The organism is Streptomyces dangxiongensis, assembly GCF_003675325.1.
In the GTDB taxonomy this organism is placed as follows: domain Bacteria; phylum Actinomycetota; class Actinomycetes; order Streptomycetales; family Streptomycetaceae; genus Streptomyces; species Streptomyces dangxiongensis.
The window spans coordinates 1,319,050-1,433,418 of the sequence record NZ_CP033073.1 but is presented as its reverse complement, the minus strand read 5'-3'; the positions used below and the strand labels follow the sequence as shown (position 1 = coordinate 1,433,418).

At 72.2% G+C, this 114,369-nt stretch carries 97 protein-coding genes and 15 pseudogenes (2 of these 112 cut by a window edge); 63 read left to right on the top strand and 49 right to left on the bottom strand.

The annotated features are described in order from the left end of the window. Positions 1-399, bottom strand: the 5' portion of a protein-coding gene (locus D9753_RS06305) for a TetR/AcrR family transcriptional regulator (protein ID WP_240468056.1). The gene continues 213 nt to the left of window position 1, outside the view; 399 of the gene's 612 nt are visible here — the first part of the coding sequence; its start codon is at positions 397-399; its stop codon lies off the left edge, out of view. Positions 400-484: 85 nt separating this feature from the next. Between D9753_RS06305 and D9753_RS06300 the strand changes: the two genes are divergently transcribed. After that, complete coding sequence (locus D9753_RS06300) at positions 485-1,060, top strand: TIGR03086 family metal-binding protein (protein ID WP_121786101.1); 576 nt, start codon at positions 485-487, stop codon at positions 1,058-1,060. A 199-nt stretch (positions 1,061-1,259) separates the two neighbouring features. Here the strand turns inward: D9753_RS06300 and D9753_RS06295 are convergent, their stop codons facing one another. Continuing rightward, positions 1,260-3,485: an MMPL family transporter gene (locus D9753_RS06295; protein WP_121786100.1), complete on the bottom strand. Its 2,226-nt coding sequence runs from the start codon at positions 3,483-3,485 to the stop codon at positions 1,260-1,262. Positions 3,486-3,625: 140 nt separating this feature from the next. Here D9753_RS06295 and D9753_RS06290 point away from each other — a divergent pair, with 140 nt between their 5' ends. After that, the gene (locus tag D9753_RS06290; protein ID WP_121786099.1) at positions 3,626-4,486 is read left to right on the top strand and encodes a TetR/AcrR family transcriptional regulator; all 861 of its coding nucleotides are present in this window, start codon (positions 3,626-3,628) and stop codon (positions 4,484-4,486) included. A gap of 812 nt (positions 4,487-5,298) precedes the next feature. On the opposite strand, the gene D9753_RS06285 is transcribed toward D9753_RS06290, so the two are convergent. After that, positions 5,299-5,985 (bottom strand): SDR family NAD(P)-dependent oxidoreductase, encoded by a 687-nt coding sequence (locus D9753_RS06285; protein WP_121786098.1) that lies wholly within the window; start codon positions 5,983-5,985, stop codon positions 5,299-5,301. A gap of 83 nt (positions 5,986-6,068) precedes the next feature. Continuing rightward, positions 6,069-6,461, bottom strand: a complete 393-nt coding sequence (locus tag D9753_RS06280; RefSeq protein ID WP_121786097.1) for an ester cyclase — start codon at positions 6,459-6,461, stop codon at positions 6,069-6,071. 362 nt (positions 6,462-6,823) lie between these two features. Here D9753_RS06280 and D9753_RS06270 point away from each other — a divergent pair, with 362 nt between their 5' ends. Continuing rightward, positions 6,824-7,432, top strand: a complete 609-nt coding sequence (locus D9753_RS06270; RefSeq protein ID WP_121790930.1) for a TetR/AcrR family transcriptional regulator — start codon at positions 6,824-6,826, stop codon at positions 7,430-7,432. 213 nt (positions 7,433-7,645) lie between these two features. Further along, positions 7,646-7,798: pseudogene (locus tag D9753_RS39290) on the top strand (IS66 family transposase); the annotation flags it as partial. Here D9753_RS39290 and D9753_RS39285 read toward each other — a convergent pair. From D9753_RS39285 to D9753_RS06250, 3 genes and pseudogenes are all read right to left on the bottom strand, one after another. Next, a pseudogene (locus tag D9753_RS39285) lies at positions 7,761-8,042 on the bottom strand (nuclear transport factor 2 family protein); the annotation flags it as partial. The pseudogenes D9753_RS39290 and D9753_RS39285 sit on opposite strands and share 38 nt — an antisense overlap. Before the next feature lie 871 nt (positions 8,043-8,913). Beyond that, entirely contained in the window at positions 8,914-9,318 is a 405-nt protein-coding gene (locus tag D9753_RS06255) for a Dabb family protein (RefSeq protein WP_121786095.1), read from the bottom strand. Positions 9,319-9,493: 175 nt separating this feature from the next. Then, complete coding sequence (locus D9753_RS06250; protein ID WP_240468055.1) at positions 9,494-10,423, bottom strand: NAD-dependent epimerase/dehydratase family protein; 930 nt, start codon at positions 10,421-10,423, stop codon at positions 9,494-9,496. Positions 10,424-10,680: 257 nt separating this feature from the next. Between D9753_RS06250 and D9753_RS39280 the strand changes: the two are divergent. The 7 genes and pseudogenes from D9753_RS39280 to D9753_RS37665 all read left to right on the top strand — a co-directional run. Further along, positions 10,681-10,899 (top strand): annotated as a pseudogene (locus tag D9753_RS39280) (transposase); the annotation flags it as partial. A 214-nt stretch (positions 10,900-11,113) separates the two neighbouring features. Further along, a complete protein-coding gene (locus tag D9753_RS39275) occupies positions 11,114-11,491 on the top strand; it encodes a hypothetical protein (protein ID WP_394346826.1) in 378 nt (125 codons plus the stop codon). Positions 11,492-12,238: 747 nt separating this feature from the next. Beyond that, positions 12,239-13,528, top strand: coding sequence for a bifunctional 3-oxoadipate enol-lactonase/4-carboxymuconolactone decarboxylase PcaDC (gene pcaDC / locus D9753_RS06240; protein ID WP_121786093.1), 1,290 nt, complete (start codon positions 12,239-12,241; stop codon positions 13,526-13,528). Positions 13,529-13,567: 39 nt separating this feature from the next. Beyond that, entirely contained in the window at positions 13,568-14,203 is a 636-nt protein-coding gene (locus tag D9753_RS06235) for an MBL fold metallo-hydrolase (protein ID WP_121786092.1), read from the top strand. Positions 14,204-14,243: 40 nt separating this feature from the next. Continuing rightward, positions 14,244-15,023, top strand: a complete 780-nt coding sequence (locus D9753_RS06230; protein ID WP_121786091.1) for an exodeoxyribonuclease III — start codon at positions 14,244-14,246, stop codon at positions 15,021-15,023. 15 nt (positions 15,024-15,038) lie between these two features. Beyond that, positions 15,039-15,458, top strand: a complete 420-nt coding sequence (locus D9753_RS06225; RefSeq protein ID WP_121786090.1) for a DUF6278 family protein — start codon at positions 15,039-15,041, stop codon at positions 15,456-15,458. Between the two features lie 199 nt (positions 15,459-15,657). After that, a pseudogene (locus D9753_RS37665) lies at positions 15,658-15,866 on the top strand (amino acid ABC transporter permease); the annotation flags it as partial. Positions 15,867-15,945: 79 nt separating this feature from the next. Here the strand turns inward: D9753_RS37665 and D9753_RS06215 are convergent. Beyond that, positions 15,946-17,511, bottom strand: a complete 1,566-nt coding sequence (locus tag D9753_RS06215) for an alpha/beta fold hydrolase (protein WP_121786089.1) — start codon at positions 17,509-17,511, stop codon at positions 15,946-15,948. A gap of 108 nt (positions 17,512-17,619) precedes the next feature. Continuing rightward, a pseudogene (locus tag D9753_RS06210) lies at positions 17,620-18,003 on the bottom strand (hypothetical protein); the annotation flags it as partial. A 132-nt stretch (positions 18,004-18,135) separates the two neighbouring features. On the opposite strand from D9753_RS06210, the gene ggt reads away from it, so the two are divergent. Then, a complete protein-coding gene (ggt, locus tag D9753_RS06205; protein WP_121790928.1) occupies positions 18,136-19,938 on the top strand; it encodes a gamma-glutamyltransferase in 1,803 nt (600 codons plus the stop codon). Positions 19,939-19,992: 54 nt separating this feature from the next. Here ggt and D9753_RS06200 read toward each other — a convergent pair. After that, positions 19,993-22,531: pseudogene (locus D9753_RS06200) on the bottom strand (ATP-dependent Clp protease ATP-binding subunit). A 455-nt stretch (positions 22,532-22,986) separates the two neighbouring features. Here D9753_RS06200 and D9753_RS06195 point away from each other — a divergent pair. From D9753_RS06195 to D9753_RS06175, 5 genes are all read left to right on the top strand, one after another. After that, complete coding sequence (locus tag D9753_RS06195) at positions 22,987-24,429, top strand: hypothetical protein (protein WP_205614064.1); 1,443 nt, start codon at positions 22,987-22,989, stop codon at positions 24,427-24,429. A gap of 204 nt (positions 24,430-24,633) precedes the next feature. Beyond that, complete coding sequence (locus tag D9753_RS06190; protein WP_121786088.1) at positions 24,634-25,476, top strand: nitrilase-related carbon-nitrogen hydrolase; 843 nt, start codon at positions 24,634-24,636, stop codon at positions 25,474-25,476. Beyond that, complete coding sequence (locus tag D9753_RS06185; protein WP_121786087.1) at positions 25,473-26,765, top strand: aspartate aminotransferase family protein; 1,293 nt, start codon at positions 25,473-25,475, stop codon at positions 26,763-26,765. Before D9753_RS06190 ends, D9753_RS06185 begins: the two co-directional genes overlap by 4 nt. 105 nt (positions 26,766-26,870) lie before the next feature. Further along, positions 26,871-28,313 (top strand): dihydropyrimidinase, encoded by a 1,443-nt coding sequence (gene hydA / locus D9753_RS06180; protein WP_121786086.1) that lies wholly within the window; start codon positions 26,871-26,873, stop codon positions 28,311-28,313. Positions 28,314-28,323: 10 nt separating this feature from the next. Beyond that, on the top strand, positions 28,324-29,343 hold the full coding sequence (locus D9753_RS06175; protein ID WP_121786085.1) for a TIGR03842 family LLM class F420-dependent oxidoreductase: 1,020 nt from the start codon (positions 28,324-28,326) through the stop codon (positions 29,341-29,343). Between the two features lie 356 nt (positions 29,344-29,699). Here D9753_RS06175 and D9753_RS06165 read toward each other — a convergent pair whose 3' ends face one another. The 7 genes from D9753_RS06165 to D9753_RS06135 form a co-directional block, all read right to left on the bottom strand. After that, entirely contained in the window at positions 29,700-30,365 is a 666-nt protein-coding gene (locus tag D9753_RS06165; RefSeq protein ID WP_121786083.1) for a hypothetical protein, read from the bottom strand. 276 nt (positions 30,366-30,641) lie between these two features. Next, positions 30,642-31,658 carry a hypothetical protein gene (locus D9753_RS06160; protein ID WP_121786082.1) on the bottom strand — a complete coding sequence of 339 codons (1,017 nt, stop codon included), beginning with the start codon at positions 31,656-31,658 and terminating at the stop codon, positions 30,642-30,644. 85 nt (positions 31,659-31,743) lie between these two features. Continuing rightward, complete coding sequence (locus D9753_RS06155) at positions 31,744-32,016, bottom strand: DNA-binding protein (protein WP_121786081.1); 273 nt, start codon at positions 32,014-32,016, stop codon at positions 31,744-31,746. Next, positions 32,013-32,732, bottom strand: coding sequence for a hypothetical protein (locus D9753_RS06150; RefSeq protein WP_121786080.1), 720 nt, complete (start codon positions 32,730-32,732; stop codon positions 32,013-32,015). Before D9753_RS06150 ends, D9753_RS06155 begins: the two co-directional genes overlap by 4 nt. A 44-nt stretch (positions 32,733-32,776) precedes the next feature. Then, on the bottom strand, positions 32,777-34,873 hold the full coding sequence (locus D9753_RS36405; RefSeq protein ID WP_163010634.1) for a hypothetical protein: 2,097 nt from the start codon (positions 34,871-34,873) through the stop codon (positions 32,777-32,779). Beyond that, entirely contained in the window at positions 34,863-35,711 is an 849-nt protein-coding gene (locus tag D9753_RS06140; protein ID WP_121786079.1) for a nucleotidyl cyclase domain-containing protein, read from the bottom strand. The genes D9753_RS36405 and D9753_RS06140 overlap by 11 nt, the downstream gene beginning before the upstream one ends. Positions 35,712-35,877: 166 nt before the next feature. Continuing rightward, positions 35,878-36,579 carry a Crp/Fnr family transcriptional regulator gene (locus tag D9753_RS06135; protein WP_121786078.1) on the bottom strand — a complete coding sequence of 234 codons (702 nt, stop codon included), beginning with the start codon at positions 36,577-36,579 and terminating at the stop codon, positions 35,878-35,880. A gap of 234 nt (positions 36,580-36,813) precedes the next feature. Here D9753_RS06135 and D9753_RS39270 point away from each other — a divergent pair. From D9753_RS39270 to D9753_RS06090, 10 genes and pseudogenes are all read left to right on the top strand, one after another. Beyond that, positions 36,814-36,998 (top strand): annotated as a pseudogene (locus tag D9753_RS39270) (gamma-glutamyltransferase family protein); the annotation flags it as partial. Between the two features lie 106 nt (positions 36,999-37,104). Further along, complete coding sequence (locus D9753_RS06130; protein ID WP_121786077.1) at positions 37,105-37,950, top strand: inositol monophosphatase family protein; 846 nt, start codon at positions 37,105-37,107, stop codon at positions 37,948-37,950. Positions 37,951-38,045: 95 nt separating this feature from the next. Next, a pseudogene (locus D9753_RS06125) lies at positions 38,046-39,454 on the top strand (phytoene desaturase family protein). Then, on the top strand, positions 39,451-39,963 hold the full coding sequence (locus tag D9753_RS06120; RefSeq protein WP_121786076.1) for an O-acetyl-ADP-ribose deacetylase: 513 nt from the start codon (positions 39,451-39,453) through the stop codon (positions 39,961-39,963). The pseudogene D9753_RS06125 and the gene D9753_RS06120 overlap by 4 nt, the downstream one beginning before the upstream one ends. A gap of 336 nt (positions 39,964-40,299) precedes the next feature. Next, the gene (locus tag D9753_RS06115; protein ID WP_037661814.1) at positions 40,300-40,470 is read left to right on the top strand and encodes a hypothetical protein; all 171 of its coding nucleotides are present in this window, start codon (positions 40,300-40,302) and stop codon (positions 40,468-40,470) included. A 203-nt stretch (positions 40,471-40,673) separates the two neighbouring features. Next, positions 40,674-41,006, top strand: a pseudogene (locus tag D9753_RS06110) (lytic polysaccharide monooxygenase); the annotation flags it as partial. Positions 41,007-41,229: 223 nt separating this feature from the next. Continuing rightward, positions 41,230-41,685 carry a DUF7144 family membrane protein gene (locus D9753_RS06105; protein WP_121786074.1) on the top strand — a complete coding sequence of 152 codons (456 nt, stop codon included), beginning with the start codon at positions 41,230-41,232 and terminating at the stop codon, positions 41,683-41,685. A 192-nt stretch (positions 41,686-41,877) separates the two neighbouring features. Further along, positions 41,878-42,684 (top strand): methylenetetrahydrofolate reductase, encoded by an 807-nt coding sequence (locus D9753_RS06100; RefSeq protein ID WP_121790926.1) that lies wholly within the window; start codon positions 41,878-41,880, stop codon positions 42,682-42,684. Positions 42,685-42,882: 198 nt separating this feature from the next. Next, a complete protein-coding gene (locus tag D9753_RS06095; protein WP_121786073.1) occupies positions 42,883-44,361 on the top strand; it encodes an AlkA N-terminal domain-containing protein in 1,479 nt (492 codons plus the stop codon). A gap of 9 nt (positions 44,362-44,370) precedes the next feature. Next, positions 44,371-44,861 (top strand): annotated as a pseudogene (locus tag D9753_RS06090) (methylated-DNA--[protein]-cysteine S-methyltransferase). Positions 44,862-44,927: 66 nt separating this feature from the next. Here the strand turns inward: D9753_RS06090 and D9753_RS06085 are convergent. The 3 genes from D9753_RS06085 to D9753_RS06075 form a co-directional block, all read right to left on the bottom strand. Next, positions 44,928-45,689, bottom strand: a complete 762-nt coding sequence (locus tag D9753_RS06085) for an SIR2 family NAD-dependent protein deacylase (protein ID WP_121786072.1) — start codon at positions 45,687-45,689, stop codon at positions 44,928-44,930. Between the two features lie 64 nt (positions 45,690-45,753). Continuing rightward, on the bottom strand, positions 45,754-46,248 hold the full coding sequence (locus tag D9753_RS06080) for an NUDIX domain-containing protein (RefSeq protein ID WP_121786071.1): 495 nt from the start codon (positions 46,246-46,248) through the stop codon (positions 45,754-45,756). A 28-nt stretch (positions 46,249-46,276) separates the two neighbouring features. Beyond that, on the bottom strand, positions 46,277-47,350 hold the full coding sequence (locus D9753_RS06075; RefSeq protein ID WP_121786070.1) for an ADP-ribosylglycohydrolase family protein: 1,074 nt from the start codon (positions 47,348-47,350) through the stop codon (positions 46,277-46,279). Positions 47,351-47,534: 184 nt separating this feature from the next. Here D9753_RS06075 and D9753_RS06070 point away from each other — a divergent pair, with 184 nt between their 5' ends. Continuing rightward, entirely contained in the window at positions 47,535-48,653 is a 1,119-nt protein-coding gene (locus D9753_RS06070; RefSeq protein WP_121786069.1) for a glycerate kinase family protein, read from the top strand. Between the two features lie 138 nt (positions 48,654-48,791). Here the strand turns inward: D9753_RS06070 and pssA are convergent, their stop codons facing one another. The 9 genes and pseudogenes from pssA to D9753_RS39265 all read right to left on the bottom strand — a co-directional run bounded on the left by pssA (position 48,792) and on the right by D9753_RS39265 (position 59,781). Further along, on the bottom strand, positions 48,792-49,610 hold the full coding sequence (gene pssA, locus D9753_RS06065) for a CDP-diacylglycerol--serine O-phosphatidyltransferase (RefSeq protein WP_121786068.1): 819 nt from the start codon (positions 49,608-49,610) through the stop codon (positions 48,792-48,794). 22 nt (positions 49,611-49,632) lie between these two features. Further along, positions 49,633-50,289: a phosphatidylserine decarboxylase gene (locus tag D9753_RS06060; RefSeq protein ID WP_121786067.1), complete on the bottom strand. Its 657-nt coding sequence runs from the start codon at positions 50,287-50,289 to the stop codon at positions 49,633-49,635. Positions 50,290-50,458: 169 nt separating this feature from the next. Continuing rightward, the gene (locus D9753_RS06055; protein ID WP_121786066.1) at positions 50,459-51,664 is read right to left on the bottom strand and encodes an acyl-CoA dehydrogenase family protein; all 1,206 of its coding nucleotides are present in this window, start codon (positions 51,662-51,664) and stop codon (positions 50,459-50,461) included. Between the two features lie 3 nt (positions 51,665-51,667). Next, the gene (locus D9753_RS06050) at positions 51,668-52,195 is read right to left on the bottom strand and encodes a MaoC family dehydratase (RefSeq protein WP_121786065.1); all 528 of its coding nucleotides are present in this window, start codon (positions 52,193-52,195) and stop codon (positions 51,668-51,670) included. Positions 52,196-52,200: 5 nt separating this feature from the next. Next, positions 52,201-53,165 (bottom strand): annotated as a pseudogene (locus D9753_RS06045) (HpcH/HpaI aldolase/citrate lyase family protein). Next, positions 53,162-55,189, bottom strand: coding sequence for a protein meaA (locus D9753_RS06040; RefSeq protein WP_121786064.1), 2,028 nt, complete (start codon positions 55,187-55,189; stop codon positions 53,162-53,164). The pseudogene D9753_RS06045 and the gene D9753_RS06040 overlap by 4 nt, the downstream one beginning before the upstream one ends. 9 nt (positions 55,190-55,198) lie before the next feature. After that, positions 55,199-56,536, bottom strand: a complete 1,338-nt coding sequence (gene ccrA / locus D9753_RS06035; protein ID WP_205614369.1) for a crotonyl-CoA carboxylase/reductase — start codon at positions 56,534-56,536, stop codon at positions 55,199-55,201. Between the two features lie 421 nt (positions 56,537-56,957). Continuing rightward, the gene (locus tag D9753_RS06030) at positions 56,958-57,797 is read right to left on the bottom strand and encodes a TetR family transcriptional regulator (protein ID WP_205614063.1); all 840 of its coding nucleotides are present in this window, start codon (positions 57,795-57,797) and stop codon (positions 56,958-56,960) included. Positions 57,798-57,963: 166 nt separating this feature from the next. Continuing rightward, positions 57,964-59,781 (bottom strand): annotated as a pseudogene (locus D9753_RS39265) (3-hydroxyacyl-CoA dehydrogenase family protein). 389 nt (positions 59,782-60,170) lie between these two features. Between D9753_RS39265 and D9753_RS06020 the strand changes: the two are divergent. Beyond that, positions 60,171-60,761, top strand: coding sequence for an adenylosuccinate lyase (locus D9753_RS06020; protein WP_121786061.1), 591 nt, complete (start codon positions 60,171-60,173; stop codon positions 60,759-60,761). 7 nt (positions 60,762-60,768) lie between these two features. Here the strand turns inward: D9753_RS06020 and D9753_RS06015 are convergent, their stop codons facing one another. The 4 genes and pseudogenes from D9753_RS06015 to D9753_RS06000 all read right to left on the bottom strand — a co-directional run bounded on the left by D9753_RS06015 (position 60,769) and on the right by D9753_RS06000 (position 64,270). Then, positions 60,769-61,287, bottom strand: a complete 519-nt coding sequence (locus D9753_RS06015) for a GNAT family N-acetyltransferase (RefSeq protein WP_121786060.1) — start codon at positions 61,285-61,287, stop codon at positions 60,769-60,771. Beyond that, positions 61,284-61,427: pseudogene (locus tag D9753_RS06010) on the bottom strand (RidA family protein); the annotation flags it as partial. The gene D9753_RS06015 and the pseudogene D9753_RS06010, both read right to left, overlap by 4 nt. Before the next feature lie 71 nt (positions 61,428-61,498). Next, positions 61,499-63,061 (bottom strand): alpha/beta hydrolase, encoded by a 1,563-nt coding sequence (locus tag D9753_RS06005; protein WP_121786059.1) that lies wholly within the window; start codon positions 63,059-63,061, stop codon positions 61,499-61,501. A gap of 147 nt (positions 63,062-63,208) precedes the next feature. Beyond that, positions 63,209-64,270 carry an Rv2578c family radical SAM protein gene (locus D9753_RS06000; RefSeq protein WP_121786058.1) on the bottom strand — a complete coding sequence of 354 codons (1,062 nt, stop codon included), beginning with the start codon at positions 64,268-64,270 and terminating at the stop codon, positions 63,209-63,211. Between the two features lie 133 nt (positions 64,271-64,403). Here D9753_RS06000 and D9753_RS05995 point away from each other — a divergent pair, with 133 nt between their 5' ends. The 9 genes and pseudogenes from D9753_RS05995 to D9753_RS05955 all read left to right on the top strand — a co-directional run bounded on the left by D9753_RS05995 (position 64,404) and on the right by D9753_RS05955 (position 76,651). Beyond that, on the top strand, positions 64,404-64,847 hold the full coding sequence (locus D9753_RS05995) for an SRPBCC family protein (RefSeq protein WP_121786057.1): 444 nt from the start codon (positions 64,404-64,406) through the stop codon (positions 64,845-64,847). Positions 64,848-64,998: 151 nt separating this feature from the next. Then, positions 64,999-67,436 (top strand): annotated as a pseudogene (locus D9753_RS05990) (MFS transporter). Between the two features lie 155 nt (positions 67,437-67,591). Beyond that, on the top strand, positions 67,592-70,045 hold the full coding sequence (locus D9753_RS05985; protein ID WP_121786056.1) for an ATP-binding SpoIIE family protein phosphatase: 2,454 nt from the start codon (positions 67,592-67,594) through the stop codon (positions 70,043-70,045). A gap of 138 nt (positions 70,046-70,183) precedes the next feature. After that, positions 70,184-70,903: a class I SAM-dependent methyltransferase gene (locus D9753_RS05980; RefSeq protein ID WP_121786055.1), complete on the top strand. Its 720-nt coding sequence runs from the start codon at positions 70,184-70,186 to the stop codon at positions 70,901-70,903. 83 nt (positions 70,904-70,986) lie between these two features. Continuing rightward, positions 70,987-71,820: a M55 family metallopeptidase gene (locus tag D9753_RS05975; RefSeq protein ID WP_121786054.1), complete on the top strand. Its 834-nt coding sequence runs from the start codon at positions 70,987-70,989 to the stop codon at positions 71,818-71,820. After that, positions 71,813-73,117, top strand: coding sequence for a M20/M25/M40 family metallo-hydrolase (locus D9753_RS05970; RefSeq protein ID WP_121786053.1), 1,305 nt, complete (start codon positions 71,813-71,815; stop codon positions 73,115-73,117). The genes D9753_RS05975 and D9753_RS05970 overlap by 8 nt, the downstream gene beginning before the upstream one ends. A 15-nt stretch (positions 73,118-73,132) precedes the next feature. After that, positions 73,133-75,088, top strand: a complete 1,956-nt coding sequence (locus D9753_RS05965; RefSeq protein WP_240468053.1) for a S9 family peptidase — start codon at positions 73,133-73,135, stop codon at positions 75,086-75,088. Continuing rightward, a complete protein-coding gene (locus tag D9753_RS05960) occupies positions 75,085-76,008 on the top strand; it encodes a S66 peptidase family protein (protein ID WP_121786051.1) in 924 nt (307 codons plus the stop codon). Before D9753_RS05965 ends, D9753_RS05960 begins: the two co-directional genes overlap by 4 nt. A gap of 97 nt (positions 76,009-76,105) precedes the next feature. Further along, positions 76,106-76,651 carry a GNAT family N-acetyltransferase gene (locus D9753_RS05955; protein ID WP_121786050.1) on the top strand — a complete coding sequence of 182 codons (546 nt, stop codon included), beginning with the start codon at positions 76,106-76,108 and terminating at the stop codon, positions 76,649-76,651. A 44-nt stretch (positions 76,652-76,695) separates the two neighbouring features. On the opposite strand, the pseudogene D9753_RS37660 reads toward D9753_RS05955, so the two are convergent. Further along, positions 76,696-76,820: pseudogene (locus D9753_RS37660) on the bottom strand (VOC family protein); the annotation flags it as partial. An 80-nt stretch (positions 76,821-76,900) separates the two neighbouring features. Here D9753_RS37660 and D9753_RS05945 point away from each other — a divergent pair. Next, positions 76,901-77,338: a phage holin family protein gene (locus D9753_RS05945; protein ID WP_121786049.1), complete on the top strand. Its 438-nt coding sequence runs from the start codon at positions 76,901-76,903 to the stop codon at positions 77,336-77,338. Between the two features lie 81 nt (positions 77,339-77,419). On the opposite strand, the gene D9753_RS05940 is transcribed toward D9753_RS05945, so the two are convergent. Next, positions 77,420-78,379 (bottom strand): TIGR03557 family F420-dependent LLM class oxidoreductase, encoded by a 960-nt coding sequence (locus D9753_RS05940; protein WP_121786048.1) that lies wholly within the window; start codon positions 78,377-78,379, stop codon positions 77,420-77,422. A gap of 370 nt (positions 78,380-78,749) precedes the next feature. Here D9753_RS05940 and D9753_RS05935 point away from each other — a divergent pair, with 370 nt between their 5' ends. The 12 genes from D9753_RS05935 (at position 78,750) to D9753_RS05880 (ending at position 86,845) form a co-directional block, all read left to right on the top strand. Beyond that, complete coding sequence (locus D9753_RS05935; RefSeq protein WP_121786047.1) at positions 78,750-79,079, top strand: hypothetical protein; 330 nt, start codon at positions 78,750-78,752, stop codon at positions 79,077-79,079. Next, complete coding sequence (locus D9753_RS05930; protein ID WP_121786046.1) at positions 79,076-80,923, top strand: transketolase; 1,848 nt, start codon at positions 79,076-79,078, stop codon at positions 80,921-80,923. The genes D9753_RS05935 and D9753_RS05930 overlap by 4 nt, the downstream gene beginning before the upstream one ends. 278 nt (positions 80,924-81,201) lie before the next feature. Further along, the gene (locus D9753_RS05925; protein WP_121790925.1) at positions 81,202-81,582 is read left to right on the top strand and encodes a gas vesicle protein GvpO; all 381 of its coding nucleotides are present in this window, start codon (positions 81,202-81,204) and stop codon (positions 81,580-81,582) included. A gap of 77 nt (positions 81,583-81,659) precedes the next feature. Next, a complete protein-coding gene (locus D9753_RS05920) occupies positions 81,660-82,082 on the top strand; it encodes a gas vesicle structural protein GvpA (protein ID WP_121786045.1) in 423 nt (140 codons plus the stop codon). Beyond that, complete coding sequence (locus D9753_RS05915) at positions 82,079-82,849, top strand: GvpL/GvpF family gas vesicle protein (protein WP_121786044.1); 771 nt, start codon at positions 82,079-82,081, stop codon at positions 82,847-82,849. The genes D9753_RS05920 and D9753_RS05915 overlap by 4 nt, the downstream gene beginning before the upstream one ends. A 31-nt stretch (positions 82,850-82,880) precedes the next feature. After that, entirely contained in the window at positions 82,881-83,138 is a 258-nt protein-coding gene (locus D9753_RS05910) for a gas vesicle protein GvpG (protein WP_121786043.1), read from the top strand. Position 83,139: 1 nt separating this feature from the next. Continuing rightward, positions 83,140-84,084, top strand: coding sequence for a DNA primase (locus tag D9753_RS05905; protein WP_121786042.1), 945 nt, complete (start codon positions 83,140-83,142; stop codon positions 84,082-84,084). Continuing rightward, a complete protein-coding gene (locus D9753_RS05900) occupies positions 84,081-85,253 on the top strand; it encodes an SRPBCC family protein (RefSeq protein WP_121786041.1) in 1,173 nt (390 codons plus the stop codon). Before D9753_RS05905 ends, D9753_RS05900 begins: the two co-directional genes overlap by 4 nt. Further along, a complete protein-coding gene (locus D9753_RS05895) occupies positions 85,250-85,585 on the top strand; it encodes a gas vesicle protein (protein WP_121786040.1) in 336 nt (111 codons plus the stop codon). Before D9753_RS05900 ends, D9753_RS05895 begins: the two co-directional genes overlap by 4 nt. Further along, positions 85,582-86,361, top strand: a complete 780-nt coding sequence (locus D9753_RS05890) for a GvpL/GvpF family gas vesicle protein (protein WP_121786039.1) — start codon at positions 85,582-85,584, stop codon at positions 86,359-86,361. Before D9753_RS05895 ends, D9753_RS05890 begins: the two co-directional genes overlap by 4 nt. Continuing rightward, positions 86,358-86,546, top strand: a complete 189-nt coding sequence (locus D9753_RS05885) for a gas vesicle protein (protein WP_121786038.1) — start codon at positions 86,358-86,360, stop codon at positions 86,544-86,546. Before D9753_RS05890 ends, D9753_RS05885 begins: the two co-directional genes overlap by 4 nt. Next, positions 86,543-86,845, top strand: a complete 303-nt coding sequence (locus tag D9753_RS05880; protein WP_121786037.1) for a gas vesicle protein K — start codon at positions 86,543-86,545, stop codon at positions 86,843-86,845. The genes D9753_RS05885 and D9753_RS05880 overlap by 4 nt, the downstream gene beginning before the upstream one ends. 99 nt (positions 86,846-86,944) lie before the next feature. Here D9753_RS05880 and D9753_RS05875 read toward each other — a convergent pair whose 3' ends face one another. The 4 genes from D9753_RS05875 to D9753_RS05860 all read right to left on the bottom strand — a co-directional run bounded on the left by D9753_RS05875 (position 86,945) and on the right by D9753_RS05860 (position 91,179). After that, positions 86,945-87,766: a class I SAM-dependent methyltransferase gene (locus tag D9753_RS05875; RefSeq protein ID WP_121786036.1), complete on the bottom strand. Its 822-nt coding sequence runs from the start codon at positions 87,764-87,766 to the stop codon at positions 86,945-86,947. A gap of 118 nt (positions 87,767-87,884) precedes the next feature. Continuing rightward, a complete protein-coding gene (locus D9753_RS05870; RefSeq protein ID WP_121786035.1) occupies positions 87,885-89,381 on the bottom strand; it encodes a bifunctional phosphatase PAP2/diacylglycerol kinase family protein in 1,497 nt (498 codons plus the stop codon). Between the two features lie 266 nt (positions 89,382-89,647). Further along, positions 89,648-90,133, bottom strand: a complete 486-nt coding sequence (locus tag D9753_RS05865; protein WP_163010633.1) for a DoxX family protein — start codon at positions 90,131-90,133, stop codon at positions 89,648-89,650. Between the two features lie 260 nt (positions 90,134-90,393). Beyond that, positions 90,394-91,179: a helix-turn-helix transcriptional regulator gene (locus D9753_RS05860; RefSeq protein ID WP_394346688.1), complete on the bottom strand. Its 786-nt coding sequence runs from the start codon at positions 91,177-91,179 to the stop codon at positions 90,394-90,396. 211 nt (positions 91,180-91,390) lie between these two features. Between D9753_RS05860 and D9753_RS05855 the strand changes: the two genes are divergently transcribed. Both D9753_RS05855 and D9753_RS05850 read left to right on the top strand, forming a co-directional pair. Beyond that, entirely contained in the window at positions 91,391-93,010 is a 1,620-nt protein-coding gene (locus D9753_RS05855; RefSeq protein ID WP_121786033.1) for an ATP-binding cassette domain-containing protein, read from the top strand. Between the two features lie 53 nt (positions 93,011-93,063). Then, positions 93,064-93,342 (top strand): DUF6158 family protein, encoded by a 279-nt coding sequence (locus D9753_RS05850; RefSeq protein WP_121786032.1) that lies wholly within the window; start codon positions 93,064-93,066, stop codon positions 93,340-93,342. A gap of 165 nt (positions 93,343-93,507) precedes the next feature. Here D9753_RS05850 and D9753_RS05845 read toward each other — a convergent pair whose 3' ends face one another. Together D9753_RS05845 and D9753_RS05840 are read right to left on the bottom strand one after the other, a co-directional pair. Then, entirely contained in the window at positions 93,508-94,050 is a 543-nt protein-coding gene (locus tag D9753_RS05845; RefSeq protein WP_121786031.1) for a type 1 glutamine amidotransferase domain-containing protein, read from the bottom strand. A gap of 148 nt (positions 94,051-94,198) precedes the next feature. Further along, on the bottom strand, positions 94,199-94,576 hold the full coding sequence (locus D9753_RS05840; protein WP_121786030.1) for a DUF2795 domain-containing protein: 378 nt from the start codon (positions 94,574-94,576) through the stop codon (positions 94,199-94,201). Positions 94,577-94,823: 247 nt separating this feature from the next. Between D9753_RS05840 and D9753_RS05835 the strand changes: the two genes are divergently transcribed. Further along, complete coding sequence (locus tag D9753_RS05835; protein ID WP_121786029.1) at positions 94,824-95,321, top strand: DUF3761 domain-containing protein; 498 nt, start codon at positions 94,824-94,826, stop codon at positions 95,319-95,321. A gap of 41 nt (positions 95,322-95,362) precedes the next feature. On the opposite strand, the gene D9753_RS05830 is transcribed toward D9753_RS05835, so the two are convergent. Beyond that, positions 95,363-97,159, bottom strand: coding sequence for a thiamine pyrophosphate-requiring protein (locus D9753_RS05830; protein WP_121786028.1), 1,797 nt, complete (start codon positions 97,157-97,159; stop codon positions 95,363-95,365). A gap of 296 nt (positions 97,160-97,455) precedes the next feature. Between D9753_RS05830 and D9753_RS05825 the strand changes: the two genes are divergently transcribed. The 3 genes from D9753_RS05825 to D9753_RS05815 all read left to right on the top strand — a co-directional run bounded on the left by D9753_RS05825 (position 97,456) and on the right by D9753_RS05815 (position 100,894). Next, entirely contained in the window at positions 97,456-98,277 is an 822-nt protein-coding gene (locus tag D9753_RS05825) for a hypothetical protein (protein ID WP_121786027.1), read from the top strand. A gap of 305 nt (positions 98,278-98,582) precedes the next feature. Beyond that, the gene (locus D9753_RS05820) at positions 98,583-99,842 is read left to right on the top strand and encodes an aminotransferase class I/II-fold pyridoxal phosphate-dependent enzyme (RefSeq protein WP_121790923.1); all 1,260 of its coding nucleotides are present in this window, start codon (positions 98,583-98,585) and stop codon (positions 99,840-99,842) included. After that, on the top strand, positions 99,839-100,894 hold the full coding sequence (locus D9753_RS05815; protein WP_121786026.1) for an MBL fold metallo-hydrolase: 1,056 nt from the start codon (positions 99,839-99,841) through the stop codon (positions 100,892-100,894). The genes D9753_RS05820 and D9753_RS05815 overlap by 4 nt, the downstream gene beginning before the upstream one ends. A gap of 35 nt (positions 100,895-100,929) precedes the next feature. Here the strand turns inward: D9753_RS05815 and D9753_RS05810 are convergent, their stop codons facing one another. Beyond that, a complete protein-coding gene (locus D9753_RS05810) occupies positions 100,930-101,520 on the bottom strand; it encodes a DedA family protein (protein ID WP_121790922.1) in 591 nt (196 codons plus the stop codon). Between the two features lie 32 nt (positions 101,521-101,552). Next, on the bottom strand, positions 101,553-102,326 hold the full coding sequence (locus D9753_RS05805; protein WP_121790921.1) for an MBL fold metallo-hydrolase: 774 nt from the start codon (positions 102,324-102,326) through the stop codon (positions 101,553-101,555). 84 nt (positions 102,327-102,410) lie between these two features. On the opposite strand from D9753_RS05805, the gene D9753_RS05800 reads away from it, so the two are divergent. The 3 genes from D9753_RS05800 (at position 102,411) to D9753_RS05790 (ending at position 105,620) form a co-directional block, all read left to right on the top strand. Next, positions 102,411-102,842, top strand: coding sequence for a hypothetical protein (locus D9753_RS05800; RefSeq protein ID WP_121786025.1), 432 nt, complete (start codon positions 102,411-102,413; stop codon positions 102,840-102,842). Between the two features lie 95 nt (positions 102,843-102,937). Beyond that, positions 102,938-105,064, top strand: a complete 2,127-nt coding sequence (locus tag D9753_RS05795; protein ID WP_121786024.1) for a phage holin family protein — start codon at positions 102,938-102,940, stop codon at positions 105,062-105,064. A gap of 130 nt (positions 105,065-105,194) precedes the next feature. Continuing rightward, positions 105,195-105,620 (top strand): OsmC family protein, encoded by a 426-nt coding sequence (locus D9753_RS05790; protein ID WP_121786023.1) that lies wholly within the window; start codon positions 105,195-105,197, stop codon positions 105,618-105,620. A gap of 110 nt (positions 105,621-105,730) precedes the next feature. Here D9753_RS05790 and D9753_RS05785 read toward each other — a convergent pair whose 3' ends face one another. The 4 genes from D9753_RS05785 to D9753_RS05775 all read right to left on the bottom strand — a co-directional run bounded on the left by D9753_RS05785 (position 105,731) and on the right by D9753_RS05775 (position 108,262). Beyond that, on the bottom strand, positions 105,731-106,210 hold the full coding sequence (locus D9753_RS05785; protein ID WP_121786022.1) for a nitrate reductase molybdenum cofactor assembly chaperone: 480 nt from the start codon (positions 106,208-106,210) through the stop codon (positions 105,731-105,733). Beyond that, the gene (locus D9753_RS36400; protein ID WP_163010632.1) at positions 106,210-106,365 is read right to left on the bottom strand and encodes a hypothetical protein; all 156 of its coding nucleotides are present in this window, start codon (positions 106,363-106,365) and stop codon (positions 106,210-106,212) included. Before D9753_RS36400 ends, D9753_RS05785 begins: the two co-directional genes overlap by 1 nt. A gap of 101 nt (positions 106,366-106,466) precedes the next feature. Further along, on the bottom strand, positions 106,467-107,330 hold the full coding sequence (locus D9753_RS05780; RefSeq protein ID WP_163010631.1) for a helix-turn-helix domain-containing protein: 864 nt from the start codon (positions 107,328-107,330) through the stop codon (positions 106,467-106,469). Between the two features lie 101 nt (positions 107,331-107,431). Continuing rightward, positions 107,432-108,262: a helix-turn-helix domain-containing protein gene (locus D9753_RS05775; protein ID WP_121786020.1), complete on the bottom strand. Its 831-nt coding sequence runs from the start codon at positions 108,260-108,262 to the stop codon at positions 107,432-107,434. A gap of 168 nt (positions 108,263-108,430) precedes the next feature. Here D9753_RS05775 and D9753_RS05770 point away from each other — a divergent pair, with 168 nt between their 5' ends. Then, complete coding sequence (locus tag D9753_RS05770; protein ID WP_121786019.1) at positions 108,431-108,736, top strand: 4a-hydroxytetrahydrobiopterin dehydratase; 306 nt, start codon at positions 108,431-108,433, stop codon at positions 108,734-108,736. A gap of 5 nt (positions 108,737-108,741) precedes the next feature. Beyond that, positions 108,742-109,530, top strand: a complete 789-nt coding sequence (locus tag D9753_RS05765) for a class I SAM-dependent methyltransferase (RefSeq protein WP_121786018.1) — start codon at positions 108,742-108,744, stop codon at positions 109,528-109,530. A gap of 219 nt (positions 109,531-109,749) precedes the next feature. Here D9753_RS05765 and D9753_RS05760 read toward each other — a convergent pair whose 3' ends face one another. Further along, positions 109,750-112,665 (bottom strand): glycoside hydrolase family 48 protein, encoded by a 2,916-nt coding sequence (locus D9753_RS05760; RefSeq protein WP_121786017.1) that lies wholly within the window; start codon positions 112,663-112,665, stop codon positions 109,750-109,752. Between the two features lie 262 nt (positions 112,666-112,927). On the opposite strand from D9753_RS05760, the gene D9753_RS05755 reads away from it, so the two are divergent. Then, on the top strand, positions 112,928-114,369 hold the 5' portion of the coding sequence (locus D9753_RS05755) for a cellulose binding domain-containing protein (RefSeq protein ID WP_121786016.1). It continues 49 nt past the right edge of the window; 1,442 of the gene's 1,491 nt are visible here — the first part of the coding sequence; it begins with the start codon at positions 112,928-112,930; the stop codon falls past the right edge of the window.

The following is a 114,369-nucleotide window of genomic DNA, read 5'->3' as shown; positions in this document are numbered from 1 at the left end:
GTCGTGCGCCGTGCCGACGGTCTCCCGGATCCCGGCGTCCTGGGGTGCGGCGGCGATCGCCTGACGCATGATCGGCGACCAGAGCTCGAACTCGCTTCGAGTGCCGTCCACGAGCATGCGCAGCAGCGCGCCGGGGTCGGTTTGCGCAGCGATCCGCTCGTAGATGCCGCCGGCCTCGGCGGCGCGCACCCCGTCCTCGATGAGTGTGCGTAGCACACCGCTCTTGCCTCCGACCGCCGCGTAGACGGTGGGCGCTGCTACCCGCGCTGCGCGGGCGATGTCCTGCACTCGGGTGTCGAAATAGCCCCGTTCGACGAACAGTGCCCGCGCTGCCAGCAGGATCGCTTGACGGGTCGCAGCCGCGTACTCGGCCCGCCGTCCGGCTTCTTGTGTCACCACCCCTATGACTGTAGACCCTGCCCGATCGTCGATCGTTGACAGTAGACTACACTCGATATAGCGACCTATCAGAGAGAGTGGTTCCATGATCTTTCCGGTACTCGAGGACCTGGCTCGCCAGTTCCCCGGCATCACTCCCGCGCAGGACAAGCTCCCCACACCGTGCGACGGCTTTGACGTGAGCACGTTGCGCCGCCACCTGCTGGGCTGGCTCACCTACTTCGATGCTGCCTTCACTGACCCGTCCGGCAGCGACCGGCCCGACCCGTCCGCGTTCACGGGCCCCGACCACCCGAGTGCCGTGATCGCGCACCTCACCGCCACGATCCGATCGGCCCTGGCCGGCGGCCTGGCGACAGCTACAGTGAACGTTCCGCTGCTGGGTGGCGCCTATCCGGGCTCCGTGGTCATCGACCTGCTGTTGATCGAAACGCTCGGCCACGGCTGGGACCTGGCCCGTGCGACCGGCCAGCGATGGAACCCGGACCCGCAGACCTGCCGGCATGCCCTCACCGTGCTCGAAGGCGTGATCCAGCCGGAATACCGTGGCCCCGGCATGCCCTTCGGCCCCGAAATCGCCATCGACGCAAGCGCACCACCTCTGGACCGGCTGGTCGCTTTCACCGGCCGCGACCCCGATTGGGCGCCCCCCGTGCGCTGATGAGCGCCTGCGGCGTCGTCCTCGCTTGACGGACCGGCGGGGCGGGTGGCAACTGCCACCCGCCCCGCCGGTCCGTGCGCCCTGGATCATCCGCACGCCGAGGACGGCCGGGGGCTTTGCCTCGTCAGCAGGATCGCGGCCCGCTGGGTGGTATCGCCCTGGCCGGACTCCGCGCCGGGCAGGACGCTGTGGGCCGGGGTCAACCCCATGAGACTGCGGGTTCGGGCGCGGCAGCGGGCTCGGGCGCGCTTTCGCTGAGGCCGAACCGGCTGTGGAACCTGCGCAGGAAGCCGGGCGCGTACCAGGCCGAGCCGCCGAGCAGGCGCATCGCGGCCGGGACGAGGACACCGCGGATGGCGACGGCGTCGATGAGGATGGCCAGCCCGCTGCCCAGGCCGAACATCTGCATGAAGCTGAGCTTGGACGTACCGAAGGCGAAGAAGCTCACCGCGAGCAGGCAGGCGGCGGCGGTGACGATGCGCCCGGTGTGCCCGAGGCCGTTGGTGACGGCGGACTCGGTGTCCTCGCCCTGGTCGTGGAGTTCCTTGATCCGGCTGGTGACGAACACCTCGTAGTCCATCGACAGACCGAAGACGATGCAGAACATCAGCACGGTCATCGACATCTCCATCGGCTGCGCCGTGAAGCCGAGCAGGGAGGAGAGATGGCCGTCCTGGAAGATCCAGGTCATGATGCCGAGCGTCGCCACCAGGGTGATCGCGTTCAGGACCAGGGCGCGCAGCGGCTGCACGATACTGCCGGTGAACAGGAAGAGCAGGACGAACGTGGTCAGAACGACCAGGCCGATGGCGAGCGGGATTTGGTCGCTGATGGAGTGCTTGGCGTCGACCAGTTCGGCGTCGATGCCGCCCACCAGCGGGTGGGTGCCGGGGGGCGGGGTGAGCGCCCGTACGTCGGCGACCAGGCTCTGTGCCGCGTCGGACTTCGGCGTCAAGGAACTGACGACGCTGATCCGTTGGCCGTCGGGGCGGCTGAGGTTGGCGCTGCCAGGACCGGCCGCCGCTTCCTGCCCGTGGGTGTAGGTTCCGGTGCTGGTCTCGACCCGTACCACGCCCTTGAGCTGGGACAGTTGATCGGCGTACGTATCCAGCGGGGCTTTGTCCGCGTTCTGGCCGACGTTCTGGCCGATGACGATCTGGAGGGCGGCGTTGTCGTTGCCGTTGAAGTTCTCTTGGAGCGTCGCGGAGACCTGGCGGCTCTCGGCGTCCTTGGGCAGCACGCGTTCGTCCGGGGTGCCGAAGGTGATGCCGAGCAGCGGGCTCGCCGCCACCAGCAGGACCGCGAGGACGGGCAGCGCGGTGAGCGCGGGCCGCCGCATGACGGTACGCGCCAGCCGCGCCCATATGGAGACGCGCGTGGTGGTGTTCGCGGTCTTCGCCCAGGGCATCTGCCCCTTGTTGACCCGGTGCCCCAGGACGACGAGCAGCGGCGGCATGACGAACAGCGCGCTGACGGCCGCGATGGCGACGACGCCGACCCCGGCGAAGCCGAACGAGCGCAGGAAGTATTGCGGGAAGACGAGAAGCGCCGCGAGTGCGGCGGCCACGGTGGAGGCGGAGAACGCTACGGTGCGGCCGGCGGTGTGCACCGTCCGGCGGACGGCGTCCTCCACGCTCGCGCCGGTCGCGAGCTGTTCCCTGAACCGGCTGATCATCAACAGGCCGTAGTCGATGCCCAGTCCCAGACCGAGAGCCGTGGTGAGGTTGGTCGCCGTGTTCGAGACGCTGGTGACGTCGGCGAGCAGGGACAGTTCGGCGAACGAGCCCAGGATGGCGATGACGGCGATGGCCAGCGGCAGCAGCGCGGCGACCACGCTGCCGAAAACGAACAGCAGCAGGATGAGAGTCAGCGGGATCGCGATCAGCTCGGCCAGTTCAAGATCCTCAACCACCTGCGTCGACATGTCGTTGCCGACGGCGGCCACCCCACCGGCCCGTACCGTGAGGGCTTTGTTGTACGTGCCGTCGTAGTCGTCGAGCAGGCTCGTGGCGTTCTTCTGCCGCTGGGTCGGGTCGCCCTTGACGTGGGCGAGGACCATGGCCTCGCGGCCGTCCTTGGACAGGAGTTGGGCGCTCCGCGTGTCCCAGTAGGAGACGACGTTCGCGAGCGTCTTCTCCTTCTTCAGGCTCGCGACCAGTGCCTTGCCGTTCTGCTCGGCGGACGGGGTGTCGACCCGGCCGTCGCCGGCGCGGACCAGCAGGACGAGGTTGGTCTCGCCGCCGAATTTCTTGTCGATGAGATTGCGTGCCCGGGTGGACTGGGAAGCCGGGTCATCGAAACCGCCGCCCAGCAGCTTGGTGAATGCGCCGCTACCGAGGGCACCCATGAGAGCTGTCGCCACGATGGCGACGATGAGTACCAGCCGGGCCCGGCGAATCGCCAGCTCGGCTATGCGTTCGAACACGCGGAATCTCCTTTGAGGTCAATGTGTCTGCGGGGACGCGACGACGCTAGGGGAGGCCACGGGGAAGTTGGCAGTGCGAGATTTACCTGACAGTGCTCGGTTTATGTTCAGGTGCCAGAGGCGCACCGTAGGGTGGGCCCATGCCCGTACCCGAACGGCCGAAGACCGCCGCCCCGCCGGCTCCGTCCGCGCCGTCTACTCCCTCCGCCCCGGCCGCTCGATCCGCCTCATCTGCTCCGCCCACGCTGCGGGAGCGGCGACGGGCCACAGCGGTGCGGGAGATCCTGGACGCCGCCGAACTGCACATCACCGAGCACGGTCCTGAGGGGCTGTCCCTGCGGGCCGTCGCGCGCAGCCTCGGCATGACCGTGCAGGCGCTCTACCACTACTTCCCCAACCGGCATGCCCTCGTCACGATGCTCGTCACCAAGGGGTACGAGGATCTGTTCGCCGCCGTCCAGGCCGCCGTCGACTCGGCTGCGGGCGCTGGGGGCACTGCGGCGGACTCGGTGGCGGACCGGCCGTTCGTGTCGCGGCTGCTGGACGCGGCCGAGGGCTACCGGCGCTGGGCCGTCAACCATCCAGAGCGGTTCAAGCTCCTGTTCGGGACACCCCTGCGGGGCTACGCGGCCCCGGCCGACGGCGCCTCCACCATGGCCGCCCGCCGGATGAGTGCGATCTTCCAGCGTGAGCTCTTCGGCGGCTTCAGCCTGGAGCAGCTCGCGGCGGCCGACATCCCTTCGCTGTCGCCCCAGTTCCGGGCCTACCTGGACCATCTGCCCCCGGACGGGCCGGGAGTCCTCCCGCCGCCCGCGATCGCCCTGCTCATGGAGGCATGGGGGCGCATGCACGGCATGGTCGTTCTCGAGGTGTTCGGACACACCTCGTTCCTCGGAGACCACGAGGCCGAGCTCTTCCACCTTGCGATGCGCAACATGCTCGCGGACATCCACCGGCGGATTTCGGGGAGCGCGGGCGCCGTTGGAGCCGGGGCGGTGTGAGGCGCGTCCAGATGTGACGCGCGTCCGGGCGGTGGCGTCAGAAGCGCCGCTCGTGCGGCAACGGCGCGCACGGCCCGCGCGTCCACGACTGGACGAGGGCCGAAGTGCGCCTCCTGGCAGTGAGCCGACCGGCAGCACCGGGTGGCCGGCCGCCGCTGGGCGGTCGAGGCGTGCTTCGGGCGATACGGGGCCCGCCTTGAGTTGAGTGAACTCACCGGGGCGCGGAGCGGGTCGGACCACAGGCCGGCCGGCCAGGAAAGGGCTGTATGCCGCTCGCCCCGTATCTGGGGGCACCTGTTGTCGGCCTCCACGGGGAAAGGCGCTTCGCAATCGGGCAAGCAATCCGCAGACCTGCGAGCGCCTGGCCGATCCGTTCACATGTGGTGGCGTGCCCACCGCACTCCCGGACCTCCCACCTGGTCACAACCGAGGTGGCCGGTGATCTCGCCCTCCACAGCGGACTCCAGCACTCGCTGGGTCATCTGCTGCGGCAGACCACCGCACCGGTCAGCTTCATGCCCTCGCTTCGGGTCCGGCCGACCAGCGCTCGCGCCGGACCCTCGCCGGCGGCGGCGAGGGTCCGCACCATGCACTGCATGCTGGACAGCAGCTCGTCCGTGTGGGTGGCGGGCGATCAGGTCCATGGCGGAGAGCGCCCTGTCGTGGATGCGCGGGGGCGAGGCGGTCGGCGTGCACGACGTCGAGGAATGTGGCCGGCGCCGCTCGCCCGCACGGGAAGGGACACCGAATGGATGTGGCCGGTGACCCGCCGGCCTGGGCGCGGCTGGCCCCTCCCAGCCGCGCTGGCCTGCCTACCAGGGCACCTCCCCGTTTTCGTCCTGGAAGGTGCCGGTCGGGCCGTCCGCGTCGAGTGTGGCGAGACGTACGACGACCCTCGCGCTCTCCTCCGGCGTCCTGCCGACACCGAAGGCCGCCGTCAGGTCCGTCGCGGTGGTGCCGGGTTCGACGGCGTTGAACTTGATGCTCGGATGGGCCTTGGCGTACTGGACGGTGAGCATGGTGGCGGCGGCCTTGGACGCCGAGTACAGCGCCAGCGGCAAGGCGTACTCCGGACGGTCCGGGTTGGTCACGGCCCAGAAGGATCCGGCGCTGCTGGAGACGGTCACCACGGTGGGGTTCGCGGACTTGCGCAGCAGGGGCAGCGCCGCTTCCGTGACCCGCACGAGGCCGACCGCGTTGGTGTCGAAGGCGCGCAGGGCGGTGGGGCCGTCGAGGGCTCCGTCCCCCAAGATGCCTGCGTTGTTCACCAGGACGTCGAGCCGGCCCTCGGCCGCGTCGATGGCCGCCAGCGCGCTGTGCACGGAGGCGTCATCGGTCACGTCGAGCTGCACGAATCTCGCGTCCAACGCCGCCGCGGCCTGCTGTCCGCGCTCGACGTCCCGCGCGCCGAGGTAGACCACGTGGCCCACCGCCAGTAGCTGTCGGGCGGTCTCGAAGCCGATGCCCTTGTTGGCCCCGGTGATCAGTGTGATGGTCATGCAGATCCTCGCAAGTGAAGTGCCCGAGCGGGCCATTCTCGGTATGCGGACATGTCCAAGTGGGGCAGGCGCGAAGTTGCAGGTCAGCCGGTTAGCTGCCGGCGCAGTTCACCGGCGTCGTGCAGGGCGGTCATGTGCACGAACCGCCCGTCGCGGACCTGGTAGATGGCGTACTCGACGATCTCGAACGAGGCGCCGGTGGGAGCCACGCCGAGCCAGGGCTTCACGGGGGTGCCGGTGTTGACCAGGCGCGCAGCCAGACGGTCACCGTCGAAGAGCAGCTCCTGCAACTCCCAGTGCAGGTCCGGTACCGCGTCCACGTCCTGCCGCTGCACGGCCAGGAGGTCGTCGCGGGTGGCGGGCTCCCCGTTCAACGTGGTCCGTTCGTTGATGAATGCGTCCATGCCATCGAATTGGTGGGCGTTGAGCGCTTCGAGGTAGCGCCGGTAGAACGTGCGCAGATCACTGTCGGACATGTGAGGGCCTTTCTGTGGGGTGGCTCCGGATCGGAGCCGCGCGTGGAGGGTTCCGAACGGGAATGCCGCCGCGGCCGCGCCGGACGGCCGCGGCCGCGGAGGGGGCCCGCCGGTCAGCGTCACGTCGGAGCAAGGCGCTGTGCTCGGCTGAGGTTGGCGATGAGCTCGTCGCGCGTTTGGTGCGCCAGCGCGGCCCAGGCGGGTTGACCGGGGGCCGTGCGCCACGAGGCGCTCAATGGACTGTTGTTGACGGTGTCGAAGCCGACCTGGTCGTAGAGCCGGGTCCACTTCTGCAGCAGTCGCTGCAGAAGTGGACCGTAGCATTTCTGCAGCGATCACTGCGGAAGGGGTAGGGTGTGGGGGTGGAGACGAAACCGACCGGCCCGATCGGCCGACCGCGAGGATTCGACGCCGACGCCGCCCTTGAGCGCGCCATGCTGGTGTTCTGGCAGCACGGCTACGAGGGGGCCAGCACCGCCGGCCTGACGCACGCGATGGGTATCTCCACCACCAGCATGTACGCCGCGTTCGGCAACAAGGAGCAGCTGTTCCGCAAGGTGTTGGAGCGCTACACCGACGGCCCGAGCGCCTACCTGGCCCAGGCCCTGGAGCAGCCGACCGCCTTTGGCGTCGCCACCGCCATCCTGGCCGGCACCGTGCGCACCACCACCCGCGCGGGCCACCCCCACGGCTGCCTGGGCGTCCAGGGGGCCCTGACCACCAGCGAGTCCGGCCAGGACGTCCGCGCCCTCCTCGTCGACTGGCGCACTACCGGATACGCCCGCATCCGCGAGCGGTTCCGGCGCGCCGTCGATGACGGCGATCTGCCCCCGCAGACCGACCCCGGCCTCCTGGCCCGCTACCTCACCACCGTCGCCTACGGCATCGCCGTCCAGGCCGCGAGCGGCGTCGCCCGCGACGACCTGCAGGAGCTGGCCGACGCCGCCTTGCGCCACTGGCCCCTGTCCTGACACCGCCGCGGCGGCGGGGGGCCGTGCCGTGCGGGCCTGGCGGGTGATCATCTATCGGCGGCGTGATGGGCAACTTCCCGGGTTGTCGAGCACCGGCTCGTGGCGCGGCGGTGCGGATGCGCGACGGCGACCTGCGCGAATGCTCCGGCCGGGGTGGACGCGCCGGTGCAGTACGGGCCCCTCCAAAAGCGCGCGGAGTGAGCCGCGCGAGCTGTGATTTCCCCTGCGTTTGAGACGGGTGTGTCAAGCGGGCGATGGTGTGGCGCCGGTCCGCTCGGTCGCCGTTTTCCGTTCGACAACAACGCCGCCGAACGGGAAGTCCGCATGGTCAAAGTCCGGCAGAAGATCTCCGGTGGCATGCGGACCCTGACCGGCGGAACACCGCTGCCATCTGCGTTCTTACCTCGCCACCGCCACCAAACACGGCATCGATCTGCTCCCATTCGGACCACACCTCGGACCCCGAAACCGCTGTCCGCAGAACTCTTGCTTGCAGATCGGGCACTCGGGTAAATACCAAGGACCAGTTCATCAGCACACGCTCCCGCCCAGTAAAACTATCTGCAGGACGGTGCGGCACCTCCGCCGCGTAGTCGGCAGTGAAGCAGTCGGCGACTCGTTGCGAGGATTGAGGTTAGCGCAATCCGATCCAATAGAACGGAGCGACTACAAAAAATCATCCGCCCGGCCGGCCCGGGCAGCACCGTAAGCGCCGGAGGCAGTCGTAACAATAGTATGAGCAGCGCGGTTCCGATCGAGCCGCCGACCTGATTCATCGGGGCCGGGATGGGGACGATCATGCCCGCGTCGGTGGTCGCGACGCTCGGAGTGGAGCCGCAATACGTATGAGCGGCAGCAGTAAGCGAGCGGTGTAGCCGCTATCCACCTGTAGCCGGGTGAACAGCACCAACGCGGTCGCCGCTAGCAGCATGCCGAGCTAAACCACGACCTTCGGACCGAACCGCGGCACAAACACGTTTTTTCCCAGGCTGCGCGGCCAGTACCAGCGTCGCGATCATCGGCAGGAAAGCAACGCCGGTCCTGACCGGTGGGAATCCGAGTGTTGATTGCACCTAATACGTCACGAACAACAACACGGCGAACAGGCCGATGCCCCCCACTATTACCGAGACGAAGGACGCGACTCGGTCGCGGTCGCGCAGTATCAGCAGCGGCAACAACGGATACGCGGCATGGTGCTGCCAGAGCACAAAGACAGCGAGTAACACAGCGGCTCCGACGAGGAAGCCCCACGATGCCAGCGAGCTCCAACCCTATGGTTCAGCGTTTGGGGAGCCTAACACCAGGCTGAACAATGCCGTAGACACTAGCAGCGTGCCAGCGTCTTGCTCGAGGAAGTCACGTCATCTCTCTGCTGGTGACGAATTCGGATGACGTCTGCTCTACGGTGCGGTGATTGCGTCACGACCGGCAGGTGCTGTGTGCCTTGCTGCGTATACTTGCCGGTCGTGACGTGCTGATTAGTCGTTCGCGCCGGCGCCGCGGAAGTCTGGGACGTCCGAAAGCATGCTGGGAATCTCCGGGTTCAGGGCGCTGCGGCGGCGGTGCAGCTCTTCGATTTTCGCGTACAGGTCAGGGTCATCGTCGTCGCTGATGTCGAAGATGTCGAGGCGTTCGAGCAGCGCCAGGCCCAGATGGTCAGTCCCGATAGTCGCGGGGTGGGTCAGGTACTCGTAGAGGCCGTCGAGGTCCTCAACGACGAAGACACAGCTGTAGTCGAAGTCCCCGCCGAGATCGCGGCCAACCATGAAAGACTTCACGGCCGGGTTGGACCGTCCTTGGTTGCGCCAACTTTCCAAGGCAGCCTCGATTTGCTCGGGGGTGACTTCGGCCTTAGCCTTCGCGCGGTTGATGTGGTAGATCATGGCTACTCCTGTCGTTGTTTCTCACTGCCGAAAAGGGATACCTTTCACGACACAGCCCAGATGGTGGGCCTCATCGCAGGATTGACGCAAATGCGACAAGGGCTGATTCGCCGGACGTGTCATGACGAAGCGAAGTGCCGGAATCGCTGCTTGCCGTCGAAATCGGGAGGCGGGATCAAGCCGCGGCCGCGCTCACCTGATCATTGACAATGATGTCTAGGTCGGTGGCTGTGAGGCCGAAGGTGTCAGCTGTTTTTGAGGCGTCCATGAGGAACGGTGAGTACCACTGATAGTCCATTTCGGCCATTTCACGCGCTGTCGGCACGAGAAGCCCGGCTGTGCGCATTGCCGCGCGTGGCATCGGGATCAGCTTGACCGGGGGCCGACCTGCAGCGGCGGCGTAGCGCCGCGCCAGTTCACGGATGCTGATGGCCGGTGGCGACGGCACATGCCACGCCTGACCCCACGCACGCTCATCATTCCCAAGTGCGACCAGGGCCTGAGCCATGTCTCCGTTGAAGGTGAAGGTATGTGGCGCGTCTAGATCGGCAGGCACCCAGGCTGCTCGGCCCGTCTTCATTGCCGGCTCAATGATTATGGAATACAGGCCATTCGAGTCCCTGCCGATGTAGTCGGACCCGCGAACCTCCACAGTGCGGATTCCGGCGTTAAGGGCCTGCTCCCACAGCCGTTTACGGAGACGGCCTTTAGGGCCAGTGGCGGCCATGGGGGTGTATTCGTTCATCATGCCGCCAGGCTGCGGGCCGTAAGCGTACATGCTGCCAGTAATTGCCAGCACGGCCCTGTTTGCTTTCGCGGCTGTGATGACCGCATTCTGCATGGGCGGCAACAGTCGTTCCCACATTGTGTAGGAAGGCGGGTTCGCGCAGTGATAGATTACCTTTGCGCCGCGAGACAGTTCGGTCAAGCGGCCCGGGTCGGAGGCATCCGCGGCGACCCGTTCGACCTGCGGATACTCCGGGCCCGAGCCGCTGCGCGTGATAATGCGGACGCTTTCACCGCGGTCGGCGAGCAGGCGAGCGACATTCGTGCCGATGGAACCGGCGCCGATAACGACATGTATGGCCATGGTGAGCTCTTTCATATAGATAGGTGTCCCGGGTTCGTTAAAGACTCAGAACAAAGTTCGTCGACGGCACTTGTGGACACTAATCGGCCTGAGTTTGGGCCGCAGGGCAGACCTCGGATCGGCGGTTCTTCACGTTTCCGTATGCTGCCGCCTGTCAGTGAGACGCTATCCGGGCCTCGCTGCGATTTGGCAGGGATAGGTTTTTCTAACACTGTCAGGTGCTACAGCCTCAGATCTTGTGACTGGTGATCGGTGCTGACCGTTGTCCGGCCATGCTGATGCTGGACGACACCCAGGTGATCAAGAAGGGTGACAAGTCCGTTGGGATCGGCCACCAGCACTGCGGGACGACCGGTGACGTCCGCAACTGCCAAGTCATGGTGATGCTCACCTATGCCGCCGCGAGTGGCCACACCTTCTACGACCGGCGTCTGTACCTGCCGCAGTCCTGGACCGGCGATCGTGAGCGGTGCCGGGCGGCCGGAGTCCCCGACGAGGTCGCCTTCGCCACCAAGCCGAAGATGGGCCTCGCCATGCTGCAGGGCGCGGTGGCCGGTGACCTGCTGCACTACGCCACGGTGCGCGAGCAGTGGGAACGCCGCAGCCAGGGCGAGGGCGCCAAGGGACAGCGAGCCTACGACTGGACCTGGTTCGAGGTGACCCTGCCCGGACAGATACCGGCCGACGGCTTCGCCCACCAGACTGTTGATCCGCCGAAGCACCGAGAAGAAGCAACTGGCCGGCGGCCACGTCGACTTCGAGTACGCGTACTTCCTCGTCCATGCCCCGGCCGCCGACCCGGTCACCGAGGCGATCGTGAGGGCCGGGGTCCGCTGGAAGATCGAGGAGAACAACGAACTCGCCAAACAGATCACCGGCCTCGGCCAGTACCAGGTCCGCCGATGGACGTCCTGGCACCGGCACGTCACCTGCGCGATGCCCGCCCTGGCCTTCCTAACCGTCCAGCGCGCCCGCCACCCCGACCCAGAACCAGAACCCGATCTCCCCGGGCAGCGCGCCGGCCCTGACCCGGCAGACGAGGGAAGAGCGCAGGAGACGGCGGGAAGGGGCGCCTTCCGCTGATCCGGCTGACCGTCCCAGCCCTCGCCTGTCTCCTCGCGGCCACCGCCCTGACCGCCCACCACAGCGACGCCTACCACCTCCAGCAGCATCACTGGCGAGCCCTGCACCAGACCCGGGCCACCGTCAGCCACGACAACCGGCGCGGCGACCCCCTCCCAGCCCGCCTCCGCCCCTGGCGGCAACCCGAGCAGAACCGATCACAACCTCAAGATCTGAGGCCAGGCTCGTCAACGGTTCGCCGGGTGATATGGAGGGAGTCTGTTCTGTCGACCGGTGGCCTTCGAGGCGTTGAGGTGGGTTGCCCAATCCTCCCCGCACTCGGTGGATTGAACGCCTGGGACGGTCAAACGGCGGGTGACTGCGCAGCGGTGTCCACTGGGCTCTGTGCCTGCATCAGTGCGGTTTGCCTACCGGGTGAGGATCTCTTGCAGCGATGCTACCGAAGGGACGGTGTCGTAATCGCGTCGGCGGGCTCAGCCCTTCCTTCGGGACGGCGCCACATGCTTTGCTGCAAACTCGGAACGGCTGGCGGCTGTGCTGATGGAGGAAGCAGCGCGTCGACGCGAGGACCGGGCGAGAGTGCGGCCAGCAGGCCGCACTGCGTCAGGGGCGCGCGTACACGCTGAGAGGCTCAGACTCGATCGACGAGGCCGTCGGCAGTACCCGACGAGTCGAGCCGCGGGTGCATCGAGCCGCCGGCTTCCCCGGGCTGTGTGAGATTTCGTGAGACGTGAGAGGGTCTGGGGCGTGAGCGAGACACCACCCAACACCCTGCAATACCGCTTTGACGGGCCAGAAGACGCTCCGGTCCTGATCTTGGGTCCCTCACTGGGTACCACATGGCACATGTGGGACCGCCAGGTGCCGGAGCTGGCCAAGCAGTGGCGGATCTTCCGCTTCGATCTGCCCGGTCACGGCGGCGCCCCCGCCCACCCGGCCGGTTCGGTCGCCGAGCTGACCGCCCGGCTGCTGGTGACGCTGGACGCGCTCGGAGTGCAGCGGTTCGGGTACGCCGGCTGTGCGCTGGGCGGTGCCGTCGGCATCGAGCTGGGCCTGCGTCACCCCGAGCGGCTGGCCTCCCTCGCGCTGGTCGCGGCCTCGCCCCGGTTCGGCACCGCGGACGAGTTCCGGCAGCGCGGGGTGATCGTCCGCACCAACGGGCTCGACCCGATCGCCCGGACCGCGCCGGACCGCTGGTTCACCGGCGGGTTCGCCGCCGCGCAACCGGCGATCACCGAGTGGGCGGTGCAGATGGTCCGCACCACCGACCCGGGCTGCTACATCGCCGCCTGCGAGGCCCTCGCCGGGTTCGACGTCCGGCCGGAGCTGGGCCGGGTCGGTGTGCCGACCCTGGTGCTGGTCGGCGCCGACGATCAGGTCACCGGTCCCGCCGAGGCCCGCACCCTGGTCGCCGGTATCCCGGACGCCCGCCTCGCGGTCGTCCCCGGCGCCTCCCACCTGGTCCCGGTGGAGCAGCCCGCCGCCGTCACCGACCTGCTGGTGCACCACTTCTCCAGCGCCTGGCAGCAGACCTTCGACACCGGCCAGAGCGTCCTGCCGAGCGCCCCGGCCGTCCCGGCCCCGGCCGCCCCGCCGCAGGCCGCGCCGGTCGCCGAGATCGCCCCGGCGGCCGTACCGGCGCAGGGTGCCGGGCAGCCCGACCGGTACGGGACCGGGCTGAAGATCCGCCGGGAGGTGCTCGGCGACGCGCATGTGGACCGGGCGCTGGCGCAGGCCGACGAGTTCTCCGGGGACTTCCAGGAGTTCGTCACCCGCTACGCCTGGGGCGAGATCTGGGACCGGCCGGGCCTGGACCGCCGTACCCGTAGCTGCATCACGCTCACCGCGCTGGTCGCGGGCGGCCATCAGGAGGAGCTGGCGGCCCACACCCGCGCGGCCCTGCGCAACGGACTGACCCCGCACGAGATCGCGGAGGTGCTGCTCCAGGCGGCCGTCTACTGCGGGGTGCCGGCCGCGAACCGTGCGTTCCGGGTGGCCCGGGAGGTCATCCGGGAGGAGACCACACCCGCCGAGTAGGGCCGCGCGGGGCGGCCGTACGCGGCAGGATGGGGAGACATGAAGCTCACGAAGAAGTCCCACGCCTGTGTCCGCCTCGACAAGGAGGGGCGCACCCTCGTCATCGACCCGGGCGGGTTCTCCGAGGAGGACGCGGCGGTCGGCGCGGACGCCGTCCTGGTCACGCACGAGCACCCGGACCACTTCGACGAGGGCCGGCTGCGGGCCGCCCTGGAGGCGAACCCGGCCGCCGGGATCTGGGCGCCGAGGTCCGTCGCCGACCGGATCGCGGCGGCCTTCCCGGGCCGGGTGCACACCGTCGGCCACGGTGACGCCTTCACCGCCGCCGGCTTCGAGGTGGAGGTCCACGGCGAGCTGCACGCGGTGATCCACCCGGACATCCCGCGGATCACCAACGTCGGCTACCTGATCGACGGAGGCAGGGTGTTCCACCCCGGCGACGCCCTCACCGTCCCCGGCCGCTCCGTGGAGACCCTGATGCTTCCGGTGATGGCCCCCTGGAGCAAGATCTCCGAGGTCATCGACTACGTCCGCGAGGTCGGGCCGCAGCGCGCCTACGACGTCCACGACGCGCTGCTCACCGACCTGGCCCGCCCGATCTACGACCGCCAGATCGGCGCCCTGGGCGGCACGGACCACCTGCGGCTGGCCCCGGGAGCCTCCGCCGACCTGTGAGCACGGCCGGTTGTCACACCCGCCGGGTAGGTTGTGGGACATGCGCATCGCCACCTGGAACGTGAACTCGATCACCGCCCGCCTTCCGAGGCTGCTGGCCTGGCTGGAGAGCAGCGGCACCGATGTGCTCTGCCTCCAGGAGGCCAAGATCGCCGAGGAGCAGTTCCCGGTCGACCAGCTTCGCGAGCTGGGCTACGAGGCGGCGGTCCACGCCACCGGCCGGTGGAACGGCGTCGCGGTGCTCTCCCGTGTCGGCATCGAGGACGTGGTCAAGGGCTTGCCCGGCGACCCCGGCTACGACGGCGTGACCGAGCCGCGGGCCCTCGCGGCGACCTGCGGTCCCGTTCGCGTCTGGTCGGTGTACGTGCCCAACGGCCGCGAGGTCGGCCACCCGCACTACGCGTACAAGCTCCAGTGGTTCGAGGCCCTGAGAGCGGCGGTGCAGGGCGACGCGCGGGGCAGCCGCCCGTTCGCGGTGCTGGGTGACTACAACGTGGCGCCGACGGACGAGGACGTCTTCGACCGGGCCGCCTTCGAGGGCTCCACCCATGTCACCCCGGCCGAGCGCGCCGCCCTGGCCGCCCTGCGCGAGGCGGGCCTGAGCGACGTCGTGCCGCGCCCGCTGAAGTACGACCACCCGTTCACCTACTGGGACTACCGCCAGCTCTCCTTCCCCAAGAACCGCGGCATGCGCATCGACCTGGTGTACGGCAACGAGCCGTTCGCCCGTGCCGTCAAGGACGCCTACGTCGACCGCGAGGAGCGCAAGGGCAAGGGCGCCTCCGACCACGCGCCGGTGGTGGTCGACCTGGACGTGTGATGCCACGCTGGGTCCATGCACCTTCCGTTCCTGGGCCCCCGGCACAAGAAGAACGGTGACGCGGCGCTCCCCGCCGATCCCGGGGCGATCGCCGCGCTGCTATCCGAGTGCGAGCTGCTCCGCTCGCAGGCGGCCCGGGCGGGCGTCCGCCTCGACGACACCCCGGCCTCCCTGGAGGCCCTGGACCAGATGGTGCCGCGCTGGCGGGACGACGCCGAGCTGCTGCCCTGGCTGGGCCATGACGCCGGGCTGTACCTGGGTACGGTCGTGGTGCGGACCGTGTCCGGCGCCGCCTGGCAGATCACCTCCGACGGTGAGCCCGTCGTGCGGCTCGCCTCGGGTCGCGCGGTCGAGGTGGTGCCGGCCGGACAGGAGTGGGCGGTCAGCGGGGTTCCCGAGTTGTCCCAACTGTACGCGGAGATCGCCGAGGCCTGACCCGCTGGGGGCCTCCCCACCGCCCCGCGGTGTACGTGCGGATCAGACCCCGACGGCGCGGGCCGCCGGCCAACTCGGTTGTGGTTCAGGCCGGTTGTGGCAGTACCGGCACAGCGGGGCGCGAGGGCCGAGGGCCGTGGGCGCGGGCGAACGCGGCCGGTGGGAGGCCGCGTTCGCGCCCGGCATGCGCGGGTCCCGCGAGGAGTTCCCCCACGCCGGGCGACGCATCGCCGCCAACCTCGACTACGATTTGCCGTTCATCCCCGTGGTGATGGTGACCGCCGATCCACATCGGGATGTGCCTGCTGCTCTCGTGGTTCGCCGGCCGGGTGTCCCGCCGTGAGCAGCGCAGTCCCAGGGCCGGCCGTGGCGGTCGCCGCGGCCGGCCCTGGGACGCTGCTGCCGGGTGGGGAGCCCCCCCATGGCCCCGGGACCGCAAGGGGGCAGCAGTCCACACGGGCCAGGCTCGTCCGGCGGCAGCCGGAGATCACTGCTCGCGCAAGGGGACGGACACGTACGACGGGTCGTCCACGGGCGAGGAGAAGGTCAGCTGCGCGCCGGACGGGTTGTGCTCGAGGTAGAGCGGGTCGACCGTGTCGACCACCAGCGCGAGGCGGTGCCCGGCGGGGACGTCGTAGGCCGTGGAGAACAGGTCCAGGTCGACGGTGAACGGTGCGCCGGGCGTCCGCCCGTGCCAGGTGAAGGGCGCGTGGGTGACGAGCTTGCCGAGGCCGAGCGGGCCCACGTCGTACAGGTAGGCGATGAGGGTGCCGCTCTCCGCGGTCGGGGTGAGCGTGGTGTGCAGGCTCGCCGTGCCGCGCACGCGCTGGGTGGTGCCGTACCGCTCCGACTGCCAGACGGCCGCCCAGCGGCGCGGCAGCAGCGGCATCCAGGCGACGGGCGGCAGTTGGGCGACCTGGTCCAGGATGCTGGAGAGGAAGACGATGCCGCCGTCCGCGCCGGAGTCGACGTTCGCGTGGATCGTGGGCGAGCCCGTCAGCGCGATCTTCCGTCGGGTCGCGGCGACCGACTTCCAGTCCGGGTAGCCCTCGTATCCCCCCGCGCTACGGGACTTCAGCCGGACCGGCTGTTCGCGCTCGATGCCGTTGTCGGCGCCTCTGAGGTAGTGGCCGAACCAACGTTCGGTGTCCGTCCACACGTCGTTGGGCAGTCCGAACAGGCCGGTCAGTTCAGGGGTCGCGTGGTCGCCGGGGCGCAGCTCCAGCCGCTTGGGGCCGGTCAGCTTCTCGTAGAAGGAGGCGTACTGGTTCGCGGGAAAGACCGTGTCGCCCCAGGCGTTGGCCAGCATGACCGCGGCGCCGTTGGCGTTCAGTTGGTCGACGTATGTCACGGCGGAGCGTTTCTGCCCCCAGTCGGTCATCTCCTGTTCCTTCGACAGGTTCGAGGAGTACAGGTTGTCGAAGATGGCGCGCAGTTCGGGGCTCTCGCGGCCGGTGAGGGTGGCCGCGCCGTCCAGCACGGCCGCCGCCTGGAGGTGCTGGGTGCGGCCGGAGTAGATGGAGTCGATCAGGTCCGCCCAGCCGCTGAGGGCGGCCACGGCCTTGACGCGCTTGTCGTGCGCGGCGGCGAGCAGGCTGATCCCGGCGCCGTACGACACCCCGGCCATGCCGATGTGCCGCGGATCGGACGGGGTGTGGGCCAGGGCCCAGTCGATGACCCGGGAGGCGTCCGCTACGTCGGGCGGACCGGCCACTTCTATGTGGCCGCCGGACTGCCAGAAGCCGCGCACGTTGTAACCGACCACCACATAGCCGGAGTCGGCGAGCTTCTGCGCCTGCGCGAGGTACTCGACCTGGGGCAGGCCCCAGCTCGTGGGCAGCACGACGAGCGGATAGCGGGCCGAGGCGTCGGCGCCCGCGGGTGTGAGGACGTTGGCCTTGAGTACGGTGCCGCCGTCGCCGGTGATGTCGACGAAACGGACGGACGGGGCGGCCTCGGCTGCCGGCGCGAGGGCGGTGACGGTGCCGGCGACCAGGGCCGCCGAGACGGCTGCCGCGGCGGAGGTGCGCAGAGCGGCGCGACGTTGTCCCACGGGTCACTCCTTCACTGGGTTCCGTGCAAAGTGACCCGACGGTAACCGCGCGTCCTTACCGTAAGTAACCCGTCGGTAAGTTACGTACGGGTAAAGATTGTTGAGGGCTCACTCGTCGCCCGTGACGGGATCCGGCCGCGGTGTCCGCGCCGCCCGCGTCACGTCCGCCACCAGCTCCGCCACATCGGGGCCGTACGCCCGCGAGTTGACCACCTTCAGCAGCAGGACGAACGAACCGGTGCGGTACCTGCGGGCCAGCCGCTCGTGGTGACGGGCGAGATAGCGGGTGGCCGCCTGGTTGGTGATGGCGCTCTGGCCGCAGAACAGGAACACCGGGCGCGAGTCGCGCCGCTCACCCGCGGTGAGCCGGGCGAGCAGCACGTACTCGCTCCGGCCGTGCTCCCCGGGGTAGTCGGTCCCGTCGATCCGGAAGGCGCCGCGCCGCGGACCGGCCTCGGCCTCCACGTTCACGTGCACGCCCGGCAGCAGCGACTAGCGGTCCCGGGGGTAGACGTACGGACCGGTGTTCGATGTGTGACGTTCGTGTGGCGGGCCGCCGAGGCGTACTGTCAGTACTGCGGCAATCTGGTTACGCTGCGCGGACTGTCCCGACGGGAGGTACGGATGGGTCGTCCTGGCACGCGGAAACTGGCGGTACTGGCGGTCTCGGCCGCCATGGTGTCGATGGGGGCGGCGGCCCCGCCCGGCACGACAACGAGCGGGACGGCCACGAAGGTTCCGGTGGCCGTCGGATACGGCGGCGCGGTCGCCAGCGTCGACGCGGACGCCTCCGCCGCCGGCATCGAGGTCCTCAAGAAGGGCGGCAACGCGGTCGACGCGGCCGTCGCCACGGCCGCCGCGCTCGGCGTGACCGAGCCCTACTCGGCCGGCATCGGCGGGGGCGGCTACTTCGTCTACTACGACGCCCGGACCCGCACCGTCCACACCATCGACGGCCGCGAGACCGCGCCGCAGAGCGCCGACTCCGACCTGTTCCTGGAGAAGGGCAAACCCCTCGCCTTCGCCGACGCCGTCAGCAGCGGCCTGAGCGTCGGAACGCCCGGCACCCCGGCCACCTGGCAGCAGGCGCTGGGGGAGTGGGGCACCAGAAGGCTCGGTACGGTACTGAAACCGGCCGAGCGGATCGCCCGCGCCGGCTTCACGGTGGACGACACCTTCCGCTCGCAGACCGCGTCCAACGAGACCCGGTTCCGCTACTTCCCGGACACCGCCAAGCTGTTCCTGCCGGGCGGACGGCTGCCGGCCGTCGGCTCCACGTTCAAGAACCCCGAACTCGCCCGCACCTACGAGGAGCTGGGCCGCAAGGGCGTCGACGCGGTCTACCGAGGGGACATCGGCGACGACATCGTCAGCACGGTGGAACACCCGCCCGTGGACCCCGCCTCCCACTGGAACGCGCGCCCCGGCAAGCTGGCCGAGAAGGACCTGGCCGTCTACCACGCCAAGTTCCACGCGCCCACCCGGACGTCGTACCGCGGCCTGGACGTGTACTCCATCGCGCCCTCCTCCTCCGGCGGCACCACCGTCGGCGAGGCGCTCAACATCCTGGAGAGCAGCGACCTCTCCAAGGCGAGCGAGACGCAGTACCTGCACCGCTACATCGAGGCCAGCCGCATCGCCTTCGCCGACCGCGGGCGCTGGGTCGGTGACCCCGCCTTCGAGGACGTACCGACCAAGCCGCTGCTCTCCCAGCGGTTCGCCGACTCGCGCGCCTGCCTGATCCGGAGCGACGCGGTCCTCACCAGCCCGCTCGCGCCCGGCGACCCGCGCCACCCCGCGGCGTGCGGCAAGGGCGGCACAGCGGCCCCGACGACCTACGAGGGGGAGAACACCACCCACCTCACCGTGGCCGACAAGTGGGGCAACGTCGTCTCCTACACGCTCACCATCGAGCAGACCGGCGGCAGCGGCATCACCGTCCCGGGCCGGGGCTTCCTGCTCAACAACGAGCTGACCGATTTCTCCTTCGCGCCGGCCAACCCGGCCGTGCACGACCCCAACCTGCCGGGCCCGGGCAAGCGCCCGCGCTCCTCGATCTCCCCGACGATCGTCCTGGACCGGCACGGCAAGCCGGTGGTGGCGCTCGGCTCGCCGGGCGGCGCGACCATCATCACCACCGTGCTCCAGACGCTCACCGGTTTCCTGGACCGGGGGCTGCCGCTGGTCGACGCCATCGCCGCCCCGCGCGCCAGCCAGCGCAACGCGGCCCAGACCGAACTCGAACCCGCCCTGTACGACAGTGAGATGAGGGCGCGGCTGGAGGCCCTCGGGCACAACTTCAAGGAGAACCCGGAGATCGGCGCGGCGACCGGCGTGCAGCGGCTGCCGGGCGGGAAGTGGCTCGCCGCCGCCGAGAAGGTACGGCGCGGGGGCGGCTCGGCGATGGTGGTCGACCCGGCGCCGTAGACGGCGGCACCGGGACGGCAGTGTCCCCCGGAGAGCCGGGGGACCCCCTCACGCTCACAACTCGGGTGCGGGTGGCCGGGCTTCGTCCGTGCGGAAGTCCAGCCGCCCGTCGTGCGCGTCCACCGTCACCCGGCTGCCCTTGGCGATCGTGCCGTTCAGCAGCAGCCGGGACAGTTGGTTGTCCACCTCGCGCTGGATCGTGCGGCGCAACGGCCGGGCGCCGTACTCCGGCTGGTAGCCGCGCTCGGCGAGCCAGTCGACGGCCGCGTCGGTGAACTCCACCGTGATGCCCTGCCCGTCCAGCAGCCGCCGGGTGCCCCCCAGCAACAGGTCGGTGATCCGCCGCAGTTGCTCGCTCGTGAGCTGCCTGAAGACCACGATCTCGTCGATACGGTTGAGGAACTCCGGCCGGAAGTGCTCCCGCAGCGGCCGCAGGATCTGCTCCCGCCGCGCCTCCTCGTCCGCGTCCGCACCGCCCGGCCCGAACCCGATCCCCGCGCCGCGCCTGGTGATCGCCTCGGAACCCAGGTTGCTGGTCATCACGATGACCGTGTTGGTGAAGTCGACGGTCCGCCCCTGGGAGTCGGTCAGCCGGCCGTCGTCCAGCACCTGGAGCAGGATGTTGAAGACGTCCGGATGTGCCTTCTCCACCTCGTCCAGGAGGAGCAGCGAGTACGGGTGCCGGCGCACCACCTCGGTGAGCTGCCCCGCCTCCTCGTGGCCGACGTACCCGGGCGGGGCGCCCACCAGGCGGGAGACGGTGTGCCGCTCCTGGTACTCGCTCATGTCGAGCCGGACCATCCGGTCCTCGCTGCCGAACAGGGCCTCGGCGAGCGCCCGGGCCAGCTCCGTCTTGCCGACACCGGTCGGACCGAGGAACAGGAAGCTGCCGATCGGGCGGTGCGGGCTGGCCAGCCCCGCGCGGGAGCGCAGCACCGCCTCCGCGACCACGCCGACGGCCTCCTCCTGACCGACGACCCGCTGGTGCAGGTGCTCCTCCAGACCGAGCAGCCGCTCCTTCTCCTCCTGCGTCAGCCGGCTGACCGGGATGCCGGTCTGGCGGGACACCACCTCCGCGATGGCCTCCGCCGTCACCTCGAGCTGCCCCTCGTCGGCCCTCCCGTCGCCGCTGGCCGCCGTGATCCGCTGCCTCAGCTCGGTGATCCGGTCGCGTAGCTGCTTGGCCTGCTCGTAGTCCTCGTCCGCGACCGCCTGGTCCTTGTCCCGGACGAGCTGCTCCACCTCGCGCTCCATCGTGCGCACGTCCGTGCCCTTCGTGCCGGCACCGAGCCGGACCCGCGCACCCGCCTGGTCGATCAGGTCGATCGCCTTGTCGGGCAGCCGCCGGTCGGTGAGATACCGGTCCGACAGCTCCACGGCGGCGACCAGCGCCTCGTCGGTGTAACGGACCTGGTGGTGGGCCTCGTACCGGTCGCGCAGCCCGCGCAGGATCTCGATCGTGTCCCCGGTCGTCGGCTCCGGCACCAGGATCGGCTGGAACCTGCGGGCCAGCGCCGCGTCCTTCTCGATCCGGCGGTACTCCTCCAGCGTGGTCGCGCCCACGATGTGCAGCTCGCCCCGGGCGAGGGCCGGCTTGAGGATGTTCCCGGCGTCCATCGCGCCGCCCTCGCCGCCGGCACCCGCGCCCACGACGGTGTGCAGCTCGTCGATGAACACGACCAGCCGGTCGGAGTGCGCGCGGATCTCCTCCACGATGTTGTTCAGGCGTTCCTCGAAGTCGCCCCGGTACCGGGTGCCGGCCACGACCCCGGTGAGGTCCAGGGCCACGACCCTGCGTCCCGCCAGGACGTCCGGGACGTCACCGTCCGCGATGCGCTGGGCCAGGCCCTCCACGACGGCCGTCTTGCCGACGCCCGCGTCACCGATCAGCACCGGGTTGTTCTTGCCGCGTCGCGACAGCACCTCGATGGTCTGCTCGATCTCCGCATCCCGGCCGATGACCGGGTCGACCCGGCCCTGCCGGGCCAGCTCGGTCAGATCACGGCCGTACTTGTCCAGGGTCGGCGTGCCCGTGGGCCGCTGCCGCTCCGGGCGGGGCTGGCCGCTCTCCGGGGCCTCCGGCGGCATGGAGCCCGCCGAGAACCGGGCCGCGTTCAGGATGTGCCCGGCCGCCGAGTCCGGATTCGCCGCCAACGCGCTCAGCACGTGCTCCGGGCCGATGTACCCGGCGCCGCTCGCCCGCGCCAGGTCGTGCGCGTCCAGCAGGGCCCGCTTGACCGCCGGGGTCAGGGACAGCGAGGTCGGCGGTGGCGCCTCGTCCGGCCCGTGCTGCACCGGCCCGGCCCGGCCGTCGATCTCCGTCGCGAGCGAGTCCGGGTCCGCGCCCGCCCCGGCTCAGCAGACTCCGGGTGGGCTCGGTGGCCAGCGCCGCGCGCAGCAGGTGCTGGGTGTCCAGGTCCCGGCTGCCGTGCTCGGCGGCGTACTGGGCGGCCCCTCTGACCAGCTCCCGGGCCGGCTGGCTGAGCAGGCGGCCGATGTCGATGTGGCGGGGGCCGGGGGCACCGCCCGGGGGGCCGCCGAAGAAGCGGGCCAGGAATTCGCCGAAGGGGTCAGGAGGGTAGCCGTTGGTCATGGCGTTGCGTTCCTTCGCTGACGACTGGCTCCGCCGGATAACCGGGTGGGGGCGGTTCATGCCCACGATGACACGATCCCCTGGGGCGGGCATGTTCGCCGCGGGTCCTTCGCCGGGGGCGGCGCCGGTCGTCGGGGACGGTGCCCGGTGCCGGGGGCCGAAGCGGGTCGCTGTTCGCCGGCAGGCGGGCGGTGACCATGTCGCCCGCGCGGTTCCTCGCGCCCCTTCGGGTGGGCTTGTCTGCCCGTGGGGGGCTCGGGCGGCGGATGTGCTCAGGTGGGCGTGCCGGGGCTGTCGACGGACGAGCCGGCCGCGCGCTGAGCGTCGACCGCACGAGGGGTGAGATCTCGCCAGGAGGCGTTCGGGCACTGCCGGAAAACTCTCCGTAGCAGATCCGTAACACGGCTGGTGTTGGCTACCGGACGGAGTGCTGGCAGCCGGGCGGGAGCGGGGCGATGGCGGTGGATCGACTCCCCGGCCGCGTACGGGAGTTCGCAAGCTTTCTGGACGCACTCCTGGCGCGCCTCGGCCAGGGCGGAGGCTGGAGCGCGGTCTTCTGGCACCGCGACCCCGAGGGCATGCGGGCCTGCCTGGACGGACGCGAGATCCCCCCGTGGGACGTGGTCGAGGCCCTGCTGGAGGACCTCGGCGCGGCGTACGGCCCCGCCTTCGCGACGGCCGAGCGGGAACGGGCCCACGCGCTGCACGCCGCCGCGATCACCGCGTACGACACCCGGCCCGGCGCCCGTGACGTCCTGGCCGACCGGCTCGACGTGATGCTCCGCGAGCAGCGGTACGCCGCGGAACGCCACGCCGAACTGACCCGTCTGCTGTCCGCGCCGGTGTCCGGGGCACGCGCCGAGACCCTCCGCCTCGACCTCGCCCAGGCCCGCGACGACCACGAGCGCGCCACCGCGCGCTGCGCCGAATTACGTGCCCGGATGGCCGAGTTGGACCGCCCGACAGCACACCCGTCCCCTGGCCGGAGTCCGGGCCCGGCGGACGTGGAGGACTCGCCCCGTACGACGCCCCCGGCCCGTCCGCTCTCTCCCGGCGCCGTGTCCGCCGGCGCGCCCTGGTACCCGTCAGAAGCTCCCGGGGCGCCGGGGATGCCCACTTCCGTAGCTCCCCTGGCCCCGACGGCCCCCACTCCGCCCGCCGCCGCCCTCTCCCGCAAGTCCCGAAGGCGCCGTCGCGGTGGTGCGCGGTTCGCCGGGATGGGGGAGGGGGAGGCGCAAGCCCCCGTGGTCGTGCCGCAGGCCTCCGTGCCGGACGCCGGCGCCGGGGGCCGTACGCCTCGTGGGGCCCGGTTCGCCGGGGCGGGGGAGGCGGCCGTGGCGGTGCCGGTGGCTGCCGCGGTGGTGGACGAAGGAGCATGGGAGGCGGTCGCCGGGGCCGTGGAGCGGCTGGCGCGGCTGCGGGCCGAGGGGCGCAGCGGTGAGGCGCACGTGCTGCTGGCCGAGGCCGCGTGGTGGCCCGCCGGCCGGCTGCCGCCGCTCGCGGACGCCCTGGACCGGGCCGGGCTCGGCGCCGACTGGGCCACACTGCTGTGGGAGGCCGCCTCGCTGCCCGTCGAGCGGCTGGTCACCGCCGCCGACGCGCTCGCCGCGGCCGGCCGGGACGCCGACGCGCGGCAGATGCTGCGGCAGGGTGTGGCGCGGCCGGCGGAGCAGATCGGCGCCGCTGTGCTGCGGCTGGAGGAGGAGGGCCGGCACCGCGAGGCGTGGGCCCTGCTGGACGCCTGTGTGCGCGTCCGTACGCCCGAGGAGGCCGCCCGGTGCGCCGCCGCCGGTCCGGGGCGCCTGGTGCCCCTGCTGCTCCGGGCCGCGCTCGGGGTGTCCGACGAGCGGCACTGGGACCTGGTGCACGCGCTGCGCGTCGCCGGGCACGGGCCGTGAGCGACGGCGGGGGAGCATGCCCCGCTCTGCCCCGGTCCGTCCCCTGACCGGAGGATCAGCTCACCCAGCGGAGTGCGAAACGTGATCGACTCCGCGGGTTGACGACGATGGTCTTGGCAAGGGCCGCCCGGGGGCTTACGTTCGTCCCTCTACGGCCTGCTCTACGGGCGTAGAGGCTCTGAGGCCGCGTCGAAGGAGCAGCTCATGGCCAACGTCGTACGCGCCGCTCTGGTCCAGGCCACCTGGACCGGCGACACCGAGTCCATGGTGGCGAAGCACGAGGAGCACGCCCGCGAGGCGGCTCGCCGGGGCGCACGGATCATCGGCTTCCAGGAAGTCTTCAACGCCCCCTACTTCTGCCAGGTGCAGGAGCCGGAGCACTACCGTTGGGCCGAGCCGGTGCCCGACGGGCCGACCGTCCGGCGGATGCGGGACCTCGCCCGCGAGACCGGCATGGTGATCGTCGTCCCGGTCTTCGAGGTCGAGCAGTCCGGCTTCTACTACAACACCGCGGCCGTGATCGACGCCGACGGCACCTACCTCGGCAAGTACCGCAAGCACCACATCCCGCAGGTCAAGGGCTTCTGGGAGAAGTACTACTTCAAACCCGGCAACCTGGGCTGGCCCGTCTTCGACACCAGCGTCGGCAAGGTCGGCGTCTACATCTGCTACGACCGGCACTTCCCGGAGGGCTGGCGGCAACTCGGCCTGAACGGCGCCCAGCTCGTCTACAACCCCTCCGCCACCCACCGGGGTCTGTCCGCCCACCTGTGGCAACTGGAGCAGCCCGCCGCGGCCGTCGCCAACGAGTACTTCGTCGCCGCCATCAACCGGGTGGGGCAGGAGGAGTACGGCGACAACGACTTCTACGGGACCTCGTACTTCGTCGATCCGCGCGGACGCTTCGTGGGGGAGACCGCAGACGACAAGACCGAGGAACTCGTCGTCCGCGACCTCGACTTCGACCTCATCGAGGAGGTGCGGCAGCAGTGGGCCTTCTACCGTGACCGCCGCCCCGACGCCTACGACGGGCTGGTGCAGCCGTGAACGACCTCTACTCCCGTCACCGCCGGGTGCTGCCCGACTGGCTCGCCCTCTACTACGACGACCCGATCGAGATCACCCACGGGGAGGGCCGGTACGTCTGGGACGCCACCGGCCGCAGATACCTGGACTTCTTCGGCGGCATCCTGACGACGTCGACCGCGCACGCCCTGCCCGCGGTGACCAAGGCGGTCAGCGAGCAGGCCGCCCGGATCATCCACTCCTCGACCCTCTACCTCAACCGGCCGATGGTCGAACTCGCCGAGCGCATCGCCCAGGTGAGCGGCATCCCGGACGCCCGCGTGTTCTTCACCACCTCCGGCACCGAGGCCAACGACACCGCCCTGCTGCTCGCCACCGCCTACCGGCGCAGCAACACCGTGCTGGCCATGCGCAACAGCTACCACGGCCGCTCCTTCAGCACGGTCGGCATCACCGGCAACCGCGGCTGGTCCCCGACCTCGCTGTCCCCGCTGCACACCCTGTACGTCCACGGCGGCGTGCGCACCCGGGGGCCGTACGCGGAGCTGGACGACCGCGCGTTCATCGACGCGTGCGTCGCCGACCTGAGGGACGTCCTCGGTCACATCCGCCCGCCCGCCGCGCTGATCGCCGAACCCGTCCAAGGCGTCGGCGGGTTCACCTCGCCGCCCGACGGGCTGTACGCGGCGTTCCGCGAAGTCCTCTCCGCCCACGGCGTCCTGTGGATCGCCGACGAGGTGCAGACCGGCTGGGGCCGCACCGGCGAGCACTTCTGGGGCTGGCAGGCGCACGCCCGCAACGGTCCGCCGGACATCGTCACCTTCGCCAAGGGCATCGGCAACGGCATGTCCGTCGGCGGGGTCGTCGCCCGCGCCGAGATCATGAACTGCCTGGACGCCAACAGCATCTCCACCTTCGGCGGCACCCAGCTCACCATGGCCGCCGCCCTCGCCAACCTCACCCACCTCCTCGAACACGACCTCCAGGGCAACGCCCGGCGGGTCGGCGGACTGCTCATCGAGCGGCTCCGGACGGTCGCCGCCCGGCTGCCCGGTGTGCGGGAGGTGCGCGGGCGGGGGCTGATGATCGGCGTCGAACTGGTCAAGCCGGGCACGGACGACGCCGATCCGCAGGCCGTCGCCACGGTGCTGGAGGCGGCACGCGACGGCGGTCTGCTCATCGGCAAGGGGGGCGGGCACGACACCAGCGCCCTGCGGATCGCCCCGCCGCTGTCCCTGACCGTCGCCGAGGCGGAAGAGGGCGCGGCGATCCTGGAGGAGGCGCTGAGAAGCGCGGACGCGAGCTGCTGACAGACGCCACCGGCGGCAGCCGAGGGATGTACGGAGACGACCGCCACCGCCCGGCGGGCGCGCCGCCGACCGCGCCCTGACCGTACCGTCGACCGAGGGAGCAGTATGAGCAGCCGTACCGTCATCCGCGGCGGTCTCGTCATCACCGCGTCGGACGAGATCCACGCGGACGTCCTAGTCGAGGACGGCCGCATCGCCGCCCTCGCCGCCTCCGGTACGCCCGCGGCCGGGGCGTTCACCGCGGAGCGAGGCGAAAGGGGGGCACCCCCGACCGGAGGGTGGGGGAGGGTCATCGACGCCACCGGGAAGTACGTCATCCCGGGCGGCGTCGACGCCCACACCCACATGGAGCTGCCCTTCGGCGGCACCTTCGCCTCCGACACCTTCGAGACCGGCACCCGGGCCGCGGCCTGGGGCGGCACCACCACGATCGTGGACTTCGCGGTGCAGAGCGTCGGCCACACCCTGCGCGAGGGTCTGGACGCCTGGCACGCCAAGGCCGAGGGCAAGTGCGCGATCGACTACGCCTTCCACATGATCGTCTCCGATGTGAACCAGGAGACGCTCAAGGAGATGGACCTGCTGGTCGAGGAGGGGGTGACGAGCTTCAAGCAGTTCATGGCCTATCCGGGCGTGTTCTACAGCGACGACGGCCAGATCCTGCGCGCCATGCAGCGCTCCGCCGAGAACGGCGGGCTGATCATGATGCACGCCGAGAACGGCATCGCCATCGACGTCCTGGTCGAACAGGCCCTCGCCCGCGGCGAGACCGACCCCCGCTACCACGGCGAGGTCCGCAAGGCCCTGCTGGAGGCCGAGGCCACCCACCGCGCCATCCGCCTCGCCCAGGTCGCCGGCGCCCCGCTGTACGTCGTGCACGTCTCCGCCACGGAGGCGGTCGCCGAGCTGGCCCGGGCCCGGGACGAGGGGCTGAACGTCTTCGGCGAGACCTGCCCGCAGTACCTCTTCCTGTCCACCGACAACCTCGCCGAGCCGGACTTCGAGGGCGCCAAGTACGTGTGCTCCACCCCGCTGCGGCCGAGGGAACACCAGGCCGCCCTGTGGAAGGGGCTGCGCACCAACGACCTCCAGGTGGTCTCCACCGACCACTGCCCCTTCTGCTTCGCCGGCCAGAAGGAACTGGGCCGCGGCGACTTCTCCAAGATCCCCAACGGTCTGCCGGGCGTGGAGAACCGCATGGACCTGCTGCACCAGGCCGTCGTCGACGGTCACTTCTCCCGCCGCCGCTGGATCGAGATCGCCTGCGCCACCCCGGCCCGCATGTTCGGCCTGTACCCGAAGAAGGGCACCCTCGCCCCGGGCGCCGACGCGGACGTCGTCATCTACGACCCGCACGCCGAACAGGTGCTCTCCGCCGAGACCCACCACATGAACGTCGACTACTCGGCGTACGAGGGCAGGCGCGTCACCGGCCGCGTCGAGACGGTCCTGTCGCGGGGTGAACTCGTCATCGACCGGCGGGAGTACACCGGACACGCCGGGCACGGCGTCTACACCCCGCGCTCCACCTGCCAGTACCTCGCCTAGGAGCGGCCCCATGGACTTCGGCCTCGTCCTTCAGACCGACCCGCCGGCCTCCCGCGTCATCAGCCTGATGAAGCGGGCCGAACGCAACGGCTTCCGCTACGGCTGGACGTTCGACTCCGCCGTGCTGTGGCAGGAGCCCTTCGTGATCCACAGTCAGATCCTCGCCAACACCTCCAGGCTGAAGGTCGGCCCGATGGTCACCAACCCGGGCACCCGCGCCTGGGAGGTCACCGCCTCCACCTTCGCCACCCTCAACGACATGTTCGGCAACCGCACCGTCTGCGGCATCGGCCGCGGCGACTCCGCGATGCGCGTCGCCGGCCGCGCCCCCAACACCCTCGCCCGGCTGAGCGCGGCCATGAAGGTGATCCGCGCCCTCGGCCGCGGCGAGGAGGCCGACCTCGGCGGCACGAAGATCCGGTTCCCGTGGATCAGGGAGGGAGCCGAACTGCCGGTCTGGATGGCCGCGTACGGTCCGAAGGCGCTGAAGATGGCCGGCGAGGAGGCCGACGGGTTCATCCTCCAACTGTCCGACCTGTACCTGACCGAATACATGGTGAAGAGCGTCCAGGAGGCGGCGACCGCCGCCGGACGCGACCCTGCCGAGGTCACGGTCTGCGTGGCCGCGCCCGCCTACGTCACCGAGGACGACTCGCCCGGGGCCCTCGCCCACGCCCGCGAGCAGTGCCGCTGGTTCGGCGGCATGGTCGGCAACCACGTCGCCGACCTGGTCGCCAGGTACGGCGAGCACTCCGGCCGGATCCCCGAGGAACTCACCGACTACATCAAGTCCCGGCAGGGCTACGACTACGGCCACCACGGGCGCAGCGACAACCCGGACACCCGGTTCGTGCCCGACGAGATCGTGGACCGGTTCTGCGTGATCGGCCCCGCGGAGAAGCACATCGAGAAGCTGACCGCGCTCCGCGCCCTGGGTGTCGACCAGTTCGCCGTGTACGACATGCACGACGCGCAGGAGGCGACGATCGACGCCTACGGCAGCCGCATCATCCCCGCGGTCAACACCTGACCGCCCCCCGGGACCCGCCCCTCCAGTTCTCCCCCTCCCCGCCGTCCCGGGGAGGGGGCCGGTGCCCGCACGGCCGTTCCCGACCCCTCCTCCCCGATCGGCCGGCCCACGACCGACACCGTCCCCCCGCACATACCGCCGGCCCAGCCGACCCCGGTCACCCTCCCCGACGGCCGGGTGGAGACCGCCCCCGGCGCGCCGCGGCCCAGCGGCCCCCACGCCAACGCGGACCCTGTTCCCCGCCTCGCCTTCCCTCCCGTGCTCGTCACGTCCGGTTCGCAGGCGGTGCACGGCAAGCCGGTCCGGGACCCCCTTCGCTCGCTCTCGTCTCCCGGACGTTCCCGGCGTACGGCTGCTCAGCCCCGATCGCTGCCCAGCGCCGCGACCGCCGCCTTCGCCGCCTTGATGGCCCCCTTGTTGATCTCGTCCGTGGCGGGGGCCTTCTTGGTCTCGAAGTCGCTGCCGTTGTAGGTGACGACGACGAGCGCGTTGGCGGCCCGGGCCAGCACCACGCCCTCGCGGGTCTGCTGCTTGTCCTCGGTGGTGAGGTTCACCACCGAGTAGCCGCTGTCCCCGAGCCCGGGGACGGTCCCGCCGCCGCTCTTCTCGCGGGTCCGCTGCTCGTACTCCTCGCGCGCCTCCCGGTCCGAACCGGTGATCTCGAAGGACACGTCGAGCCAGCGGTAGTCGTAGCCCTTGAGCGCGTTCCAGGAGCAGGTGCGGCGCAGCTCGGTGTCGGTCGACGGGATCTCCTTGCCGGCCGTCCTCACCCCCGGCACCAGGGACTTGACGGTGGCCACGGGCACGCTGGCGCAAGGGGCGGGCGCGGCGGTGTACGTCTTCGGGGCCGCCGTGGCCGAGGGCGCCGCGGAGGAGGAACCGGCGGGCACCTTCTGGGCCGACCGGTGTCCGGCGGCGGGCGGGGTGGCCGGTCCGGACGTCAGCACCCAGCCGACGCAGGCGAGTACCGCGACCGGCGACAGACGCGCGGTGAGGGCGAGCGGCAGAGGAAGGGAACGCACGGCGCACTTCTCGTGGGGAGGGGGTGTGGAGGGGCCCGCGGGGTGGACGGGGGACGACAGTGTCACATGAGTGGCTGTGACGCGGAAGTGCCGACGCACTGCGTACCCACCCGGTCACGGCAGCCTACGTACGGTGTACCGCTATGTCCGTTGTCCGACACCCTTGGCCCGCCGCGCCGACCCGTGAAAAACGCCCGGGGACGACCTGGGGAGCTTCGGGTACGCCCGTGCCGGCCCGGGGAGAGCCGGGCCGGCTACCCCGCTCAGGGGGTCAGGTCAGGCCTCCTTGAGTACGTACGCCATCCGCTCGCACTCCTCGAACGGCGACAGAATGCCGAGGAGTGTCCGGACCGAGGCAGCGATCTTCCGGCTCGGCCTGCGCAGCCGGCTGCTGGTCCGGCCGATCCACATGAGCATGGGCCCGAAATCCTCGACGCCGGTGGCCGCCTCCCGCATCTCCCGGGTTTGTTCGATCACCTGGTCGAGCAGGCTGTCGACGGAGTCCGGCCATTCGGACCGGGGGGTGTCGCGCGCCCACTCCAGGAATGCCCGCAGCGCCCCGAGCGTGAACTCCATCCGCTCGGCCAAGCGCCAGGCCGCCGCTTCCAGTTCATCCGCGGGGCCCTCGATGGACTTGGCGAACCGGTTGATGACGGCCAGCCGGCTGCTCATGGGAGTCCCCGGCAGGTTGGCCCGCATCACGTCCTCGCTGCACAGCTCTCCCATCGCGGCCAGGTCCATGAAAGCGGCCTCCACCATGACCATGTCCTCCGCCATCGCCTCCATCTCGGTCTCGGCCGCGACCGCCAGCTCCAGCAGTCCGGGGCCGCTTTCCTCCAGCGCGGCCGGTGTACCGTCCGCGGTGCCCGGCTCGTGCACGACGTGGCCGCCGTCCCCGTCGGCCGCCGGCGCGGTGGTCAGATCCAGTTCCTCGGCGAGGGCGGCCCGCAACAGCGCGCGCGCCTCGGCCCGGCCGAGGGGAAGGGGCGGGAACTCGAGGGCCGGGAGCGAGTCGAGACCCGCCGGCACCGTCCCGGCCTGTCCGAGCCGCACCGCGCGCCGGCCGGCCGCATGCCGGACACCGAGACCGAGGACCACGGACGGATGGCCCCCGGTGAGGTCGGCGATCACCACATCCTCTTCGACGAGGTGACGGATGAGCAGCTCGCCCAGCGGGCTGGGGTCGGCGAGCTGGTCGGCGCGGATCAGGGACAGTTCCAGTTCCTCACACACCGGGCGCACGACCTCCTCGTGAAAGAGCGCCGCGGGGCCGAGGACAAGACAGGTGGGCATGACGAAGTACCTCCGAAGACGGAACAGTCGGGGAGAGAAGACGGGGACGGGAGGCAGGGAAGGCCGAACACCCGCCCGCGGTGGCTCAGTCGAAGAGGGTCAGCGCGACGCCGTCGCCGAGGTCGTCGGCGTAGACAGGCCTTTCCTCGATGCCCAGCGCGGACAGCAGATGGGCGGTGAGGACGCGATGACGGTGGCCGACACGGACCGTCTCGCAGGGGAAGGTGCCGAGGGCGATCAGCTTGTAGGCCGTGGCCAGGCATATCCCGTAGGCGCGGGCCGCCGTCCTCAGGTCGACGCTGACCGGCAGGTCGAGGACCTCCCGGAAGGTCAGGGGGGTCTGCGGGCGTCCGGTCATCCGCGGCTCCCGGGGCGCAGGGCCAGCGTGCCGATCCTGCGGCCCCGCCGCACCCCGCAGGCTTCCGAGACAGAAGCGGCCAGGCCCCATTCCGTGGCCAGGGCGCCGATCCGCACACCCTCCGCCCGCTCGGCCGGGACGGTGATCCGCAGGGTCGCGCCGAGACCGTCCGGCCGGTCAGGGCCGTCGAACTCCGCCTGCCACAGGGCCCCCCGGCCGTCGCGGGAGTCCACCGTGCTCTGGATGTCCTCCACGGTCTTCTCGGGCCGCGCCTGTTTGGCGGCGTTCCAGGCGCTGCTGCACGCGGCGCGCAGCAGCACGGAGCCGGGATCAGGGGTGGACGGTTCGACCGTCCGCAGTGTCTCGAGGTAGGCGGTGAGCATCTCCGCCTCCACGTCGTCCCGGTCGGTGCCGAAGCGTCGGACGATGGTGGAGGCATGGCGGCGCAGTCCGGGTAGCGCGAGCCACACCGCACCCAGCCGCCAGCCGTTTCCGGCCGTGTCCTCGCGGGACAGCGCGACGACCTGGTACCACAGCGCGGTCCGTACGGTGGGCGGCTGCGAGCGGTCGTAGAGCACGGGCCGTGCCTCGGCCAGGGTGAGGCCGGCGGCCGGGGCATCGGACCCCTCGTCCGACCGGAGCCCGGTGAGTGGCTCCCGGCTGCCCAGGTCCCGCTCCACGCGGGCGAAGAGGCCGAGGTGCGGGGACAACGTCATCGTGGATCTCCCTGTCATGAGTGCCATGGGGTGTAGGGGGTGGATCACGCCGGCCGGTCGTCGGCGGCCGGACCCGATCCACCGCGCCACTCGGTGAGGGACCGCTCGGCGAGTGCCTTGCCCGGAGTGGTGTCCGGGGCCCGCTCGATCGACAGCAGCAGCCGCAGACAGCCGGGGCGGCGGCTGCCGACCAGCCGGGTGAACAGCTCGTCCAACTGGTGTTCGCGTTCCGGGCTCCCGACCGCCCCGGCGCACCAGGTCAGCAGGGCGTCGCGCATGGCTCCGTAGGCCGCGGCCTCGTCCAGGGCAGCGCAGACGAGGGCGACGATGTGGGGCCCGGTCTCCTGGCCGGCGGACAACCGCTCGCCGAACCAGCCGTGGTCCTCGGCGACGAGAGCGGGAAATGTGAGGGTGGCCAGCAGTCCTGCCACGTCCTCGGTCTCCGACCACGCGGCCAGAGCGCGCACGACCGCCTCCCTGGTCCCCATCGCTCCGGTGGTGAACCGGTGCACCAGCGTTCCCGACACGCGCAGGGCCGTGGCCGCGGCCTCGTCGTCGTCGCCCAGGGCGGCCACCACCGTGCGCAGCAGGCGCATGGCGGCCTCGGCCGGCAGACCCTCGGTGTCCGGCCGGCACGCGGCCACGACCGCGGAGCGCAGTGCCGGTTCGGGTGCGCCGCTCCACTCGTCCAGCAGCGCGTGCGCCCTGGCGGCGGCCGGGGAGAGGCGGGACGACGCGTTGAGGGCGAGGCCCACGACCTCGGCAGCCGTCTCCGGCCCGGTGCGGACGAGGTCCGCGAGGAGTCCGAGACTTCGTCCGGCCGTGCGCGCCGCCAGAGCGGCCACCGCACGCCCGGCACACTCCGTCTGCTCCTCGTCCTGGGCCCTGCCGAGCCAGGCGTGCAGGAAGGGCAGCCACTCGGCCCTCTCCCGGCATACCTCGTCCCAGACGGCTTCGCTCACGGCGGGCCACAGAAAGGCGACGGTTCCGCCGCCGTCACCGTCCTCACCGGCCGTGCAGCCGGCTCCGATGTCCGCCAGGACGTCCTGTGCGGCAGACGTGCGGGTCGGCTCGTTCCCTGAAGCCCAGGCGTCGGCGGACCGCCGAAGGGCGCGAGCCGGCCGGCCGGTGTCGCCGTCGTCCGCCGTCGCCTGCGGCGGGCAGCCGGGATCGTGGTGCACGCGGATCACGCTGAGCAGCTCCGCGGCCCGGCCGAGGACCGTGTCCCGGCCCAGGCCCTGGTGGACGCAGGTCGACAGCAAGTGGGCCAGCAGCGTGGGATCGCCTTCCGCCTCGGCCACGAGCCGTGCGGCCTCGACGGCGGCCAGCCGGGCCGTCAGCGCGGCGGCGGTCATCCGGTCCTCCGGCCCGGTAAGGGCCAGGGCCTCGGCCACCCGCACCGCCCTGCCCGGTGGCAGCCCCGAAGGCAGCAGTGCGGCGAGGGCCCGTGGCCCCACCCGTGCGCGCCGACGGGCCCGCTCTCCGGCGTCCGGGCACAAGTCCGCGTAGTGGAGCGAGAAGACCTTCACCGGGTCGGGCGGCCGGTGACGCAGCACCGTCACGTCCAGACGGTCCTCGAGGACCCGCGCCAGCTCCGTCGTCTCCCGCAGGACGACGACCAGCCGGGCACCTGCCTTTTCCAGGTGCGCCTCCAGGCGGGAGATGTCCCAGGGCCGCAGCGAGAGGGGGTCGGTCAGGTTCATCACCAGGTAGCCGCGCACTCCGCGGGCCCGCGGCCGCCAGTGCGCCAGGTTCACGGCCCCGTCGATCTGGACCAGTGCGGCATCGGCGCAGCCGTGCGCGAGGAGGTTGAGGGCCAGCGTCTGCCGGCCGGTGCCGGGCGCCCCTGTGACGAACAGGACGCCGGAGCCGAGCGCGTCGAGACCGGCGGCGTAGCCGGCGGGCCGTACGAAGCGAAGCCGGGCCGCTTGGAGGTCCTTGGCCCGGACCGGCCCCTGGCGCGCCAGGGGTACGCCGGTCCCGGCCGGCGCCGGGGAGTCCGTCATGGCGTAGCGCTGGTCGCCGTGGACGGTGCCGGTGTTGACTGTCCCGTTCGGGGCGACGACCACCGTCCCCCGGATACCGGCGAGTTCGGGCGGGAGCGCGTCGAAAGTGTCGTCCGGTCCGGTTTCAGGCGTCATGACCGGCCTCCGGCTCCGGGCGCGCGGACCGGTCGAGGTTGGTCAGATGCTGCCCGCCGCGGACGAGGCCGGTGTTGATGATGCCCCGGTCGGCACGGAGCGTGCCGGTGACCGCGCGGCTCGGGTTTGCTGCGGCGGGGGCCTGGGCGCGGTCCGCGGAAGTGGTCCGGCCGGGCAGCGGACCGGAAGGCGCCGGCACGTACAGCCAGGCCCGCTGGGCGAACGGCTTGCCGTCGACGGTCGCCGGCACCTCGATGAACGCGTGCGGGTGCCGCCCGGCGTACCCGCTGACGACCGCGTCCGTGTAGCAGCGGTCCGACAAGACGGCCGCGACATACGTAACGTGCTCGCTGTGGTCGGCCAGTACGGCCCTGACGGGACGGGAGTCGAGCAGCCGGTGCGTGTCGGTACGGGCCGTTCCGTTGCCGCCGAACGCGTCCGCGGTGTCGGGCAGCGGACCGATGTGGAGGCCGACCCGCAATCTGATCCGGGCCGTCCCGAGGGCGTGAGCGTCGAGTTCCGCGAGGACGTCCTGGAGCGTGTGAAGCCAGGGGTGGATCACCAGAGGCATCAGCGTGGGGTCGAACCCCAGGATGTAGCCGTCGCCGGTGGTGGCGGGGAACAGCCGGCCGTTCCACACGTCCGCCAACCCGGCATGCTCCAGCGAGGTCCGGAGCAGCTCGGGCAACGCCCGGCTGAGCACCTCGTGTTCGATGGCCGGGCGTCGGGTGAACCCCTTCATGTCCACGGCAAGGATGCCGCGGTACGGGGGAAGCGGGCGGCTGCGATGGTGGGGATCCGCGGTCGTCGTGGGCAGTTCGGGACTGTCGTCGTGCATGGTGTCTCCTCCGCGAGGATCCGCCGGCCGAGGGAACGGGTTCCGTTCGGCACGGACGGCGGGCGCCGGTGGCGGGCCCCATGAGCCTCGCCGAGGAGAGGGGAGCGCTCTGCTCTCCCAGAACCGATGGAGTGTGACGACCGTCACTTCGGCGGAGCGTCGCGGATCACCGCACGGCCCGGCCACTGGTCTCGGGACGGCGACTCGCGCGGCGGGTGGAGGCCCGCCGTTGCAGTGTCCTGAGCAGCCAGTGCTCGTCAACGACCTCGATGGATGTCCTGCCGGCCCGCACACAGCCCGGTTCCAGGCGCCGCAGTGCCTCGCTGACGGTCCCTCGCCCCACACCGAGGTGCTGGGCCAGCTCCAGTCGGGTGAGGCGGAAGGAATGGCCGCCGGAGAGGGCCATGAGGCGCAGCAGCGTCGCCGCGAGCCGTTGGTCCAGATCCCCTTCGCCCGCCTCGGTCTGTTCCCGCAGGCGGCTGAGTGCGAGGCGGTTCAGCGTCTCCGTGAGGTCGTACTGCCTTACCAGGTCTCGGAACGCTGCTGCCGGAACCGAAGCGACTTTGCACTTCGTAAGAGTCAGAACGTCGGCGAGCCGGGCATTGCCGTCCTGTACCGCCACTTCGCCCAGCACTTCCCCCGGGCCACGGAAGGACAGCAGTTTGTCACGGCCGTCCACGCTCCTGCGGACCACTTTCACCAGGCCCTGGATCAGGGCTAACACATGCGTCCCGGCTTCTCCCTGCCGCAACAGGGTCTGCCCGGCGGTATGGGACCGATGGGGGAGTGCCGTCAGGCTCCGCCATGCCTCTCCGGGGATCAGATCGTGCAGTGTCCTGGCCTGTGAGAGAAGTGTCTGTTCGCTCATGCGATGAAACTAGAGGACGAGTGAAAGTCGCGGGGCGCAATGATCGTTTCTGTCTGCCGGCTTTCCTCTCCTGCCGGATGCGGCTCGCTTGCGCTCGAAGTCGGGTCCCGTCCGGTGCTGCGAGATCGTACGAGCCCCGCCTGAGCGCCCGCGGCGCTCGGTAACCTGCTCGCCGTTCACCACCCGGCCCACCCTGCACGGCACGTTCGGCATGGTGTCGTCCACCCACTGGCGAGCGTGACCGTCGAGTCCCGCACGACCCGGGGCTGATCGAGGAGCCGCGGCGGCGCGGCCACGACGCGACCGTCGGCCCCGCCTGGTCCGAGGGGCGGCTGTGCGCGGTGGCCCGGGATCCGGCGACCGGCATCCTGTCGGCGGCGGCGAACCCGCGCGGCATGCAGGGATACGCCGTCGGCCGCCGACGCGGGTACGGGTCGTCCGTCCGCTCCGTGCCCTTCATCCCGATGCCACCCGGAGTCCACCCGCGGGGCGGGGACTGTCAGTGGGACGTGCTCTCATGGAGGCATGATCGAAGAAACGGAAACCATCGAGGAGTTTCTCGCCCGCTGCTCGGCCGACGTGGAGGAGGCCGTCCGCAAGGCGGCCGCGGCCGAGATCCTGCCCCGCTTCCGCCGCCTCGCCGAGCACGAGGTGGACCAGAAGAGCGGTCCGCACGACCTGGTGACGGACGCCGACCGCCTCGCCGAGCTGCGGCTCACCGGCGACCTGGGCGCCCTGCTGCCCGGTTCGGTCGTGGTCGGTGAGGAAGCGGTGCACGCCAACCCCGCGGTGTACGAGGCGCTCCAGGGCGACGCGCCGGTCTGGATCGTCGACCCGGTCGACGGCACCCGCCAGTTCGTGCACGGCGACGACGGCTTCTGCACGCTGGTCGCCCTCGCCCACCGCGGCACCGTGATGGCTTCCTGGACGTACGCGGCGGCGCGCGACCAGCTCGCCACCGCCGTGCGTGGCCGGGGCGCCTTCCTCGACGGGGAGCGGCTGTTCGCGGGCCCGCCCGCGCCCGGCCGGGACCTCGCCGTCGCCGTCTCCCACCCGGACTTCACCACCGACGAGCAGAAGCGGGCCCTGCGGGCCCTGTGGACCGACGGCCTCGCACCGCGCCCGTGCGGATCGGCGGGCCTGGAGTACCTCGCGGTCGCCCGGGGCGAGCTGGACGCCGTCGCGTTCTCCTGGGAGGCCGCCTGGGACCACGCGGCGGGCCTGCTCCTGGTCGAGGAGGCGGGCGGCACGCACGTCACGCTGACCGGCGAGCCCTTCCGTGTCACCGGCGGCAACGTGCTGCCGTTCACCGCCGCCCGTGACGCCGCCACCGCCCGCCGGCTGGCCGGCCTGCTGGGCGCGGCGTCCTGAGGTCCGGGGCCACCCGGCCCGGGGGAGGGCGGGCTCCCGGCATATCCTGCTCGCGAATGCCCGTCGGCTGACGAAGGGGTCCGGAGGTGCCGTCGATGCTCGATGCGGTCGTGGTGGGTGCGGGACCGAACGGACTGACCGCAGCCGTGGAGCTGGCCCGCCGGGGCTTCTCCGTGGCCCTGTTCGAGGCGCGGCCCACCGTGGGCGGTGGCGCCCGCACCGGGGAGCTGACGCTGCCCGGCTTCCGGCACGACCCGTGCGCGGCGGCCCACCCCCTCGGCATCAACTCCCCGGCGTTCCGCGCCCTGCCGCTCGACCGGTACGGCCTGGAGTGGCTGCACGCCCCGCTGCCCATGGCCCACCCGTTCCCGGACGGCACCGCGTCCGTGCTGTCGCGGTCGGTGGCCGAGACGGCCGCCTCCTTCGGCCCGCGCGACGCGGGCCCGTACCGCAGACTGGTCGAGCCGCTCCTCGCCCACTGGGACACGCTCGTACGGGACTTCATGTCCCTGCCGCTGACCGCGCTCCCGCGCGACCCCGTCACCCTGGCCCGCTTCGGCCTGGTCGGGCTGCCGCCGTCCACCTGGCTGATGCGCCGCTTCCGGGACGAACAGGTCAAGGCCCTGTTCTCGGGCCTGGTCGCCCATGTGATGGCGCCGCTCGACGGGCTGGCCACCAGCGCCATCGGGCTGGTGTTCGCGCTCGCCGCCCACGCCCGCGGCTGGCCGGTGCCGCGCGGCGGCTCCCAGGCCATCTCCGACGCCCTCGCCGCCTATCTGACGGACCTCGGCGGCGAGGTGCACACCGACTACGAGGTCAAGCGCCTGGACGACCTGCCCGCCGGCGCGCGCCTACGTCTTCGACACCTCGCCCACCGCGCTCGCCCGCATCGCCGGCTTCGGCGACCACTACGCGAACTACCGCTAGCCCCGGCGTTTTCAAGATCGATTACGCCCTGGACGGCCCGGTGCCCTGGACCGCGCCCGAGGCCCGCGTCGCCGGCACCGTCCAGATCGGTGCCAGCCAGGCCGAGATCGGCACCGCCCTGCGCGCCGCCTCCCGGGAGGGCCGCGCCCCCGACAGGCCCTTCATGATCACGGTGCAGCCCAGCGTCGTCGACCCCACCCGCGCCCCCGAGGGCAAGCACGTCTTCTGGGCCTACGGCCATGTGCCGAACGGCTGGTCCGGCGACCTCACCGACGCCCTGGAACGGCAACTGGAGCGTTTCGCCCCCGGCTTCCGTGACCGCGTGCTCGCCCGCGCCACCGCCGGTCCCGCCGAGATGGCCGCCCACAACGCCAACTACGTCGGCGGCGACATCGCCTGCGGCGCGGCCTCCGGACTCCAGTTGCTGCTTCGCCCCCGGCTGTCCCTGTTCCCTTACCACACCCCCCATCCGGCCGTCTTCATCTGCTCCTCGGCCACCCCGCCGGGGCCCGGCGTCCACGGCATGTCGGGACACAACGCCGCCAAGGCCGTCTGGCGCAGGCTGAGGCAGACATGACCCGTCTCACCCTCGTCCGGGGCGACCTCACCCGCCAGCGCGCCGACGCCCTCGTCAACGCCGCCAACTCCTCGCTCCTCGGCGGCGGGGGCGTGGACGGCGCCGTCCACCGGCGCGGCGGTCCCGCGATCCTGGCGGAGTGCCGCGCGCTGCGCGCCTCCCGGTACGGCAGGGGCCTGCCCACGGGCCGGGCGGTCGCCACCACGGCGGGCGAACTCGACGCCCGCTGGGTGATCCACACCGTCGGCCCGGTGTACGGGGCCTCGGACGACGGTCCCGCACTGCTCGCCTCGTGCTACCGGGAGTCCCTCCGGGTCGCCGACGAACTGGGCGCCCGGACGGTCGCGTTCCCGGCGATCTCCACGGGCGTGTACGGGTGGCCGATGGACGACGCGGCCCGCATCGCGACGGAGACGGTGCGGAACACGCCGACCGGCGTCGAGGAGGTGCGGTTCGTCCTCTTCGACGAGCGCGCGTACGAGGCGTTCGCCCGGCAACTGGCCGGATAGACCGCCGCCTGTTGCCCTGTCCACCCGCATGGCGGGGACCGGGCCGCGCAGGGCCATGCCGGGAGGTACCTCCTGCCCCGACGCCGTCACGGGGCACAGGGTCTCGACTTGTGTCTGGTCGAGGACCCCGATTCCGGATGCTCGGCCCGGGAACTGCTCCGCCCCACCCCGCACGCCGACGGAGTTGACGGTTCCCTAGCTGTGACGCGTGAGGCGCGGGAGAGCGGGAACAGCGCACGACGCGCGAGTATGCCCGCTGACGTGAAGAAATAACTCATGTTCCGTGCGCTTGTAGGACTGAAGTAAGGGCATGCGATGGCCAGGAGGTTGATAACAATGGTTCCCCTGCTTCTGGTTCTTCTTCTGGCTCTGATCCTCTTCGGCGCGGGTTTCGCACTGAAGGCGCTGTGGTGGATCGCGGTGATCGTCCTGATCGTCTGGCTGCTGGGCTTCGTTGTCCGGTCCGCGGACAGCGGTGGCCGTAAGGGTCGTTGGTACCGCTGGTAGACGCGGGCGTCGCGGCATTACGCGTACGCCATCCCGAGTTCGTGGGGCCCGGCCGGTGACGGCCGGGCCCCACGTGTCTCCCGCCGCGGTGACGGTCCGCGCCGGACGGCCGGAAGCCACCCCCTGATCGGTGTGGACATGTTCAAGTAACCGCCCTGGCCCGAGGCTTGGTCTAGACCAGCACATGCACCACGGTTCAGCTCACCGACCTCCCCATCAGCAGGCGGCTGCTCTGCGCCGACGGCGCCGTGAAGGGCTGCGGCGAGATCCAGTGGGAGCCGCAGAGCGTCGAGGGCCCCAAGGGCTTCCCGGCGGACGGACCGGCCGACGGGCGACTGTGCTCCGGCGGCGAGAGCCACACCTTCCGCCGGCAGTTCGAGGCGCGGCACGCGCCCTACGGCGGCAAGCAGCCGCCGGCCACCCTCAGCCACAGCGGCACCCTGCCGACCGGGCTGAGCGGCCACCACGTCATCCTCGGCGTGTGGACCATCGCGGACACCGGCAACGCGTTCTACGCCTGCTCGGACGTCACGTTCCGACGCCGGACCCCGAGCACTCCTGAAGCCACCGGCGCGGCCGGCGTGGGCGGGCTCCGCCCCGCCGGCCGCAGCCCCGTAACCGTACGGCGCGACGGCCGCTCACCCGAACGGCGTCGCCCCTGATGCGTCCGGAGGCCGTCTGGCCAACGCTCGGAGTGCCCGCGTGCTCCCCGCGAGCGCGCGGGCACCGGACGGGCGGGGAGGCAGAAAGGACACGCTCATGAGCCAGGCAGCGCAGCCCACCGGACCGGGTCCCACGGGCGGCTCGCGGTCGTCGCGCGGGTCGGGGGACCGGGGCGGCGGCTGGGTGACCGGCGGCGTCACGTTCGCGGGAGTCCTCATGGTGTGCAGCGGCATCCTCGCCCTCCTCCAGGGGATCGCCGCGGTCACCAAGGACCACATCTACGTCCGCATCGGCGACTACGTCTACAAGATGACGCTCAGCGGCTGGGGCACGATCCACATCATCCTCGGCGTCCTCGTCCTCGGCACCGGCATCGGCCTGCTCAAGGACATGACCTGGGCCCGCTTCGCCGGCCTGTTCCTGGCCGCGCTCAGCCTCATCGCCCAGTTCATGTTCCTGCCGTACGCGCCCCTGTGGTCGGTGATCTTGATGGCGCTCGACGTCTTCGTGATCTGGGCCCTGGCCTCCCGGCAGGAAGCGGCCGCCGCCTGACCCGGGCACCCTGGACGGCGGTTGCGGCGGACCGCGTGGCATCATCGGCCCGGGCCAGGACCACGCCGTACGAGGAGCACGATGAACCCCGCCGTCACCGCCCCGTCCGAGGGCGGTGCCCCCTGCCCGCACGGCACCGGGAACCCGGGGACGGGCACCGGCGCCTCCCTGCTGGACGACTTCTCCCTGGAGATGACCGGCAAGGACACGCCCGGGCTGGAGGAGGCACGCGACGCCATCCCGCCGGGCACCCGGATCAACATCACCTTCCTCGCCGGTGAGGACACCGTCACCCGGCTGGCCGCCGCCCGCGCGGTCGGACGGCTCGGGTTCGTACCCGTACCGCACATCTCCGCGCGGCGCCTGCCCTCCCGGCCCGCCCTGGAGGAGTTCCTCGCCGGACTGGCGGCCGACGGCACCGCCGAGAACGTGTTCGTCGTCGGCGGCGACCCCGCCCGGCCGGAGGGTCCCTACGAGGACGCCCTCGCCGTCCTGCGCACCGGGCCGCTCCGGCAGCACGGCGTCCGGCACGTCGGGATCACCGGCTACCCGGAGGGCCACCCCGGGATACCCGGCCCGGTCCTGTGGACGGCGCTCACCCGGAAGGCGGCGGCCATCGACGCCCACCGGTTCACGGGCGACGTCATCACCCAGTTCGGCTTCGACGTCGACCCGGTCCTCACCTGGCTGGAGGAACTCCGCGCGCGCGGCGTGCACCTGCCCGTCCGTATCGGTGTCCCCGGCCCCGCCGGCGTGCGCCGGCTGCTGGGTTACGCCACCCGGTTCGGCGTCGGCACCAGCGCCTCCGTGGCCCGCAAGTACGGCTTCTCGCTGACCAACCTCGTGGGGACGGCCGGCCCGGACCGCTTCCTGCGCGCACTGGCCGACCGGTACGACCCCGAGCGGCACGGCGTGGTGAAGGTGCACTTCTACACCTTCGGCGGCCTGCGCACCACCGCCGAGTGGATCACCCGGTTCCGCCGGGAGCGAGCCGTCTGACGCCGCTCCGCCCCAGTGGGCCAGCGGCACGGGCAGCGCCTTCCGGACGCAGTGGGTCCGCGGTACGGGAGCGCCCTCCGGACGCAGCGGCGACGCGGGCCCGGGTGCTCGGGGTGGTCGGCCGGGTCCCTGGCCAGGCAGACGTACGTGTCGGATTTCTGCCAGCGGCCGGGGTGTCCGGTGGCCCATGCTGGACGCATGCAGACAGGGATGCATCTCGACCGGGAGCAGTGCGTGCAGGCCGTGCGGTCGAAGGACGCGCGGTTCGACGGCTGGTTCTTCACCGCCGTCCTGACCACGCGGATCTACTGCCGGCCCAGTTGCCCGGCCGTGCCGCCCAAGCCGGAGAACATGACCTTCCATCCGAGCGCCGCGGCCTGCCAGCAAGCGGGGTTCCGGGCCTGCAAACGCTGCCGCCCCGACACCAGCCCCGGCTCCCCGGAATGGAACCAGCGCGCTGACCTGGTGGCCCGCGCCATGCGGCTGATCGACGACGGCGTCGTGGACCGCGAGGGCGTCCCCGGACTCGCCGCCCGGCTCGGCTACAGCACCCGGCAGGTGGAGCGGCAACTGCTCGCCGAGCTGGGCGCCGGCCCCCTGGCCCTCGCCCGGGCCCAGCGCGCCCAGACCGCACGCCTGCTCATCGAGACCACCCCGCTGCCCATGGCGGAGATCGCCTTCGCGGCCGGCTTCTCCTCCGTCCGCGCCTTCAACGACACCGTCCGCGAGGTCTTCGCCCTGTCCCCGAGCGAGCTGCGGGCCCGGGCGCCCCGCAGCGGCGCGGGCACCCCGGGCGTGCTCACCCTGCGGCTGCCGTTCCGCGCCCCCCTCAACCCGTCCAACCTCTTCGGCCACCTCGCCGCCACCGCCGTACCCGGGGTCGAGGAGTGGCGGGACGGCGCCTACCGGCGCACGCTCCGGCTGCCGTACGGGCACGGCATCGTGGCCCTCGCCCCGCGACCCGACCACATCGCCTGCCGTCTCACCCTCAGCGACCTGCGCGACCTGACCGTGGCCATCAGCCGCTGCCGCCGCATGCTCGACCTGGACGCCGACCCGGTCGCCGTCGACGACCGGCTGCGCGCCGATCCGCTGCTCGCCCCCCTGGTCGACCGCGGCCCCGGCCGCCGGGTGCCGCGCACGGTCGACGAGGCCGAGTTCGCCGTCCGCGCCGTGCTCGGGCAGCAGGTGTCCACCGCGGCCGCCCGCACCCACGCGGCCCGCCTGGTCACCGCGCACGGCAAGCCCCTGGACGACCCGGAGGGCGGGCTCACCCACCTCTTCCCGACCCCGGAGGCACTGGCCGCCGTCGACCCCGAGTCCCTGGCGATGCCCCGCACCCGGCGCACCACCTTCACCACCCTCGTCCGCCAACTCGCGGACGGTACGCTTCACTTGGGAGTGGAGACCGACTGGGCCGAGGCGCGCGCCCGGCTCCTCGCGCTGCCCGGCTTCGGGCCGTGGACGGTGGACATCATCGCGATGCGCGCGCTCGGCGACCCCGACGCCTTCCTCCCCACCGACCTCGGCATCCGCCGCGCCGCGAAGGACCTGGGCCTGCCGTCCACCCCGGCCGCGCTCACCGCCCGCGCGGCGGGCTGGCGGCCCTGGCGGGCGTACGCGGTGCAGTACCTGTGGGCGACCGACACCCACCCGATCAACTTCCTCCCGGCCTGAAGGAACCCGATGAACCACCACACCGTGACCGACAGCCCCTACGGGCCGCTCACCCTGGTCGCCGACGGCGACGGCGCCCTGTGCGGCCTGTACATGGCCGGCCAACGGCACCGCCCCGGCGAGGATTCCTTCGGGCCGCGCGACGACACCCTGCCCGTCTTCGCCGAGGCCCGGGAGCAACTGGCGCGTACTTCGCGGGCGAGTCGACCGGATTCACCGTCCGGCTCGGGCTGCACGGAACGCCGTTCCAGCGCAGCGTCTGGCAGCAGTTGGCCCGCATCCCGTACGGGGAGACCCGCACGTACGGCGAACTCGCCGACCTCCTCGGCAATCCCCGGGCCTCCCGCGCCGTCGGCCTCGCCAACGGCCGCAACCCCGTCGGCATCATCGTCCCCTGCCACCGGGTGGTCGGTTCCGACGGCAGCCTCACCGGGTACGGCGGCGGCCTGGACCGCAAGCGGCGCCTGCTGGATTTCGAACGCGGCAGCGCACTTTTCTGAGCGGCGCGGCCACGGGGTCCCTCAGAAGCGGGTCCCTCAAGAGCCGGTCCCTCAGAAGCCGGTCCGTCAGGAGCCGGCCGAAGTGCCCCCGCGCCCACCGCTGCCGCTGCCGAGCAGCCGCAGGAGCCGGGGGAGGGCCGTCCCGATCGGTTCGCGGATCACCTCGTCGGCCAGCTCGTCGTACGGCGTCGGTTCCGCGTTGACGATGATCAGCCGGGCCCCGTGGTCGGCGGCGACATCCGCGAGACCCGCCGCGGGGTGGACCTGGAGGCTGGTGCCGACGGCGACGAAGACGTCGCAGGCCTTGCTGATCGCGACCGCGTCGCCCAGCACGACCGGATCGAGGTGCTCGCCGAACATCACGGTCGCCGATCTCAGGATGCCGCCGCAGCGCAGACAGGGCGGGTCGTCCTCGCCCGCCTCCACCCGCGCGATCGCGTCCTCCATGGGGCCGCGCGCACCGCACCGGGTACACAGGACACCGTGCGCACTGCCGTGCAGTTCGAGCACCTTGCGGGCGGGCATCCCGGCCTGCTGGTGCAGACCGTCGACGTTCTGCGTGATCACCCGCACCGGGATGCCGGACCGCTCCAGCTCGACCACCGCCCGGTGGGCCGCGTTCGGCTCGGCCCGCAGCGCACGGTTCGTGCGCCGCATCTGCCACGACCGCCGCCGGATCTCCGGATCCCCCATGTAGTACTCGTACGTCACGAGCTTCTCGGCCTCGGGATCCCGGCGCCACAGGCCGTTCGGCCCGCGGTAGTCCGGGATCCCGGAGTCGGTGGAGACACCGGCCCCACTGAACACGGCGACGAGCGGCTTGGTCATGCGGCCGAGCGTAGGCCGGACCGCCGGCCCGCCGCGAACGGATATCGGGGTGCCGGCCCGGCGGTCACGACACGCGCTGGCCGTTCTCCAGTTCCGCCGTGCCGGAGCCGTCCGCGAGCACGTCCAGGGCGGCCAGCACCCGGCGGCCGAGCGCGCCGGGCAGATACGTGGTGAGGTCGTCGCGCGCGACCAGCCGCCAGGACAGCAGCTCCTCCTCCTGGAGGCGGATGGCCTTCAGGTCGGTCTCGGTGAGCACACCGCCGTCGTACAGGTAGGCCACCAGCGGCGGCCGGCCCACGCCGCGCACCCAGTCCACCGCGAGCAGCCGGCCGAGTTCCCGGTCGAGCCCGATCTCCTCCAGCGTCTCCCGGCGCGCGCCCCGCCGCGGGGTCTCCCCGTCGTCGGACTCGATGGTCCCGCCCGGAAGCGCCCAGCCCTCACGGTAGTTGGGTTCGACGAGCAGCACCCGGCCCTCGGCGTCCCGGAAGAGCGCGGCGGCACCGGCGATGATCCGGGGCAGGCTCGCGATGTACGTGGCGAAGTCAGGAGTCGTGGTCATCCAGGAAGGGTAACCAGCCGCGGGCCGGCTATGTCGCGTCCGCCGCCAGGCGCAGGGTACGCTCGGCCAGCGCACTGATCCGTACGCCGTCGAAGCCGAACACCGCGCTACGGACCGTGTCCTCCAGCGGATCCCGCCACGGCGCCGGAATGGCGTCCGCCCCGGTGAACACGCCGGCCACCGAACCGGCCGTCGCCCCGTTGGAGTCGGTGTCCAGGCCGCCGCGCACGGTGAGGGCGATGGTCCGGGTGAAGTCGCCGTCACCGTACAGCAGCCCGGCGGTCAGGACGGCCGCGTTGGGGACGGTGTGGATCCAGCCGAGCCCGGCGGTCTCCGTGGCCACCGTGGCCACCGTCTCCTCCCAGGGCAGCCGGGTCTCGTGCAGGGCCGCGACCCGCCGCACGGTCCGGGCGAGGCGGCTGCTCGCGGGGATCACGGCGAGCGCGCTGTCCAGCGCGCCCCGCACGGCCGGGGCGGTGAAGGCCGCCGCGATCAGCGCCGCCGCGAACATCGCGCCGTACACCCCGTTGCCGGTGTGCGACAGCACCGCGTCCCGGCGGGCCAGGCCGGCGGCCCGGACGGGATCGCCCGGACAGGTCCAGCCGTACACGTCGGCGCGGATCAGCGCGCCGATCCACTCCTGGTACGGGTTGTCGTACGTCGCCGTCAGCGGCGGCTTCAGCCCGTTCGCGAGGTTGCGGTAGGCCGCCCGCTCAGCCGTGAACGTCTGGAGGTACGGCAGCCTGAGCAGCCACAGGTCGCCCACCTGCTCGGTGCTGAAGGCGAAACCGTGGGTCTCCAGCAGGTGCAGGCCGAGGATCGCGTAGTCGATGTCGTCGTCCCGGGAGCTGCCGTGGATCCGGCCGCGCACACACAGGCGCCACTCCGGGCGCAGGTCGGCGGCCTCGGCCGGGTCGGCGGGCTCGGGGAGGTAGTCGGTCAGCGGCAGGGCCGCGGCACGGCGCAGATAGCGGTCGATGCGGTCGCGGGTCCACACCTCGCCCTGCTCCACCGGCTTGCCGAGCATGTTGCCGGCGATCCGGCCGAGCCAGCCGCCGTGGATGCGGTCGGCGAGGCCGGGTCCGGTGCGCTGGGTGCTCATGACAGGCGTGTACCCACTTTGCCGGGCCGGCGCGCGGCGGCCTTCCCACGCTTCGGGCGGGGCATGACGGCGGAGGTGTCCTGCGGTTATGGTCGCAGCGGCGCGACTGGCCCCGACATGCGCGGGGCCCGGAGAGCAAGGGGAGGACAAGGTGGCGGACGTTGCAGGGAACGAGCACCGTCGGGTGCTCATCGCCGCGGACAAGTTCAAGGGCTCGCTGACGGCCGTGCAGGTCGCCGAGCGGGTGACGGCCGGGCTGCGCCGGGTCGCGCCGGACCTGTGGGCCGAGTCGCTGCCCGTGGCCGACGGCGGCGACGGGACCGTGGACGCGGCCGTCGCGGCCGGTTTCGAACGGCGCGAGGTGCGGGTCGCCGGGCCGCTCGGCCAGGAGGTGACGGCCGCCTTCGCGCTGCGCGAGGGCACCGCGGTCGTGGAGATGGCCGAGGCGAGCGGGCTCCAGCGCCTCCCGGCGGGTGTGTTCGCGCCGCTGACCGCCTCGACGTACGGATCCGGGGAACTGCTGCGGGCCGCGCTGGACGCGGGCGCGCGCACGATCGTGTTCGGCGTCGGCGGCAGCGCCACGACGGACGGCGGCGCGGGGATGCTGTCCGCGCTGGGCGCCCGGTTCCTGACCGAGGACGGGGAACCGGTGCCGCCGGGCGGCGGCGGCCTGGCCGGCCTGGCCCGCGCCGACCTCTCCGGCCTCGATCCCCGGCTGGCCTCGGTCGAACTGGTGCTGGCCAGCGATGTCGACAATCCGCTGACCGGGCCGAAGGGCGCGCCGGCGGTGTACGGCCCGCAGAAGGGGGCCACGCCGGACGACGTGGCGGCCCTGGACGCGGCCCTCGCCCACTTCGCCGCGGTGCTGGAGGCGGAGGCCGGGCCACGGGCGGCGGAGTACGCCGCGGCACCGGGCGCGGGGGCGGCGGGCGGCATCGGCTTCGGCGCGCTGCTCCTGGGCGCCCGTTTCCGGCCCGGCATCGAGGTCATGCTGGACGTGCTGGGCTTCGCACCCGCCCTGGAGCGGGCGTCACTGGTGATCACCGGCGAGGGCTCGCTCGACGAGCAGACCCTGCACGGGAAGGCGCCGGCGGGGGTCGCCGCGGCGGCGCGGGCCGCGGGCCGGACGGTGGTGGCGGTGTGCGGCCGGCTCGCCCTGCCGGAGGAGGCGCTGCTGCGGGCCGGCATCGAACGGGCGTACCCCCTGACGTCCGTCGAGCCGGACGTCGCCCGCTGCATCGCGGAGGCGGGCCCGATCCTGGAGGAGCTGGCGACCCGCATAGCCAAGGACTACCTGAGCTGACCCCAGCGTCCCGGCCGCGCCGGCCCGCGCCCACCCGGCCGGCTTCTCGGCACTCCGGCTGGGCTGCACCGGCACCGGGCGCCGACAGAGCGAAGGGCCCCGGATCCTCGTCGGATCCGGGGCCCTTTCGGCGGGGCGTCACGGCAGGTGCGTCGCCCGCGCCTCGCGCCGGTTGTCGCGGAAGTTGTTCACCCGGCGGGCCGTGGCGAACAGCGGGATGACCGCGCCCATGACCAGTTGGAGCGCGCAGCCCGTCTGGAGCAGTAGCTGACCGCCGGGGGCGTCGAAGGCCCACGCGGCCAGGAGGCCCATCGACAGCACGATCCAGCCGAGCACCGCGCCGGCGAGGCGGCCCCGCGGCTTGGGGTACTCCACGCGGCTCACCATCAGCCACGCCGTCCCCAGGATCGCCAGCAGCGTCGCCACGAACGGCAGTTCCAGCAGCACGATCGAGACGACCGTCAGCGCGCCGAACGGCGAGGGCATGCCCTGGAACGTGCCGTCCTTCACCGTCACGCAACTGAACCGGGCCAGTCTCAGCACCACCGCCAGCAGCACCACGATCGCGCCCACCGCCGCCACCCGCTGGTGCGCGTCGTCGGCGACCATGCCGTAGACGAGCACGAAGTAGGCGGGGGCGAGCCCGAAGCTGATCAGGTCGGACAGATTGTCCAGCTCGGCGCCCATCGGGGAGGAGCGCAGCTTGCGCGCCACCAGGCCGTCGAACAGGTCGAAGACCGCCGCGCAGAGCATCAGGATGACCGCCGTGGCCGCGCTGTGGCGGCCCATGCCGGATTCCTGGCTGCCGGTGAGGTGCGGAATCAGGATGCCGGTGGTGGTGAAGTACACCGCCATGAACCCGCAGGTGGCGTTGCCCAGTGTCAGCGTGTCCGCTATCGACAGGCGAAGAGAGAGAGGCATCTCCTCGTCGTCGTCCACGTCGTCGGCCTCGGGCACCCAGCCCGCCTGGGTCTCCGGATCAATCACGGTCAATGCGAGTCACCCCAGCCACGGTCTTCTGTCCGACCTCGACCGCGACCTCCACACCTTCGGGCAGGTAGAGGTCGACACGCGAGCCGAAGCGGATCAGACCGATACGGTCGCCCTGCTCGACCTTCGTGCCCTCGGGGAGGTAGGGCACGATGCGGCGGGCCACCGCGCCGGCGATCTGGATCATCTCGATGTCGCCGAGTTCGGTGTCGAAGTGCCAGACTACGCGCTCGTTGTTCTCGCTCTCCTTGTTGAAAGCTGGAACAAAGCCGCCGGGGATGTGCTCGACCGACGTCACGGTGCCCGCGAGGGGCGCGCGGTTGACGTGGACGTTGAGCGGGCTCATGAAGATCGCGACGCGGGTGCGCCCGTCCTTCCACGGCATGATGCTCTGCACCACACCGTCGGCGGGCGAGATGACCCGGCCCTGGGCGATCTCGCGCTCGGGGTCGCGGAAGAACCACAGCATGCCCGCCGCGAGCGCGGTGACGGGCACGGCGACGGCCTTGGCGGCACCCGAGCGGCGGGCGCGGGCCAGGCTGAGGGCTGCGGCGGCGACGGTCGGGAGAAGCCACGGCGATGCTCCGCGCGCGAGGCGTGCGCCTACCAGGCTGTCGCGGTGTGCAGAGGTTTGGCTGTGGGGCATGGATGACCTTCGTAGCGGATGATGCCGCGCTCGTACGGGGGACGGCGGCTTTCCGGGATCGTACCGTTCGCGGGCCGCAACTGGGCAAGCCAGGCAGCCGAGTCGGCGGCTGAAGACCGTCTACGGGGTGTGATCTTCTTCTCGGAGAAAACACCCCGTACCCGGACAATCAGCCCTGGAAGCGGTACTCTTCGAGCAACCTGCGCCCGATGATCATTTTCTGGATCTCGGCGGTACCCTCGCCGATGAGCAGCATCGGGGCCTCGCGGTAGAGGCGCTCGATCTCGTACTCCTTGGAGAAGCCGTAGCCGCCGTGGATCCGGAAGGCGTCCTCCACGACCTCCTTGCAGTACTCGGAGGCCAGGTACTTCGCCATGCCGGCCTCCAGGTCGTTTCGCTCCCCGGAGTCCTTTTTGCGTGCGGCGTTGACCATCATCGCATGGGCGGCCTCGACCTTGGTGGCCATGTCCGCCAGCTTGAACTGGATGGCCTGGTGCTGGGCGATCGGCTTGCCGAAGGTGTGACGCTGCTGGGCGTACCGGACGCCCAGCTCGAAGGCGCGCTGGGCGACCCCGCAGCCGCGCGCCGCCACGTTGACCCGGCCGACCTCCACGCCGTCCATCATTTGGTAAAAACCTCGGCCGGTGACCCCGCCGAGCACCCGGTCGGCCGGTACCCGCAGGCCGTCCATGATCAGCTCGGTGGTGTCGACGCCCTTGTAGCCCATCTTGTCGATCTTGCCGGGGATGGTGAGGCCCGGGCGGACCTCGCCGAAGCCCGGCTCCTTCTCCACCAGGAAGGTGGTCATCGACCGGTGGGGCGCGGTGCCCTCGGGGTGTCCTTCGTCACTGCGGACGAGAACGGCCACGAGCGAGGACGTACCGCCGTTCGTCAGCCACATCTTCTGGCCGTTCAGGACGTACTCGTCGCCGTCCTTCACCGCCTTGGAGGTGATGGCCGACACGTCCGAGCCCAGTCCCGGCTCCGACATCGAGAACGCGCCGCGGATGTCACCGGCCGCCATGCGCGGCAGGAAGTGGTCCTTCTGTTCCTGCGTGCCGTGCTGCTTGAGCATGTACGCGACGATGAAGTGGGTGTTGATGATGCCGGACACCGACATCCAGCCGCGGGCGATCTCCTCCACGCACAGCGCGTAGGTGAGCAGCGACTCGCCCAGGCCCCCGTACTCCTCGGGGATCATCAGGCCGAACAGGCCGAGTTCCTTCAGGCCGTCCACGATCGCCTGCGGGTACTCGTCGCGGTGCTCCAGCTCGGTCGCGACCGGGATGATCTCCTTGTCGACGAAGTCCCGGACGGTGGAGAGGATCTCCTGCTGGACGTCGGTCAGACCGGCGGTCTGGGCGAGACGGGCCATGGCTTACTTCTCCTGCTCACGCTTTGGAATGTCCAGCGGTTCCGGGCGGCCGGGCTGCTCGCCGCCGCGCTCCTTGATGTACGTCTCGGTCGGCACCATCACCTTGCGGCGGAACACGCAGACGAGGGTCCCGTCCTGCTTGTAGCCCTTGGTCTCGACGTGGACGATCCCGCGGTCGTTCTTCGACTTCGAGGGCCACTTGTCGAGCACGGTCGTCTCGCCGTAGATCGTGTCGCCGTGGAAGGTCGGCGCCACGTGCTTGAGCGACTCGATCTCCAGGTTGGCGATCGCCTTGCCGGAGACGTCCGGGACGGACATGCCGAGCAGCAGGGAGTAGATGTAATTGCCCACGACGACGTTCTTGCCGAAGTCCGTCGTGCTCTCCGCATAGTTCGAGTCCATGTGGAGCGGGTGGTGGTTCATGGTGAGGAGACAGAACAGGTGGTCGTCGTACTCGGTGACCGTCTTGCCGGGCCAGTGCTTGTACGTCGCCCCGACCTCGAACTCCTCGTACGTGCGTCCGAACTGCATCGCGCTCAGCCCTCCGGGATCTCGAACTTGCTGGTGCGCTGCATGCCGGCGGCGCGTCCCTTGCCGGAGACGACCAGGGCCATCTTGCGGCTGGCCTCGTCGATCATCTCGTCGCCGAGCATCGCCGAGCCCTTCTTGCCGCCCGCCTCGGACGTGTAGTAGTCGTACGCGTCCAGGATCAGCTCGGCGTGGTCGTAGTCCTCCTGGGAGGGCGAGAAGACCTCGTTGGCGGCGTCCACCTGGCCGGGGTGCAGCACCCACTTGCCGTCGAAGCCGAGCGCGGCGGCACGGCCGGCGACCTCGCGGAAGCCGTCGACGTTGCGGATCTGGAGGTAGGGGCCGTCGATCGCCTGGAGGTCGTTGGCCGCGGGCGGCCATCAGGATCTTCATCAGGATGTAGTGGTAGGCGTCCGCCGGGTAGCCGGGCGGCTGCTCGCCCACGACGAGGGTCTTCATGTTGATCGACGCCATGAAGTCGGCCGGGCCGAAGATGATCGTCTCGATGCGCGGAGAGGCCTGCGCGATCTCGTTGACGTTGTTCAGGCCCTGCGCGTTCTCGATCTGGGCCTCGATGCCGATCCGCCCGACCTCGAAGCCCATGGTCTTCTCGATCTGCGTCAGCAGCAGGTCCAGCGCGACGACCTGCTGGGCGTTCTGCACCTTCGGCAGCATGATGCAGTCGAGGTTCGGGCCCGCGCCCTCGACCACCGTGACGACGTCGCGGTACGTCCACTCGGTCGTCCAGTCGTTGACGCGGACCACCCCGGGTCTTGCCCGTCCAGTCGCCCTCGTTGAGGAACTTGACGATGGTGTGCCGCGCCTCGGGCTTGGCCAGCGGCGCGCACGCGTCCTCCAGGTCCAGGAAGACCTGGTCCGCCGGGAGGCCCTGAGCCTTCTCGAGGAAGCGCGGGTTGCTGCCGGGCACGGCCAGGCAGGAGCGCCGCGGGCGAAGGCGGTTGACAGTCGTCATGCGGGGACCTCCAGGGGGTCGAGCTTGTTCGCTTTCCGGATCTCGTCGACGATGCGGCCGATGATCCCGGTGATGTCGAAGTCCTTCGGGGTGAACACCGCGGCCACACCGGCGGCCCTGAGCTGTTCGGCGTCACCGTTCGGGATGATGCCACCTGCGATCACGGGTATATCTGTGGCACCGGCCACACGGAGCCGCTGGAGCACGTCCGGGACCAGTTGGGCGTGGGAGCCGGAGAGGATCGACAGGCCCACGGCGTGGACGTCCTCCGCCAGTGCCGCGTCCACGATCTGCTCGGGGGTGAGCCGGATGCCCTGATAGACCACCTCGAACCCGGCGTCACGGGCGCGCACGGCGATCTGCTCGGCCCCGTTGGAGTGTCCGTCCAGGCCCGGCTTGCCGACCAGGAAGCGCAGTTTGCCGGCGCCCAGCTCGCGGGCGGTGGCGTCCACCTTGGCGCGGACCCCGGCGAGCGCCGAGCCGGGCTCGGCGGTGACGGCCACCGGTGCGGAGGAGACCCCGGTGGGGGCCCGGTACTCGCCGAACACCTCGCGCAGGGCGCCCGCCCACTCGCCGGTGGTGACCCCGGCGCGGGCGCACTCCAGGGTGGCCTCCATCAGGTTGCCGGTGCCCTGGGCGGCCTCCTTCAGCCTCTCCAGCGCCTTGCAGGGGCGCGGGTGGTTGAAGGGCGGCTGGTAGCGGGTGTCGCGCCAGTGCCGCAGGGACTCCACGACGCGGGCCTCGACCGCCGGGTCGACCGTCTGGATGGCGGTGTCCAGGTCGGCGGTCAGCGGGTTCGGCTCGGTGCCCTCGAAGATGTTGACGCCGATGATCTTCTCCTGGCCGGACTCGATCCGTGCCCGGCGTTCGGCGTGCGAGGCGACCAGCCGCGACTTCAGGTAGCCGGACTCCACGGCGGCCATCGCGCCGCCCATCTCCTGGATGCGGTCGATCTCCGCGAGGGTGTCCCCGACCAGCATCTCCACCTTCGCCTCGATCACCTTCGAGCCCTCGAAGATGTCCTCGTACTCCAGCAGGTCGCTCTCGTAGGCGAGCACCTGCTGGATGCGCAGCGACCACTGCTGGTCCCAGGGGCGGGGCAGGCCGAGGGCCTCGTTCCAGGCCGGTAGCTGCACGGCACGCGCGCGTGCGTCCTTCGACAGGGTCACGGCCAGCATCTCCAGCACGATCCGCTGGACGTTGTTCTCCGGCTGCGCCTCGGTCAGGCCGAGCGAGTTGACCTGGACGCCGTACCGGAACCGGCGCTGCTTGGCGTCCTCGATGCCGTACCGCTCGCGCGTGACCTTGTCCCAGATGCGGCCGAACGCCCGCATCTTGCACATTTCCTCGACGAAGCGGACGCCCGCGTTCACGAAGAAGGAGATGCGGGCCACCACGTCGCCCATGCGCTCGCGGGGCACCTGCCCGGAGTCGCGGACGGCGTCCAGGACGGCGATCGCGGTGGAGATCGCGTACGCGATCTCCTGCACCGGCGTGGCCCCCGCCTCCTGGAGGTGGTAGCTGCAGATGTTGATCGGGTTCCACTTGGGGAGGTGGGAGACCGTGTACGCGATCATGTCCGTCGTCAGGCGGAGCGACGGCCCGGGCGGGAACACATGGGTGCCCCGGGACAGGTACTCCTTGACGATGTCGTTCTGGGTCGTGCCCTGGAGCTTGGTGATGTCCGCGCCCTGCTCCTCGGCGACGACCTGATAGAGCGCCAGCAGCCACATGGCGGTGGCGTTGATCGTCATCGAGGTGTTCATCTGCTCCAGGGGGATGTCCTGGAACAGCCGGCGCATGTCACCGAGATGCGCGACGGGCACGCCCACCCGGCCGACCTCGCCGCGGGCGAGGATGTGGTCGGAGTCGTAGCCGGTCTGCGTCGGCAGGTCGAACGCCACCGACAGACCGGTCTGGCCCTTGGCGAGATTGCGCCGGTACAGCTCGTTGGACGCCTCGGCCGTCGAGTGGCCGGCGTACGTCCGCATCAGCCACGGACGGTCCTTCTGACGCTCTGTCATCTAAGGCCCTCAGATGTTCCGGAAGCGGTTGATGGCGTCGATGTGCTTGGCGCGCATCTCCTCGTCGCGCACGCCGAGGCCTTCCTCGGGGGCGAGGCACAGGACGCCGACCTTGCCCTGGTGAAGGTTGCGGTGCACGTCGTACGCGGCCTGGCCGGTGTCCTGGAGGGAGTAGACCTTGGAGAGGGTCGGGTGGATCTTGCCCTTGGCGATGAGGCGGTTGGCCTCCCAGGCCTCGCGGTAGTTGGCGAAGTGGGAGCCGATGATCCGCTTCAGGGACATCCACAGGTACCGGTTGTCGTACTCGTGCATGTAGCCCGAGGTGGAGGCGCAGGTGGTGATGGTGCCGCCCTTACGGGTGACGTAGACCGAGGCGCCGAAGGTCTCGCGGCCGGGGTGCTCGAAGACGATGTCGATGTCCTCGCCGCCGGTGAGTTCGCGGATGCGCTTGCCGAAGCGCTTCCACTCCTTGGGGTCCTGGGTCTGCTCGTCCTTCCAGAACTTGTAGCCCTCGGCGTTGCGGTCGATGATCGCCTCGGCGCCCATCGAGCGGCAGATGTCCGCCTTCTGGTCGCTGGAGACGACACAGATCGGGTTGGCGCCGCCGGCCAGCGCGAACTGGGTGGCGTAGGAGCCCAGGCCACCGCTGGCCCCCCAGATCAGGACGTTGTCGCCCTGCTTCATCTGGGCGCCGTTGCGGGAGACGAGCTGGCGGTAGGCGGTGGAGTTGACCAGGCCCGGGGCCGCGGCCTCCTCCCAGCTAAGGTGGCCCGGCTTGGGCATTAGCTGGTTGGACTTGACCAGCGCGATCTCGGCGAGGCCGCCGAAGTTGGTCTCGAAGCCCCAGATGCGCTGCTCGGGGTCGAGCATCGTGTCGTTGTGGCCGTCGGAGGACTCCAGCTCGACCGAGAGGCAGTGGGCGACGACCTCGTCGCCGGGCTTCCAGGCGTTCACGCCCGGGCCGGTGCGCAGGACGACGCCCGCGAGGTCGGAGCCGATGATGTGGTACGGCAGGTCGTGCCGCTTGGTCAGCTCGCTGACCTTGCCGTAGCGCTCCAGGAAGCCGAACGTCGAGAGCGGCTCGAAGATCGAGGTCCACACCGAGTTGTAGTTCACCGAGGAGGCCATGACGGCCACCAGGGCCTCGCCGGGCCCCAGTTCGGGGACGGGCACCTCGTCGAGGTGGATCGACTTGCGCGGGTCCTTGTCGCGGGTCTCCAGGCCCGCGAACATCTCCGTCTCGTCCTTGTGCACGGTGATCGCACGGTACGACTCGGGGAGCGGCAGGGCGGCGAAGTCGGTGGACGTGGCGTCCTTCGACTGGATCGCGTCCAGGATGTCCTTCACGGTCACGGTATTGCCTCCGGCGGTGAGCGCCCTGAGGGAGGGGGCGCTGGGGATTCGTCGGTGTTGCTGCTGAGGGTTTGCGGGTGTGCCGTCGGTTCGGCTCGGTGGTGCTTCGGCAGCGCTTTGTGGCGCGGAAGGGTGCCTGTGACGCAGGCGTCCGGGCGCGCAGGCCATGGGGCTTGCGGGGACAGCCGGCGAGCGTCTGGTCGCTGCTCGCCGGCCGCCCGGACCTCTTCAACGTATGACACCGCGTGTCAGGTGACAAGGCACTGAGTGCCAGAAATTGCTCTCAGATGAAATCTTTACGTAACACATGAGCGATGATCGATCGAACAGCCCCGGAAACCTCCCCGAAAACGGCCCCTGACACGCCAAAACGGCCACCCCGAAGGGTGGCCGTCAGCACCGCGTGTCCGTGCCGTCAGCGCTCTTTCAGCGCCTCCTCGATGGCCCGCATGACCTCGTCCAGCGAAGCGTCGGTGCGGGCGACCGTCACCAGGACCTCGCCGTGCGCGGAGACCGCCGCCGGGGCCGGCTGCGCGGCGGGACCCGCGGCGGGGCCGCGCCCGGCCCCGATACCGCTGCCGAAGGTCTTGCGCACGATCGCGAACGCGTGGTCCAACTGCGCCTCCACGTCGCCCTGGCCGCCCGCCCGCAGCCAGCGCCGCAGCACGTGGTTGTGGGCGGTGACCACGGCGGAGGCGGCGACCTCGGCGAGCAGCGGGTCGTCGTTGGCGTCGTCGGCGTGCGCGTGCTCGTCGAAGTGGCCCAGCAGATAGCGCGTGAACAGCCGCTCGTAACGGGCCACGGAGGCGATCTCGGCCTCCCGCAGGGTGGGCACCTCGCGGGTGAGCTTGTAGCGGGCGACCGAGATCTCCGGCCGTGCCGCGTACATCTTCATGACTTCCTTGATGCCGCGGCACACGGTGTCGAGCGGGTGCTCGTGCGCCGGGGCGGCGTTCAGCACCGCCTCCGCGCGGACCAGGGTGTCGTCGTGGTCCGGGAAGATCGCCTCTTCCTTCGAACGGAAGTGACGGAAGAAGGTGCGGCGGGCGACCCCGGCGGCGGCCGCGATCTCGTCGACGGTGGTCGCCTCGTACCCCTTGGTCGCGAACAGCTCCATGGCTGCCGCCGCCAGTTCGCGGCGCATTTTGAGCCGCTGGGCGGCGGCGCGGCTGCCCGCGGCACTCTCCGGCGCGTCGGGCGTGGCGGCTGTACGGGAGGACCTGGCGGACTGCGACATGACCCGAACGTACTGCATGGGCGCGGTCCGGTGCGCAGGTGCGGGCGTTCCCCCGCCCGTGGAGGGCGGGGGTCCGCCGGTCCGGGAGGGCGGGGGGACCCGGCGCCGCGCGGGTGGCGCGAACGCGCCGGGATCCAGCAGCCCGCCCCAGTCCGTGTCCGCGCGGGTCCGGTCGCCGGCGCCGTCAGCGGCGGGCATACTCGCGGAAGCCGCGGCCCGTCTTGCGGCCGAGGCAGCCCGCGGCCACCAGGTGCTCCAGCAGCGGGGCCGGGGCGAGGCCCGGGTCGCGGAACTCGCGGTGCAGCACCTTCTCGATGGCCAGCGAGACGTCCAGGCCGACCACGTCCAGCAGTTCGAACGGGCCCATCGGGTAGCCGCCGCCGAGCTTCATCGCCGCGTCGATGTCGTCGAGCGACGCGTAGTGCTCCTCGACCATCTTGATCGCGTTGTTGAGGTACGGGAACAGCAGCGCGTTCACGATGAAGCCCGCCCGGTCCGTGCAGTCGACCGCGTGCTTCCTGATCCGGCCGCACACCTCGCGGACCGTCGCGTGCACGTCGTCCGCGGTCAGCACCGTCCGGACGACCTCGACCAGCTTCATGGCCGGCGCCGGGTTGAAGAAGTGCATGCCGATCACGTCCTGCGGGCGCGAGGTGGCCCGCGCACAGGCGACGACGGGCAGCGAGGAGGTGGTGGTGGCCAGGACCGCGCCCGGCTTGCACACCTTGTCCAGCGTCCCGAAAAGCTGCCGCTTGACCTCCAGGTCCTCCGCGACCGCCTCGACGGCCAGGTCGACGTCGGCGAAGGCGTCGTAGGAGCCCGCCGGGGTGATCCGGTCCAGGACCTGCGCGGCGGCCTCCGCGGTCAGCCGGCCCTTGTCGACGGAACGGGCCAGCGACTTGCCGATCCGGGCCTTGGCGGCCTGGGCCTTCTCCTCGCTGCGGGCGGCCAGGACGACCGCGTAGCCCGCCTTCGCGAACACCTCGGCGATGCCGGAGGCCATGGTGCCGGAGCCCGCGACACCGACGGAGCGGACCGTACGGCCCGTCGCGACCGCACTGTCCGACACCGGGCTCGTCGCGTCCGGCACCACCGTGGCGCTGCCCGGCGCCTCGTAGGTGTAGAAGCCGCGCCCGGCCTTGCGGCCGTTCAGGCCCGCCTCGCTGAGCTGCTTGAGGATCGGGGCGGGGGCGTGCAGCCGGTCCCGGGACTCGGCCGTACATGGCCTCCAGGACCGTCCGCGCGGTGTCGACGCCGATCAGGTCCAGCAGGGCGAGGGGGCCCATCGGCAGGCCGCAGCCCAGCCGCATGGCGGCGTCGATGTCCTCACGGGAGGCGTACTTCGCCTCGTACATCGCGGCGGCCTGGTTGAGGTAGCCGAAGAGCAGCCCGTCCGCGACGAAACCCGGGCGGTCGCCGACCGCGACCGGCTCCTTGCCCAGCTCGACCGCGAAGTCGGTGACGGCGGCGACGGCCTGCGGCGCGGTGAGCACCGAGGAGACGACCTCGACCAGCCGCATCGCCGGCGCAGGGTTGAAGAAGTGCAGGCCGAGCACCCCCGCTCGGGGCGGGCGGAGCCGGCGGCGAGCCGGGTCACGGACAGCGCGTTCGTCCCGGTCGCGATGACGGTCTCCGGGCGGACGACGGCGTCCAGTTCGCCGAAGACCTGCTGCTTGATCTCGTACGACTCCGGGACCACCTCGATGACGAGGTCGGCGTCGGCCGCCGCGGTGAGGTCGGTGGCGGTGCGCACCCGGGCCAGGGCGTCGGCGCGCTCCTGGCCGGTGAGCCGGCCGCGGGCCACGGCCCGTTCGGTGGCGGCCTCCAGGGCGGCCAGCGCCCGGGCGGTCCGGGCCTCGCTGATGTCGATGCCGATCACCTCGCGGCCGGCCTTGGCGAGGACCTCGGCGATGCCGGTGCCCATGGTGCCGAGGCCGACGACGGCGACCGTCCGGAAGGGGGACACGGGGGTGCCGGGCTGGGGGGACAGGGGAGTGGCCATCGCGGGACTCCAGGAATGAGGGGTGACGACGAGGAGCGCGCCGGGTGCGCCGGAGGGCGCACCACGGTGCGGGAAGGAGTGCGGGTGTTTCCGGGCTACGAGCGCACACGCCCGGTGCCGCCGGTGCCGCGGGCGTGCACACGCCCGGGAGCGGCGGAACGTCGACCGGCCCTGTCCCGGAGCCGGGTCGTACTGCGGTACACATGGCGTACCGAACCGACCGAACACCTCCGACGGCCGCGTCACCAGACCGTCGTCGGCGGATAAGCGAGAGGGTGACTCGCTCGTATGAGCTTAACCGGCGGGTAACGAGCGCGCCAGCCCCCGGGGAGAAACCGACTGTGTGATGTACCTCCCCCGGCCGCCGCGACCCGCCTACGCTGGACCTCGTGGACGAAGAGTTGCGATCGCTCACGGAGCGCTTACAGCAGGAGTCGGGCGGCATGCCGGCGTTCGACCGCCTGCGCGCCACCGAGGACCACGGCGAACTGGCCGAGGTGCTCACCGCGCCCGGACAGCCCCTGTGGGCCAGGGAACTGGCCGCCTTCCGCCTCGGCCTCGCCGGCGACCGGCGTGCCTTCGAGTCCCTCGTGCTGCTCCTCAACCACCGCGACTCGCCGCGCTGCGCCTCCGCCGCCCACGCCCTCGCCCGGCTCGGCGACCCGCGCACCGCCCGGGCCGCCGCCGCCCTCGCCACCAACGAACTGCGCGTCGCCTACGCCCTGCACCCGGTCCGGCTCCTGGCCGCCCTGCGCGCCCCGGAGTCCGTGCCCGCGCTGATCACCACCCTGGAACGGCGGCTGCGCCCGCACGACCCCTACCGCAAAGTCGCCCTCGCGTGTGTGGAGGGCCTCGGCACCCTCGGTGACGCCCGTGCCCGGCGGGTGCTGAACGAGGCCCTGGCCCACCCGGCGCTCGCGGAGGCGGCGGTGCACGCGCTGGCCCGGATCCCGGAACAGCAGCGCGGACGACCCGGGTGACGCCGGGTCAGGCGCCCGGCGTCGTCACGTACCGCACCTCGGGCACGGCGGTGCCCTCCACCTCGAACGGCTCCTCGGCCCCGTCGGGCCGGAACCCGGCGCGCTCGTAGAAGCGGCGGGCGGAGGTGTTGTCCCGGAGCACCCACAGGAGCATGCGCGGACACGCCGCGCACCGCTCGACCGACGCGGCCAGCAGGGTCCGGCCGATCCCGCCGCCGAGGTGCGCCGGATCGACGTAGAGCGCGTACAGCTCGGCGTCCCGGACGGGTGCGTCACCGTCCCGGTACGGTCCGTACGCCGCCCACCCCAGCACCCGGCCGTCCCGCTCGGCGACCAGGTTCGCCACGGAGCCGTCCCCCTCGGCGAACCGGGCCCGGCGGCGTTCGGCGTCGGCCGCGGCGTCCAGTCCGTCGAGGTACGACCCCGGCATGAGCCCCCGGTAGGCGTGCCGCCAGCCGCGTACGCGGATCTCGGAGACGCGGTCGCAGTCGGCCAGGGTCATCTCCCGCACCGTCAGGGCACTCACGCGTCCACCACCCCGAGGGCCTCGACCTCCACCAGGAACTCCGGCGCCACCGGAGCGGCCACCCGCACCGCGGAGGACGCCGGCAGGCGGTCGTCGGGTATGTGTGCCGCGCGGGCCGCGCGCACCGCCGGCATGTGGGCCCTGGTCCGTCCACTCATGCGCTCATGGTGACCCACCCCGCGGTCGAGACCCCCGACGGTTTTGGCGCTCGCTAACGGCGGAAGCCCAGCAGGCTGTGCAGCGCCGAGCTGCGGGACGACGTCGACGCCGCCTTCGTGGTGAGCGGTTCGGGATCCGGTGACTTCGCGCAGACCGCGTCGGCCGGGCCACCGCCGCGCGGCACCGTGCCGTCGGCGAGGTAGGCGGCCAGGTACCCGTCCAGGCAGGCGTTGCCGCTCAGCGTGATGCCGTGGTTGCCGCCGCCCTCCTCGACCACCAGGCTGGAGCCGGCCAGCAGCCGGTGCACCGTGACACCGCCGGAGTACGGGGTGGCCGCGTCGTCGGTCGCCTGGAACAGCAGCGCGGGCGGCAGTTCGGCGTTGGTGATGTCCACCGGCCGTCGCGCGGCGACCGGCCAGAACGCGCAGGGCGCGTTGTACCAGGTGTTGTTCCAGGCCATGAAGGGCGCCTTGGCGTGCACCTTCCAGGTGTCGGCGCGCCACCGGTCCCAGGTGCGCGGCCAGGGCGCGTCCCGGCACTGCACGGACGTGTAGACGCTGTAGCCGTTGTCGCCCGGGGCGTCCACGGCGGCGAAGTGCTCGTACGCCTGCACCAGCGGCCCGGTGTCCTTGTGGTGGACGTAGGCCGCGAACGCCTCGGCCAGGTAGGGCCAGTAGCCGTTGTAGTAGCCGCCGGGGACGAAGGTGTCCTCCAGTTCGGTGGCGCCGACCTTGCCGCCGGCCGGTGTCCGCGCCAGGGCCGCCCGCATCGCGTACCACGCGGCCTCGATCCTCGCGGGATCCCCGCCGAGCCCGTACGTGGCGTCGTACCGGGCGATCCAGGCCATCAGCGCCCGGTGGCGCCCGTCGAATGCGTAGTCCTGACCGAGGTTGTCCTCGTACCAGACGCCGGTCGGGTCGACGATCGAGTCCAGCACCAGCCGGTGGACCCGCCGCGGGTACAGCTTCGCGTAGACCGCGCCGAGGTAGGTGCCGTACGAGTAGCCGAAGTAGCTGATCCTCGGCGCGCCCAGGGCCTGCCGCACGGAGTCCAGGTCCCGGACGGTGTTCACGGTGTCGATGTACGGCAGCACGTCGGCGTGCGTACGGCCGCAGGCGGCGGCGAAGGACCGCGCCCGCTCCAGGTTCGCCCGCTCCAGCGCGGGCGTGGCCGGCACGGTGTCCGGCCGCACCGCCGCGAAGTGGCCCGGCGCGCAGGTCAGGGCCGGGTCGCCGGCGCCGACCCCGCGCGGGTCGAACCCGATGACGTCGTACCGGGACGCCACCTTCGCCGGCAGGGCCGAGGCGACGAAACCGGCGAGCGTCAGACCGCTGCCGCCGGGGCCGCCGGGGTTGACCAGCAGGGGGCCCTGGGAGGTCTTCGCGGTGTGCGGCACGCGGGACAGGGCGAGGGTGAGCTGGCGGCCCGACGGGTCCGCGTGGTCCAGCGGGACCTTCAGGGACGCGCACTGGAGCCTTGGGTGGTCACCGGTGCCGCACTTCCGCCAGGACAGCTTCGGCACGGGGACGGTGGTGGCCGCCCGGACGGGAACGGTGGTGACCGAGCCCGCCACCATGGCGGCGGCTGCGCACAGCACGGCTGCGCGGTGTCTCATGTGCGTCCTCCCGGGACGGAGGTGTCGGCGAACCGCGAGGCTCACGGTTCTGGCCGCATCGTCCCGGCGCCGAACCCCCCGGGAACGTGTTCCGGCGATACTTGACCCGATTGGGCCGAGGGATCCCCCTGATGCCCCCGGACGTGCTCACATGAGGGTCAGTTGGGTGGGTTCCGGGCCGGCCGGGGGTCGCACGGGCGCCGGGCGGATCCGGCGGGCCTGCCCCGCGCGCGTGGGACCGATGCCGTACTCCTCGGCCAGCTCGTGCACCTGACGGGTGATCCGGCGCTGGTACCAGCGGGGCGCGTAGGCGCCCTCGGCGTACAGCCGCTCGTACCGCCCCACCAGGTGCGGATGGTGCCGGCCGAGCCAGGCCGTGAACCACTCCCGGGCGCCCGGGCGCAGGTGCAGCACCAGGGGCGTGACCGAGGTGGCCCCGGCCGCCGCGATCGCCCGTACGGTCTCGCGTAGCTGGGCCGGAGTGTCGCTCAGGAACGGGATCACCGGGGCCATCAGCACCCCGCAGCCGATGCCGTGCTCCCCGAGGGTCCGTACGACGTCCAGCCGGCGCTCGGGCGCGGGCGTGCCCGGCTCCACCGTGCGCCACAGCTCGGTGTCCAGGAAGCCGACTGAGACCGAGATGCCCACGTCCGTCACCTGGGCCGCCCGGACCAGCAGCTCCAGGTCGCGCAGGATCAGGGTCCCCTTGGTGAGGACGGAGAAGGGGTTCGCGCGGTCGGTGAGGGCGGAGATGATGCCCGGCATCAGCCGGTAGCGCCCCTCGGCGCGCTGGTAGCAGTCGACGTTCGTGCCCATCGCGACGTGGTCCCCCTGCCAGCGGCGGGAGGCGAGCTGGCGGCGCAGCACCTCGGGAGCGTTGACCTTGACCACGATCTGGGTGTCGAAGCCGATGCCGGTGTCCAGGTCCAGATAGCCGTGCGTCCGGCGGGCGAAACAGTAGACACACGCGTGCGTGCAGCCCCGGTAGGGGTTCACCGTCCACTCGAACGGCATGCGCGAGGCGCCCGGCACCCGGTTCAGCACCGAGCGCGCCCGGACCTCGTGGAAGGTGATCCCGCGGAACTCGGGCGTGTCGAACGTACGCGTCGTCACGGTGTCCGCGCCGAACAGCGCGGCGTCGGCGGCCCGGCCGTGCTCGGCGGACTCCTCGGGCGGCCCGGACTCCACGGTGAGGTTCTCCCAGCGCATGACGCCTCCTCGGTAGCACTGGCCATACAATAGAACATTTGTTCCCATGATCGTGCGCACCCCGATTTGGGTGGCCGGGGACCGGGGTGGTTGGCTTGCCCCCACCCCGAGCAACCAGGTCCTGGAGGAAGCAATGGCGCAGGTCGAGGCCACTACGGAGCGGGTCGTCGCGGCGGACGCGGAGAAGGTGTTCGACGCCCTCGCCGACTACCGCGGCACGCGGCGCAAGCTGCTCCCCGAGCAGTTCAGCGAGTACGAGGTGCGCGAGGGCGGTGACGGCGAGGGCACCCTCGTCCACTGGAAGCTCCAGGCCACCAGCAAGCGCGTGCGCGACTGCCTCCTGGACGTGGCCGAGCCCACCGACGGCGAGCTGGTCGAGAAGGACCGCAACTCCTCCATGGTCACCACCTGGCGCGTCACCCCGGCCGGCGAGGGCAGCTCCCGGGTCGTCGTCACCACCACCTGGCAGGGCGCCGGCGGCGTCGGCGGCTTCTTCGAGCGCACCTTCGCGCCCAAGGGTCTCGGCCGGATCTACGACGCCCTGCTCGCCAACCTCGCCGCCGAGGTCGAGAAGTAGCCCCAAGGTCCGGACGGTGAAGGGGTGTTGACCCCTTCACCGGTTCGAGTGGACCTCCGCCCGGTCCCGGGCGGTGCCGTAACTCGCCGCAGTTGTCCGCAGTTGTCGCCTCGCGCGGGACATGTGACAGGCGCGACGAGGGGAGCGGTACGTGGGCGGGACGACACTGGTGCAGCACGAGCCGGCCGTGGCACCGGCCGCCGGCGAGGAGAGCGCCGCCGCACCACCGCCCCCCACGCCCCCGGCCGCACTCGCCCCCCGCCGCGTCCGCCTCGTGTTCCTCGGACTGATGCTGGCGCTGCTGCTGGCCGCGCTGGATCAGATGATCGTCGCCACCGCGCTGCCGAAGATCGTCGGCGAACTGCACGGCCTGGACCGGATGTCCTGGGCGATCACCGCCTACCTGCTCACCTCCACCATCGGCCTGCCCCTCTACGGCAAACTCGGCGACCTGGTCGGCCGCAAGGGCGTCTTCCAGTTCGCGATCGCCGTCTTCGTCCTCGGCTCCGCCCTCGCCGGCCGGGCCGGGACCATGGATCAGCTCATCGCCTACCGCGCGCTCCAGGGCGCCGGCGCCGGCGGCCTCATGATCGGCGTGCAGGCGATCATCGCCGACATCGTGCCGCCCCGGGAACGCGGCCGGTACATGGGACTGATCGGCGCCGTCTTCGGCCTCGCCTCCGTCGCCGGCCCGCTGCTCGGCGGCTACTTCACCGACCACCTCTCCTGGCGCTGGTGCTTCTACGTCAACGTCCCCTTCGGCCTGGTCACCCTGGCCGTCGTCACCGCCGTCCTCAGGCTCCCCCGGCCGCGGGTCCGGGCCCGCCTCGACGTCCTCGGCGCCCTGCTGCTCGCCGCCGCCTCCACCTGCCTGGTCCTGCTCACGAGCTGGGGCGGCACCGAGTACGCCTGGGACTCGCGGCAGATCCTCGGCCTCGGCGCCGGCGCCCTCGCCTCCACCGCCCTCTTCCTCGTCGCCGAGCACTTCGCCGCCGAACCCCTCATCCCGCTGCGGCTGTTCCGCGACTCCGTCTTCGTCACCAGCGGCCTGGTCGGCCTGGTGATCGGCGTCGCCCTGTTCGGCGCCGCCAGCTATCTGCCGACCTTCCTCCAGATGGTCGACGGGGCCAGCGCCACCGAGTCCGGGCTGCTGATGCTGCCCATGATGGCCGGCGTCGTCGGCGCCTCGGTCATCGGCGGACAGCTCATCAGCCACACCGGCCGGTACCGGATCTTCCCCGTGCTCGGCAGCGCCGTCTCCGCCGTCGGCATGTGGCTGCTGTCCCGGCTGGAGACCGACACGCCCCGGCTGCACTACAGCATCTGGATGGCCGTCCTCGGCACCCGGCATCGGCCTGGTGATGCCCGTCCTCGTCCTCGCCGTGCAGAACTCCGTACGCCCCGCCGACCTCGGCACCGCCACCAGCGCCAACAACTACTTCCGGCAGATCGGCGGCAGCGTCGGCGCCGCCGTCTTCGGCACCCTCTTCGCCGGCCGGCTCACCGACGCCCTGCGCGCCCAGTTGCCCCCGGACGCGGGCGCCGGGCTGCCCGACCCGGACTCCCTCACCCCGCAGCTCGTCCACGCGCTGCCCCCGGCGCTGCGCGACGCCTACATCCGCGCCTACGCAGACGCGATGCCCCGGATCTTCCTCTACCTCGTGCCGGTGCTCGTCCTCGGCCTGCTGTTCGCCTTCTTCCTCAAGGAGAAACCACTGGTGTCCCACCACGCCGCCGGCACGGACCCCACCGTGACCGCCCCCGTCCCGCAGGCCCGCCACCAGCCCCCCGGGCGGCGGGAACCCGGCCTCGCCCCGCTCGACGTACACCGCCGGAGTCCCCGTCTGCGGCACCGTGCAGCACCCCGACGGCACCGTCGTGCCCCGCGCCGCACTCACCCTCATCGACATCGCCGGCCAGCAGATCGGACGGGGCGCCAGCGGCGACGACGGGCGGTACGCGCTCGGCACGCCCGGCTCCGGGTCGTACGTGCTGATCGCCGCGGCCGGCGGCCACCAGCCGCAGGCCGTCTCCGTCACCGTCGGCGAACGCCCCGTCGAACTCGACGTCGTCCTCGGCGGCGCCGGACGCCTCGCCGGCAGCGTGCTCACCGCCGACGGCACCCCCGTCCGGGACGCCACCGTCACCCTGACCAACGTGCACGGCGAGGTCGTCGCCGCGACCCGCAGCGGACGCGAGGGCGGCTACGTCATGACCGAACTGGTCGCCGGCGAGTACACCCTCGCCGCCAGCGCCCCCGTCTTCCGGCCCGCCGCGCTCCCGGTCACCGTGCAGGCCTCCCGCGAGACCCGGCAGGACATCGAACTCGCCGGCGGCGCCGTGCTGAAGGGCACCGTGCGGGCGAGCGGCGGACGGGCCGTGGAGGACGCGCGCGTGACCCTGCTGGACGCCGCCGGGAACGTCGTCGACACCCTCACCACCGGAGCCGACGGGACCTTCCGGTTCGTGGACCTCTCCTCCGGCGAGTACACCGTCATCGCCGCCGGTTACCCGCCGGTCGCCACGGTGTTGCAGGTCGCGGGCGGCGGACGCACCGAACGGGACCTCCAGCTCGGGCACGAGGACTGAAGGGGGCGCGCGTACGGCGGCGGCCCGCGCGCCGGTGCGATCCGGTGCTATCAATTCCAGGATTGCCACACATCGCGACCGGCCGTCGCCTTACCGTAGTGCCGGGGCGGCACAGATCGTTTTGCGTACAGCCGTGGGGAGAGAGGGCCTGGGCCATGGACCGTGGCAGCGAGCGGGACACTGTCCCCGGGCGCGGTACCGGCGACGCCGCGGCGGGCCGGATTCCGCTGGCCGTGGTCGTCGTCGACCGCGCCGGACTGGTGTCCCACTGGAGCAGCGGCGCACGGCGCCTGTTCGGCGTGGGCCGGGAGGAGGCCGTCGGGCATCCCGTGACGGACCTGCTGCCCGTCACCGGCGCCCTGCCGGACGACCTGCGCGCCGCAGCCCTGCCGGACGCGTACGAGGCGTACGACGGACCGGGCCCCGACCTGGAGACCTCGCTCGGCGGCCACACCGGGTACGCCACCGCGGGCCGGGCCCGGCTGGTCCCGCCCCGGCAGGACCCGGACGGCGAGCGGCTGGACGTGCTGTGGTGGGCCTACCCGCTGGTCGGGCCGGGCACCTCCCGGCTGCTCGTGCTCGCCGCCGACGCCACCCGGCTGCGCGACGAACGCGGCTACGACGACGAGACGGCCGAACGCATCTCGCCCGGCTTCGCCCGCCACACCGAACTGCCCGCCTTCGAGGAACTCGAACGGCGCCTGCCCGAGATCCTGCCCAGCATGGGACCGGGACTCAGCGCCCGCATCGTCTCCCAGGTCCTCGAACTCGGTTATCCGGTCCTGGAGTTCAGCCAGTTCGAGCGGGTGCCCGTCACCCCGTACTGGGGTGTGCCCCGCCGCGCCGGACGCACCCGCGTCGAAGCCGCCGCCCCGCGGGACCGGGCGCAGGCGGTCCACGTCCCGGCCGGCGCCGAGGAGGACCTGGAGTACGCCGCCGTCCGCGAGCGGCTGGAGTTCCTCAACGAGGTAAGCTCCCGCATCGGCTCCTCCCTCGACCTCGGCGAGACCATCCGCGAGGTCACCAGCGCCGCCGTGCCCCGGTTCGCGGACTTCGCCGGCACCCATCTGCGCGCCGCCGTGCTGGCCGGCGAGGGCTTCCCGGACGGGCCGCCGGACGCCACCACCGTGATGTTCCGCGTCTGGGTCGAGCACAACGACGAACCGGGCCGCTGGGACGACACCGTGCCGGTCGGCGAGGCCTTCGCCTTCCCCGAGCACACCCCGTTCTACCGCTGCATGGACAGCGGTGAGCCGGTGCTCGTCCCGCGGGTCACCGAGGAGCTGTCCGAGCGCATCGCCGGCGAGTTCGAGAAGCGCGACCTCAGGCCGCTCATCGGCGGCCGGTCCCTGCTGATCGTCCCGCTCAAGGCACGCAACGTCGTCCTCGGCTTCATGGTGCTCATGCGCCGCCCCGACCGGCCGCAGTTCGACGACATGGACCGCACCACCGGCGCCGAACTCGCCGCACGCGCGGGCCTCGTGCTCGACAACGCCCGCATGTACACCTACCAGGAGAACGTCGCCGACACCCTCCAGGACAGCATGCTGCCGCAGGTCTCCCCGCGGATGGCCGGCTGCGACGTCGCCACCCGCTACCTGCCCGGCGCCCGGCTCGGCCGGATCGGCGGCGACTGGTTCGACAGCATCAAACTGCCCGGCTCCCGCACCGCCCTCGTCGTCGGCGACGTCATGGGCCACGGCCTGAACTCGGCCGCGATGATGGGCCAGTTGCGCACGGCCGTACAGACCATGGCCGCCATGGAGACCCCGCCCGCCCAGCTCCTGCGCAACCTCGACGACCTGGCCCGCCGGCTCGGCGACACCTACCTCGCCACCTGCCTGTACGCCGTCTACGACCCGATCCGCGGCGAGTTGACCCTCGCCAACGCCGGTCACATCCCGCCCGTGCTGGTCCGTGCCGAGGACGGCGGCAGCCAGCTCCTCGTCCTGCCCACCGGTGCGCCGATCGGTGTCGGCGGCGTCCCCTTCGAGGTGTCCCGGGTCAAGGTCGCGCCCGGCGACCGGCTCGTGCTGTGCACCGACGGCCTGGTCGAGGTGCGCGGCTCCGACATCGGTGAGGGCCTGGCCGCGCTCTGCGAGTCCGCCGCACACCCCGCCGCCTCCATGGACGACGCCTGCGACACGATCATCCGTGCCCTCAACACCCGCGGCGGACGCAAGGACGACGTCGCCCTGCTCATGGCCCGCCTCAACGGCATCCCCGACGACGACGTCGCCGAGTGGTGGCTCGACGCCGACCCGCGCGAGGTGGCCCGGGCCCGCCGCCTGGTGCGGGAACGGCTGCTGCACTGGGGCCTGCCGGACGCCGTGGAGACGGCGGAACTCCTGGTCAGCGAGGTCGTCACCAATGCCGTCCGGCACGCCGGGAGCGCTCTGATCGGGCTGCGGGTCGTCCGCACCGACGCCCTGCTGTTCGAGGTGACCGACGACGAACCCGCCCTGCCCGGTTTGATCAGCGCCGGCCCCTACGACGAGGCCGGCCGCGGGCTGCGCGTGGTCAGCCGGCTGGCCCGGGAATGGGGCGCCAGCGCCAGCGGGCACCGCAAGACCGTCTGGTTCGAACAGGCCCTCACCGGCACCGCCTGACCCGGGAGCGCGCACCGGGCCGCGCGCCCCCCGGAGTTGCCGGGGCCCGTACATCTCGTGAAGGTGGCCTCCCGGGTCTTGCCCCGCTCCCGGCCGTCGCGATATTCCGATCACGGAACCGAACCGTGGGGAGATCGCATGAACGTCTCGGACAACTACCGCGACGCCTGGGAAAGTTACTGGCGCGAGACCTCTGACAGCCGGGGCGAGGCGATATGGGACGCCGACCCCTCCCTGAGCGCCGCACCGCACAGCGAACTGCTCCTGCCCCATGCCGACGCCGAACGCACGATCGTCGACCTCGGCTGCGGCAACGGCACCCAGACCCACTACCTGGCCACCCGGTTCGCGCACGCCGTCGGCGTCGACCTCTCGCACGCCGCCGTGGAGCACGCCCGCCGCGCCGCGCACACCGACACGGTCGAGTTCCAGCAGCTCGACCTCACCGACACCGACGCCGTACGCGCCCTGCACGAGCGGCTCGGCGACAGCAACGTCTACATGCGGGCCGTCATCCATCAGAGCGAACCGGTCGCCCGTCCCGTGGTGGCCGCCGCCGTCGCCCGGCTCATCGGCACCGAGGGCCGCGCGTTCGTGGTGGAACTGACCTCCGCCTCCCGGGACGTCCTGCGGCGCGCGGCGTCCGAACCGGCCGGCCCGCCGCCCAAGCTCCAGCGGGTCTTCCACCACGGCCTCAAGCCCGCCGACGCCGACGACGACGAGATCCCGCGCCTGCTCGCCGAGGCCGGCCTCACCGTCCTGGCCGACGGTGAGACGACCCTGCCCCAGACCGAGTACCTCGCGGACGGCACCCGCATCGACCTGCCGGCCCGCTGGTTCGTCCTCGCGGGCGCCTGACCGGGACCCGCCTGCCCTCAGGCGGGCGCGTGAGCGTGCCGGGTCGTAGCCTGTCCGCCGCCCGGCGCGTAACGTGACAGAGCATGAAGATCCTCATCAGTGCCGACATGGAGGGGGCCACCGGGGTGACCTGGCCCGCCGACGTGCTGCCGGGGACGCCGCAGTGGGAGCGGTGCCGGACGATGTTCACCTCGGACGTGAACGCCGCCGTGGAGGGCTTCTTCGACGGCGGCGCCGACCAGGTGCTCGTCAACGAGGCCCACTGGACCATGCGCAATCTCCTCCTGGAGCGGCTCGACGAGCGGGTCGAGATGCTCACCGGCCGGCACAAGGCGCTGTCCATGGTGGAGGGGGTCCAGCACGGCGACGTGGACGGCATCGCGTTCGTCGGCTACCACGCGGGCGCCGGCATGGAGGGCGTCCTCGCCCACACCTACCTCGCCAACCAGATCACCGGCGTGTGGCTGAACGGCGTCCGCGCCAGCGAGGGCCTGCTCAACGCGCACGTCGTCGCCGAGTACGGCGTCCCCGTCGTCCTGGTCACCGGCGACGACGTGGCCTGCGAGGACGCGCTCGGCTACGCGCCGCAGGCGCTGAAGGTCGCCGTCAAGGACCATGTGTCGCGGTACGCGGCCGTCTGCCGGACCCCGGCCCGGACCGCCGCCGGCATCCGCGCGGCGGCCGAGGAGGCCGCCGGCCTGGCGGTGCGTCACCAGCCCGCGCAGGCGGGCCCGTTCACGGTCGCCGTAGAGTTCGACGCCGAGCACCTGGCGTCGGCCGCCACCGTCGTCCCCGGCGTGGCGCGGACCGGGGAGCGGAAGGTGGCGTACACCAGCGCCACCATGTACGAGGGGATCAGGACGTTCAAGGCGGTCACCACGATCGTCTCCGCCGCCGTGGAGGAGCAGTATGGCTGACTGGCAGGCCCTGGACGAGGTCGTGGAGTTCACCTCCGGCCTGATCCGCATCGACACCACCAACCGCGGCGGCGGCGACTGCCGGGAACGGCCCGCCGCCGAGTACGCCGCCGAACGGCTGGCCGGGGCCGGCCTGGAGCCACTGCTGCTGGAGCGCACCCCGGGCCGCACCAACGTCGTCGCCCGGATCGCGGGCACCGACCCGTCCGCCGACGCCCTCCTGGTCCACGGCCACCTCGACGTGGTGCCCGCCGAGGCCGCCGACTGGAGCGTCCACCCGTTCTCCGGCGAGGTCCGCGACGGGGTCGTGTGGGGGCGGGGCGCGGTCGACATGAAGAACATGGATGCGATGATCCTGGCCGTGGTCCGGTCCTGGGCCCGGCAGGGCGTACGGCCCCGCCGCGACCTCGTCATCGCGTTCACCGCGGACGAGGAGGCCAGCGCCGAGGACGGCTCCGGGTTCCTCGCCGACCGGCACCCCGAACTCTTCGAGGGCTGCACGGAGGGCGTCAGCGAGTCGGGCGCGTTCACCTTCCACGACGGGGCCGGACGGGAGATCTACCCGATCGCCGTGGGGGAGCGCGGCACCGGCTGGCTCAAGCTCACCGCGCGCGGCCGGGCCGGGCACGGCTCCAAGGTGAACGAGGAGAACGCGGTGACCCGGCTCGCCGCCGCCGTCACCCGCATCGGCGAGCACGAGTGGCCGGTCCGCCTCACCCCGACCGTGCGGGCCGCCCTGACCCGGCTCGCCGCCCTGAACGGCATCGACGCCGACTTCACCGACGTGGACCGGTTGCTGGAGAAGCTCGGGCCGGCCGCCCGGCTGGTCGAGGCGACCGTCCGCAACAGCGCCAACCCGACCATGCTGGACGCCGGTTACAAGGTCAACGTGATCCCGGGCGAGGCGGTCGCCCATGTGGACGGGCGTTTCCTGGCGGGCTTCGAGGAGGAGTTCACCGCCACGATCGACGCACTGACGGGCCCGGACGTGCGGTGGGAGTTCGCCCACCGGGAGGTGGCCCTGGAGGCGCCACTGGACGCGCCGGTGCACGCGGCGATGCGGGCGGCGGTGGAGGAGTTCGCACCCGGCGGGCACGTGGTGCCGTACTGCATGTCGGGCGGCACGGACGCCAAGCAGTTCTCCCGCCTCGGCGTCACCGGCTACGGCTTCACCCCGCTGAAGCTGCCCCCGGACCTCGACTACCAGGCGCTGTTCCACGGCGTGGACGAGCGGGTGCCCGTGGAGGCGCTGCACTTCGGTGTCCGTGTCCTGGACCGCTTCCTGCGGACGGCCTGACCCATGGAGGACGCGATGCACGAGGCACCGTACGGATCGTGGCCGTCTCCCGTCGACGCCGCGCTCGCCGCCGCGCACGACGGGCGGCCGGACTGGGTGGGGATCGTCGGCGACGAGACCTGGTGGACCGAGCCCCGGCCCGCCGAGGGCGGCCGGCGGACCCTGGTCCGGCGCCGGGCCGACGGCGTCGAGGAGCCGGTGCTCCCCGCGCCGTGGAACGTGCGCAGCCGGGTCATCGAGTACGGCGGCCGACCCTGGACCGGGGTGGAACACGAAGGACGGCCGCTGATCGTCTTCGTGCACCTCGCCGACCAGCGGCTGTACCGGTACGAGCCCGGCGGCGAGCCCAGCCCGCTCACGCCTGTCTCCCCGGTGGCCGGCGGGCTGCGCTGGGCCGAGCCCAGGGTGGACCTCGTGCGCGGTGAGGTGTGGTGCGTGCTGGAGGAGTTCACCGGCGACGGCCCCGACGACGTACGGCGGGTCCTGGCCGCCGTACCGCTGGACGGCTCGGCCGCCGACGACCGCGGCGCCGTCCGCGAACTCACCCCCGCCCGGCACCGGTTCGTCACCGGCGCCCGCCTCTCACCCGACGGCCGGCGGGCCGCCTGGCTGGGCTGGGACCATCCCCGGATGCCATGGGACGGGACGGAACTGCTGGTCGCCGACGTGGGGGAGGACGGCCGGCTGGAGCACGCGCGGACGGTCGCCGGCGGACCCGAGGAGGCCGTCGCCCAGGCCGAGTGGTCCCCGGACGGCAGGCTGCTCCACACGAGCGACCGCGACGGCTGGTGGAACCTCTACCGCGACGGCACCCCGCTGTGCCCGCGCGAGGAGGAGTTCGGCGGGCCGCTGTGGCAGCTCGGGCTGCGCTGGTTCGCGCCGCTCGACAACGGCCTGCTGGCGGTGGTGCACGGCCGGGGACCGGCCGTCCTCGGCATACTGGACCCCGAGTCCGGTGAGATCGTCGACGCCGCAGGACCCTGGACGGAGTACGCCGCCACCCTCGCCACCCACGGCGCGCGCGTCATCGCGGTCGGCGCCGGCCCGCGCACCGGCTACGAGGTGATCGAACTGGACACCGTCACCGGCCGCGCCCGCGTCGTCGGCGCCCGGCACCGGGACGCCGTCGACCCGGCGTACTACCCGAGGCCGCGGCAACGCACCTTCCCCGGCCCGGACGGCCGCGAGGTGCACGCCCACATCCACCCGCCGCACCACCCCCGGCGGACCGCGCCCGACGGCGAACTGCCGCCGTACGTCATCTGGGCGCACGGCGGCCCCACCGGCCGGACACCGCTCGTGCTGGATCTCTCGATCGCCTACTTCACCTCGCGGGGCATCGGGGTCGCCGAGGTGAACTACGGCGGCTCCACCGGATACGGCCGGGCCTACCGGGAGCGGCTGCACGAGCAGTGGGGCGTGGTCGACGTCGAGGACTGCGCGGCCGTCGCCCGCGCCCTCGCCGACGAGGGCACCGCCGATCCCGCCCGGCTCGCGATCCGGGGCGGCAGCGCCGGCGGCTGGACCGCCGCCGCCTCCCTGACCACGACCGACGTCTACGCCTGCGGAACCGTCCTGTATCCCGTGCTCGACCTCACCGCCTGGGGCCCGGGGGAGACCCACGACTTCGAGTCCCGCTACCTGGAGTCCCTGATCGGCCCGCTCGCCGAGGTGCCGGAGCGGTACACCGACCGCTCCCCGACCACGCACGCCGACCGGCTCACCGTGCCCTTCCTGCTGCTCCAGGGCCTGGACGACGTCATCTGCCCGCCCGCCCAGTGCGAACGCCTCCTCGCCCGGATCGCCGGCCGGGGCGTGCCGCACGCCTATCTCACCTTCGAGGGCGAGGGACACGGGTTCCGGCGGGCCGAGACGATGATCCGCGCCCTGGAAGCCGAACTGTCCCTGTACGCACAGGTGTTCAAGCTGAACCCGACACCTCCGGTGCCCAAGGTGGAGCTGATCCCGTGAAACAACTCCTGCGGCCGGGCCGGCTGGCGCCGGGCGCGCGGGTGGCCGTCGTCGCCACCAGCGGGCCGGTGCCCGAGGAGCGGCTCCAGGCCGGGCTCGACGTGCTGCGCGGCTGGGACCTCGACCCGGTGGCCGGCCCTCATGTCCTGGACCGGCAAGCCGAGTTGGGTTACCTCGCCGGCACGGACGCCGACCGTGCCGCCGACCTCCAGAACGCCTGGTGCGACCCGGCCGTGGACGCGGTGCTGTGCGCCCGGGGCGGGTACGGCGCACAGCGGGTGATCGACCTGCTCGACTGGGAGGCGATGCGGGCGGCCGGCCCGAAGATCCTCGTCGGGTTCAGCGACGTCACCGTGCTGCACGAGGCCTTCGCCACCCGCCTGGGGCTGGCCACGCTGTACGGGCCGATGGCGGCCGGCGTCGACTTCGTCAAGAACACGCGGGCGCAGGAGCATCTGCGGGCCACACTGTTCGCGCCCGAGACGGTCCGTGTGATCGCCTCCGGCGGCACTGCCCTGGTGCCCGGCCGGGCGCGGGGTGTCACCCTCGGTGGCTGTCTGTGCCTGCTCGCCGCGGAACTCGGCACCCCGCACGCCCGGCCCTCGGCGCGCGGCGGACTGCTCTGCCTGGAGGACGTGGGCGAGGAGACGTACCGGCTGGACCGGTACCTGACCCAACTCCTGCGCGCCGGCTGGCTGGACGGGGTCCGCGGTGTGCTGCTCGGCTCCTGGGAGGGCTGCGCCGACGACGCCCGGCTGCGGCCCCTGCTGGCCGACCGGCTCGGCGGACTCGGCGTCCCGGTCGTGGAGAACGTCGGATTCGGCCACTGCGCCGGCGCGTCGACGATCCCGTTCGGCGTCGCCGCCGAACTGGACGCCGACACCGGCACGCTGACCCTGGACGAACCGGCGCTGCGCTGACCGGTGTGGACGGCCCTGCTCGCCACCGGGCTCGCCGGCGGGCTGTGCGGGGCGTATTCGTGTGACGCCGCGGCCGGTGACACCCTAGGCTGGCCGGATGCCGCACACCCCGCCCCTCCCCGAAGGCCGCCGCGTCACCCTCCGCCCCTTCACCCTCGCGGACGGCCCCGAGTTCACCGCACGGGCCCGGGAGAGCAAGGACCTGCACCGGCCGTGGCTGTTCCCGCCGGACAGCGACGAGGCGTACGCCGACTACGCCGGCCGGCTGATCGAGGACCCGGCCCGGACCGGCTTCCTGGTGTGCGAGAAGGACGGCGGCGGCATCGCCGGCTTCATCAACATCAACAACATCGTCCGGGGCGGCTTCCAGTGCGGCGCCCTCGGCTACGGCGCCTTCGCGCACGCGGCCGGGCGCGGCCTGATGCGCGAGGGCCTGGAGCTGGTGGTCGGGTACGCGTTCGGACCTCTGGGTCTGCACCGGCTGGAGATCAACGTCCAGCCGGGGAACACCGCCTCCATCGCCCTCGCCCGGGGTGCGGGCTTCCGCCTGGAGGGCTTCTCCCCGGCCATGATCCACGTCGCCGGAGCCTGGCGCGACCACGAACGCTGGGCGCTCACCGCGGAGATGCGCGCGGCCGGCTGACGTACGCGACCCGGCTCGCCGGCCGGGGACGGGCACCGTCCTTCCTTCCGCAGGATCTCCAGCTCCGCCTCGGGGCCGCTCATCAGCAGGAAGGAGCCGACCGCGGCGACCTCGACCTCACCGCGCGGTCAGCGACGCAGACGCGCAGCGAGGCACCCATGATCTCCATGACCACGAGCGTAGTCGGGCGTGCCCCGGCCGCGCAGGGCCACGGCGTTACCGGCTGTGTGCAGCGGGTACCCGCAGGGTATGGACCGTATGGATCACCTGGAACATCTGGACAAGCACCTTGTCGAAGAACTGGCACAGGTGGCACGCGAGACGGTACGGGACGAACTGCGCGAGCAGACCCGCAAGCAGCGGCGCACCGCCATGCTCTACGCCGCGTCGGGTGCCGCCGCCCTGTACGCGGGCGGTGCCGTGGCCCTCGCTGTGGGCCTGGCCCTGGCGTCCGGACTGCCCGGCTGGGCCGCCGCTCTGATCACCGCGGCACTGCTGGCCGTGGTGGCGTACGTGCTGCGCGGTGTCGCACGTCCCGGCCACGGGGGCCACACCCCGCACGCCCCGCACCGCGTCATCGGCGGCTCCGCGCCGGGCGCCCCGCCCGGCGGCCTGGGAGGCATGCCGTACCCGCCGGCGCCGACGCAGCCCCCGACCGACCCCGACACCCCGCACCACCGGGCGTGACCCGTTCCGGCTCCTGCTCCGGCGCCCCGTCCGGCGGAGGGCCGGGGCGCCGGAGGCTTTGACGGCACTCGGTAGCGCCCTTCAGTCCCGGTCGAGCCGGGGCAGCACGTTCGTCCGGTAGAAGTCGAAGAACCCCCGCTGGTCCGGCCCGATCTGGTTCACGTACACCCGGTCGAACCCGGCGTCGGCGAACGCCCGCAGTGCGGCGGCATGCTGGCCGGCGTCGTCCCCGCACACCACTTTCTCCCGCACCATCTCCTCGGTGACCAGCTCGCGCAGTTGCTCGAAATGCCGGGGGGAAGGCAGCACCTGGCCCATCTCGCCGGGCAGTAGCTGGTTGTACCAGAGCCCGTGCACCGTACGGACGCACTCGTCGCGGTCGGTGCCGTAACAGACCTTGGTGCCGCCGCTGACGAGGCCGGTCCCGCCGCCGCCCTTGCGGTACCGGGTGACCATCTCCTCCTTCGGCATCATCGTGATGTACCCGTCGCCCACGCGGGCGGCCAGGGCGATCGCCTTGGGGCCGAAGCCCGAGATGTCGATCGGGACGGGCTCGTCGGGGGCGGTGTAGAGACGCGCGTTCTCCACCGTGTAGTGGGTGCCGTGATGGCTGACCTCCTCGCCGGTGAACAGCCGGCGCATGACCTGGATCGACTCCTCCAGCATGTCCAGGCGCACGTTCAGCGGCGGCCAGGCGTCGCCGAGGATGTGCTCGTTCAGCGCCTCGCCCGTGCCGACGCCGAGCCGGAAGCGGCCCTCGGTCAGCACCGCGCTCGTCGCCGCGGCCTGCGCCACCACCGCCGGGTGCATCCGTACGGTCGGGCAGGTCACGGCCGTCTCGACGGGCAGCGACACCGCCTGGGAGAGCGCGCCGATCACCGACCACACGAACGGGCTCTGCCCCTGTGCGTCGTTCCACGGGTGGTAGTGGTCGGAGATCCACAGGGCCCGGAAGCCGGCCTGCTCGGCCATCCGGGCCTGTTCGACGAGGGCGGCGGGATCGTGTTCCTCGCACGCCAGGAAATAGCCGTACTCGGGCATGGAATACCTCCGCGCGGGGGCGGCTCGGGGTGCGGTGGGCGTCGGTCCCGGGCCGGGTGACCGAGAGCGGCCCGCGCGAAACGCCGCCGCGGTCCGCGTACCCGCCCGGCGTACGGGTGACCCGCCCGGCGTTTGGGTGCCCCGGCCCCGGTTACGCGGAAGTCTCCGGAGGGGCCACAGCCTCGAAGGCCGCCCCGCACGCGCATGCGTCCCGGGACGCCGCCGGCCGGGTGCCGGACGCCGTACCGCCGCGCCAGGGCGTCCGGCCGGGCTCGCAGGGGCCCGGCCGGTTCCCGGGACCTGGCCCCACCGTCAGCGGCGCGGCCACCGGGCGGCCCGGAACGGCCGTCCGCACACCCGGGAGACGACCATGACGCGCGAGACCGGCCGGACCCACCGCACGCACGAGAAGGACCAGCCCGCCCGCAACCGCCCGGGCGGCGAACCCGTACGCGACCGGCCCGGCGGCGAGCCCGCCAGGACCGGCCCGGAGCATCCGGCCCCCGGCCCCGTCAGGCGCACCGACACCCCCGAGACCCAGGACAACCGCGCCGCCCACGACACCCCCGACCCCGAGGACCGCGCGAACCGCCCGACTGAAGGCCGAACGCGGAACGCCGACGCCGAACGCCGAACCCGGAACACAGAACGCAGAACCCCGAGGCAGAACGCCGAACGCCGAGACCAAGGAGACCGATGAAGACCGCCGAACTGGCCGAACTGGGACAGCAGCTACGTGTGGACAGCGTGCGGGCGTCCGCCGCCGCGGGATCCGGGCACCCCACGTCCTCGATGTCCGCCGCCGACCTGGTGGCCGTCCTGCTCGCGAACCATCTGCGCTACGACTTCGAACGCCCCGAGCACTCCGCGAACGACCGCTTCGTGCTCTCCAAGGGACACGCCTCGCCCCTGCTGTACGCCGCGTACAAGGCGGCCGGCGCCATCGAGGACGGCGAACTCGTCACCTTCCGCAAGCTCGGCAGCCGGCTGGAGGGCCATCCGACGCCGCGGCGGCTGCCCTGGGTCGAGACGGCCACCGGCTCCCTCGGCCAGGGCCTGCCGGTCGGGGTCGGCATCGCCCTCGCCGGCAAGCGGCTGGACCGCACCGACTACCGGGTCTGGGTGCTGTGCGGCGACAGCGAGCTGGCGGAGGGCTCGGTGTGGGAGGCCGCCGAACACGCCGGCTTCGAGAGCCTCGACAACCTGATCGCGATCGTGGACGTCAACCGGCTCGGACAGCGCGGCCCCACCCGGCACGGCCACGACCTGGACGCCTACGCCCGCCGCTTCCAGGCGTTCGGCTGGCACACGATCGAGATCGACGGGCACGACGTCGACAAGATCGACCGGGCCTACGGCGAGGCGCTGTCCACGACCGGGCAGCCCACCGTGATCCTCGCCCGCACCCTCAAGGGCAAGGGCGTCGCCGCCGTCGAGGACCGTGAGGGCCTGCACGGCAAGCCGCTGACCGAGGCCGAGGACGCCATCGCCGAACTCGGCGGGCCGCGCGAGCTGCACGTCCGGGTCAGCGAGCCGCAGGCCGCCGCCGCGCCGAGCTCGGTCACCACCGAGCCGCTTCAGCTTCCGTCCTTCGACCTGGGGGAGGAAGTTGCCACCCGGGACGCCTTCGGCAAGGCCCTCGCCGCGCTCGGCGCCGCCCGCGGCGACGTCGTCGCCCTGGACGGCGAGGTCGGCGACTCCACCCGCACCGAGGAGTTCGGCAAGGCCCACCCCGACCGGTTCTTCGAGTGCTACATCGCCGAGCAGCAGCTCGTCGCCACGGCCGTCGGCATGGCCGCACGGGGATGGGTGCCGTACGCCTCGACGTTCGCCGCCTTCCTCTCCCGGGCCCACGACTTCGTGCGCATGGCGGCCGTCAGCGGCTCCGGGATCAACCTGGTGGGCTCGCACGCCGGTGTCTCGATCGGGCAGGACGGGCCCTCGCAGATGGGCCTGGAGGATCTGGCGATGTTCCGGTCCGTGTACGGCTCGACCGTGCTCTACCCCTGCGACGGCAACCAGACCGCGAAGCTGGTGGCGGCCATGGCCGGCCTCGACGGCATCCGCTATCTGCGCACCTCCCGCGGCAAGTCCCCGGTGATCTACGGGCCCGACGAGGAGTTCCCGGTGGGCGGCAGCAAGACGCTGCGCTCCAGCGACGACGACCGGCTGACCGTCCTCGCGGCCGGGGTCACCGTGCCCGAGGCGCTGGCCGCCGCCGACCGGCTCGCCGAGGACGGCATCCGGGTGCGGGTCGTCGACCTGTACTCGGTCAAGCCGGTCGACGCCGAGACCCTGAGCCGGGCCGCCGAGGAGACCGGCTGCCTGCTCACCGTCGAGGACCACCACGCGGAGGGCGGCCTCGGTGACGCCGTCGCGGAGGTGTTCGGCGACGGCCGGCCCGTGCCCCGCCTGGTCCGGCTGGCGGTGCGCACCATGCCGGGCTCCGCCGCGCCCGACGAGCAGCTCCACGCGGCCGGTATCGACTCCGTGGGCATCGTGGCCGCCGCCAGGATGCTGGTCGAGGAGGCGGTCGTGCGCTGAGCGACGGCGGCGCGCGGGCCGCGGTCGGGCCCCGCACGGTGGAGATCCGGCCGCCGGGGAAGCGTCTTCCCCGGCGGCCGGGGCGCGAGGGAGTACGCCGGGAGCCGGCCTCGCCGACCGTGGCCGTCGCGGTGCCGCCGACCTGGGACCGCCGCACGGCACTGAGTGCGTGGCACACGTACCCGCTCTGACCAGGCACGACGATATGCGGGTGGCACCCATCTGCTCCTGAAGGTTTGGCCACGGATGTGGCGGCCACACGCAGGAGAGAGGTGGCCATGTCGAACACAGAGAACACATCCCAGTCACAAAAAACACGGAAAACTCCCGGCTCCGAGGATTCACAGGAGCCACAGGAGTCACACGAGAACAAGGGAAGCTCCACGGCGGGCGGCCGCCGCCCGGCCCTCATGGACGTGTTGCGCCAGGCGCGCGCCCAGCTCGCCGAACTCACCGGGCTCGAACCCGAGTCGGTGTCCTCGTTCGAGCAGACGGAGGACGGGTGGTCACTGGAGGTCGAGGTACTCGAACTGTCGAGAGTCCCCGACACGATGAGCCTGATGGGCAGCTACCAGGTCGAACTGGACCCGCAGGGGCAGCTCACCGGGTACCGCCGCGTCCGCCGGTACGAACGCGGCAGGGCCGACGCGCGCCGGTGAGCCACCGCGCCCGTCCGCCCGCGCACACCGCGACCTACTAGACAGCGACCGACTACACACGAGGAGGAATCGCCGGCATGACTGTTGTTCCGGCACAGCAGAGCGGAGGTGGAGGCGGCAGCAGCGGCCTCTACGACGTACTTGAACTGGTCCTGGACCGGGGCCTCGTGATCGACGCGTTCGTCCGCGTCTCTCTGGTCGGCATCGAGATCCTGAAGATCGACGTCCGGGTCGTCGTGGCCAGCGTCGACACCTATCTGCGTTTCGCCGAGGCCTGTAACCGCCTCGACCTGGAGTCCGGCCCGAACAAGAGCCCGGGCCTGCCCGAGATCGTGGGCGAGGTCACCGAGTCCGGCGCCCGCGGCAAGTCCAAGGGAGCGCTGTCCGGCGCCGCGGAGACGGTATCCGACGCCTTCAAGCAGGCGCGCTCGGAAGGGGAGACCCAGTCCCGCCCGCGTGCCCGTAAGGCTCCGGCGCGCCGGAAGGAGGAGCAGGAGTGAGCACCTACGTCTACGGGATCACCGCACGGTCCCACCCCGCGCTGCCCGAGGGCATGACCGGCGTGGGCCAGCCGGCCCGCCCGGTGCGCCTGCTCACGGCCGGGGAGCTGACCGCCGTGGTCAGCGACGCCCCCGAGGACCTGCGCCCCAAGCGCAGGGACCTGCTCGCGCACCAGAACCTGCTGGCCGAGACCGGTGCGGGCGGCTGCATCCTGCCCATGCGCTTCGGCAGCATCGCCGATGACGACGACTCCGTCACCCAGGTGCTCACCGCGCGCGCCGAGCACTACCAGGAGCGGTTGCGGGAGCTGGACGGCAAGGTCGAGTACAACGTCAAGGCCACTCACATCGAGGAGGCCGTGCTGCACCTGGTGATGGCCGAGAACACGGAGCTGCGCTCCCTCGCGGAGACCAACCGCCGGTCCGGCGGCGGCAGCTACGACGACAAGATCCGCCTCGGCGAGATGGTCGCCTCCGCCGTCAAGGCCAAGGAGGCCGTGGACGCGAGCGAGGTGCAGAGTCTGCTGACACCGGCCGCCGCCGCGGTCAGCGTGGGCCCCGAGTCCACCGGCTGGCTGCTGAACGTGTCGTTCCTCGTCGCGCGGGACTCGGCCGAGCGTTTCCTGGCCGCTGTGGAGCAGGTGCGCCAGAGCCACGCCCATCTGGAATTGAGGGTCAACGGGCCCCTGCCGCCGTACAGCTTCGTGGAACCGGGTCCCGCCCAGTCGTCCGGCAGCACGGCCGGCGCCGGCGCCGGAGCGCAGTAGGGCTCCCGGCCCGGACGGAGAGGAGAACACCGTGGGACTGATCGGCGAGGTGCTGATGCTGCCGTTCGCGCCCGTACGCGGCAGCGCGTGGGCCGTCAGGCAGGTGCTCCAGGAGGCGGAACGGATCTACTACGACCCCGCCACCGTACGGGCCGAGCTCGCCCGCCTCGAGGAACAACTGGAGGCGGGAGAGATCACCGAGGAGGAGTTCGACCAGCGCGAGGACGAACTCCTCGACCGGCTGGAGACCACTGTGCGCTCCGGCGACACCACAGGCAACGGGACGTGAGATGAACCGAACGGCACTGGGCCTCGCCGTAGGGGCCGGATACTTCCTCGGACGGACGAAGAAACTGAAGATGGCGCTCGCCGTCGGTTCCTTCGTGGCCGGGAAGAAGCTCAACCTGAGTCCGAAGATGCTCGCGGACGTGGTGAGCCAACAGCTCCAGAACAACCCCCAGTTCAAGGAGATCGGGGACCAGCTACGCCAGGACCTGCGGGGCGTCGGCAAGGCTGCCACCGGTGGGCTGGCCGAGCGGCAGATCAACGCGCTCGCCGACCGGTTGCACAGCCGCACCGCCAAGGTGCGCGACCAGGCGGCCGGCGTCACCCCGGGCGACTCCGAGGACGAGCAGTCCGCCGAGCCGGAGGACGACCAGGGCGACGAGGGCGAAGAGGACCGGGGCGCCGGTTCCGAGGCCCAGGAGGAAGAGCCGGAGGAGGAAGAGCCGGAAGAGGAAGAGCCGGAGGCGGAAGAGGAAGAGCCGGAGGCGGAAGAGGAAGAGGAGCCGGAGGAGGAAGAGGAAGAGGAGCCGGAGGAGGAAGAGGAAGAGGAGCCGGAAGAGGAAGAGGAAGAGGAAGAGGAGCCGGAAGAGGAAGAGGAGGAAGAGGAGGAAGAGGAGCCGGAAGAGGAAGAGCCGGAAGAACGGCCGGCGAAGAAGGCTCCTGCCAAGAAGGCTCCTGCCAAGAAGGCTCCCGCCGCCAAGCAGGCTCCTGCCAAGAAGGCTCCCGCGCAGAAGGCTCCCGCCAAGAAGGCTCCCGCCGCCAAGCAGGCTCCCGCCAAGAAGGCCGCGGCCAAGAAGACGGCTCCGGCCAAGAAGTCGGCTCCCGCCAAGAAGACGGCGGCCAAGAAGACGGGCGCGGCCGGCAGGACGACCACGAAGAAGACGGGTGCGGCCGGCGGTACCGCCCGGCGCGCGGCCTCCCGGCATTCGAAGGGCGGCGATGACCGATGACCGAGTCCGTCGGATCGGCCAACTCCGAGGCCACGAGCAACCCGCTGAGCGCCCTCGCCCACAGCGAGGCCGCCGACCGGTTGAAGGAGGAGGCCCGGGAGTATCTGTCCGCGCAGGCCACCCGGCTGCTGTCCGGCGTCGGCCGCAAGCTCGGTGAGACCACCGGCAAGCTGACCGACATCGCCGAGGGCAACAGCCCGGGGTTCGCCAAGATGGCGCTCGACGGCGGGCGCAAGCTCGCCGAGGGCAAGGGTCCTGTGCGTTCGGCGCTGGAGGTGGGTGCCTCCCACGTCAAGGAGAACGTGATGAACGCCGTCAAGAACCTGGGGGGCGGCAAGGGCAAGAAGGGCGGCGCGGGCAAGAAGCCGGTCGTCATCATGGAATCCGTCGACGTCGGCGTGCCGCTGCGCACCGCCTACGACCAGTGGACCCAGTACCAGGACTTCTCCACCTTCGCCAAGGGCGTCAAGAGCGCGGGCCGCTCCGACGACACCCAGTCCGACTGGCAGGCCAAGGTCTTCTGGTCCAGCCGTAGCTGGAAGGCGAAGACGACCGAGCAGGTGCCGGACTACCGCATCCAGTGGACGTCGGAGGGCGCCAAGGGCACCACCAAGGGCGTGGTCTCCTTCCACCGCCTGGAGGACAACCTCACCCGGGTGCTGCTGGTCATGGAGTACTACCCGGTCGGCCTCTTCGAGAAGACCGGCAACATCTGGCGCGCCCAGGGCCGCCGGGCCAGGCTGGACCTGAAGAACTTCGCCCGCTTCATCACCCTCAAGGGTGAGGCGGAGGACGGCTGGCGCGGCGAGATCCGTGACGGCGAGGTGGTCAAGAGCCACGAGGACGCTGTCGCCGAGGAGGAGTCCGAGGACGCCGAGAACGGCGAAGGCGCCGAAGATGCCGAGGACTCGGACGAGCCCGAGGCCGAGGCGGAGGACCAGGAAGACGAGGACGAGGCGCAGGAGGGCGACGAAGAGGCTCAGGAGGGCGACGAGGAGGGCTACGAGGACGAGGACGAGCCCGAGGCGTACGAGGACGAGGAAGAGGGACCGTACGAGGACGAGGAGGCCGCCGAGGACGAGGAGCCCGCTGAGGACGCGTACGAGGACGAGGAAGAAGAGGCCGAGGAAGAGGAACCCGAGTACGCCGAGAGCCGGGGCCGTCGATGACGATGCCCGGTCGCCTCCCCGAGCCCTATGGTCAGGGCTCGGGGGCCAACCTCGCCGACATCCTCGAGCGTGTGCTCGACAAGGGCATCGTCATCGCGGGTGACATCAAGATCAACTTGCTCGACATCGAACTGCTCACCATCAAGCTGCGGCTCATCGTCGCCTCGGTGGACAAGGCCAAGGAAATGGGCATCGACTGGTGGGAGACGGATCCGGCCCTCTCCTCCGGCGCCCGCCGGAACGAGCTGGCCCGGGAGAACGCCGAGCTGAGAGAACGCCTTGCCCGGCTGGAGGAGCTGGAGCCGGGCCGCGCGCCGAAGGAGGCACCATGACCGGACTGCGGTACGTGTACGCCGTCTGCCGCCCCTTCGGGACGCCTCTGCAGGCCCAGTTGACGGGCATCGGGGGCGCCCCGCCGGCCCTCGTACGCCACCACGGGCTGGTCGCGGTCGTCAGCACGGTCCCGGAGGCCGACTTCTCCGAGGAGGCGCTTAAGGCCCGCCTGGAGGACCTGGACTGGCTCGCCGCGACCGCCCGCGCCCACCAGGGCGTGATCGACGCGCTCACCACGGTCACCACTCCGTTGCCGCTGCGGCTCGCGACCGTCTTCCGGGACGACAGCGCCCTGCGCACGATGATCGAGACCCGGGAGGACAGCTTCCGGCGTCTGCTCGACCGCCTGGACGGCCGGGTCGAGTGGGGGGTGAAGGTGTACCTGGAGGAGGAGCCGGCGGCCGAGCCGGCTCCCGCCGCCGCGGCGAAGCCCGCGAGCGGACGGGACTACCTGCGCCGCCGACGCGAGCAGAGCCACGCGCGGGAGGACAAGTGGCAGCGCGCCGAGGCGTTCGCGCGGTCCCTGCACGAGCGTCTCTCCGCTCCCGCCGAGGACCACCGGCTGCACCCCCCGCAGAACGCGGCGCTCTCCGGCGCCGCGGGGCGCAATGTGCTCAACGCGGCCTATCTGGTGCCGCGGGCGCATTCCGAGGAGTTCGTGGAACTGGTCGACCGTACGAAGGACGAGGCGCCCGGGATCCGCGTGGAACTCACCGGCCCCTGGGCCGCGTACTCGTTCTCAGGAGAGGACGCGGCGGCGGAGGAGGTGCGGTGACCGTAGTCGAACGCCGCGAGATCGCCCTGGTCGACCTCCTGGACCGGCTGCTGGCCGGTGGGGTCGTCCTCACCGGCGACATCACGCTGCGCATCGCGGACGTCGATCTGGTCCGCATCGACCTCAACGCCCTGATCAGCTCCGTGAACGAGCAGGTCCCGTCGCCCTTCGAGGAACTCACATGACCGAGAGCCCGGCCGAGGGCCCGCGGCGCAAACGGCTGGACCTGGAACCCGACACCGTCGAGCGCGACCTGGTGAAACTCGTGCTCACCGTGGTCGAGCTGCTACGCCAGCTCATGGAGCGCCAGGCCGTGCGCCGTTTCGACACCGGGGACCTGACCGAGGAGCAGGAGGAACGGATCGGGCTCACCCTGATGCTGTTGGAAGACCGGATGGCCGAGCTGCGGGACCGGTACGGGCTGCGGCCCGAGGACCTCAATCTGGACCTCGGGCCGCTCGGACCGCTGCTTCCCCGCGACTGACACCCTTCAGTACGAATCCGGCACCGTACCAGGAGCAGGACGGGCAGGACGGGCACCATGGTGCACCTCCGACGCGCCGGGTGTCCCGGAACGCGCGGTTCAGGCATCTTTACGGCACAGGATCTCCCCGTGCAGGACCGCGAACCAGCCGTCGTCGTGCCGGCCCCAGTCCCGCCAGGCCTCCGAGACCGCCCGCAGCCGCTCCGCCGTCGCGTGACCGCCCTCCAGCACCCGTTCGGCGTAGTCGGAGGCGAGGGTGCGGTCCGCCCACAGGCCGCTCCACCACGCACGCTCCCCGGGCGTGGCGAACGTCCAGGTGCTGGAGGTGGCCGTGACGTCCCGCAGCCCCGCCGCCCGCGCCCACGCCGTCAGCCGGCGCCCGGCGTCGGGCTCGCCGCCGTTGGCACGCGCCACGCGCTCGTACAGCTCCAGCCAGTCGTCCAGGCCGGGCAGCGCCGGGTACCAGGTCATCGCCGCGTAGTCCGCGTCGCGTACGGCGATGAACCCGCCGGGCTTCGTCACCCGGTGCATCTCGCGCAGAGCCTGCACCGGGTCGCCCACGTGCTGGAGCACCTGGTGGGCGTGGACCACGCAGAAGGTGTCGTCCCGGTGGTCCAGGGCGTGGACGTCGGCCACCGCGAAGTCCACGTTCGTCAGGCCGCGGGCGGCGGCGGTGGCCCGGGCCTGCTCCAGGACGCCGGGGGCGTGGTCGACCCCGGTGACATGGCCGTCCGGGACCAGTTCCGCCAGGTCGGCGGTGATGGTGCCGGGGCCGCACCCGATGTCCAGGACGCGCATGTGGGGCCTGAGCGCGCCGAGCAGATAGGCCGCGGAGTTGGCCGCGGTCCGCCAGGTGTGCGAACGCAGCACCGACTCGTGGTGCCCGTGCGTGTAGACGGCGGTCTCCTGTGCCTTCGGCATGGCTGTACCCCTTCACCCCTCGTCGGCGGACCGGTCTGCCCGTCCACCGGTCCGCCTCACGGTACGCCCGCCAGCCGAATGCTGAGATGTGGGTTTTGTTATATGGACTGACGGGCCGTCAGGACACGGAGTCCAGCGGGCGGTACACCGTCAGGGCCTCGGGCAGCTTCTCCAGGCGCACCTCGTCCGACACCGTCGTCACCTCGCCGTCGTAGGCCAGCGGGGTGCCGGGGGCGATGCCGGTCAGCCGCAGCCGCTTCACCTGCACCGCCGCGTGCGCGGGCGACCGGGTCAGCGGGCCCGCGACCGCCGCCGCGAGCAGCCGCAGCGCGGGCCTGCGGCTGCCGTGCACCGCCCGCACGTCCAGCAGACCGTCCGCGAGATCGGTGCGGCGGCCCGGGGCGAGGCCCATCCGGTGGTAGACGCCGTTGCCGACGAACAGCAGCCACAGCGGACGCCGTTCACCGCCCGCCACCACCTCCAGGGGGTGCTGCCCGGCACGCAGCACCCGCAACGCCCCGAGCACCCCGGCGGACCAGCCGCCGATCCGGTGGGACCAGCGGTCCCGCGCCCGCACCAGCTCCGGGTACACGCCGAGGCTGAGCGTGTTCAGGAACACGCCCTCCGCGTCCTGGGAGACGAACCGGCCCACGTCCACCCGGACCGCCTCGCCGTGCCGCACCGCCCGGGCCAGCTGCCGTTCGTCCTCCACGCCCAGGTCGTAGGCGAAGTGGTTGAGGGTGCCGCCGGGCAGCACCGCGAGCGGCAGACCGTGCCGCAGGGCGGTCCCGGCCGCCGCGTTCACCGTGCCGTCGCCGCCGCACACCCCGAGCACCCGCGCCCGGGCCGCCGCCTTCTCCAGCTCCTCGGCGACGTCCTCCGGCGCGCACTCGACGACCTCCGCCATCGGCAGCGCGTCGTGCAGCGCGCGCACCCGGTCCGCCGTGCCCGACGCCTGGTTGGCGACCACCACCAGGCCGTCACCCTCGGGCAGCGCCGGGGCCGCGGCCCGCGGGCGGGCGGAGTCCCGGACCTGGGCGCGGGTCGGCACCAGACGCCGTACCAGGAAGGCGGCGCCCGCGCCGAGCGCGGCCCCGGCCAGCACGTCGCTCGGGAAGTGCACCCCCGTGTACACGCGGGACGCCGCCACCGAGAACGCCACCGGCGCCGCCGCGGCCCCCCATGCCGGCGACTCCAGGGCGACCCCGGTCGCGAAGGCCGCGGCGGAGGCGGCGTGCCCGGACGGGAAGGAGGTGGTGATCGGCTGCTGCTTCAGCCGCCGCACGAGCGGCACCGGATCCAGCACCGGCCGGGCCCGGCGCACCGACCGCTTGCCGACGGTGTTGATCGTCAGCGAGGCCAGGCTGAGCGACGCCAGCCCTCGCACCGCCGCCCGGCGGGCCCTGGGTGTGCGGCTCGCGGCCATCGCGGCGGCCACCCCGAACCACAGCACCCCGTGGTTCGCGCCGCGGCTCAGCCGGGGCAGCACCCGTTCGGCCCCCGGCCAGTTCCAGGCGGCGGCGGCCTGGAAGAGCCGGCCGTCGAGCGAGAGGGCCGTGCGCAGCGGGGTCCGGGCTGCGGAGGCCGGGAGAGTCAGGTCCAGGTCTGGGCTCATGGGGTGCGCTTACCCGGAAGCGCCCGTTTCTTGTGCCCGGCACACCGGGTGTCACCGCCTCGCGCACACCGGGTGTCACCGCCTCGCGCGGGCCGGACGGCACCGCCTCGCGGAGCCGGCGCTTTCACGCTGCCCCGTCCACCGTGTCCAGGAGATCGCTGATGAACCCGCCTGCACGCTGCTCCCCGGCACTCGTCAAGGCCCTGCCGGCATGCCGGAGGGCGGGCGAAGCTTCAGAGGGTGCGGGGCGGGTGGGCGCTTCGTGTCTACAGACTGAGTGTGATCGCGGCGGCGATGCCGCCCAGGCCGAGGGCGAAGGCCGCTTCTTTCCAGCCGCCCTTGCCCCAGCGGAAGGGGCGGTCGGCGGCCAGCCGGCCCGGACCGATGGCGGCGACGGCCAGCGCGACGACGGCGATGCAGACGCTGTACTCCACGCCGCCGTCCGTCTCCCACAGACCGTGGGCGGCGGTGACCGTGACCATCGCATTGATCATGACGCCGATCAGGGCGGCAGCCGCCAGCGGGGTCAGCAGCCCCAGTGCCAGACCGAGGCCGCCGAGCAACTCGGACATACCCCCGATCACGGCGAAGAGCTTGCCAGGGTGGTAGCCCAGGGCCGCGAACCCCTTGCCGGTCGCCGTCAGACCCGGACCGCCGAAGAGCCCGAAGACTTTCTGCGCCCCGTGTGCGGCCATCAGCAGGCCGAAGGCCAGCCGGATGAGCAGCAGCCCGGAGTCGGCGGCGGTCGTCATCGGCACGGCGGTGGAAGTGGACCGCGCCACCGGTTCCGTGGACGAGGCAGAAGAGTGCCGAACGCGTTTGGTCGACATGGCGATGCTCCGATCGGAACGCCAGGACGGGCGTTTCCCCCAGCTCGACGGAAACGTCGAGCACCGGTGCGGGGTGTGCCCCGCAGGGGATCGCGGGCAATCCCCGGCCCCCCTTCGATCCTTCCGCTGCGGGCAGGGGATACCGGGGCGGTGGCCCGCGGGGACGGGCGGCCGGTGCTGTGTCAGTGATCCTGGGGCATCTGGTCATCACGATCGGGATCGTTCGGGCACAACTGCACGCAGCATTCGCCGGGCTCGGGGGCCGGCACGGCCTGGACGCCGCGGACCTCCAGGCCGACGAGATAGCCGCTGAGGAAGGCCTGGTTCATGCCGCACACCAGCTCGGGGGCCTTCGCGGCCAGCGGGTGGAACGGACAGTTGCGCAGCCGCAGCCGGGTGGGGGCTTCCCGGACGGGTTCGTAGCCGTACTCCTCCAGCAGCCCCTCGCAGGCGGTCAGCCCGCGCTCGGGGCCCAGTCGCCCGGGGCGGGTCTCCTCCCGCGCGGCTTCGCCCAGCCGGCGGCCGCGCTGCTCGGCGGTCCGCACCGCTGCCTGCGCCGCGTTTTCGTCGGCCTCCTCGGTCAGGACGGCGTCCAGGAGCAGGTGCGCCAGGAGTTCGTGGCGCCGGTCGGGGATGCTCACGGTGATCTGCGCGGCGGTGGGCCCGTACACCTTCGGCCGTCTGCCGACCTTGCGAATCCCGCCGGGCGTCTCGTAGTGGGCGCGGAGCAGGCCGGCGTCGACGAGCTTGTCCAGGTGGAATGCGGCGAGCTTGCGGGATATGCCGACGCTCGCGGCGGCCTCGTCGCGGGTGACAGCGCGGCCCGCACGGCGGATGTAGGTGAACATGCGCCGCCGTGAGTCCTCGCTCAGGACGCTGACGGAGTCGATGGCGTGTTGGCCTGGTCGGCCGGCGCTGTCCGATCGGAAGCCACGACACCACGATAAACCCCATCTACGTAGGCACAAATGTTCCTTCGACCCTGGATTGCCTGCGCATTTGGACGACCTCGTTCCGATAAGCCCAATAGTTACTGGTGAAAAGGGAGGAGGTTGCGATGACTGCTGAGTCACAGCTTCAGGCGAAGCGTCCGGTCAGCGCTTCGCTGGCGCACGCGGCGTCCGGCGCCGGTGATAACGGTTTGCCCCCGGTCCCGGCAGCCCCGGAGAATGCCTGCCCATGGGACATCTGGAAGCCGCGCACCTCGAGTACCACCTCCCCGACGGCAGGACGCTGCTCGGTGACGTGTCCTTCCGGGTCGGCGAAGGCGCGGTCGTGGCCCTGGTCGGCCCGAACGGCGCCGGCAAGACCACCCTGCTGCGGCTGATCTCCGGCGAGCTGAAGCCGCACGGCGGCACGGTCACCGTCGGCGGCGGCCTCGGCGTGATGCGCCAGTTCGTGGGCTCGGTACGCGACGAGACGACCGTACGGGACCTGCTCGTGTCCGTCGCCCCGCCCCGGATCCGCCAGGCCGCGAAGGCCGTCGACGAGGCCGAGCACGCCCTCATGACCGTCGACGACGAAGCCGCCCAGATGGGGTACGCGCAGGCCCTCTCCGACTGGGCCGAGGCCCGCGGCTACGAGGCCGAGACCCTGTGGGACATGTGCACCACCGCCGCGCTCGGCATGCCGTACGAACGCGCCCAGTGGCGGCAGGTGCGCACCCTCTCCGGCGGCGAGCAGAAGCGGCTCGTGCTGGAGGCGCTGCTGCGCGGCACCGACGAGGTGCTGCTGCTGGACGAACCGGACAACTACCTCGACGTGCCCGGCAAGCGCTGGCTGGAGGAACAGTTGCGGGAGACCCGCAAGACGGTCCTGTTCGTCTCCCACGACCGGGAACTCCTCGCCCGCGCGGCCGAGAAGATCGTCTCCGTGGAGCCGGGCCCGGCCGGCGCCGACGCCTGGGTGCACGGCGGCGGCTTCGCCACCTATCACGAGGCCCGCCGGGAACGCTTCGCCCGCTTCGAGGAGCTGCGCCGCCGCTGGGACGAGAAACACGCCCAGTTGAAGAAGCTCGTCCTCACCCTCCGGCAGGCCGCCGCGGTCAGCCACGAGATGGCCTCCCGCTACCAGGCCGCGCAGACCCGCCTGCGCAAGTTCGAGGAGGTCGGCCCGCCGCCGGAGCCGCCCCGCGAGCAGGACATCACCATGCGCCTGAAGGGCGGCCGGACCGGCATCAGGGCCGTCACCTGCGAGCGACTGGAGCTGACCGGCCTGATGCAGCCGTTCGACCTGGAGGTCTTCTACGGCGAACGGGTCGCCGTCCTCGGCTCCAACGGCTCCGGCAAGTCCCACTTCCTGCGTCTGCTCGCCGGTGAGGACGTGACGCACACGGGCCGGTGGAAGCTCGGCGCGCGCGTCGTACCCGGCCATTTCGCCCAGACCCACGCCCACCCCGAACTCCAGGGCCGCACCCTCCTCGACATCCTGTGGAAGGAGCACGCCCAGGACCGTGGCGCCGCCATGTCCCGGCTGCGCCGCTACGAACTCACCCAGCAGGCCGAACAGAACTTCGACCGGCTCTCCGGCGGCCAGCAGGCCCGGTTCCAGATTCTGCTGCTGGAACTCGCGGGCGTCACCGCGCTCCTCCTGGACGAGCCGACCGACAACCTCGACCTGGAGTCCGCCGAGGCCCTCCAGGAGGGGCTGGAGGCGTTCGAGGGGACGGTCCTCGCGGTCACCCACGACCGCTGGTTCGCCCGTTCCTTCGACCGCTACCTGGTCTTCGGCAGCGACGGCCGGGTCCGTGAGACGCCCGAACCGGTCTGGGACGAACGGCGGGTCGAGCGCGCCCGGTGACCTCCCGGGAAAAACGCCCGGGGGCAGTGCCTGCGGGCGGGTACCCGGACCGCATGAACGAACACGATGAGCGGGGCACCACCACGACCGGAGTCGACCCCAGCCGGCTGGACGACCAGCAGCTCATGAAGGAGCTGGAGACGATCCACCGCACGCGCCACGACACCCTCCTGTACGGCTCGAACGACGCGCTGCGGGCCCACAACGAGCGCATGGCGCAACTGGAGGGCGAGTATCTGCGCCGCAACCCGCGCCGCCTGGTCAGCGCGGCCCGCACCCGCGAGGGCGCCCGGGAGCGCGGCAGCGGCGAGACGGCGACCCCCGGCACCTGAACCGTCGGCACGTCCGGCACCCGAACCGGCACCGGCCGCGAGCGCGCGCCGGCGGGAACCGGTACCCGCCCCGCTGTGCCCGGCCGCTGCCGCTGCCGCGACCGGTACCCGCGGCAGCGGCAGGGGCCGGCCCCCACGGGCCGGCCCCGACACATCCGGGTACGGTCAGCCGGCCTCGCCGGCGAACACGTGCAGGAACGCCTCGCAGAACGCCTTCAGGTCGTCCGGCCTGCGGCTGGTCACCAGCTTGTTGGACCCGTGGTCGCAGATCTTCACCTGTTCGTCCACCCAGGTCCCGCCCGCGTTGACGATGTCCGTGCGCAGACTCGGCCAGGACGTCAGCACCCGGCCACGGACGACGTCCGCCTCCACCAGCGTCCACGGCGCGTGGCAGATCGCGGCGACCGGACGGCCCTGCTCGAAGAAGTCCTTCACGAACGCGACGGCCTTCTCGTCCATCCGCAGGACGTCCGGGTTCGCGACCCCGCCCGGCAGCACCAGACCACCGAACGACCCGGCCGACGCCTCACCCACCACCTCGTCCACGGGGAACATGTCCGCTTTGTCCAGATGGTTGAACGCCTGGATCTTCCCGGACTCCGTCGACACCAGCACCGGCTCGTGCCCGGCGCCGGAGGCCGCTTGCCACGGCTCGGTCAGCTCCACCTGCTCGACGCCCTCGGGTGCCACCAGAAACGCGATACGCATGATTCTCAGTCTCCTTCCACTGTCCGCCACACGGCCCGGTGCCCCCGGGCACGCCGCTTCCTGTCCCGCGCCGCCCGCGCGCCCACCTCCGCCGTTCCTCCCGCGCCGACCGTGTCGCCACGCGCTGTCCGAGCCGCCCGGCCCCCGCTCACGCGCCGCCCGCCAGCGCCTCCGCCAGCCGCTGCGCGTTGTCGTAGCGTTCCCCGTGCGGCAGGGCGGCCACGGCGTCGATCAGCCCGCCGGGCGCGTTGTTCCGCCGCAGCGACCTGGCCACCTCGCCCGGCTTCGCCGGAAACGCGTGCCGGCTCAGATGCCGGGCCAGTTCCAGCCTCGTCCGCTCCAGCGACGCCGGGGAGCCCAGGCCGCCCACCGGGCCGCCCCAGACCTCCGGATCGTCGTCCGCGGCCGGTTCCGGGTCGTGCCACTCCTCGACCCGCGTCGGATGCCCGGACCTCAGCAATTCCCTCAGTTCGTGCTTCATCTCGTCGTCACGGTGGACGCTCAGCCGGTCACTGCCTCGCTGCATGTCTCCCTCCAGAGGGTCGACGGTCCGCACCGCGTACCCGGATGGACCGTCGCGTAACAGCCGGCACCCACCACGTACGCCGACGAGAATCCGGCTGCGCGTCAAGCGCGTTGTCGCGAGGACCGTCCGTACGGGGACGGTCCTCGGCCGCGGTTCGAGGTCACGAAAAGATGACTACTACCGAAGCAACACGCGATCTTCACAAGGGGAGTTACGGTCAACCCTCCGACGCGCCCTGGGGGGACACATGACCGACCCGTACACCACGCCGCCACAGCCACCTGTCACCACGAGACCGAGGTGGGGGCGGAAGCGATACGTACTGCCCGCGATCGGATTCGCCTTCCTGATCGGCCTCGGCGCCGGCGCCGGCGGTCAGGGCGACGGACACGATGTGAAGGCGGCGGCAGCGAAGGTGCGGCCGGCCGCGACCGCGACCGTCACCGCGACGGCCACGGCCACGGCCACGGAGACCGCGACGCCCGCGCCCGCGCCGACGGTGACGGCAACGGAGACGGTCAGGGTGAAGGTGACCGTCACCGCGCACGCGGTCGCCGCGGGTTCGGGAGGCGGCGGTGGCACGTCCGGCGGGTCGTCCGGAGGCGGAACCTCCAGCTCCTCGGGCGGTTCCGGCGATGCCGGAAACGGCGCCACCGCTCTCTGCAACGACGGCACCTACTCGTACGCCGCCCATCATCAGGGTGCCTGCTCGCACCATGGGGGCGTAGCGGTCTTCTACCGGTAGACCGGACGCGTGGCCGGCGGTGCCGTCCGGCAACCGCGCGGCTACCGCTTCTTCCCGCCCGGCAGGAACTCCTGGACCTTCGCCTTCAGGCCCTGCTTGATCATCGAGCCCCGGTCGGCGTCGCCCTTCAGCACGGACCTGGCCGTCGCCTCCATCTGCTCCCAGGTGGCGTGCGGTGGGATCGGCGGTACGGCCGGGTCGGTGAGGAACTCGATCACCGCCGGCCCGTCCGCCTCCAGGGCGGCCCGCCAGCCCGCCACCACGTCCTCGGCCTTCTCCACCCGGATGCCGGTCAGGCCGAGCGAACGGGCGAACGCCGCGTACTGCACGTCCGGGAGGGACTGCGACGGCAGGAACGACGGGGCGCCCTCCATCGCGCGCATCTCCCAGGTCACCTGGTTCAGGTCCTGGTTGTTCCACACGGCCACCACCAGCCGCGGATCGGACCAGCGGTCCCGGTACTTCGCCGCCGTGATCATCTCGGCCAGGCCGTTCATCTGCATCGCCCCATCTCCGACGAGGGCGAACACCGGCCGGTCCGGGTGGGCGAACTTCGCCCCGATCGCGTACGGCACCCCCGGGCCCATCGTCGCGAGCGTGCCCGACAGCGAACCCCGCATGCCCGGCCGCATGGTGATGTGCCGCGCGTACCAGTTCGCCACCGAACCGGAGTCGGAGGTCAGGATCGCGTTGTCGGGCAGCAGCGGATCCAGCGCCCGGGCCACGTACTCGGGATTGACCGGGTCGGCCGACTGCGCGGCCCGCCGCTCCATCGTCTCGTGCCAGCGCCGCACGTTGGCGCACACCGTGTCACGCCACTCGCGCCCGCCCCGGTCCGTGTCCAGCAGCGGGATCAGCCGCCGCAGCGTCGCCCGCGCGTCGCCGACGAGGTTCACCTCGTACGGGTAGCGCATACCGATCATGTGCGGGTCGATGTCGATCTGCACCCCGCGCGCCTTGCCGAAGTCCGGCATGAACTGTGTGTACGGGAACGACGAACCGATCGTCAGCAGGGTGTCGCAGTCCCGCATCATCTCGTACGAGGGCCGGCTGCCCAGCAGCCCGATCGGCCCGGTGACGTACGGCAGTTCGTCACTCAGCACGTCCTTGCCGAGCAGCGCCTTCGCCACCCCCGCGCCGAGCAGCTCGGCGATCTCCCGCACCTCCGCGACCGCGCCCGAGGCACCCTGGCCGATCAGAACGGCGACCCTGTCGCCCTCGTTCAGCACCTCCGCGGCCCGGCGCAGCGCCTCGTCCGCCGGGATCGCCGTCCAGTCGCTCATGTCCAGGCTGGAGGGCACCATCTTGAACTCGTGCGTCGGCGGCGAGTAGTCCAGCTCCTGCACGTCACCGGGGATGATCAGCGCCGTCGGGCAGCGCCGGGCGTACGCGGTGCGGATCGCCCGGTCGAGCACGTTCGGTAGCTGCTCCGGCACCGTCACCGTCTCCACGAACTCCGAGGCGACATCCTTGTACAGCGTGTGCAGGTCGACTTCCTGCTGGTAGGAACCGCCCATCGCGGTCCGGTCGGTCTGGCCGACGACGGCCAGCACCGGCACGTGGTCCAGTTTGGCGTCGTACAGGCCGTTGAGCAGGTGGATGGCGCCGGGCCCCGAGGTCGCCGCGCACACGCCGATACGGCCGCTGAACTTGGCGTACCCCACCGCCTCGAAGGCGGACATCTCCTCGTGCCGCGACTGGATGAAACGCGGCCGGTCCTCGGCCCGGCCCCAGGCGGCCAGCAGCCCGTTGATGCCGTCGCCGGGATAGCCGAAGACCTGTTCCACACCCCAAGCGCGCAGGCGCCCGAGGATGTGGTCGGAGACCTTGGTGCTCATGGAGAGACCTCCCCGGTGCGGAGCGGAACGGACGGTCCGGTCAGCGCGTACCGAGTCACCTGCCCGGGGAGCGGAAAACCTCGGACCGAACCCCTCCGGCGCGCCCTGTCACCCGCTCGGCCCCGCGTGTCCCGCGAATGGGTCCGGCCGCGCGCGGTACGGCGCCGGGCGGGCTGTGATGGCAGCGAGGGCACGACCCGTGCCCCGTACCCGGGAGCCGCACGGCGTTGCCGTCGTACCGGTGCGCCGGCGTACCACCGTCCGACCGCCCCGCCGCCCGTCGAGGAGCCCCTCCCATGCGCCGCACCGTCCGTGCCCTGTCCGTCGCCTTCGCCGCCGGTGCCGCGCTCGCCCTGACCGGGCCCACCGCCGTCGCCGGCCCCGCCGTCCTCCCCCTCTCCGCCCCCTGTGACGCCCTGCCCGGAGCGGCGTCGGACCCCCTCGCCGCCGCGCCGGACGGTGCCTGTCCGTCCGTCGTCGGAGGCACCTCCGACGCGTGCGAGGAGGGCACGGCCTGCGCCGGCGAGGAGAAAGCGCTGTGCGAGGAAGGGGGCTCCTGCCAGGACGGCACGCGCTGCCCGGAGGGCGAGCTGTGCCCGGAGCGGTCCGCGTGCGGGCCCGGCGAGCAGTGCCATGAACCCGGCAGGGACGGCGCCGGCGAGGACTACGGCGCCGGACAGGACAGTGGTGGCAAGCAGGACAGTGGCGGCAAGCAGGACGGCGGTGGCAAGCAGGACGGCGGTGGCAAGCAGGACGGTAGCGCCAAGCAGGACGGCGGTGGCAGGGAGACCGGCGGTAGGCAGGACGGGGGCAAGCAGGACGGCGGCAAGGAGTGCGGCGGTGCGGCGCCCTGTGCCGACGGCGGTCACCGGTGCGGGGGGAGCCCCGGCGGGTCCTGCCCGGACGGCCGTCCCGTCTGCCGCGAGTCCCACGACGGCGCGGGATGCCCCCCGGCCACCGTCCAGCGCGGGGTGGAGGCGGGCGAGGGCGGCGCCTTCGACGACTCGGTGCCCGCGCTCGTCACCGGCGGCGCGTTCATCGCGGCGGCCTGCGCGGGAGCCGGGTACCGGCTGTACGGTCGCAGGCGCTCCGCGCACGACCGGTCCACGCAGATGTGACCCCGGCGCCCCGCTGCCGCCCATGGAGAGCCGCCGGGCGGGTAGACACCTTCCCGAGAGCACGGCGACGGCACCCACCGACGGCATACGGCGAGGCCCGACGGGACGCCCCAGGGCCCGGCACCCATGCCGCGGCCCGCACCCGATCCACGGGACACGGCACACACCCGGTGGCCAGGGCGACGGCGGTGGCCGGCCGAGCGGCGGGACCCGGACGGACAGCGCGGCCCGGGCCGGGCGGCACGACGGACAGCGCGGCCCTGACCGGGCGGCACGACGGCACGACGGACTGCGCGGAGGCGGACATGCGGCGGAAGGATCTCGGCGAGGACCACGGCCCCGTCCGCTACGGCCCACCGCTCCCCGCCGACGGCCTGCCCGTGCTCCCCGAACTGTCCGCCGTCCTCGCCGCCGCCGCGAGCCGTTCCGACGCGCAGCCCGTCGGCGGCGCCCCCGCCCTGCTGGAGGCGGCCTGCGGCTACTGGACGCGGCGCGGCCTGCCCACCGTCCCCGACCAGGTGGCCGCCGGTCCCGGCGCCCCCGCCCTGCTGCTCGCCCTCACCGCCGCGCTCGCCGGTGACGGCGCCGACGTCCTCGCGCCCCGCCCCTGCGCCGCATGGTGGACGCCGTACGCCCGGATCCTCGGCCGGCCCGTCTACCACGTGCCGACGACCGCCGAGAGCGGCGGTGTCCCCGACCCGTACGCCCTGCTGGAGACCGTCCGCCGGGTCCGCGCCGAGGGCGGTGATCCACGGCTGCTGGTGCTGTCCGTCGCCGACGACCCCACCGCCACCGTGGCCCCGCCCGACCTGCTGCACGAGACCGTGGAGGCCGCCACCGCCGAGGGCCTGCACCTGGTCAGCGACGAGACCTGGCGCGACACCCTGCACGACCCGCACGGGACGGTCCTGCTCAGTCCCGCCGAGATGCGGCCCGACCGGGTCACCGTCGTCACGGACCTGGCCGGTGCCCTGCTGCCCACCGGCTGGCCCGCCGCCGTCGCCCGTTTCCCGGCCACCGGCACCGGACGGCACCTGCACGCGCGCGTGCTCGACATCCTCACCGCGCTCGGCGCCCGCATCGCCGTGCCGGTCGCCGCGGCCGCCGGCTACGCCCTCGACGAGCCCCCGCCCGTCACCGAGCGGCGCGAGGCCACCGTACGGCTGCACGCGCGCGTGGCCGCCGCCGCGCACACGGCGGTGGTCGACGCCGGCGCGCTCGCCCGGCCGCCGCGGGCCGGCCGCCACCTGTACGCCGATCTCGGACCGCTGCGCGAACCGCTCGCCGCCCAGGACGTGGGGGACGCCCAGGAACTGGAGGACGTCCTCACCGCCCGGCTCGGCATGCCCGCGCCCGGCGGTCACCGCTTCGGTGACGACCTGGGGGCGCTGCGGGTACGGCTCTCCACCGGAGCCCTGCTGGGCGGCACGACGCAGGAGCGCCTGGAATGCCTCACCTCACCCGCACCGCTGGAACTGCCCCAGCTCCACCGCGCGTTGACCTCCTTGAGGTCGGCCTTCGGCGATCTTCGCGACGACGCTCAGCGACGGGAGTCTCCTCGATGACGCAGACGCACGAGTCCGGTCCGGCCCCGACGACCACGGCGCCCGGCGCGCCCGGCACGCCGGCCCCCTTCGCGCCCCCGTCCCCGCCCCTGGCCGGGCCCCGCCCGCTGGGCGAACACCGGGTGTGGCCGCGGACCTTCCACGACCGGCTGACCGCCCCGCTGCCCGGCCTCAGGGCCACGGCCCGCTTCGCCCGCGAAGGTGCCGTACGCCCCGGCCCGGACGGCCTGGCCGACCTTCCCCGGCTGCCGTACGAGCCGGCGCCGCTGCCCCGCGTCGGCACCCGCACCCTCGCCGTCACCTGGGCGGGGCACGCCAGTTGGGTCGTCCGCATCGGCGGGCTCACCGTTCTCACGGACCCCGTCTGGTCCCGCCGCATCCTCGGCACCCCGGCCCGCATCACCCCCGTCGGAGTGCCCTGGGACTCCCTGCCCCGCGTCGACGCCGTCGTCATCAGCCACAACCACTACGACCACCTGGACGCCCCCACCCTGCGCCGACTCCCGCGACACACGCCGGTGTTCGTGCCCGCCGGACTCGGCCGCTGGTTCCACCGGCGCCGGTTCACCCGCGTCACCGAGCTGGACTGGTGGGAGGGGGCCGAACTGTCCGGCGTCCGCTTCGACTTCGTGCCGGCCCACCACTGGTCCAAGCGCACCCTGACCGACACCTGCCACAGCCTCTGGGGCGGCTGGGTCCTCACCGACGCCGAAGGACAGCGCCTGTACTTCGCCGGCGACACCGGCTACGGCCACTGGTTCTCCCGCATCGGCCGCCGCTACCCCGGCATCGACCTCGCCCTGATGCCCGTCGGCGCCTACGACCCCCGCTGGTGGCTCAGCGACGTCCACTGCGACCCCGAGGAGGCGGTCCGGGCCACCCGGGACCTGGGCGCCCGCCGCATGGCCCCCATGCACTGGGGCACGTTCGTGCTCTCCGCCGAGCCGGTCCTCGAACCCCTCACCCGCAGCCGGGCCGCCTGGCAGCAGGCCGGCCTGGACCGGGAGAACCTGTGGGACCTGCCGGTGGGAGCCTCCAGGGTGCTGGACTGACGTGATGTCACGGGCCGGCGCCGCCGACGGCAGGGCTAGCGCACCCGCCGCACCACCCCCGGCACCGCGCTGACCAGAACGGTCAGTGCGATCGCCGCGACGACACCCTCCCACGGCTCGCTGAACAGCGAGCCGCCCAGAATGCCGATCACCTGATAGGTCACCGCCCAGGCCAGGCACGCCGGCAGGTTGCCCCGGCTGAACCTCCGCAGCGGCCACTCGGCCAGCAGACAGGCGAGCATCACCGGTATTCGCCCGGCCGGGACGAGCCGCGACAGCACCAGCACCGCCACCCCGTGCCCGGCCAGCTTCTCCTGGGCCTGCGCGAGCCGCTCCTCCGGTGCCCGCGACCGGATCGCCTTCAGCCACCGCGACCCGTTCTTCGACCGCAGTCCGCGCCGGCCCAGCCAGTACAGCGCCGCGTCCCCCAGGAACGCGGCCAGCGACGCCGTCACGAACACCAGCAGCAGCGAGAAGGGCGCCGTCCGGTGGAACGCCACCACCGCCGCCGCGCTCACCAGCGCCCCGGTCGGCACCGCCGGCACCAGCGCCCCGATCAGCACCAGCAGGAACAGCGACGGACAGCCGAGCGCCTGCCGCGTCGGGTCCGTCACGGTCGACGTCATGGCGGTGGCGAGCACCGCGGCGGCCGGCCACGTCACCGGGCGACCTCCAGCCGCACACTCTCCCCGTGCCCGAGCCGGTGCACCGCCACCCCGGGCGCGGTCATCGCCGCCAGCCGCACGAACTCGTCACCCGGCGCGTGGAACTCGTGCGGGCGCACCGCGTCCATGCCGATCGGCCAGTACGTGCCGTAGTGCACCGGGACCGCGGCCCGCGGCGCCAGCCGGGCCAGCGCCCGCGCCGCCCGTCCCGCGTCCAGATGCCCCTCGCCGAGGTACGGCCCCCAGCCGCCCACCGGCAGCAGCGCCACGTCCACCGGCCCCACCTGCTCGGCCATCGCGTCGAACAGCCCGGTGTCCCCGGCGAAGTAGGTCCGCGCCTCGCCCTCGACGACGTAGCCCAGCGCGGGGGAGCGGTGCGGGCCCACCGGCAGCCGCCGCCCGTCGTGCAGCGCCGGCACCACCCGTATCAGCAGTGCGCCGGCCCGCACCTCGTCGCCGGGCGCCACTTCCGTGATCCGCAGCCGCCGCAGCCGGCGCAGACCCGGGACCGCCCGTGGTGCGCCCCGGGGCACGAGCAGGCGCGTGCCCGGTTCCAGGCAGGCCAGCGACGGCACATGGAGATGGTCGGCGTGCAGATGGGAGACGAGCACGACGTCGGCGCGGCGGGCCCCGGCGGGCGGCACGGCACCCCGGCGGCGACGCAGATGCGCCAGCCGGCGGGCGAACAGGGGATCGGTGAGCACCCGTGTGTTCGCGTCCTCCACCGTGCAGGTGGCGTGACCCCACCAGGTGATCTCCACCGGCACCTTCTTCGCCCCCTTCACGCGACTCCCCGAAGCCTACGGGCAGGAGTAGGGTCGGCGGCGAAACCCGGAGGTGAGGGGTAGGCGATGGGACAGCTGCGGAGTGTCTTGGGCACGTTCACGCCGGTGCGGGTGACCGCCATCGCCAGCCTGACACCTCTGGAGGAGCTGGAGGCCGACCCCTTCCTCGTGGACTCGCGCAGTCAGCACGCGATGTGCGCCCACTGGGCCGCCGAACACGGCTACGTCATCGCCCGGGAACTCCTCGTCGGCGGGCTGCGGTTCGACCACGGCGCACTGTGGGACGGGGTCCGGCCCGGCGTGGACCTGTTCGTGGCCCCCAGCCTCCGGGTGCTCCGGCGGGCCCTGTCGTCGGTGGACGAGTTCACCGCCGAATGCGCCCGCCGCGGGGTGCGCGTGGAGACGGTCGGGCGGGCCGAGCCGTCGTACGACGCACAGATGAAGGCGCGGGTGCACCGGCGGCTGTCGATGCCCACGGCCGGCTACGACGGACGGTAGCCGCCCGAGGCCCACCCCGGGGCGCGTTCGGCCCGTGTGACAAGGTGGAGCCGGCCCGGTAGGCGGAGCGGGCCGGGACGTGAGGGGTACGGGGCGTGCGGGGCCTACGAGATGTGCGGTGGCGGCGGAGCGCCGGCCAGATCGGGCGGAGCATCGCCGTGTGGGCGGTCTCCACGGCCACCATGCTGGCCCTCGCCGGCCTCCTGCCCGACTTCCGGCTCCAGTCCGCCGACGGCGACAGCGCCACCCGTATCGCCGTGACCGCCGCGTGCGGCGCCGGCGCCTTCGGTGTCCTCTCCGCCGTGGTCTGGCCGCTCCTCGTCCGGCTCCTGCTCCTCGTCCCCGCACTCGTCCTCGGCCTGCTGGTCTTCTTCCTCAACGGCTCCCTGCTGCTGCTCGCCCTGTACATCACCCCCTCCGGCCGGGCCGAGGCCGCGCCCGAGACCGCCGTCATCGTGGCCGCCGTGATGTCCGCCGTCGCCTCCGCCACCGGCGCGGCCCTCACCGTCCGCGACGACGAGCCCTACCGGCGCCGCCTGCACCGCCTCGCCACCCGCGACCGCCGGGCCCTGCCGCCGTGCCCGAGCGCCCCCGGGCTGGTCTGTGTACAGCTCGACGGCGTCGGGCACGACGTCCTCGTGGACGCGGTCCGCAAGGGGCTGATGCCGACGGTCGCCCGCTGGCTGTCCCCCGGGGACGGCACACCCCCGGCCGCCGCCGGGGGACAGCCGGTGGACGGCGCACGGCCCACCCACCGCCTCACGCCCTGGCGCACCGACTGGTCCAGCCAGACCGGCGCCAGTCAGCTCGGCATCCTGCACGGCAGCACCTTCGATGTGCCGGCCTTCCGCTGGTACGAGAAGGACCGGGGCGAGGTGATGGTGTGCAACCGTCCGACGAGCGCCGCCGAGCTGCAGCGCCGCGCCGCCCTGCGCACCGGCGACGAGGGGCTGCTCGCCGTCGACGGCGCCAGCCGCGGCAACCTCTTCACCGGCGGCGCCGGGGAACAGGCCCTCGTACTGTCGATCGCGATCCGCCGCCGTGGCCGGGAGAACCGTTCCCGCGCCGGGTACTTCGCCTACTTCGGTGACCCCGCCAACGCCGTCCGCACCGCCCTCGGCTTCGTCGCCGAGGTGGCTCGCGAGATCGGCGAGTCGACCCGGGCGCGCATCCGCCGACAGCGCCCACGGGTCGGCCGGGGCGGCCTCTACCCGTTCATCCGCGCGTTCGCCACCGTCATCGAACGGGACGTCGTCGTCGCCGCGGTCATGGGCGACCTGCTCGCCGGCCGCACCGCCGTCTACGCCGACCTCGTCGCCTACGACGAGGTCGCCCACCACTCCGGCCCGCGCAGCCTCGACGCCGAGAAGGTCCTCCAGCACCTCGACCGGTCCCTCGCCCTCATCGAACGCGTCGCCGAGAACGCCCCTCGCCCCTACCGGATCGTCGTCCTCTCCGACCACGGACAGAGCCCCGGCGAGACCTTTCGCGCCCGCTACGGCCTCACCCTCGGCGACCTCGTCCGGGCCGGCTGCGGACTGCCCGTGCCCCGCCGGGCCGAACGCACCCGCAGCGGCGCCGAGGCCCGCGCCACCGTCCGCGCCGCACTGCGCCGGCCCGAGCAGCACAAGGGCGAGCAGCGCCGCCCCGACCGTGAGTTCGAGCCGGTCGTGCTCGCCTCCGGCAACCTCGGCCTGGTCTCCTTCCCCGACGTCCCGCACCGCATGACCAAGGAGGAGATCGACGCCCGCCGCCCCGCGCTGCTCACCACCCTCGCCAACCACCCCGGGATCGGCTTCCTCCTGGTGCGCAGCGCCGAGCACGACGGCGTGGTACTCGGCGCCGACGGCGCCGAGATACCGCTGGCCCGGCTCGACGACGAGCCCGGCCCGCTCGCCCCCTTCGGCCCCGGCGCGGTCGACGCCGTCCGCCGCACCCACTCCTTCCCGCACACCGCGGACATCATGGTGAACTCCGCCTACGACCCCGCCGACGGCGAGGTCCTCGCCTTCGAGGAACAGATCGGCTCCCACGGCGGCCTCGGCGGCGCCCAGTCCCGCCCGTTCCTGCTCTTCCCCCAGGAGCTGTCCGCACCGGTCGAGGACGGCGGGGAACCGGCCGGCGCCGAGCATGTCCACCGCGTACTGCGCCGCTGGCTGCGCGAACTGGACGGACCGCAGGTGCCGCTCACCGCCGCCGCCGAGGAGGAGCGGGCCGCCTGAGCCGCCCGCCCCGCCGCACGATGTGCCTCCGTTCGAAATGCGTGGGCGGTCCGCAGCGTGCGACGAGCCCGGATGTGATCGGATAGGTCCACGGGGAACCCCGTACGCGACACTCGCGAAAGGAACCATCGTGGCAACCACGCGCACCGCGCACACCGTCTGGGAAGGCAACCTGCTCGAGGGCAACGGCGTCGTCACCTTCGACTCCTCCGGCATCGGCCAGCAGCCGGTGTCGTGGCCCTCGCGCGCCGAGCAGGCGAACGGCAGGACCAGCCCCGAGGAGCTGATCGCCGCCGCCCACTCAAGCTGCTTCTCCATGGCCCTCTCGCACGGCCTGGCCGGCGCCGGCACCCCGCCCACGCGGCTGGAGACCAAGGCCGACGTCACCTTCCAGCCGGGCGAGGGCATCACCGGCATCCACCTCACCGTGCGCGGCGAGGTGCCGGGCCTGGACGCGGAGGGCTTCGCCTCCGCCGCCGAGGACGCCAAGAAGAACTGCCCGGTCAGCCAGGCCCTGACCGGCACGACCATCACCCTGACGGCCGAGCTGGCCTGACGCTCGTCCGTCCCCGGATGCCGCGTCCCGACGGGGGCGCGGCATCACGGCTTCCGGGCGGGCCGCCCAGCCGTTCGCGCCGGCCGTTCGCGCCCAGCCGGCCGTTCTGCTCAGCCGTACGCGGCGGGCAGGGTGGCGCACACCGCGCCCAGGACGCCGGCGTACGGTGTGCCGTCGCCGGCCAGCCGCGCGCGCAGCCGCTCCAGGCCGCCGCGGTACTCGGTCAGCAGGCCGGTGTCGCCGGTCCGCGCGGTGAACTCCAGCACCGCGGGCAGGAAGTCGGGCGGTCGCCCGCCGTCGCACTCCAGGCCGTGCCGGCGGTAGAGGTCCTCGAAGCGGTCCAGGGTCGCCCGGCGCGGGGTGCCGACGTCGCGCCACCGGCTCAGGTACAGGCCGTGCCGGTGCCCGGCGGCGAAGACCCGCTCGTAGTGGGCGGCCAGCTCCCCGACCGGGGTGACGGCCGCGTGGTCGGTGAACCCGCGCAACTGCGGGGCTGCCTCGCGCAGCAGTGGCAGACGGGCGACGAGGTCCTGGTCCGGGTAGGTCAGACAGAGGGCCGCCGCCTGGTGGAGCACCGCGTCCGAGGGCATCAGGCTTCCCGCGCCGTGCCGCCCGTGCCGTGCGGGCCGGACGCGGTCGGGCCGGACGCGATCGGGCCGGGCGCGGCCGGGTTCCGCCGGAGGGGACGGCCGGCGGCGAGCGGGGCCGCGCCGGGATCCCCGGGCGGTGTCTGCGAGTGGGTCACGTGCGCTCCCTCGGTCCGCCCCGTACTCCGAACCTAGGGCCGCGCCCCGGAACGCACCCGTTCCCGGACCCGTACGGGTCATACCGGACGGTGGCGCGGGCTCACAGCCGCTCGCGGTACTCCCGCAGCAGTTCCCGCGTGCGCCGGGCGGATCCGGCCCGGGCCGTCATGTGGTCCAGCACCTCCAGGTGCGTGGCGACCTCGCGGCGCGAGTCCAGGTAGAGCGCGCCGGTCAGATACTCGGTGAACACCATGTCCGGCAGCTCCGGCTCGGCGAACCGGAACAGCGTGAACGGCGCGTACGTCCCCGGGTGCGGGCCCGCCGCGAACTCGGCGATCTGGAGCGTGACCCGGTCCCGTTCGCCGTACTCCAGGAGCCGGTCGAGCTGGTCGCGCATCACCTGGGGCCGCGAACTCACCGGGCGCCTGAGCACCGTCTCGTCCAGGATGACCCACAGGTGGGGCGGGTCGTCCCGCTCCAGCAGCCGCTGGCGTTCCATGCGCAGCGACACATGCCGTTCGATCGTCTCCGGCGAGGTCTGTCCGATCGTCCCGGCCTCCATGACGGCGCGCGCGTACTCCTCGGTCTGGAGCAGACCGGGCACGAAGTGCGGCTCGTAGGAGCGGATGATCCGGGCGGCGCCCTCCAGGCTGACGTACAGGCTGAACCAGTCCGGCAGCACGTCGTGGAAGCGCTGCCACCAGCCCGGCTGGTTCGCCTCCTCGGCCAGCCGCACGAACGCGTCGGTCTCCTCCCCGGCCACCCCGTAGGTGGACAGCAGCACCTGCACGTAGGGGATCTTCAGCGCGACCTCGGCCATCTCCATCCGCCGTACGGTCGCCGACGCCACCCTCAGGACGCGGGCGGCCTCCTCACGGCTGAGTCCCGCCGCTTCCCGCAGTTCCTGAAGCCGTTTGCCGAGCACCACCTGACCCACCGTGGGCGCAGCCCGCCGCTCACTCACGCCACGCCCCTCCCCTGTACACCGACGTACGCGGGCAGCAGTCTGTCATGTGCCGCCGTCCCGTACCGGCGTCCGGGGCGGCCGGTTGCCGGGACGACGCCTCAACCGACGAGCGTGTGCAGGTACTTGGCGGTCACCGGGTCCGCCGGCAGGAACGTCTCGATGGCGAGTTCGGCGACCGTGACGTCCATCGGCGTGTTGAACGTGGAGATCGAGGACACGAACGACAGGATCCGGCCGTCGTGCTCGATGCGCAGCGGCAGCGCGAAGTACGGTACCGGCTCGGCCGGTTCGGCGCCGGGCGGCTCCTCGGGCACCGGGTAGGCCGCGACCTCCTCGTACAGGGCGCGGAGCCGGTCCGAGCGGTGCAGGGCGATGTCCCGTTCCATCTGCGCCAGCAGGTGCCCGCGCCACTCGCGCAGGTTCCGGATGCGCGGCGCCAGCCCCTCGGGGTGCAGGGTCAGCCGCATCGCGTTCGGCGCCGGCGCCGTCAGCTCCTCCGGTACGCCCTCCAGCAGCATCGCGATGCCCCGGTTCGCGGCGACGACCGTGTATCCGGCGTCGACCACCAGCGCGGGGTAGGGCTCGTAGCCCCGGATGAGGCGTTCCATGCCGTCGCGCAGCGCGTCCAGCGCCGGGTCGTCCAGCGGCGTCTCCGGATAGTGCGGGGCGTAACCGGCCGCCAGAAGCAGGGAGTTGCGCTCACGCACCGGCACGTCCAGCCGTTCGGCGAGCCGCAGCACCATCTCGTCGCTCGGCCGGGACCGGCCGGTCTCGATGAAGCTGATGTGCCGGGCGGAGGAGTCGGCGCGCAGCGCCAGCTCCAGTTGGGAGATCCGGCGCCGCTCCCGCCAGGCGCGCAGCAGCGGCCCGACTCCCTTGCCGGGGAGGGCGGCGGTGGAGGCGGCCGGGGTCGACGCGACGATCGTCATACCGCCGACCCTAGCCGAGGACGGCTGAGGTCATCGAGCGGCGCAGACGCGTGCCCGACGCGTCGCCGTACCGCGCCCGCCACCCCGTGGCACGCTGGACCGCCGGACCGTGTCCGGCACACCCCCCTCGGGGGACCCGCACCGCACCTCACGAAGGGAGCCCCGGCCATGGCCGAGGAACTGCTGTCGCAGACGGAGATCGAGGACCGGCTCGCCGAGCTGCCCGGCTGGTCGGTCGACGGTGACCGGCTGACCCGCTCCTACCGGCTCCCCTCGCACTTCGCGGCGGCGGCGCTGGTCGTGCACATCGCGGGCATCCAGGACGAGCTGGACCACCACTCCGACCTGACCCTCGGCTACGACACCGTGTCCCTCGGCGTGCACACCCACAGCGCGGGCGGCGCCGTGACCGCGAAGGACTTCGCTCTCGCCCGCAGGGTGGAGGACATCGCCCCGGGCCACGGAGCACACTGAGCGATGTGCTGGACTACGAGAAGGAAGCCGGCCGTTACGACGCCCTGCGGGGCGGCGAGGCCCGCGCCGCGGCTGCCGCGGGGGCCGTCCTCGGTCTGATACCGGGCGGCCCGGGCCGTCTCCTGGACGTCGCGTGCGGCACCGGCATCGTGACCCGGCGGCTCGCCGCCGCCCGCCCGGAGCTGCGCGTGACCGGCACGGACCTCACCCCGGCCATGGTCCGCAGGGCCGCGGCCCGGCTGCCCGGCGCGATCGTCCGGGCAGACGGCCGCCGACTGCCCTTCCGTGACGGCACCTTCGACGCGGTCACCACCGTCTGGCTGCTGCACCTGCTGCACGACCCGGAGGACGTGCGGGCGGTGGTCGCCGAGTGCGCGCGCGTGCTGCGGTCCGGCGGGGTGTACGTCACCACCGTCGACAAGGCCGCCGCGCACGACGTCGGCAGCGACATCGACGCCGTCCTCGCCGCCCGCCCGCGCCGCCCCGCCGCGGACGCCGCCGACGCCGTGACGGTCCACGCCGTCCGGCACGGGTTCCGGCCGGCCGGCCGCACCGCGTTCCGCGGCGCCGGACAGGGCCGCAGTCCCCGGAGCACCGTCGCCGACCTGCGGCGCGGCTGGTTCACCCTGCTGCCGCCGGGCGAGCCGCGCACCGAGGAGTTCGCCTCCGTCCTGGCCGGACTCCCGGACCAGGACCGGCCGCGCCCCGACCCGTGCTTCGGCGTCCTGGCCTTCCGGAAACCGAGCGACCGCGAACGACCCGGCCACAACTCCTGTGCCGGCGACAGGGTGTGAGGGGACGCTGTCGCACCACCGAGCCCCGGTCGCCGGGGGCCGCGCCGGCGCCCATCGTGACCGTCGCGAAGACCACCGCCACGACTGCCGACGACGGCACCAGCCGTGAGGGGAGGGCGGGCGCGCGGACCGGGCGGCCACCTGTGCGGGTGGTGGCCGCCCGGCCGGGTGGCCCCGTCGTCCGGTGACGGGGCCGTGCACGCGGAGCGTCAGCGGGGACTATTCGAGCAGCTCCGCGTACGAGCCCATGGCCAGGGCGATGTCCGCCTCGGCCCAGAACCGGTGGTACGTGAACACGGGCGCGGCACCGCCCTTGAGGTAGGCCTCGACCTTGGACCAGTTGGGGTCGCTCTTGTAGAAGGACCGCAGCGAGGCGAACGTGGACGAGGAGTTGATCGCGTCGCCGTTCGGCATGGTGCCGCTCCAGCCGCTCGGCACGTACACGCTGTCGTTGAACCGGCTGTAGTCGCTGCGGGTCTCGGGGACGGCGATGCCGAGGCTGTCCTGGTGTTTGTTCCACATGCCGTCCAGCAGCGCCTTCGCCGTCGACCTGGCGGTCGCGTCACCGGACCTGGCGGCGTAGTACGTCAGGGTCTTGGCGTACGCGGCGGCCACACCGACGTCCTCGGTGTAGTCGGCGACCGTCACGTGGAGTCCGCTGTTGGAGCCGGGGCTCGACGCGTTCCATGTGTCGGGCTGGCCCGACCACTGGAGGGTGGAGGGGATCTTGTAGGTGCCGTCCGGGTTGACCGTGGTCTTGGACAGTGCCCACTTCACCCACTTGTCGAGGATCGCCTTCGCCTGGGCGTTCCCGGTCTGCTGGTAGTACTCGGCGACCCGTTCCATCGACCACGCCTGGAACCCGAACCACTGGTTGGAGGGCGGGTCGTGGTAGACGGGCGCTTCGGCGTAGTACATGCCGTAGAAGCTTGAGGTGCCGGCCGGCGGGGTCGCGTACCTGCCCCCCCAGCTATTGGTCGCACCGCCCGCGATCGCGCCCTCCGACGACTGGAGCCACTGGTAGAACTCGAGCTGCCGCTGGAGCGACTTGGACCAGTCGGCCGAGCCCGTCGCCGACTTGGGCTTGAGGTCGGCGTTGGAGCTGAGCGCGTAGGCCGCGAGGGGGTTCTGGTAGCCGCCGTGGACATGGCTGGAGCCGATGCGCCAGGCCCAGCCGGCCGAGGTGTCGGTGGCGCCGCCCCAGGCGTAGTACCAGGACAGCAGGTAGTGGGAGGCGTCCTTGCCGGTACCGGCCGGGCAGGACGAGGGACTCGTGCAATTGCCGATCTTCTTGAAGTACTTGTCGTACATCGCGTACCGCAGGTAGTCGCCCATCTTCGCGGCCTTGGCGACCGTCGCGGAGACGTCGGCGCTCCTGCCCTGCGCCTTCGCCCACAGGTCGGCCCAGTAGGCGGCCTGGACGGCACGCGCGTCCGCGTCCGGGGCGTCCGTGTACTTCCACTGCTTGGCGTAGGAGGAGTCGCCGGTGAACAGGTCCAGGTAGCCGTTCTTGCCGCCGTACTTGAAGGCGTCGCAGGTCGGCTGCGGGACCGTCTCCCAGACGGACTCCTGGGGGCCGCGCTGGAAGGTGTTGATGTACGACGGTCCGGTGGCCGTCGGGCCGGCCTCGCACTTGCCGGGCTCGTTGCCGTAGCCGTAGACGTTGTCGACGTCCTGGATCCAGTGCATGCCGTAGACGTCGTCCGTGCCGTACGCGGACTTCAGCTCACCGGCGATCGGGTCCGAGCCCACCGGCACCGACGTGTCCAGCTTCGCCGGGTACTGGTTCGGCGTGTCCGCCTCGGGCGCGTAGGTCGCCGGCTTGGAGGCGTTGTAGAAGGAGTTCGTCGGCTGGTCGGCGTGCGTGGGGATCATGTACTTCTCCATGATCTCCCAGGCCCCGTTGAACTTCGACCAGTCACCGGTGACCTTGCCGTACATCGCCTGGAGCCACAGCAGGTAGCTGTACGCCTCCGAGGTGCTCTCGTGGCCCTGGTCCGGAGCCTCCACGATCAGCGTCTCCACCGAGTGGTACGGGATGCCCTCGGGGGAGAAGTAGCCGTTCGCCGGGTTGGTGATCTTCCCGTACAGGTCCAGGAAACGGGCGTCGTACGCCTTGGACGCGGGCAGCTCCGTGACCGTGACCGTGGCCTTGGCGTGACCGGTGGCCGACGCGGTGAAGGTCGCGCCGCCGGTGCCGGAGGAGTCCGCCGTGATGGTCACCGACTGTGCGGTGTTCCAGTTCGACGGGGTGAAGGTCAGCGACGAACCGCCCGTCACGGACAGGCCCGTGTTGCCGTCGGTACGGGCCGTGCTCACCGTCACGTTCGCGCTCGGCTGCGTCGACAGCTTCACCGAGAAGGTGCCCGACTTGCCCTGCTGGACGCCCAGTTGGGTGGGTGAGGCGACCACGGCGGGCCCGGAGGCGACCGTGATGCCGACGGGGGTGGACGCGGCGGACGCGCCCAGGCTGTCGTACGCCTTCGCCACCAGTGAATGGCTGCCCGTGGCCAGGCTGGAGACCGCGAGCGAGTAGGGCGCGCTCGTGTCCGTGCCCAGCAGCGTGGTGTCGTCGTAGAACTCCACCTTGGCGATGGTCGCGTTGTCGGCCGCCGCCGCGGTCGCCGCGAGCGGCACCGCCTCGCCCTGGGTGTAGACCGCGCCCGCGCTCGGGCTGGTCAGCACGGTCACCGGCGGCTGGTGGGCACCGGTGCAGGGGGTGCCGTTGACGGCGAAGGACGTGGGGGCGGTGTTGGTGCCGCTGTAGGTGAACTGAGCGCCGGTGGTGACGGCGGAGCCCGCGGCGACGGTGCCGTTGTACGAGGCGTTCTTCACGGTGACCGTCTGGCCGGACTGGGACCAGGTGCCGTTCCAGCCGTTGGACAGCTTCTGGTTGCCCGTGTAGCCATAGGTCAGCGTCCAGCCGTCGAGGGTGGCGCTGCCACGGTTGGTGAGGGTCAGCTCGGCGGTGAAGCCGGAGCCCCAGTCGTTGGTCTTGTAGTCGACGCTGCACTGCACGGTGGCCGCGTGCGCGGTTCCCGTGCCGGTGGCGAGCATCGACAGCGGCAGGGCGAACGCGGCGGCGACCGCGGTCCACAGCCGCCGCGCGGCTCTGCTCTTCCGTCCAGGATCCATGGTGCTGGTTCCTCCTTGCGGCTTGCGGCTCGGGGAGAAGTCAAGGTTTGAACCAGTGGGAGCGCTCCCATAGTGGGGATGGGGGCGGGGGCGGTCAAGATGCTTGAAGAGTCGAAAAGATTCGACAGATCCGGTTGTAGAAAAGTCGAGCAACTCCTCTGGGCACGGAGGCGACTTGGCGCTACCTTCCATCGCACCAGTGGGAGCGATTCCGTTCAGTCGACGCGTCCGTCACGGCGCGCCAAACTGCAAGGAGTCGCTCATGCGACACCCCCCGCGTTCAGTACTTTTAGCCGCCGCAGGTGCGATCGCGCTCGTCACGAGCGCGGTCGTCCCCGTGGTGTCTGCCCAGGGAGCCACGCCCGCGTGCTCGGTGGAGTACTCCGTCACCGGCCAGTGGGACAACGGCTTCCAGGGATCGGTGAAGATCACCAACAACCGGGCCGCGCTGAGCGGCTGGAAGCTCACCTTCGACCTCGCCGGCGGGCAGAAGGTCACCCAGGGCTGGAACGCCTCATGGTCCCAGTCCGGCACCACCGTGACCGCGACCAACGAGAGCTGGAACGGCGGGCTCGGCACCGGCGCGAGCGTCAGCGCCGGGTTCCTCGCCTCCTGGTCGGGGAGCAACGCCACGCCCACCGTGTTCAAGCTCAACGGCACGACCTGCAACGTGGACACCGACCCGACGACCCCACCACCCACGACCCCACCACCGACGACCCCACCCCCGTCCGGCGGCACCGCGCCCGCACTGCACGTCTCCGGCAACAAACTCGTGGACGCCGACGGCCGGACCCGCCGTCTGCTCGGCGTCAACCGGTCCGGCGGCGAGTTCATGTGCGTACAGGGCTACGGCATCTGGGACGGCCCCGTGGACGACGCGGCCGTCAAGGCGATCGCCGACTGGAAGGCCGACGCGGTCCGCATCCCGCTCAACGAGGAGTGCTGGCTGGGCCTCGCCAACGTCAAACCCGAATACGCCGGCGCCAACTACATCACCGCGGTGAAGGAGCTGGCGGCCCGCGTCGAGGCGCACGGCATGACGCCGATCCTCGAACTGCACTGGAACCACGGCCAGTACACCGGTAACTCGGCCGGCTGCTCCGACGTGCACGCCACCTGCCAGAAGCCGATGCCCGACATGCAGTACAGCCCGTCGTTCTGGGCGTCGGTCGCGAACACCTTCAAGGACGACCGGGCCGCCGTGTTCGACCTGTTCAACGAGCCGTACCCGGACCGGGCGACCAGCAGTGCCACGGACGCCTGGAAGTGCTGGCGGGACGGGGGCACCTGCCCCGGGATCTCCTACGAGGTCGCCGGCATGCAGGACCTGGTCGACAGCATCCGTGGGACCGGAGCCAAGAACGTCATCATGGCCGGCGGTCTGGCCTACTCGAACGACCTCAGCCAGTGGACGGCTTACCAGCCCACCGACCCGGCCGGCAATCTCGCCGCCGCCTACCACGGCTACAACTTCAACACCTGCTCGACCGAGAGCTGCTGGAACTCCACCCTCGCCCCGGTGGCGGCCCGAGTGCCGCTGGTCGCCGGGGAGATCGGTGAGAACACCTGCTCGCACGGGTTCGTCGACCAGGTCATGAAGTGGTTCGACGCCCACGACCTGTCCTACCTGGGCTGGACCTGGAACACCTGGGACTGCTCCTCCGGGCCGTCCCTCATCTCCGCCTACGACGGCACACCCAC

Coding starts and splice junctions, on each gene's coding strand:
- D9753_RS06300 (WP_121786101.1), top strand. CDS start 485: ATGATCTTTCCGGTACTCGAGGACCTGGCTCGCCAGTTCCCCGGCATC.
- D9753_RS06290 (WP_121786099.1), top strand. CDS start 3,626: ATGCCCGTACCCGAACGGCCGAAGACCGCCGCCCCGCCGGCTCCGTCC.
- D9753_RS06285 (WP_121786098.1), bottom strand. CDS start 5,985: ATGACCATCACACTGATCACCGGGGCCAACAAGGGCATCGGCTTCGAG.
- D9753_RS06280 (WP_121786097.1), bottom strand. CDS start 6,461: ATGTCCGACAGTGATCTGCGCACGTTCTACCGGCGCTACCTCGAAGCG.
- D9753_RS06255 (WP_121786095.1), bottom strand. CDS start 9,318: ATGATCTACCACATCAACCGCGCGAAGGCTAAGGCCGAAGTCACCCCC.
- D9753_RS06250 (WP_240468055.1), bottom strand. CDS start 10,423: ATGAAAGAGCTCACCATGGCCATACATGTCGTTATCGGCGCCGGTTCC.
- D9753_RS06235 (WP_121786092.1), top strand. CDS start 13,568: ATGAAGCTCACGAAGAAGTCCCACGCCTGTGTCCGCCTCGACAAGGAG.
- D9753_RS06230 (WP_121786091.1), top strand. CDS start 14,244: ATGCGCATCGCCACCTGGAACGTGAACTCGATCACCGCCCGCCTTCCG.
- D9753_RS06225 (WP_121786090.1), top strand. CDS start 15,039: ATGCACCTTCCGTTCCTGGGCCCCCGGCACAAGAAGAACGGTGACGCG.
- ggt (WP_121790928.1), top strand. CDS start 18,136: ATGGGTCGTCCTGGCACGCGGAAACTGGCGGTACTGGCGGTCTCGGCC.
- D9753_RS06195 (WP_205614064.1), top strand. CDS start 22,987: ATGGCGGTGGATCGACTCCCCGGCCGCGTACGGGAGTTCGCAAGCTTT.
- D9753_RS06190 (WP_121786088.1), top strand. CDS start 24,634: ATGGCCAACGTCGTACGCGCCGCTCTGGTCCAGGCCACCTGGACCGGC.
- hydA (WP_121786086.1), top strand. CDS start 26,871: ATGAGCAGCCGTACCGTCATCCGCGGCGGTCTCGTCATCACCGCGTCG.
- D9753_RS06175 (WP_121786085.1), top strand. CDS start 28,324: ATGGACTTCGGCCTCGTCCTTCAGACCGACCCGCCGGCCTCCCGCGTC.
- D9753_RS06160 (WP_121786082.1), bottom strand. CDS start 31,658: ATGCCCACCTGTCTTGTCCTCGGCCCCGCGGCGCTCTTTCACGAGGAG.
- D9753_RS06155 (WP_121786081.1), bottom strand. CDS start 32,016: ATGACCGGACGCCCGCAGACCCCCCTGACCTTCCGGGAGGTCCTCGAC.
- D9753_RS06150 (WP_121786080.1), bottom strand. CDS start 32,732: ATGACGTTGTCCCCGCACCTCGGCCTCTTCGCCCGCGTGGAGCGGGAC.
- D9753_RS36405 (WP_163010634.1), bottom strand. CDS start 34,873: ATGACGCCTGAAACCGGACCGGACGACACTTTCGACGCGCTCCCGCCC.
- D9753_RS06140 (WP_121786079.1), bottom strand. CDS start 35,711: ATGCACGACGACAGTCCCGAACTGCCCACGACGACCGCGGATCCCCAC.
- D9753_RS06135 (WP_121786078.1), bottom strand. CDS start 36,579: ATGAGCGAACAGACACTTCTCTCACAGGCCAGGACACTGCACGATCTG.
- D9753_RS06130 (WP_121786077.1), top strand. CDS start 37,105: ATGATCGAAGAAACGGAAACCATCGAGGAGTTTCTCGCCCGCTGCTCG.
- D9753_RS06120 (WP_121786076.1), top strand. CDS start 39,451: ATGACCCGTCTCACCCTCGTCCGGGGCGACCTCACCCGCCAGCGCGCC.
- D9753_RS06115 (WP_037661814.1), top strand. CDS start 40,300: ATGGTTCCCCTGCTTCTGGTTCTTCTTCTGGCTCTGATCCTCTTCGGC.
- D9753_RS06105 (WP_121786074.1), top strand. CDS start 41,230: ATGAGCCAGGCAGCGCAGCCCACCGGACCGGGTCCCACGGGCGGCTCG.
- D9753_RS06100 (WP_121790926.1), top strand. CDS start 41,878: ATGACCGGCAAGGACACGCCCGGGCTGGAGGAGGCACGCGACGCCATC.
- D9753_RS06095 (WP_121786073.1), top strand. CDS start 42,883: ATGCAGACAGGGATGCATCTCGACCGGGAGCAGTGCGTGCAGGCCGTG.
- D9753_RS06085 (WP_121786072.1), bottom strand. CDS start 45,689: ATGACCAAGCCGCTCGTCGCCGTGTTCAGTGGGGCCGGTGTCTCCACC.
- D9753_RS06080 (WP_121786071.1), bottom strand. CDS start 46,248: ATGACCACGACTCCTGACTTCGCCACGTACATCGCGAGCCTGCCCCGG.
- D9753_RS06075 (WP_121786070.1), bottom strand. CDS start 47,350: ATGAGCACCCAGCGCACCGGACCCGGCCTCGCCGACCGCATCCACGGC.
- D9753_RS06060 (WP_121786067.1), bottom strand. CDS start 50,289: ATGCCCCACAGCCAAACCTCTGCACACCGCGACAGCCTGGTAGGCGCA.
- D9753_RS06055 (WP_121786066.1), bottom strand. CDS start 51,664: ATGGCCCGTCTCGCCCAGACCGCCGGTCTGACCGACGTCCAGCAGGAG.
- D9753_RS06050 (WP_121786065.1), bottom strand. CDS start 52,195: ATGCAGTTCGGACGCACGTACGAGGAGTTCGAGGTCGGGGCGACGTAC.
- D9753_RS06040 (WP_121786064.1), bottom strand. CDS start 55,189: ATGACAGAGCGTCAGAAGGACCGTCCGTGGCTGATGCGGACGTACGCC.
- D9753_RS06030 (WP_205614063.1), bottom strand. CDS start 57,797: ATGCAGTACGTTCGGGTCATGTCGCAGTCCGCCAGGTCCTCCCGTACA.
- D9753_RS06005 (WP_121786059.1), bottom strand. CDS start 63,061: ATGAGACACCGCGCAGCCGTGCTGTGCGCAGCCGCCGCCATGGTGGCG.
- D9753_RS06000 (WP_121786058.1), bottom strand. CDS start 64,270: ATGCGCTGGGAGAACCTCACCGTGGAGTCCGGGCCGCCCGAGGAGTCC.
- D9753_RS05995 (WP_121786057.1), top strand. CDS start 64,404: ATGGCGCAGGTCGAGGCCACTACGGAGCGGGTCGTCGCGGCGGACGCG.
- D9753_RS05985 (WP_121786056.1), top strand. CDS start 67,592: ATGGACCGTGGCAGCGAGCGGGACACTGTCCCCGGGCGCGGTACCGGC.
- D9753_RS05980 (WP_121786055.1), top strand. CDS start 70,184: ATGAACGTCTCGGACAACTACCGCGACGCCTGGGAAAGTTACTGGCGC.
- D9753_RS05975 (WP_121786054.1), top strand. CDS start 70,987: ATGAAGATCCTCATCAGTGCCGACATGGAGGGGGCCACCGGGGTGACC.
- D9753_RS05970 (WP_121786053.1), top strand. CDS start 71,813: ATGGCTGACTGGCAGGCCCTGGACGAGGTCGTGGAGTTCACCTCCGGC.
- D9753_RS05965 (WP_240468053.1), top strand. CDS start 73,133: ATGCACGAGGCACCGTACGGATCGTGGCCGTCTCCCGTCGACGCCGCG.
- D9753_RS05955 (WP_121786050.1), top strand. CDS start 76,106: ATGCCGCACACCCCGCCCCTCCCCGAAGGCCGCCGCGTCACCCTCCGC.
- D9753_RS05945 (WP_121786049.1), top strand. CDS start 76,901: ATGGACCGTATGGATCACCTGGAACATCTGGACAAGCACCTTGTCGAA.
- D9753_RS05940 (WP_121786048.1), bottom strand. CDS start 78,379: ATGCCCGAGTACGGCTATTTCCTGGCGTGCGAGGAACACGATCCCGCC.
- D9753_RS05935 (WP_121786047.1), top strand. CDS start 78,750: ATGACGCGCGAGACCGGCCGGACCCACCGCACGCACGAGAAGGACCAG.
- D9753_RS05930 (WP_121786046.1), top strand. CDS start 79,076: ATGAAGACCGCCGAACTGGCCGAACTGGGACAGCAGCTACGTGTGGAC.
- D9753_RS05925 (WP_121790925.1), top strand. CDS start 81,202: ATGTCGAACACAGAGAACACATCCCAGTCACAAAAAACACGGAAAACT.
- D9753_RS05920 (WP_121786045.1), top strand. CDS start 81,660: ATGACTGTTGTTCCGGCACAGCAGAGCGGAGGTGGAGGCGGCAGCAGC.
- D9753_RS05905 (WP_121786042.1), top strand. CDS start 83,140: ATGAACCGAACGGCACTGGGCCTCGCCGTAGGGGCCGGATACTTCCTC.
- D9753_RS05900 (WP_121786041.1), top strand. CDS start 84,081: ATGACCGAGTCCGTCGGATCGGCCAACTCCGAGGCCACGAGCAACCCG.
- D9753_RS05895 (WP_121786040.1), top strand. CDS start 85,250: ATGACGATGCCCGGTCGCCTCCCCGAGCCCTATGGTCAGGGCTCGGGG.
- D9753_RS05890 (WP_121786039.1), top strand. CDS start 85,582: ATGACCGGACTGCGGTACGTGTACGCCGTCTGCCGCCCCTTCGGGACG.
- D9753_RS05880 (WP_121786037.1), top strand. CDS start 86,543: ATGACCGAGAGCCCGGCCGAGGGCCCGCGGCGCAAACGGCTGGACCTG.
- D9753_RS05875 (WP_121786036.1), bottom strand. CDS start 87,766: ATGCCGAAGGCACAGGAGACCGCCGTCTACACGCACGGGCACCACGAG.
- D9753_RS05870 (WP_121786035.1), bottom strand. CDS start 89,381: ATGAGCCCAGACCTGGACCTGACTCTCCCGGCCTCCGCAGCCCGGACC.
- D9753_RS05865 (WP_163010633.1), bottom strand. CDS start 90,133: ATGACGACCGCCGCCGACTCCGGGCTGCTGCTCATCCGGCTGGCCTTC.
- D9753_RS05855 (WP_121786033.1), top strand. CDS start 91,391: ATGGGACATCTGGAAGCCGCGCACCTCGAGTACCACCTCCCCGACGGC.
- D9753_RS05850 (WP_121786032.1), top strand. CDS start 93,064: ATGAACGAACACGATGAGCGGGGCACCACCACGACCGGAGTCGACCCC.
- D9753_RS05845 (WP_121786031.1), bottom strand. CDS start 94,050: ATGCGTATCGCGTTTCTGGTGGCACCCGAGGGCGTCGAGCAGGTGGAG.
- D9753_RS05840 (WP_121786030.1), bottom strand. CDS start 94,576: ATGCAGCGAGGCAGTGACCGGCTGAGCGTCCACCGTGACGACGAGATG.
- D9753_RS05835 (WP_121786029.1), top strand. CDS start 94,824: ATGACCGACCCGTACACCACGCCGCCACAGCCACCTGTCACCACGAGA.
- D9753_RS05830 (WP_121786028.1), bottom strand. CDS start 97,159: ATGAGCACCAAGGTCTCCGACCACATCCTCGGGCGCCTGCGCGCTTGG.
- D9753_RS05825 (WP_121786027.1), top strand. CDS start 97,456: ATGCGCCGCACCGTCCGTGCCCTGTCCGTCGCCTTCGCCGCCGGTGCC.
- D9753_RS05820 (WP_121790923.1), top strand. CDS start 98,583: ATGCGGCGGAAGGATCTCGGCGAGGACCACGGCCCCGTCCGCTACGGC.
- D9753_RS05815 (WP_121786026.1), top strand. CDS start 99,839: ATGACGCAGACGCACGAGTCCGGTCCGGCCCCGACGACCACGGCGCCC.
- D9753_RS05810 (WP_121790922.1), bottom strand. CDS start 101,520: ATGACGTCGACCGTGACGGACCCGACGCGGCAGGCGCTCGGCTGTCCG.
- D9753_RS05800 (WP_121786025.1), top strand. CDS start 102,411: ATGGGACAGCTGCGGAGTGTCTTGGGCACGTTCACGCCGGTGCGGGTG.
- D9753_RS05785 (WP_121786022.1), bottom strand. CDS start 106,210: ATGCCCTCGGACGCGGTGCTCCACCAGGCGGCGGCCCTCTGTCTGACC.
- D9753_RS05775 (WP_121786020.1), bottom strand. CDS start 108,262: ATGACGATCGTCGCGTCGACCCCGGCCGCCTCCACCGCCGCCCTCCCC.
- D9753_RS05770 (WP_121786019.1), top strand. CDS start 108,431: ATGGCCGAGGAACTGCTGTCGCAGACGGAGATCGAGGACCGGCTCGCC.
- D9753_RS05760 (WP_121786017.1), bottom strand. CDS start 112,665: ATGGATCCTGGACGGAAGAGCAGAGCCGCGCGGCGGCTGTGGACCGCG.